The organism is Shewanella sp. MF05960 (genome assembly GCF_050849305.1).
Classification (GTDB): domain Bacteria; phylum Pseudomonadota; class Gammaproteobacteria; order Enterobacterales; family Shewanellaceae; genus Shewanella.
Genome location: NZ_JBOZPS010000005.1, coordinates 57,672 through 173,014, shown reverse-complemented (window position 1 = coordinate 173,014; position 115,343 = coordinate 57,672). Strand labels below are relative to the sequence as shown.

Below are 115,343 nucleotides of genomic sequence, written 5' to 3'. Positions count from 1 at the left end.
TATCACCATCACGACGGTATGAATTCGATGATTGACCTGCGCCGGCGCGGTTATCATAACCAGAATTCTTTCTATTACCTTGCGGCCTACCTGAACCTCGTGGTCCATTAGCATTGCGGTTAGTTTCAAAGTTTTCTGCGGCTAGCTCATGCATTCTTGCGATAGACTCAAAGGTCAATTCCATTGGTTTACGCGGCATAATGCCTGGAGCAAAACCACGTTCACGCGGTTTAAGGTCAAACTGTGCACCCACGGCTTTAGGCATACGCTTGTAACGGTACAGATAAAAGTGCTCAACTTTTTCTCTCGCCCATTCGGTTTTCTTTAAAAACTTAAGGCAACCTTCAATAGACGGATTCAAGTGGAAGCATTCAAGTTTTAACGCTGCGTATAAAATTTTCCAATCGTAACATTCAACCAGCTCGGTAATTAATGTCTCAAGCTTAAGTCCATGTAATGGATTGTTTTGTTGTTCTTCTACCATGGGTATTTCCAATTCTGTCTTGCCTGCCAATTCGGCATTTATGCATATAGTATCAACAAAGTCGCTAATACTGCGACTAAATCTGATGATTTTGAGTTATGTTGTGAAATACGGGTAAGCTATCAACCCAATTGTAATTAAACTAACTCAACGTCTGCTCATCAGAATCAATAAAACGTATGCTGACTTCAGTAACACTTAATGGCCGGTAGAAAAAATACCCTTGAGCAATATCGCAACCATGCTTGACCAAATAATCAACTTGCTCTTGCAATTCTACGCCCTCTGCCGTGACAATTTTGTCTAAAGAATGTGCCATGCTAATCACCGCCTTCACCACAGCTTGATCTTCAGCTGAATCCATGAGGTTGCGTATAAATGATTGATCGATTTTTAACGTCGTCGCCGGCAAAGATTTAAGGTACGCTAAAGACGAATATCCCGTACCAAAATCATCAATTGCCACATGTACGTTTGCCGCTCGTAATTGTTGTAAAATATCAATTGATTGTTCAGGTATTGCCATTAAGGCTGTTTCAGTAATTTCAAACTTAAACCAACTCGGCTGCGCGCCATGCTTTTCAATAAGCGCTAATAACTCCTCAGCCAACAAGGTATTCATTAAGTCTAGCGCGGACAAATTTACTGATACACGCTTAAAATCAAACCCTTGCTTATTCCATATCACTAACTGCTCACATACGGTGCTCAGCACCCAGCGGCTGAGTTCGAAAATTAACCCAGTATCTTCGGCAACGGGAATAAATTCAGCAGGTGAAATAACGCCTAATTCAGGGTGTTCCCAGCGAATTAACGCTTCAAAGCCCGATAATTGATATCCAGACAATTCAATTAAAGGCTGATACACCATAAATAATTGCGAATGTTGCAGCGTCGAAACCAATAACGCTTGACGTAAGCTTTGTTCTATTAAAAGGCGTTTTTTATTAAACATAGCCTGTTCTTTATTACAAAATGCGACACAAAATGGGGTCTTTTTAGCCTCATATAATGCTGAATCCGCCTGACTCAATATGGCTTCCGCATCGTTGCCATCGTTAGGAAAAACACTGATCCCCACTCGGCAACCTAAAATAATGGTTTGCTCTAAAAATTCAAAATGAAGCTTAAAGGTATCGATTAAATCCAGGGAAATGATATTAGCCGTTGCAGCGCTAGTATTGGGCAAAGAGATACAAAATTTGTCGCCACCAAAACGTGACACAACGTACTTGCCTTTAAGGCTCTTTATAATTCTATCTGCGGCTTGCTTGAGAATATGGTCGCCTGCACTATGACCAAAGTTATCGTTAATCACTTTAAAGCGGGTTAAATCTAAAAATAATAATGCTAAAGGTTGGCTCGTTTTATGGCACAGCTGAATTTCATCTTCTAGGAGCAATTTAAAATAGTAACGATTCGCCAAACCCGTTAAGTCATCAAAGTGCGACAGCTGATACAGGTCATCTTGTTGCTGTTTGCGTGCAGTCACATCATGGGCAATGCCTTCACAACCAATGCACTGCCCGTCTTCATCATACATTGGGCGTTCTAACACTTCAAAGCTGTGGGGATTGCCGTCGACATCAAACAATTCCATATCAAATGGCGGTAAGTGTTCACCGCTTAAAATCCGCTTTATATAACCCGAAATTGCTTTGTTTTTTGGGTTGTCGGTTAAAAATTTAAAATAATAATCACCAAAACCGCTAATCGTATGGCCCAGAATATGAGTCACCGACGGGCTAACATAATGAACAAAACCATTGGTATCATGCTGATAAAAAATATACTCATCTTCTAATGACTCAACCAAACCTCGATAGCGGTTCTCGCTGTGGGTCAGTTGTAAAGTTCGCTCTGACACTAAGCTTTGTAGATTATCTTTAATCTGCTTTAATTCGCTATTGGCTGCTTCTACTTTATTATTGGCTAACAATAGCGCACGGTTATTGAGCCTTGTTTGCATAACCCAAATCATGAGCAGCAAAATAAGCGCACCCGCCACCACGGCTAATTCGATAAACTCTTGATAATCTTTTGGTAAACTAATATTGGCGCCCCATGCTTCATTGATGGCTTTTATTTCGGGAGCCGTTAACGAGTCAATGCCTTTTTGCATAATGCTGGTGAGTAACGGTAAATCATTTCTAACAGCAATTGATTCATTAGCTTGATTTTTTTCGTAAAATGCAGCTACTTTTAAATCTGCAAAATTGTATTTAAGCTGAAAATAATTGGCCGCAGCTAAAAAGCTAATCGCAGCATCCGCATGGCCTGCTTGTACCGCCTCTAACGCTTCACGCATGGTATCAACATAATACGGCGTCACAGAAGGAAACTCAGCTCTGACTTTATCGGAATAATGATACCCGTTAACTAATGCCAGCGTTTTACCGGCTATATCTCCGCGATTCAGTATCGAAATTTTGCTTTTTTTAGTAATAATCACCAACGATTTAAAGATGATAGGTGTCGTAAAACTAAACTCTGCTGAGCGATCGGGTGTATTAACCATGGTTAATACCATATCAATTTGGCTTTTATACAGATTATTAACGATGTTTTCCCACCGATGTTCACCATCTACAACAAACGTAATTCCGAGTTTTTTGCCTATTAGGGTTAAGGTATCTACGGCCATACCGACCGATTGGCCGTGTTCATTGATAAAACTATAGGGAGGAAAGTAGCCATCGACTCCCACGGTAATGGGCTGATGTTGAGCTAACCACTGTAATTCTTGCGGGGTTAATAAATGAGTCGCAGGGATGACTGGAACGTTGAGCTTTGCAGCACTAGAAGCTGGAGCGCTTTCAGCAAGAATGCTATTCGTTGAAACACTATTTGCAGGATCATTATTATCAGAGTCATTTTTAGCAAAATCATTTTGAGCAGAATCATTTTTAGCAAAATCGGTTCTAGCAGAAACGCTTTCAACGGCAAATGCGATAGGATAAAAAAACAGTAGGCACAGCGCAAAAAATACGGCTGTAATAGTAATATTCCATGTTTTTATTATCATTAAATCATTCCATAACCATAAAGAGACAAACAGTCGCGCTTTAAATTTATATGAGATTGTTACTATGAGATTGACACTGCAAAGCCTAGGATCACGAAAAACCCAAATAGTAAGTCGTATGACATCTTTTTGTGGCGGCCTTTAAGGGTAGAACAGTCACGGTAAGTCGCAACAAAACTACAAACCTAAGCAAATCTGAATCGATTTTTTACGGCACTCAGTTAACATTACAATGTTTAAGGTTTTTATTTTAGATGATTATAATCAATTACCTAAAAAAATGATGATTAATTTAGCTGAGGCTTATTTAAAGTTGTTTCTTGTGATCAAGTACACACAAATGATCAATCCAAGCCGATAAAACCATCACAGCAACTGAATCGCAATTGTCAAAACGGCCATAAAACAACTTAGGCCTAATTGCATAGCAATTCACCTAATCAAGTTACATTAAACTAACACCTTTATCACTGATTGTTAACAACCATATCCAATATAGTATTCTGCGACAGGTTTCGTATTTAATTATCATCAAAACGCGCTGAAGCTGTTGTTTATGCACTTTATGTGTATTTACATTCAGGTGAGCATCCTCTTTAAAACCACAATAACTCGCGGAAACGGGTTGTTTAACTCAGCCCAACGTCATCCCCAAGTGATCTAAAAGTCGTCCCAAAATCAGCGAAAACTGACTTACATGAGATATAGGTCGTTCACTTGTAGCGATAATACCGTTACAGAGCTGCAAATAACGGGTGATTCCGTGGTCTTGTTTATTCGAGTATTCTGGCCAGATGCTGGATAAAACCCTATTTGCAACCGCTATGGATGACGTCAATCGGCCTGATTTGGCCAATCTTATTTGACTGACCACGCTGTCTAAGTCTTTACCGCATTATTTACAAAGTAAGCACAAAGAATTCTAGCAAAGTAAGCACAAGGTATTCTAGCAACGTAACAACTGAGTATTCGCGTTGTATTAGCACGAAACAATAACACGATAATAAATCGACAATTGACCACTTCCCTGTATAATCCGCGACCTTATATATTACGTCCTATCAGTCTTATTCTCACAATGCTACGCCCTAGCCGCTTGTCGATAACAATGCTGTACCACTCTATGGAAACTTGTTTTGATTTCTACCGCTAATATTACTATGCAGTTTGGCCCAGAGCCGTTGTTTGAAAACATTTCGGCGCAATTTGGCCATGGCAATCGTTACGGCTTAATTGGCGCAAATGGCTGTGGCAAATCCACATTCATGAAGATCCTCAGTGGCGCGTTAGCCCCCACCTCAGGTAACGTATCCATCACTCCAGGTTTAAAAGTCGGTACATTGAGCCAAGACCAGTTCGCCTTTGAAAAATTCAGCGTCGTTGATGCTGTGATCATGGGTGACGTAAGACTTTGGAAAGTGAAACAAGAACGCGACAGTATTTATGCTAAAGCAGAAATGACTGATGAAGACGGCATGCGTGTTGGCGATCTTGAAAGCGAATTTGCTGAAATGGACGGTTACACCGCAGAAAGTCGTGCCGGTGAAATCTTACTTGAAGCCGGTATCGATGAATCATTTCACTACGGGTTAATGCAGCAAGTGGCGCCCGGTTGGAAATTGCGTGTGTTATTAGCACAAGCCTTATTCGCCAACCCAGATATCTTGTTACTCGACGAACCAACCAACAACCTGGACATTCATACAATTAGTTGGTTAGCCGAAGAGCTAAACAAACGTAAGTGCACCATGATCATCATTTCGCACGACAGACACTTCCTGAACTCTGTGTGTACTCATATGGCCGACATCGACTACGGCGAATTACGTATTTACCCAGGTAACTACGAATACTTCCTAGAGCAGTCAAGCCTTATTCGTGAGCAGCTATTAGCAGGTAACGCTAAGAAAAGTGCTGAAATTGACGAACTACAAGACTTCGTTAACCGCTTTGGTGCTAACGCCTCTAAAGCGAAACAAGCCAGTTCACGCGCAAAGAAAATGGATAAAATTAAGCTTGATGATGTTAAATCGTCTAGCCGTATTACCCCATCAATTCGCTTTACTGAATCGAAAAAATTACATCGCCAGGCCCTCGTGCTTGAGGAGTTAGGCCATGGATTTGAAGAAGTGTTATTTGAACACGGCGACCTCATTCTAGAAGCCGGTTCTAAACTGGCGATTATCGGTGAAAACGGCGTGGGTAAAACAACCCTATTACGTTGTTTGGTGAACGAACTTCAACATAATCATGGTCGAATCAAATGGTCAGAAAATGCGGCCATTGGTTATTGCCCGCAAGACAGCAGTGCCGACTTTGACAATGACATGACTTTATTTGATTGGATGTCGTTGTGGCGTACTCCTAAGCATAACGACTTAATGGTCCGTGGCATGCTAGGTCGTTTATTATTTACCGAAGATGACGCCAACAAAAAAGTGCGTAACTGTTCAGGTGGTGAGAAAAACCGCTTGTTATTCGGTAAGTTAATGATGATGGACATTAACGTGTTGGTCATGGACGAACCCACTAACCACATGGACATGGAAGCGATTGAAGCATTAAATCAAGCGTTGAAATTATTTGAAGGCACTTTGATATTTGTTAGTCATGACCGTGAGTTTGTGTCATCACTTGCAACGCGGATCATTGATGTAAAAGATAAAAAGTTAATTAACTTCCAAGGTACTTTCGATGAATATCTTGCAAGCCAGGCTGAATCAATAGCTAAAAAGTAGTTGTTATGTGTGCAAGTGAAACACTCACTCGCACACCTCAAAGGCTTTCGTTTATGTGGTGACACACCATAAACGGAGGCCTTTTCTATCTAATACCATTCCGCGTTAGTAAGTGATCTCTCAGCGAGAATTTAAAAGGGCTTAAACAAGGCGAATGACTGAATGAATAGTGGTTCTCTTTCGAAGTCATGCAACGCAGTGTAAGCCCTTTTAACACTCGCCTGAAAGGAATGCCCCAGCGGCTCTTGCTCTGCGTTCTCGCTATTTGAAAGGGAACAACCATTACTACATAGCGACGCCTTAATCAAAAACCGCTGGACGCATTCTGAGTGGTCACTTATTAGTGCGGAATGGTATAAACCATTTTATATTTGTGGTGTTTTGTGTTTATCGAACTATTTAACAGCCAGTCTATTTAAGACACTGTGCTATCACGCTATGGCTGTTACAATCGTAAATGCTAATAGACCCGCTTGAACACTTAACATCAGTATGTAAGTCGTAATTAAGTGTGTAAGTCGTAATTAAGTGGATAGCACGCCAAATAACAACGTAAAACAATAATTAACTAAAAGTAGCGAACCTATCATGAAGAGAAAAATCGAATTACTGGCACCCGGTGGAGACGTCGATGCAATCAAAGCAGCAATCATAGCCGGCGCTAATGCCGTATATTGTGGCTTAGATACCTTCAACGCCCGTAACCGAGCGGCTAATTTGTCGTTCGATGACTTGATTGGTGTGATAGCACTGGCTCATCAATACCAATGTGAAGTCTTCTTAACCATGAATATCGTTATTCTGGAAAACGAAGTGCCTACCTTGGTAAAATTGCTTAATCAACTGGTTAATACCGGTATCGATGGCATCATCGTGCAAGACTTAGGCTTGTTTAACTTAGTCAGTAAGCATTTCCCATCGTTAGCCATTCACGCCTCTACCCAGCTGACCACCCACAATGAAGGTCAAATTGGTTTCTTGGCTAAAATTGGCGCTACTCGAGTCAATTTATCGCGCGAGTTAAACCTCGGTGAAATTAAAAGCTTAACCACCCTCGCCCATGATCACGATGTACTTACCGAAGTGTTTGTCCATGGCGCCTTGTGTATTGCCTTCTCAGGTCAGTGTTATTCAAGCTCAGTGAGTGTCGGTAACTCAGGTAACCGCGGGCGTTGCAGCCAGGCATGTCGTGACGAATACGAAATCACCGCTGCGGGCAATAAGTTTCCGCTAAATTTAAAAGACAACTCAGCCTATTTCGATTTACCAGAATTGGTCGATGCTGGCGTAGATTCGTTAAAAATTGAAGGCCGAATTAAAGGCGCGCAATACGTCCACACCGTGGTAGACAGCTGGCGTAAGCAGATTGATCAATTTGTCGACACAGGCAAGTTATTAGCCGACGACTCAAACCTATATAAAGTGTTTAACCGCGATTTTACCAACTCATTTTTAAAAGGTAATCTCACCAAAGACATGTTTATCGACAACCCACGCGATAACAGCTTTAAACATGCCAACGACGTCAGCAATGCCATTTCTGTGGTGCAAATCCAGGAAGCACAACACACATTATCAACCGCTAAAGATGCCATTGTTGAATTAGTTGCTGAAAAGATTAACCACTTAAGCATCGCTAAACCACCGTTAACCCTTGCGTTTGCGGGTAAAGCGGGCCAAACGTTATCGATCACGGTTACCACCCCAGAACAGCATTTTGTGCTCGAATCGGACACCACGTTAACCACGGCAACAGAATCACAAATCGATCAAGCTGCAATTGAAAAACGCTTTAAGAGCTTAAAAGGCACGGGTTATCTGCTACAGCCGTTTAATTTTGATAACCTCGATACCGATTTAACATTGCCCTTTAGCCAGCTTACGCAGCTTAAAAACCAATTATTATTGCAACTCACTCAACGTGAATACATTGGCGCAGTCACGCTACCAAAGTTAGTTAAACACCCAAAAGTGACCGAAACACCGACGCTATCATTGCTGATCAGTGACGAGAAAGACATTAACTTATGCGATGTCACCGATGCCGATATTTACTTTAAGCTGCCAGAAAGCTTTAAGAAAAACGACAATAAATACATCGACATATTTTTGCGTAATCCAAGACTCATCCCGTGGTTTCCAGCCGTATTGATTGGTAAAGACTATGCAGAATCGGTACGACTGTTAGAAGCGGTAAAACCTGCACGTATTGTCAGTAATAATACCGGTGTGGCATTTAAAGCTTATGAAATGGGGATTGAATGGATTGCTGGGCCGTTTTTAAATACTACAAACTCTTATGCCTTACTCACACTGCAAGAGCAGTTAAATTGCGCTGGCGCGTTTATTTCTAATGAGATTAATCGCAATCAAATTAGAAACATCGCCAGACCAGCAAACTTTAAACTGCTTTACAGCATCTATCATCCCATTTTGATGATGACCAGCCGCCAATGCTTTTTCCAACAAACGGTGGGTTGTAATAAGCCCAGTATCGAAGATGGCTGCATGCTTAAGTGTGAAAAAGCCACCACGATTACTAACGTCAAAGGGATCTCGTTTGCAGTAGATAAGCAAAAAGGGGGTTATCCGAGTATTTATAACCACGAGCAGTTCTTAAACATTGAAGCGGTTGAAGACTTATCTCACTTGTTTGACGAGTTCTTTATCGACTTAACCAATATTGGTTCTGGCTCGAAAGCTGAAATTGACAAAGTGCAATTGGTTAACCATTTTGAAAATGTATTGAAAGGTGTTTCCGAAGCCAAAATAGAACTTAATCAATTGGTCACAGTGTCGACGAACGCGCAATACCAACAAGGTTTATAAAACTGACCATACTCATTGGCTCAGTTGTAATGATAAAAGTCGTATCGATAACCGTCGTAACGATAGCATCAATGCACTGAGTCAATAACAATGGCGCGAGTGCTTTTATACCCAATCTAAGAGCACAAGGCACAAACGATAAACAACAACGTATTGAAAAGAAGTCACCCTATGAGAAATGACATAGAAATAGTCGATCTACTCCGTGAACGCATTCCGTCTTTTGCATGCAAACCCGGTTGTCACGATTGCTGTGGGCCTGTCACCACATCATCAGCTGAAATGGCAAGGTTACCGGTTAAAACCGATGCCGAGCATGATGCCGCGTTAGCAGAATGGAACTGTGTTCATTTAGGCCCTAATGGCTGCGAAGTGTATGAACAGCGGCCGCTGATTTGCAGACTGTTTGGCACCACCCCACGGATGCCATGCCCTGAAGATCGCGGACCAGAAAAAATGATCGACACTAAAACAGAACAGCAAATCCATCATTACATAGCCAACACTCGTCAGGTATTGGTGTAGCATTCATTTATACCATTCTGCATTAATAAGTGACCATTACATACAAGATGTGGGTTACAAAATGGATTTATAAGATTTGGTTTACCAAGAGTTAATACACTAAAAACGCGTGCGTCGATGTTAAGTTTATGCCAACCATAAGAGAACACACCATGACACTGCCGATGACATTACCTGTGCTCTACTCATTACGAAACTGCCCCTACGCAATGCGGGCAAGGTTGGCGATTTACGCATCGGGTCAACAAGTGCATATACGAGACCTGGTGTTAAGCGACAAACCAGCAGAGTTAATGGCCGCATCGCCTAAAGCAACGGTACCCGTGTTAGTGATCACAGATAACGCGTTAATGGATCAATGCCATGTTATTGATGAGAGCCTCGCCATCATGCTATGGGCTTTTTCGCAAACCGATCCTGATCATTATCTGCACAGCCAATCGACTACAGCATTACCAGAAATGTTAGCGATCATTACTCAGTTTGACACTGAGTTTAAAGGACTGCTTGAACAATACCGTTGCTCAAAGCGATATCACGAACCCACGCTCACTCAAGACAGACAAGCATGCGAGCAATATCTTGGCAATCTCGAGTCACGTTTAACTCAACATCAATATTTACTGTCAGACAACCCAAGTCTGCTCGACCTAGCATTAATGCCGTTTATTCGTCAGTTTGCCCGAGTAGAGCGCCAATGGTATCTGCAAGCACCCTACCCACAGTTACGCCGATGGCTGGACCATTATTTACAAAGCAAAATGTTCACTAAAGTCATGGCGCAATACCCATTGTGGTTAGAATCGAAACAAGACCACGTCTTTGGCAAGCCGCAATAACCCTTACCTTTTTCGTAAAAGCGTTTTTACCCCGTAATACGACTCATCGATTATTGACCCATTAATGCTGCTGTTTGTGTGTGTTAACGTGCGATAACGCCTCAAAGAGACAATATTGATGACATTATAGAAATTTTGCGCATTTTATTTAACCTACAACTCTATTTTAATCACGGTGCAACACTGCTTAAGCCAAACTCAAAATAATTAAAACAAACCGTCACAAATAGTAAGAGCATCTTAGCCCTCACAACGCCCATATTCAGTCAAAAACCAAATTGGTATTACCAATAATTAAAACACACATTACCAAATGTAACATTGAGTTAAATCCATGTGACCAGATTTAATTACCTTAATATCATTAGTACAGATACAAGATTCTGTATTTCCTTTACAAATAAATACGCAGTTAAATCTAATGATATAGTCGCACAAAGCCTATTGTGGCTCACTATCATGCAGTTTAAAGCGGAACACAAACCTTGGTATGACAAAGTTATTATTTTGGTAAAGTAGATTGCAATTATTGGTAACGTGTTATATAAATGTTGCTGTTGATTAAAACAACGACAATTGGTAAGCCAACTGGTAATACCATATAATTAGTTCTTTGGGGGGAATTATGAAGCTTAATAAAATAAGCGCGATGTTTAGTAGCTCAAAAAATAAAGCCAATAACATAACAATATTCGGCGCAACACTAACAGCAATCTTAACTATGCCAGCAGCATTTGCCGCTGATGCAGAACAAGTCGCAGCAGAAGTAGACACAAGTGAAATTGAAGTCATTGCAGTACGCGGTATTTTCGGTAGCTTAAAAGCAGCCAACTTACTTAAACGTACTGATGCCCGTATCGTTGATGCTATCGTTGCAGAAGATATTGGTAAATTACCCGACAACAACATTGCAGAAGCCCTGCAACGTATCACCGGTGTATCAATCGAATCTGATTTTGGTGTGGGTGAGTCGGTCACTATTCGCGGCGTATCAGAAAACCTTATTCTATTAAATGGCCGTTCTACTGCTGGCCCTGGCCGTGGCGGGATTAGCCTAGATGACTTCCCTTCAAGCTTCTTGAAAACGGTTGAAGTCATTAAGTCGCCAACACCAGAAATGATCGAAGGTGCACTTGGCGGTACAGTTAACATGCAAACTGTACGTCCACTTGAACTTTCTGAGCCACTTGTCGCCATCACCCTTGACGGTGAATATGCTGACAAAACAGAAAACGTAGCGCCCAACTTTACCGCGGCCATTGGTGATAACTGGGATTTAGGCGAAAACGGTATCTTCGGTGCTTCTGCCAACATTTCTTACCAAGACCGTGAATTGCGTCGCGACGAATACTTCAACAAAGTTGATTTACAAGACGATATCGATATCAACGGTGACGGTATTGTTGATGTGTCAGGCGGACCAAATGGTAAGTATCTGCGCAGAACAGAAAGCACAGTTGAACAAAAAATTGAAGAGCGCGAACGTACCGCTTATGGTTTATCACTTCAGTGGGCACCAACAAACGAAGATTTAAATATCTACGTTGACATGAACGCAACTGAATTAGATGGCGGTCAGGCTGCGTATTCTATTCTAGATGTAGGCGGTTCAGTTTCACCAAGAAGCGACTCTTACTACGACAGCAATGGCCAGCTTCACAACTATGACTTAACCGGGGTACTCACCATTCCAAAAACCTGGAGTGATTTTACCACCAACGAAACAACTTCACATGCCATTGGTGCAGAGTGGAACGTCACAGACAATATCGAATTGTTTGCTGAATATGCCATTTCAAAATCTGAAGAACGTCAAACAGCATCAGAATTTAACTTACGTCCAATTGAACGCACCGATCCAACCCTAAATCTTGTTACACACACCAGCACAGGTAGTTCAACCAGCGGCGATGGTATTCCATCGTATATGTTTGAAGACACTGGCATGTTAACTAACCCAGACAACCTTGTATTCCGTGAGTTTTTCCATAAAACGCTGGACACTGACAACGAAGAACAAGCACTACGCTTCGACTTTAAAATCAATGATATTGGTGTTGATTTCGTCACTGCAGTTAAAGCCGGTGTGCGTTTTACCGACCGCGACTACAGCTCAAACCGTTTTGATTTAAAACCAAACGGCGACACGTTAAAAGATGCTTATAAAAAAGCTAAAAATGCAGATGGCTTATACAGCCCTACCTGGATTGATAATCCAATTATCGCCGACAGCTTTAAAACCATTAACATGAGCAACTCGTTCGACCAAACAGGCATTGCCGGTCAAAACGATTTACTCACTTACAATGTGTATGATGCAAACCAATTGCAAGATGCTGAAGCAACTTACGCATTAGTACAGCAAATGCTAGCCGGTACCACTTATGCAATGAACGGTTCTTTAGCAGACAACATGGTTGAAGACACAGGTGCTTATAAGTTCATTAATGAGAAAACCAGTGCTATCTACGCACAATTCCATTTAGACTTTGAAGACATCACTGCGGTTGTGGGTGGTCGTTATATTCAAACTGAATTAGAGTCGAGCATTGTTGACTCAGTTGATGCTAACGGTAAAAAAGTGCTTAACACGGGTAAAAACGATTACTCAGACTTCTTACCAAGCTTAAACGTAACCTACACCCTGTCTGAAGAAACGCTAGTTCGTTTTGCAGCCGCTAAAGTAATGCGCCGTGCAGACTTTGATGAGTTAAGCCCTGCACTATCAATCGATAACTCGTTAGTGACTGGTACTCAAGGTTCTTACCAATTAGAACCTTACCGCGTCACGCAATATGACTTGTCGGTTGAACACTACTTTGAAGATGGTGGTATCGTATCTGCCGCGTTATTCTACAAAGATGTGCAATCGTTTACCCAAACAGACAGTAGCTGTTTAGCTGACTCAAGTACGGTTAATGGTCAAAACACCACACAGTGGAACAACATTTGTTTACTTGATACCGCAGGTGAAAGCCAGGGCGACATCGTTAATGCCACCCAAGACCAAGGTTTAGCTTACGTCGATGCTGAAAAAGCAGCAGGTCGTACAGGTATTGCTATCGAAACCGACGTAAATGGCGGTAGCGGTGAAGTAAGAGGTTTAGAGCTAGGTTACCAACAGCAATTTGACTTCTTACCAGGGCTTTGGTCTGGTTTTGGTGTTAATGCCAACTACACCTATGCCGACAGTGAACAGCCAGACGGCAACCCACTGTTAAACATTTCTAAGCACACAGCCAACACCCAATTGTACTGGGAAGGTGAAGAACTTCAGTTCCGCCTAGCCTACAACTGGCGTGACCGTTACTTAGATGAGCAAAGCACAAAGCGTGTGCAAACTGTAGGAGCATTAGGTTACAACGTATTTAACCAAAATGACCCATCAGCAGATAGCTATGACCCAACAGTAGGCAATAGTTACCGCGAAGCACGTGGCCAGTTCGACTTCTCAGCAAGCTGGGATATCAACGAAAACTTCACTGTGGTAGCCAATGCAGTAAACATCACTGGTGAGCCAATTGAATACACTTCAGAGTTAGGTTCAGTTTGGGCTTACAGCGAAGCAGACCGTCGATACACGCTAGGCGTACGCGCCAAGTTCTAATCGAGCAAAACCAAAAAGCCTATCAAATTGATAGGCTTTTTACTTTACTGAATCAAGATTAATGCTCTGTTGTCGTGCTTAATACCAATGAATAATCGGCTGAATAATCAACTGTATTACCTTAACCCTTACCAATATTAATTTTGGTATGTCCAATTACCATAATTGGTTGACAATGTGGTTATAATTAACTAGAATTTTGTAATACAAGTTGATAATCAATTTACCGAATTTTTGAACGTCACACACAGCATTAAATACATTGTTAGCCTCAATAATTAGGCTCGCAAACTTTATCGTAGAAACGCATTTACCACTATATTTAGGAGTTAGATATGACAAAACCAGTCATCGGTTTCATCGGCCTAGGCCTTATGGGCGGCAACATGGTTGAGAACCTACAAAAAAGAGGTTACCAGCTAAATGTAATGGACCTTAATAAAGACGCTGTGGCGACCTGTGTTGCTCGCGGCGCTAATGCCGTCAGTTCAGCAAAAGAACTGGCCGCAGCAAGTGACATTGTTATGTTGTGCTTAACCACATCAGCGGTCGTTGAGAAACTGGTTTACGGCGACGAAGGTATCTTAGCCGGTATTAAAGAAGGTGCTGTACTGGTTGATTTTGGTACATCAATTCCATCTTCAACCCGTAAAATTGGAGCCGACCTGGCCGCTAAAGGCGTAGGTATGATCGACGCCCCACTCGGCCGTACACCTGCTCACGCAAAAGACGGTTTATTAAACATCATGGCCGCTGGCGACATGGATACCTTTAACAAGGTAAAACCTGTGCTTGATGAACAAGGCGAAAACGTATTCCACCTAGGTGCATTAGGCGCTGGCCACACCACTAAGTTAATCAATAATTTTATGGGTATGACCACTGTTTGTGCAATGTCACAAGCCTTTGCTGTTGCAGAGCTTGCCGGTGTTGACCGTGCACAACTGTTCGACATCATGTCTGCAGGTCCATCTAACTCACCGTTTATGAAGTTTTGTAAAAACTACGCCGTTGATGGTGTAAGCGACTTAGGTTTCTCTATTGCTAACGCCAACAAAGATTTAGGCTACTTCTTGAAAATGGTAGAAGACCTAGGCACTCAATCTAAAATTGCTGAAGGTTCATCTGCTAACCTACAAGCCGCATTCGATGCAGGCTTAGGTAACGGCAACGTACCAGAAATCTTCGACTACTTTGTTAAGTTGGCTAAGTAAGTTTAAGAATTGTAAACAAATAGCCTTAAACAAAGAATCTTATACAAATAGCTTTCAATACAATAAAGGTCTTCATAACGAAGACCTTTTTTTGCTTACAATAAACCCATATTATAAAAAGCTAAATCTGTTAAACAGCAGGGCAAAATCGTGAATATTTTTTGCACAGGTTTGGTACATTTTTAAAACTGAATTTGTTCAGTACGCCATCATTTCATGAATAATTGAAAGTGATTCAGTATTTAAATTACTCATGATGAGCAAAAAACGCACACTCATGCGGTTGCTCTGTGTTAGACAGTAATAGAGATTACTGCATACATTTAAACCTAATTACATATTAATGATATTTATTCTATCATCCAGAAATCATATACAATCATTATGAATATTAATTTTATGCAGGCAAGGAAACCTCTATGCATCCTATTTTAAAGCAAGATTTACCAGACTTCGCGAAACAAACTCTAAAGCATATTTTAAAACAGAAAGGTGAAGTCATTTATAGCTCTCATGAAACACTAAAAGAAGGTGATATTTATTTATTGGGACTAAATCCTGGTGGTGATGGACAAGAAAACCCTGATACTGCAAGTTCATATTCAATCAAATCTCATCTAGATAGAATGCTCAAGCGAACAGAAAACTCATTTATTGATGAAAGATGGGAAAACAAAGTAGCTCATTACGAGGCAGGTAAAGCACCGCTTCAAATGAGAGTTATTGACCTATTAAAAGGTATTGGAGTAAACGACCCTAGGACAGTATGCGCATCAAATATTATCTTTAAAACGTCTCGTGACTCCAGCGACCTCTGTTACGGTCTAGCTGGGTTATGTTGGCCTGTGCATGAAGCCATTCTCAACTTAGTGAAACCAAAACTTATTCTAACCTTTGGTATATCTTCAATATCAGCTTATGCGTTTCTGAAGGAGTTATTTCATATAGATGAAACTGAATTAACAATTGATGCAGATCATGGTGATTGGAAGTGCAAAGGCTTTAAATGTGAAATAAATGGTAAATCAACATTTATCGTTGCCGTTCCACATTTAAGTTATTATAGTCCGAAAAATAAGACTGAAGTTTTCTCTTGGATTAAGGAAAATGCAGGACTATAAGTATCTTCAGAATTAATGATTAAAAATTGTTGCTGGTTTAGACTTCTCACTAAATCAGTAACATTCAACTTAACTACTTTATCTTACACAGTTATCGTTTTTTCAACTACTTTCAAGTTAAATACGCATTAGTAACACTGCTATCTAGTCAACATAATCAATACACGGTATGGTGACACCAAACCAGAATACAGATAACGGACCTTGATTGTTTACCTACAATATCAATGGCAAAGCCAGCCGCCACTTTACCTATGCAGACCTCATTAACTGCGGCAATACGGCCATACTGAATCAGATTGAAAACTTACCACAGCAACCAGAAACCTGGCGTGCACTGAGCTTATTAGCCACCCAACTACTTGACCCTATCGTTGATCAATTTGGCCCTATCTCGTTCACGTATGGTTTTTGTTCACCTGAGCTTGCACGCTTAATTGCTAAAAATCGTAATCCGCATATCGCACCAAAACTTGACCAACATTGCGCTTACGAACTCAATCAAAATCAAAAGCTTATTTGCGACCGTCTCGGTGCAGCATGCGACTTTACCGTGCTCAATAACCCAGCCAGCACATCAAGTGATATCCAAGCCGATACACCAGTCGACATGCAACAGGTCGCGGCATGGATTTGTGAAAATCTTAAATTCGATCGCCTCTATTATTACGGCAAAGATCGCCCGTTGCACATCAGCATTGGCCCGCAAATGAATCAATTTGTGCAAACAATGAAAACCAACGCCGATACTGGCCACCGAGTGCCATCTAAAAAAGGCCGTGATGCCGTGGCATTAACCGTCATTCAAAACGTAGATTATTGATAAGCAGTTTGAGTTTTAGGTCACTAAGCGACAAGCTAACAAACACACTAAACACTTGAGAGCATTGTAGAATATCGATAAACTCAAATGATGTAATTTATAGGGTTTGCCATGTCCACCATCGAGTTTTACAACCAACATTCCCAAGACTTTTTTGCGTCGACTGTTAATGCCGATGTCAGTGAGTTGTACCACGCTTTTTTGAGTCAATTACCGGTTAATGCTCGTATATTGGACGCTGGATGCGGCTCTGGCCGCGACAGTAAAGCTTTTATTCAATTAGGGTTTGAAGTCACTGCTATCGATGCCAGCGTTGAATTAGCCAAAGCCGCTTCTGATTATATTGGTCAAAAAGTTACCGTTTGTACCTTCGAACAAATAGACCCAACACTGATTTTTGATGGAATTTGGGCTTGCGCTTCTTTACTTCATGTTGAAGCAAGTGCCCTACCCAACACGTTTTCGACTTTAGCCAGCACACTGGTATCCAATGGCGTATTTTATTGCTCTTTCAAATATGGCGTACAAGAGCGAACTCATAACGGCCGTTTTTTTGCTGATGCCGATGAGTCTTTGCTTGAGCAGTGGATACAAGGCTCAGGTTTACACATTAAACATACTTGGGTGACAACAGATGTTCGTCCAGATCGCGCAAATGAAAAGTGGCTTAATGCCATTCTTATTAAGACTGTAAAGTAGAGAAAGACATGAAGTTAGCAGAAGGACCTGTATTAACTAGCGGTGGTAAGGACGACCCACTTTTACCAAAGTTACTGCATTCAATTAACCGTGCATCACATATTGAAATATCGGTTTCATTTATCCAGCAATCTGGACTTAAATTGCTGTTTGATAGTCTAACTGACGCATTAGATCGCGGCGCTAACATTGCTATTTTAACCTCAGATTACCTGTACATTACCGATCCTGTTGCGTTACGCGAATTAATGATTCTGCAATCTTTAGGCGCAAAAACTAAGATTTTCAAATGTGAAAACCAGTTAAGTTTTCACATGAAAACCTATATCTTCGTCCAGCAACATTCTGATTTATTAGAAACGGGCTGTGCATATATCGGCTCGAACAATATCAGTAAAACCGCGCTAACTCATGCCTTTGAATGGTGTTTACGTTACGATTTAATTGAAAATCAAGACCCAAGTGAATTTAACAATATTCGTCATCAATTTGCGCAAATATTTAATCACCCTCAAGCTATCGATCTCAATGACTCGTATATAAACCAATATGCTGAGCACCGAAAAAAGGTTAAACCGCCGTTAGCCGTGGTGGGTGAAGTTGAGCCAGAAGAACTGATCCCGAATATTGCACAACAAGAAGCTTTATATGCACTGGCACAAACGCGGCTCGCCTTACAATCAAAAGGATTAGTTGTTCTCGCGACAGGCATGGGTAAAACATGGTTGGCAGCATTTGATGTGCAACAATTTAATGCCCGTAAAGTATTGTTTGTCGCTCATCGTGAAGAGATTTTATTACAAGCTGAGCGCACATTTAAGTCGTTGTTACCTAAACTTGTGAGTGGCCATTTTAATGCCAAATCTAAAGTGTTGGATGCTGACATTGTATTTGCTTCAATTCAAACATTAGGTAAACAGGCAAACCTTAATCAAGTTAATCCAAATCACTTTGATTATGTGATTGTGGATGAATTTCATCATGCAGGCGCCAGCAGTTACCAATCATTATTAAACCACTTTACGCCGCAATTTCTATTAGGTTTAACAGCCACACCAGAACGTACCGATCAAGCTGATATTTTATCTTTATGCGATAACAATTTGGTATATGAAAAGAACATCGTTGATGGCATTGAGTTAAGTATTTTAGTGCCGTTTCATTATCAAGGCATTAACGATAAAACGGTAGATTATCGTGAACTACCATGGCGTAACGGTAAGTTTGATCCTCAAGCACTTGAATTTACATTTGCCACACAAAAACGCGCTAAACATGTTTTTGGTCACTGGGAGACACACAAGCAGCAAAGAACATTAGCCTTTTGTGTCTCTAAAGCGCATGCAGATTTTATGGCTCAGTGGTTTGCCGCTCATGGCATAAAAGCGGTGTCTGTACACAGTGACTCTCAGGTTAAACGTGGAGAAGCCTTGAGCTTGTTAGCATTAGGCAAAATTGAAGTGATTTTCTCGGTCGACTTATTTAATGAAGGTACTGATTTACCCTCAATTGACACCATTTTAATTCTTCGCCCGACTGAATCAAAAATACTTTTTTTACAGCAATTAGGCCGCGGATTGCGCACATCACCCGACACTAACAAAAAGTTTGTTTCGGTTATCGACTTTATTGGTAATCACATCAGTTTTTTGAATCGTCCGATGGCATTACTGCAATCAAAAAACATCAACGAGACAGTAAAGCAGCTTAATGCACCTAAACTTCATCCTGATTGTGTCATCAACATTGATCCAGAACTGATTGATTTTTGGCAGCAATTAAAACTTGATTACTCTAAAGCTGATCAACAATATCAATTACTCAACGATGATTTAGGCCATCGCCCTAGTGCGACAGAGTTTTATCATAGTGGTTATGCTTGGAGTAAATTAACCCAGCAATTTGGTAGTTGGTTTGAACTGGTGTTAAGCCAAGAGCAAGATGATGAAAAATTACAGACATTAACGCCCTATTTAACATTTTTAAGTCGCGGTGTAGAAAAAGCCACAATGAGTAAATGCTTCAAAGCCATTTTATTAGAAGCTTTTATTGAACTAGACGGTTTACACACTCCCCCCAGCATCGACGCTGTTTGCATTAAAAGTTGGCAAGTCTTTAAACGCTACCCGGAGTTGTGGACGCAAGATGTTAAAGCTGATTTACAACAAGTAGAATCTGACTCACCAAAATGGCGTAAATACTGGTTAAGCAACCCGATTACTTTTTTAAGTAAGCAAGATAGCACCGATACTCAAGCTTGGTTTAACGTTGAAGGTGATTGTCTTCACGCCAATATAGACATTGCAATTGACGATATTGATACAGTATCAAGCGCAATGCGAGAATTGGGCGAGTTACTATTAGCGCGTTACAGCCAACGTAAAACCTCGAAGACTAAAACAAAACCATCATCTGCTAATGTGATTAATTTACCCATCGAACAACCTCAAGAACACTTGCCTCAGTTCAACTTCTATCCTGATATAAAAATCGCCTGTGGTCATTTTAAAACAGGATCAAATGATAGCCGTGAAACACTTCACTTAAATTCGACTTTCAGTCGACTTGATCCCTCTATTCACTTTATTGCACCAGCTAGCGGAAACTCGATGAATGGTGGTAAGAATCCCATTCAAGATGGTGACTTACTATTACTTGAGCTTGTTACGCCAATCAATGCAGGATCGATTACTGGAAAAGTCATGGCTATCGAAATCCAAGATGACGCGGGAGATAATCAATATTTACTTCGCCAAGTGAGTAAATTGACTAACGGTCAATATCAACTCAATGCTCATAATCTTGATTACTCGCCAATGATGGCCAATGACACTATGGTCACTTTCGCGCGATTAAAGCAGGTGTTAGTTAAGTCTGACCTTGCTGATTAATCAATTAGCTAATGTGTTCATCAACCATTGCTTGGGTCTGCTTATCAAATGCAATACCCAGTGGTTCAAAATAAGCCATTAATGCTTGATAGATTTGTGCGCAGTGTTCGGCATCTGGGTAGGCACCGTGTTTGCTCAGAGGTGAGTTGATGGTGCTGTTGACCAAATACGGGTTGGCGATGTCGGCGTGGGTTTCTGAATACATTTCAATACTGGCTTCAAACGCGCGGGCCATCATTTCAGTAGGCTTAGCAAAGTATTGGCTGTTTTGCCGCTTGTCTAAGGCAATTGAGCGGCGAACATAGTCGTGGGGTTCCTGGCTGTTGGCGCTTAAAAAAGTGACGGCAAATAAATTTGATAACTGCTGATTTAGCGGATGATTGACGATGGTTTTATCTGCGAGCCAGTGGTCTGTGGCGCAGACAAAGCGGCTGGTGCTGCTCATGTAATCGTCGGGGCTTAATAGGCTGTCGTCGATAAACATTTTATCGGCAATGTAGTGATCGAACGCATGCCAAAACTCATGAGCTAATGCCCCTGCTCCGGCATTTTTCGCTAATGCTAATTCTTTATATGCTGGCGAGTAATGGGCCTGTACGCCCTTTTGCCCGCCTGAACCAAAGGCAAACCTCAGGCTACCTCGCAGGCCGATTAACTCAGGTGGCACACGTAAAATATTGGCAAGGTCGGCCATTGAGTCAAAAATCAAATTGGCGGCCAGTGCAGACTCTTGTTTATTGACCCATTTACCGACACGAATATGGCGTAAACCAAAAGTGTCTTTAATGTCTAAAAAGCTCACCGAGGCACCATTACGATAGTCTGGACCTATGCGCTCAAAATAGCGCTGGTGATTTAATAACGAATGATGTGACGCCAAACAATACCTCTGATAAACAAACTGAACTGACACTCTTTTAACTGGGGATAGTTTACTACTAGAGTGCTTTTGAACGTAGCGAAATGTTAAATTCGTATGGATGTGACATATAATCTGCCGTAAACCCAACGCTGGCCACCAGCATATTTATTCGTATTTATGCAAAAATAAAAGTATTACCCTCGGTAATTTTTTAACTTTTATGCAAGTGATTGAATACCCAGTCAAAAAGGCGGTTTATTGTTCATTGTTCAACCCGTTTCATATCATCACGATTAGTGTTATTACGGCCACCAGCAAAATTAGATCGTTTATGCTGGTGTTTATGCTGTTGTTTATGCTTATGCTTATGCTTATGTTTGAGCGAGTCCTTGCATCACTTCTTATATTCTCTTTTACATTATTTTTTGTATTATCTTTTACATTATTCTTTATATTAAGATGGGCCTTGGTGATATGTTGTTTTTACTATCTAATCTCTAAGCGCTAATCTCTAGTAGCTAATCTTTAGTGCGAGTTCTAACATAAGCATCTTGCTTTAACATTGAGCTTAAACATCACAAATGGAGCATTGTATGATCAAAAATCTTTCGCTGGCGATGACGCTGTTTTTTACATCGACTTCAGTATTCACAGCCACTTCAGTGTTTGCTGTCGACAGTTTGATTACTCATCAAAGTCAATTTTCACCTAAAATCACAGCAGATAGATTTGAGTCGATTATTAAGGATAAGGGCTTTACGGTATTTGCGCGGATTGATCATCAAAAAAATGCTGAAAATGTCGACTTGAGTTTACCTGCGACAGAGGTAATTATTTTTGGTAATCCCAAGATTGGCACTCAATTGATGCAGTGTAATCAGCAGGTCGCTATCGATTTACCGCAAAAGGTGCTGATTACTGAAGATGCGAATAACAAGGTATGGTTGTCGTATAATAATCCACAATACCTTAAGCAACGTCATAACATTACAGGTTGTGATGCGGTGCTTGATAAAGTGAGTAATGTACTTGAATCGTTAAGCAAGGCAGCAACAACGCAAAGTAAGTAATTGTCATTTTATTTCATCACCATTGAATGTATCCACCATTGAATGTATTCACTGTTTCATCTAGTCACTATTTCAAGATTCACTGTTTCAAGAGTGAGCATTTAACGTATTAGCAGCTGCAAGCTAATAAAAAATCCCAGTGAGCGATAAGCACACTGGGATTTTTATTAGTGTTCACGTACACGTGTTTACTGCATTAGGGGGAAGCGCACATAAAAACGAGCGCCCTGTTCTGCGCTTGAGTCATAACCAATGCTGCCGTGCATGGCTTCGGTGAGCTCTTTACATAATGCTAAGCCTAAACCTGTGCCGCCTTTGGTTTTTGCGCTACTGGCATCTGCTTGTGAGAATTTTTCAAAAATCTTAGTTTTAAAATCTTCTGGGATCCCAGCGCCTTGATCTTGCACGGCGATTTCAATCTCGTTGTCTATAACCGATGCCGACAAGGTTACGCTGCCTGCTTGCGGTGAGAATTTAACGGCATTAGAAAGAAAGTTAGTAAAAATCTGTAATAAACGGTGTTCATCTGCGTAAATACACACATCATTTATCAGCGGTTCTTGCTGTAACACTAAAGTAATGTGGTGTAAGTCTGCATAGGGTTGATGATCGGTCAGTGCACGCTGTAACAGTGGAGCCATTTGCAGTTGTTTCATTTCGAACAACATCTTACCTGCGGCGAGCTTTTCGATATCGAGCAAATCATTAATCAATCGGCTGAGTTGCTTACAATTACTGCTGGCAATATCCATCAGCTTTTGAGCCTTTTCAGGTAAGGTGGTGATTTTTCCTGATTGTAATAGCGTTAACGCCCCATTAATTGAGGTCAAAGGCGTACGCAACTCATGACTCACGGTTGAGATAAAGTCGTCTTTAACCTTCTGTAATTTCATTCTGTCGGTAATATCTTGCAGTGACCCGACCATAATCAAATCTGGATTTCGGTCTTCTGACACTATCTGCCCAAGCCCATGCACCCAGCGCACTTCACCGCTAGGGCGAATAATTCTGTGTATGACGTTATGGATGCCAGTGACAAGCGCTTTTTGTTGGCTTTTTTCAACTATGTCCATATCATCTGGATGAATAACACTTTTAAACTTACTGTCGGTAGGTACAAAGTCTTGCTCATCTAGGCCAAAGATTTGATAGACCATTGGTGACCACCACAAGGTGCCAAGTTTTAACGACGCATGCCAGTAGCCGATTTGAGCTTGTTTACTCGCTAAATCAAGACTTTGCTGAGCAACATTGAGCTGTTGGTTAAGCTCTTCAAGTTTAAGGTAATATTTTTTAGTTTCGGTGATATCTTGAATGTAGCCATGCCATAAGGTACTGCCGTCTTCCATTCGCTCGGGCGTTGCACTGCCAGATAACCATTTAAACTCGTTATTGTCACTTGATACGCGATATTCAATCTCCCATAGGCTGAGGTCTTCAATTGAGCGCCCAATGCTGCTTACTAGCAGGCCTAAATCATCTGGATGAATTCTCTCAAAAGCATTAGTGGCATCAGTGCGTACTTCTTCTGGAGTCACGCCGTAAATATCTTCAATGCCTGAGCTGGCATAAGGAAATGCGGCGTGTCCGTCTGGCCATACTTGATATTGATATACAACCCCTGGAAGCTGTTGGGTTAATTTATACAGTTGATCGCGGCTTTGCTGTAATGCTAAATCATTCAATTTTTGTTCGGTTATGTCAGCATGGGTGCCGTACATCATTAAGGGTTTACCGTCATCCGTGTATGACACCACTTTGCCCCTATCATGTACCCACACATAATGGCCTTGCTTGTGTTTCATGCGGCATTTAATGTCAAAAAATTCTTTGCTGCCGTTAAGGTGCGCTTCTAATTGAGCATCTGAGTCGGCTATGTCATCAGGATGAAGCAGGTTTAGCCAGGTATCGACTGAAATAGGTTCAAGCTCAGCAAGTGTATAGCCCATAATGGCAGCCCAACGTTCGTTAAGCACAGTGTCACCATTTTGCACATTCCATTGCCAGGTGCCGATGCGGGTGCCCTCGAGTACCGAACGATACATTTGTTCACGCGCGGCTAACTCTTCCTGGGCCTGCTCTTGAAGTCTGTCCTGGATTTCTTGTTCAATAGTTTTGCCAATTTCTGTAACTATTTGGCGTTCTCTATCGCTAAATTTACGTGGTTTACTGTCAATAAAACACAGTGTGCCGATGTTTTCACCGTCATTAACTAAAGGCACACCGGCATAAAAGCGAATATTGGGCGCATTGAGCACTAATGGATTATCGGCAAAACGCTTATCGAGCAGTGCATCGGGCACTTCAAAAATACCTTCGCCCAAAATCGTATGACCGCAGAATGAAATATCTCGGCTCGTTTCGCAGGCATCGAGCCCTTGTTTAGATTTAAACCATTGTCTGTCTGCATCCACTAATGACACTAATACAATGTCAGTGCCTAAACACAGTTGGGCTAAATGGGTTAAACGGTCAAAGCGTTGCTCTGCTTCAGTGTCGAGTAAGCCCGTTTGCTGTAATGCGGTGAGTCTCTTTTGCTCATTGTGCGGTAAAACAGGCGTTTGCATGAGTTACTCCGAATCGTTAGTGTCTGCTGCGCTTAAGTGAGTCAGATAAAGAGCTTGCAACTCATCGCCTAGGGTCATGGCATCAAATGGTTTTTCTATGACAGCAATAGCACCAGCATCAAGGTATTCTTGTTTTTCTGCCTGTTGAATGCGCGCGGTCATAAACACCACTGGAGTGTGTTGGCATTGTGGCGTTTTACGAAGCTCAAGCAGCGTTTGCAATCCGTCCATGCCTGGCATCATGGCGTCGAGTAAAATTAACTCTGGGGTAAATGTCACGACTTGGGCTAATGCCGCCTGCCCGCCATCGCAGGACACTAAGCTAAAACCAGAAATATCAACCAGCGCCATCTCTACAATGACTCGAATAGATTCATCATCTTCTACGTGTAAAATCTTATCTAACTGCATTTAGGCTCCGATTCAGTTTTGTTTAGCGGTCCAAATATGGCTTTATGTTAAGGCCGGTATTTGCGAGCTTAAGCTTAATGATGCACTACACGAATAGCCTTTCGCAAATAGCACTTCACAAATAGCACTTCACAAATAGCACTTCAGGCGTAGCGTCACGACAACGATTGGCCGAACCCAATATCTATATCCTTTTAATATTGTATTATTATTGGTGATGTAGCAAACTAAGCCATTGAATAAATACATTAGATTAGCGATTTATTTCCAAATAATGACTAAATAATGCCTAAATAGCGTGACGCCTAAGTAGCATAATGCACATGTGTCTAATATGAGTGAATGCAACGTGTTGCTTTATTATTGACTGAGAACCCTGTTATGAGCGCGGATAAATTGAGCGTTACTCCTAAAACAACAGCGTCACCGCAGACGCTTGAAGAACTGCTCAAGCCTTTTGCTGGCAAAGAGGCGTTTTATCGTCGCTTGATTGCCATTTTTGAAAAAAACTTAGCTGAGCAGCTTAATGACATCAACACCTTAATTGATCAACACAATACCAGGGAATTAATGGTCCTTGTACACACGCTTAAAGGCACATCGGGCACAGCGGGATTTTCAGCACTTTACCGTGCTTTATATGATTGGGAGCTTAAATTAACCCAACTTGATGCTAGCAATGCTGAACCTAACACCAGTCTTTATGCCGACTTAGGCCAGCAGATTACCGCAATTGCGCATTCTGAATTAGCACATATTCATGCCTTGTTAGCCACATCAACGGACAATCAAACACTAACAAAGCCAGAACCCGACACGGAATCGCACAACATCACATTCTCATTAGCACAGTTAACAAACGAGTTTGATGAGCTTAACCAGCTTTTGCGCCAAGGTAACCTCGATGCCATTGCGCAATGCCAAGCGCTGCAAACTAAGTTAGCGGCAGATACACGGTTGATTCAAGAGTTAATCGCGCTATGTGACAGCGTTGAAGCGTTAGACTTTGACACCGCGCGTGCGCAATTATCTTCACTGTCGACAAAGTTGAAATAATGATGTCTACCAACATTAAACACGTCAGCTCATTGCCCGACGACATCATCGCTAAAGCGGAACAATTTGTTATTATTTATAAAAAACGAATGATCTGGTATGTCATCCCCGCGTTTAGTTATTTTTTAATGCCTGAAACCTTAGATATGTTAGCGGTTATGTTACTCGGTGGGTTTTATACTTATGTCTTTTGCTTTTCTAGCATATCCACCCTACTTTGGCGCTTTGACCGTGTTTTATGGTGTCAGCTGTTTATGTCTTTAGCCTTAGGCTTGGGCGCTATTGTCTTTTTACGGCTGTTTGATCTGACACATTGGTTGATACATTCTGTGGGCTTTGTACCCGATGGCGAGGTTAAGCACATTTATGCGATTATTGCGTTTACGCCTTTGGTGGCGGCCTATGTCGACTCCTTTAAAAAAGTTGAATTAGCCTTTTATAAATCTAAGGGATATAACTATATCGGACTGTTAGGCAATCTTAATGGTATGTAGATGACGGATGAATATTGTAAATAGAAATGCCACTCAAGTTGCTTGTGTGGCATTTTTTAATTTTGTTTGCTTGTTAATTACAGCTTAATTGTGCTTCTGAATGAGATTTTTAAAGGCTTCTAGGCGTTTCTCACCTTCAACCAATTTTGCACGCTCTGCATCAGTGAATACACCTGGTGTTGGGAAATGATCGGTATGACAGCTTGAACGCGCATTGGGCATAATATCAAACTTAGCACAACCTACTACGTTGATTGGGTAATTGAAGTTGCCGTAGCATAACCCCTTAATAGCTTCAATTTTTTGCCAGTCTTTAGTCAGTTTTGCGTCAGGTTCTGCGCCCTGTTCTGTGTATGGGCGTAACAGATCAAATCCTTTTAACGAGTCCGTTGGTGTTAATAAGTCCCAGGAGAGCGATCTGCCATCGTAACGGTGAGCACGTCCACCCGCATGTTTCATCCATGGCATGTGACAATCGGTACATTTAACATTGGCAACATTGTGCGCGTTGAGTTTGTGTGCATCACTGTCTTGTTCAGCATGGCAACTGCTGCATAAATGTTGAAGAAAATCACCCAAAGACATGAGAACAATCTAAACAGTATCATTTATTATTCTGTTTATTATTTTATTACATCGGGTTTACTTGAAATAAATAACATCACTTAGATAGGTTGCATCTATCTGTTTTTACAGTGATAGTGTCACTTTGAGTCGGCAAATTTAATTATTGGGTGTTATGTCTGTTATTGGTGAAAATAAATACACTTTATATGGTGTCATTGCGATTTTATTGTGGAGTAGTGTCACTGCGTTTATACGAGACGTGTCTGAACTGTTTAGCCCAATTGCGGGCGCGGCAATGTTGTATAGCGTGAGCGCACTGTTTTTAATGTCGGTCATGGGTGTGCCTAAAATTGGTGCGTTCCCTAAAAAGTATCTATTGATTGGTGGCAGCTTATTTGTCACTTATGAAATATGTTTAGCGTTGTCTTTAGGCATGGCGAACAGCCGACATCAAGCAATAGAAATGGCGATCATTAATTACTTATGGCCTGCACTAACCATATTATTGAGCGTTATGCTGAGCCGTAAAAAAGTCAGTGGGTTGATATACCCCAGTGTTTGTATCGCATTTATTGGTGTAGCCTGGTGTATTGCGGGTGACAAAGGCATTTCAGTTGATATTTTATTATCCAATATTGCCGACAATCCACTGACCTACTTTATGGCGTTTTCTGCTGCGTTTATTTGGGCGATTTATTGCGTTGTAACCAAAAAAATAAGCCAGGGTAAAAATGCTATCGTGCTGTTTTTTGCGGCAACGGCCATCACTTTATGGGTGCAGTATTTTTTCAGTAATGAGCCAAGTATAACGTTCTCGTTATCGTCTACGGCAATACTGATATTGGCAGGTATTGTGATTGGTTCAGGTTATGCGTTGTGGAACCAAGCTGTGATTGGCGGTAATATTATTTTATTAGGCACTCTGTCTTACTTTACGCCAGTGTTTTCAACAATATTTGCCTCTGTTTACTTGTCTATCTCTCTTACTGGAACGTTTTGGCAAGGCGTAGCATTAGTGACGCTAGGCTCACTGATGTGCTTTTGGGTGACACGTAATAAAAAATCACTAACAATCGCTGACAATCGCTGACAACCCCTGACAAATGACCAATAAATACTAAAAAGCACGCTTTTGAGCGTGCTTTTTCATTTACCTAAATTGTCATTTCAATGACCCATTTATTCAGTTTATTGATCCTGTACCGCTGGAGCAATATCACTGCCGCCAAGAGCTTGATACAACGTAGCTTGTGCACTAAATAGGTTGTAGCGATTGGCTAACAGAAAGACTTCGGCGCTGCGCTGTGTTTCTTGTGCATTTAACCAATCTTGAATACTGACTGCACCATTACGATACTGGCTGGCGTATATGCGCTCCGCAGACGTTGCCGCTTGATATTGTTCAGAGAGTTTTAATGCTTGATATTGGTAATGTTGCCGTGCAGAAATCGCGTTATCGACTTCTTTAAAGGCGTTGTACAAGGTTTGTCTGTAACTCACTACCGCTGACTCGACCTCCACTGTGGCAAGCTCTTTATACAATTGCATTTCATTCCATTGTACAAATGGCAACAGTAAATTGGCTCCCAGCGTACCAATCGGATTTTGTAATAATTCTTTCAGCTCGGTTGATGATGTCCCTAAAGAACCTGACAGCGACAACGTAGGTAAATACCCCGCAAACGTGGCATCTTTTGCTGAATAAGCAGATTTAAGTTCATACAGTGCTGATTTCACATCAGGCCTGCGAATTAACACATCTGCAGGAATACCTGCTGCAATACTGGGCAGTTCAGCATCTGGCAGCTGATTAATGTTTATGGCCATTTTAGCGGGTGGCTGGTTAAACAAAATAGCTAGCGCATTTTGCGCTTCAACGAGTTGCTGCTCAAGTTCGCTATGGCTCGCCTGTTGCCCTGCTAAGCTACGTTTTGCTTCAAATACATTCAGTTGTGACACAGCACCTGAACGGTATTGTTGTTGAGCAAGATCATAGGTTTGCTGTGCATAATCAATACTATTTTGGCTAAGGGTAATACTTTGTTTAAGGTATCCAATTTGCCAATACAATATTGCCGTGGTGGACACTAAACTTTGTGCAGTGCTTTCTCTGTCTTGTTCACTGGCTAAACTGGTCCATTTAGCTGCGTCCATATCGGCAGAAACTCGGCCCCATAAATCCAGTTCGTAACTGAGCGATAATTTAGTGCCATATTCGCTTGTGCTAGCTCCACCCTCTAGAGGCTTTGTTGTAGCACCATTTACGTTAGCATTAATTTGTGGGTAACTTTGTGTATCGGTTAAGCCAGCTTGCAGCCTTGCGCGACGTAATGTTAATGTCGCGAGCGCTAAATCATTATTGGTTAATAGCACTTGCTCTATGAGTTGATTGAGCTCTGGATTATTAAAACGTTGCCACCAAGGATCGAGTTTGACTTGTTGATTAACGCTAACACTTTGCCAACTATCAGGTATCGTCACGTCGGGTTGTGTAAAATCAGTGTGAGTCAGGCTACTGCAGGCGCTGGTGAGCGATAGGCACAATGTAATGCTAGTCAGTTTGAGTGTAAAACTTGGGTTTATCATTATTATTCTCTCGCTAAAGCATCTACAGGGTCGAGTTGTGCGGCATTGCGGGCCGGTAAAAAGCCAAACAAAATACCAATTAAGGTTGAACAGGCAAACGCAGCGACAATCGATGCTGTAGAGTAAATCATTTGAAAACTCCCCCCGCTAATGGCAAATATTTGGCCAATTAAGTAGGCAAGCCCGATCCCAACAGCACCACCACACAAACACACCAAAACAGCCTCAATTAAAAATTGAAGTAATATATCGCTTTGCCTTGCTCCCACGGCCATACGCACACCGATTTCTCGAGTACGTTCGGTAACAGACACCAACATAATGTTCATTACTCCAATACCACCTACAATAAGCGAAATCACTGCAATTGCTGAAATCAGTAGTGTCATAGTTTGCGAGGTTTTTTCGATACTTTCTCGAATTGTATCCGTATTAATGGTGTAAAAGTCTTCTGTTCCATGGCGCATTTTTAATAATGCAATTATGCCTTGCTCTGCAGCACTACTTGACGCTGATTCATTGATCCTCACAGTAATACTGTCAAGATATTGTTGACCGACCATACGAGCAGATACCGTTGTATAAGGTACCCAAACATTGAGTGAGTCACTGCTACCAAACGCACTTTCTTGGGGTTTGGTTACACCAATTATACGAACCGGTAAGTCATTGAGAAAAATCACTTCACCGATGGCTGAACTATCAGAAAACAACGACTTACGTGTATTATCGTCAATCACCGCTTGCTGTGCCATGTCAGTTTCGCTGGTGTCATCCCAAAATTGGCCGTCCGCTAATGAATATCCACGTACTCTAAAGTAGTCAACCCCCACACCACTGAAACTCGCTGAAACGGCTTGATTGCCATAACGAATAGTGCCCGCGCTACTAATTGAAGGTGTCACACTGTCAACATAGGGCAATACTTTAAGTGATTCACTGTCTTGAGCCGTTAAGGTTCTGATTTTGGCCGCAAGTCTGTCGCCAAAACCGCTACCAGATCGAACATCGATAGTGTTAGTTCCCATCGCGCTGATATTTTCAAGCACGGATTTTTGCGAACCTGCTCCAAGTGCCACCACAGAAACCACAGATGCAATACCAATAATAATGCCAAGCATGGTTAAAAAAGTACGTAATCGATGCGATAACATGGCGATTAATGCCATTTTAAAGGCTTCGATGTAACGGTCCCAGTTTAACCATGAGGTAATGGTCGTGCTTACCTCTGGCAACACTTTATGTGTTGTTGACTGGTTATTTTCAACATCACGAATAATAACACCATCTTTAAGTTCAATTATTCGGTCAGCAAAATTGGCAACGTCCATGTCGTGGGTCACTAAGATAATAGTGTGACCATCTTGATGAAGCTCTTGCAGCAAGTTCATCATCTCTTTACCGCTATGGCTATCAAGTGCCCCCGTGGGCTCGTCGGCTAAGATAACGTCGCCACCATTCATCAGTGCTCGCGCCACACTGACACGTTGTTGCTGCCCGCCACTGAGTTGGCCGGGTTTATGGTCAAGTCGATCAGCAAGGCCTAAACGAGACAATAAACCTTTGGCACGTTCGGTGCGCTGTTTTTTATCTTTACCGGCATAAATTGCGGGGATTTCAACGTTACCGACGGCATCAAGATCGCCCAATAAATGATAACGCTGAAAGATAAAACCAAAATGTTCGCGGCGTAATTGCGCTAATTGGTCAGCATCCATGGTGGAAGTATCTTGGCCATTAATGAAATATTGACCTTTAGACGGTTTGTCTAAACAGCCTAAAATATTCATTAAGGTGGATTTTCCCGAACCAGAGGCACCTACGATGGCCACCATTTCGCCGCGTTTAATGTCGAGATTAATGTCATTGAGTACGGTGAGTTGTTGCTCGCCCGCACTAAAAGAGCGGTAAACACCTGAGATATTAAGTAAAGAAGATTCATTCATAACTTAAAATCCCATCGGTGAACGGCGATTGCCTCTACGGGCACTAACAGTATCGGTTGAACCTCCTGTTCCGAGTATAATTTGATCGCCTTCTTCAAGCCCTTCCGTAATTTCAGCATTCACTTTATTGTTGATCCCAACAGTGACATTACGATATTCAATTTCATCATTAACTAAAACCGGTACTCTAAAGCCAGGTCTTTTGCCATGATTAGGTTGCAGTATTTGCGATGGCACTAAAATCACATCTTCGCCCTGCTCAAGAATAATAGAGACTTGCGCGGTCATACCAATACGCAAAATACCATCAGGGTTTTCTACATCAAACAGCCCATTATAATAAATAGCATCTGTATCACTTGAGGTCATGTTGCTATCGTCGCCATCCATAATGGTCGGCCCTGGTTCAATGGCGCGTAAGGTTGCGTTGAAGCGTTTTTGTGGCTGACCCAAAATGGTAAAGTAGACCGCTTGCCCTGGCTTAACTTTAATCACATCGGCTTCAGAAATTTTTGCTTTTACCGTCATTTTAGTTAAGTCAGCTAGCTCAACGATGGTTGGAGTTGATTGAGTTGAGTTAACAGTTTGCCCCACTGTGACAGCGGTATAGACCACCATGCCGTCCATTGGGGCTTTAATTGTGGTATAGCCAAGGTTTAGTTGTGCGCTTTCTACACTGAGTTTGACCTGTTCTTGTTGAGCCTTTAGCTGGTCGAGTTCAGCTAGATATACCAATAGCGTAGCTTGTGCTGACTCATAATCTGCTTTTGAGCTCGCATTGTCGGCTAACATCGATTTTTGGCGATTAAATTCTTGTTGAGCTAGGTTTATCTGCGCTTGCTTTGCTCGGTATTGAGCTTCATTACTTGTGAGTGAGGCAATGGCTTCTTTCAATTTATTTTGCTGAGTTAAACTGTCAATTTGAGCAATTAACTCACCTTGTTTTACCTGCTGGCCTAGTGCGACAGGTAAATTGATAATTTGGCCAGAAGCCTGCGCGCCTACACTCACGAATTTAGACGCTTGAAGCATGCCGTTAGCCAACACACTGCTTTCAATATTGCCACGTTGGACCGACTCTGTCGCATAATTAGGCGCAGAGCTATCGCTGTCAAAAACAAAATATGCACCGCCTGCGATAATGAGTATTATGACAACGATCAGGAGAGTCAGTTTTTTTATACTGGTTTTTTTCATTTTTTAATTACATCCACAGATACAACAATAAAAGTGAGTATGTTAATTAATCATGTTGTACAACATGGTTAAATGACAATAAGTTATCTTGGTATTTAAAGGTAGAAAAGGTTAACGCTCAAAGTGATGCTTCAATTTTTAAGTATTTAACACACTAGCTAATGAATCATTTTACATGGGGTGCTGTAAAACTATGTCATCGCAATGTAATTTAATGTAAACACCTATATGACAACATTTTTAATCTATAAAAGTGAGTGATTGCTTGCCAAGTATCTTCGACGCCTTAACCTTCCTTAACCCATTATTAAGCAAAATAAATGTTCAACGTTAATTGTTGGTATTAAATAAATTGCAATCAACTGGAGTGTAAGTTTCGTTGCACCCAGATAATTTAATCCACAGCTTAGGGATTGTTCAATTTAGCATTGGCGCTTTAGCCAGCAGCATGTGGTTTATGGCTAAAAACAAAGCTTTCGTTGTTGATCATCTTACAACACCATAAGCATGAGTGAGATGAGGAGCCGATTTGCATCTATGCTGTGGCCACATTCTGCTAGAATGTGGTTAAATTAACTATCACTCTATAATTACACACCATTATGCAGCGCCCGCCACTTCGACAAGCCAAAACTATCGATAATGTATTCAACAGTGCGTATTGGCACCTTGGACAACAAGATTTCACCATTAATGAAATCCGCAATAAACTTGAGCGCAAAACGGACAATCAGCAATGGATTGATACGGTATTAGCCAGGTTGATAGAAGGTGGCTATTTAAAACAAGACACTGAATTTGCCATCCGTTATTGCGAGTTAGCGTTTAGCAATGAAATAGGTGCTGGTGCGATAAAACGTAAGTTACAACAGCGAGGCATTGCGATGGCAGAAATAGATAGCGCCATCGAACATGTTATGCATGCACAAAATGTCGACCCATTGGAAATGGCGAGCGCGAGATTACAAAGCAAATTTGAACACTTTGATACCACCAGCAAAGAGAAAGTCTACGCGCAAATGACCACCAAAGGATTTTCGCGATCAGAAATTGATCACGCCTTAGCCCAACATCCCGAGCGTGATGGCTTGCGATCAAAATTGGCCATCAAAGCAGACAAAGCCGATTTGAGCAGAGAAATCATTAAGCTGTTTAATAAAGGCAAAGGTAAAACCCTGATTTTGCAAGAACTCAAACAACGGCTGATTGATGTGACTGAGTTTGAAGAAACCGTGTATCAACTTAGCCTATCTGATGACATTGATTTTTACCTAAGCTGTAAAAACGAGCTGGCTAAAAAACGCTATAACCTGGCTGATTACAAAGAAAAATCGAAAGCCTACGCTTATTTGTCACGTAAGGGCTTTAGCAGTGATGAGATTAAAGAAGCGATGGTGATTGACGATGAATAATCATTATAAAAGCCTAACGCCATGACCTGCCTGTTACGATAATTTGATTAGTATCGATAACAAAAAATGATTAAATTGATAAGTTATCATACTTTAACAGTCTCATTTATTGGGTGTAAAATATCAGAAGTTCAAAAAACGTTCACGATCTCACCCTGCTTAACCGATTACCCTGAATATAGCCCAAGTTAATAAGGCAATGAAAATAAGCGACTCATGTGAGTCGCTTATCGATATTTTAGCTATCACTAAATCAGACGTATTTGCTACTATTGACCACTGTTTATTGGCATATTGCAAAAGCCTGCCTGTGTATTGGAAGTCATATTGTGTTAAACAAACCATCTTACCGTGGCGAGCTGTTTATTTTACTGTCGACAATCTTGGCCGGTGTGGGGTGGATCGCCTCTAAACTGGTGATTTTAGAAGTGCCTGGTGTCAGCTTTGTCACGGCGCGCTTTTTACTCGCCAGTATTATTTTATTACCCTTTTGCTATAAACAAGTCTTCGCCCTAAGGCTCAAACAAGTATTGTCGCTTTGTGCTGTGGGAGTGGTACTGGCCGCCTCAATTGAGGTATGGGTGTATGCTATTTCAATTTCTAATACATTGTCTGTAGGTGCATTTATCATGAGCCTGGCCATGATTATTGCACCGTTTATTTCATGGATTCTTTTTAAAATCAGGCCTCCACGTATTTTCTGGCTCACCTTACCCGTAACATGCATTGGCATTATGTTACTCACCTTAACTAACGGTTGGGTGGTTGAAAAAAGCCAATGGTTTTTCTTGTTATCGTCGGCATTATTGTCGCTGCATTTTGTATTGAACAAACAGGTGTTGAATAAGGCTAAACCGCTCACTTCAATTTGCGTGCAACTGTTTATGATAGGCGTTGTAGGCTTGATTTTAATGCTGATTGTTAATCCTGAAAGCGTCGAGTTAAATAGTCATATTGTGTTTTGGTTTGCAGTGTCGACACTCATCGCCACCTGTTTACGTTACTTAGCGCAAACCGTGGGACAATTTAGCGTTAAGATAGAAAAAGCATCATTGATTATGATCCTTGAACCCATCTGGACGTTATTGCTCTCTGTCAGTTTGCTCGGTGAAGTCGTTGAACCACAAAAGCTGATTGGCGGCGGGATAATTTTGTTGTCACTGTTTATCTATATCAAATTTGCGAAAAAGACCCCTACTCAATAACTTGTTTTGCTTTACCACTTTTATTGCCTAAAAATGAAAACGGGTATGCATGAGTTAATCATACATACCCGCTGAATTTTCCTGGGTTATTTGTCAAAGCGATTAGCCTGAGTTATTAACCAGAACTATTAACCTGAGCTATTAACCAGAGCGATTAACCTGAGCGATTAACCTGAGCGATTAACCTGAGCGATTAACCAGAGTTATTAGCTTGAGTGACTCACCTTTGCTATTAGCGTGATGTGATTTCCATGACGACCTAGCCTTTAGGTTGTGCGTGAAACCGTTGCTGGAACGCTTCCATAAAATCTTGTCTTATTTGGTAATCTAATTCGATTGCCCGCTCTGTTGGGCAAAAAATCATGATATTGACGTTTTGTTCACCCGTAGCGCCACTGGTAACGTGAATATGCGGTTCGCTACCGGGTAAATCTACACCGGCATGCTTTTCTATCACGCCATTGTAACGACGAGCGACTTCGATAAAGTCTTCACAGTAACCGTCAATTTTGGTGGTTAATTCAGGGAACAAAGGATACAGATTGACAAATTCTGCAACGGTAATAGTGATATGGTGATACACATATCGCTTCATAAAGTTATGATTTTTAACGGCATAAGTAAAAAACATGCTGTTGGGTAATGTGGCCGTTTTACCCGTAAAATGGTATTGGCCATTTTCTAAATCAATTTCTTGGATAACGGTCGCCATTAAATTATGTTCAATAACCTGGCCATAAATATTGCCCACTTCAATCCAATCACCGATGACAAACGACCGTGAACTCGCGCGTTGTATTGAGCCGGTAAAACACAAAATGATTTCTTTAGATGCAATCACAAACGCGATGGCGATGGCGGTTACCGACAGGGCAAATTTGCTCACCTCAGTTTGCCAAAGCATGAACAAAATCATGATGGTTAGAATGAAAATGCCATTTTTGGTACGCGACATCCATTTGCGCTGCACGTCTGACAAAAAGGCGACATCACCGCGTATGGTTGAAATGATGAATTGTTTAATCAATGAGATAAGCACAATGATCAATGCGGTGAATAATAATTTGTGATTGAGAAGAAAATCGATGGCTAACATTATTTTATCTATCAAACCTACTACCTATTTGTGCTTGTTTTATACGTGTCATTGGATCGTTATCGATACAAGCCGACACTTTAGGGTTAATACCCTGAGAAAACAAGGTTAATGGTGGATAACTTAACCTCGTGCAACTCTTCGAAACAATATCAATTCAAATTGAGTGAATAAAACTTGGCTAACAAGTGCGCGATCACAGTATTGAATATTTTCTAATTGAGACAATTTGTCCGCTTTGATTTTTGTTAACTTGATCAACATCATGAATTCGACGTAATTACCATACTTATGGTAAGGGGATTTCTCACAATTTGATTTACATCAAGGTGGATTTTTAACCGAGTTTTAATATTGATACTGATGGAATGCAACTATTTATTAGCCCCGCGCTAAATTAAGCAGAAGGTATCAACATGGACACACATGCAGCCCTTTATAAGCAAGGCCAAGAGCGCCTTGACTATTTACGCCAATTTGCCCAGCGTCAGCCCAAGACATTACAACAAAAAATGGCCGACATTGGCATATCTCGCCGAGACTTCATTAAGTGGACCGCTTCGGTCACCGCAATGTTTGCCTTGCCCTTACCCTTTAGTAATTTGGTCGCTGAAGCCGCTGAGTTAGCCGACAGAGTGCCGTTAATTTGGCTGCACTTGGCTGAATGTACCGGTTGCTCTGAATCGCTCATTCGCACCGACTCCCCTAACCTCGACAGCCTTATTTTTGATCATATCTCGCTTGAGTATCACGAAACCTTAATGGCCGCCTCGGGTTGGCAAGCTGAAGAAAACCTTGAGCATGCACTTGAAACCTATAAAGGCCGTTACTTACTCGCCGTTGAAGGCGCGGTACCAACCGCCAATAACGGCGCGTATTTAACCGTGGGCTGTAAAGGCCACACCGGATTACACATTGTTAAAGAAGCCGCTGAAAATGCTGCCGCAATTATTTCGGTCGGCACTTGCGCTGCATTTGGTGGCGTACAAGCTGCGGCGCCAAACCCTACGGGCGCAAAAGGCGTGCATGAAGTGGTCAATAAAACCGTGATTAACCTGGGCGGTTGTCCACCCAGCGAAAAGAACATTGTGGGTACGTTAATGTATTTCATTATGTTTGGTAAGTTACCTGCACTGGACATGTTTAATCGTCCTAAATGGGCTTATGGCGCACGGGTGCATGACAACTGCGAACGTCGTGGCCGCTTTGATGCCGGTGAGTTTGTTGAAGAGTTTGGCGATGAAGGTGCCAAAGAAGGTTACTGCTTATACAAAGTGGGTTGTAAAGGCCCATATACCTATAACAATTGCCCGACAGAACGTTTTAATCATCACACCAGTTGGCCGGTATTAGCGGGTCACGGCTGTATGGGCTGTTCTGAACCGAATTTTTGGGATGACATGGCGGACTTTGAAAAACCGCTAGGACGTCAACTTTTACATGGCATTGATGCCACCGCAGACACTATTGGAGCGGTCATTTTAGGTGCGACCGTTGTTGGTATTGGCGCCCATGCAGTTGCTAGCGTATTTGCTAAGCCTTTGGAGGATTAATCATGAGTAAACGTGTCGTAATCGACCCTATCACCCGTATCGAAGGCCATTTACGCGTAGAAGTGGAAGTGGATGACAATAATGTCATCACTAAAGCCTGGTCATCATCGACCTTGTGGCGCGGTATTGAAGTGATATTAAAAGGTCGCACACCTATGGATGTGGGCTTAATTGTTCAGCGTATTTGTGGCGTGTGTACCTATTCGCATTATCGCTGTGGTACAGAAGCGGTTGAGAATGCCCTCGGCGTTAAAATCCCGCTGAATGCAAAATACTTACGCAGTTTGATGCAATCATCTTTGTATATGCATGATCATATTGTGCATTTTTATCATTTACACGGATTAGATTGGGTTGATGTGGTCTCGGCCTTAAGTGCCGACCCCGCTCTTGCAGCCAAAGTGGCAATGAATTATTCAGACGCCCCGATTGCAGCCGGTGAAGGTGAATTAAAAGCGGTACAAGCAAGAGTAAAAGGCTTAGTAGAAACCGGCAAGCTGGGCCCCTTTGCCAATGCATATTGGGGTAATGGCACGTATCGTTTTAGCCCTGAGCAAAACTTAATTGCGTTATCGCATTATTTGAAAGCGTTAGAAGTACAACGTGTGGCAGCCGAAATGCTCGCCATATTTGGCGGAAAATCGCCCCATCCGCAGTCTATTGTGGTGGGCGGTGTCACTTCAGTGCGCGACATGTTAAGCCCGGCTCGTTTACAAGAATGGAAACAAAAACACGCAATAGTACAAGACTTTATTGAGCGCGCATACCAGGCAGATATTGTTATGGCGGCTGAAGCCTTTGGCACCGAAGCCAGTGTACTTGGCGGCGTGAATGTGAACAGCTTCTTGTGTGGCGATGACTTTATCATGGCTGACGGTGAATTCTTGTTTAATCAAGGGGTCATCATCAAAGGTGATTTAGCCAATGTGATGGACATAGACCCAGACCTTATTCGCGAAGATGTAACCCACGCCTGGTATAAAGCTGACGGTCCACAACATCCTTATGAAGGTACCACCATTCCTGATTACACAGGGTTTGTGGAACGCGACACGGTTTACGGCAAATTACCCACCTTAGACGGTGACGGAAAATACTCGTGGGTTAAGTCACCTCGTTATCAAGACGAGCCGGTAGAAGTGGGCCCACTTGCCTGTTTATTAGTGAACTACGCTCGTGGTAATCAAACCGTGGTAAATGCAGTTGATGGCTTACTGGCTCGCACTGGTCTGCCATTAGATGCGCTGTTTACCACTTTGGGTCGCACCGCTGCACGCATGTTGCAAACTGTGTTAGTCGGTCAAGCCAGTTTAACTACTTTTGATGCCCTGTTGACCAATATTCAATCTGACGAATCGACCTACGTCAAACCAGAAATTGACTCAAGCAAAGTCTACGAAGGTTATTCGATGATTGAAGCGCCGCGCGGCATGTTAAGTCACTGGATCCGCATTAAAGATGGCAAGGTTGAAAACTATCAAGCAGTGGTACCGACGACCTGGAATGCTGGCCCTGTCGATGCTAATGGCAAAATGGGACCTTATGAAGCATCACTTATTGGCCTAAAACTGGAAGATCCAACCAGGCCACTTGAGGTGATCCGTATTATCCACTCGTTTGACCCTTGTATGGCGTGTTCTGTCCACGTGATGGATTACAAAAAACACACTTTAGGTCAATTTAAAATTGATCCAAATGGGTTCTAATTAAGGTGATGGATTAGGAGGGACAACAGTATGGAACATATCGCAACCCATAATCGGCAGCTGATATTTACGCCAGCGATTCGAATATTTCACTGGCTTAGGGCATTGGCTATTTTGGTATTAGTGATCACCGGGTTTTATATCTCGTGGCCATTTTTAGTGGCGCCTGAAAGCACTGATGTATTGGTACAAGGTTGGATCCGCTTTGCCCATATCATTTTTGGCTTTTTGTTAACCAGTATTACCTTAGTGCGTTTTTACTTGTTTTTCTTTAGTCGTATTGACCATGAAAGACGTTCATTTAAAGATGTGCTATCGCCTCGAAGTTGGATTAAGCAAGTAAAGTCTTATTTTTGGATGGGCAGTTTACACAAAGCTGGGGTTTACGGGCCATTACAATTTATGACCTATGTGGCCATTTCGTTTGTCGCTTTGATTATGTGTATCACTGGCTTAGTGCTGTACGCCAATGTGTATCATTTGGGTATTGGCGGAATGTTAGGTGATGTATCGGCCTGGATAACTGGCCTGTGTGGTGGTTTAGCCCCCTTGCGGATTTACCATCACTACTTAACATGGGCGTTCGTCATCTTTGTGGTGATCCATATGTATATGGCGGTGTGGTCTGGTATTCGCTTTAAGCATAATTCAGTCGATTCGATTGTGTCTGGTTATGACTATCACAAAGTTCATAAATAAGGTGAATCTATTATTGTGAAGAAAATATTGCTGTTAGGTATAGGCAATGTATTGTACGCCGACGAGGGTGTCGGCGTACATTTTGTCAATTATATCAAAGATAAATATCAATTTAACCACGTGCAATATCAACTGGATATTATGGATGGTGGCACCCTGGCACAGGGGCTTATTCCTATAATCTGTCAGTATGATCATTTAATCGTGGTGGATACCGTCAATAGCGTGGGCGTCGGCCCCGGTGAAGTTTACTTTTTTGATTTTGACCATGCGCCAGCCGAAATAGACTGGCAAGGCAGTGCCCACGAAGTGGAAATGCTGCAAACTCTCAATATGATGGACATTGTTGGCGACCGGCCACACACCTTTGTGTTAGGCGTAACACCAACCGTTATTGAACCTATGGTGCTCGGGCTCACCACTCACCTGCTTAACGCAATCCCTACCATGGAAAAAGCGTTACTCGCGCACATCACATCCCTTGGCTTTACCTATGACTGTGTGGCTGATATTGCTATCGGCCAAGTGATCCCCGACGCCTATAAGCGAGGTTGCTATGTCGATGCATAACCTTAGGTTCGATTTTATCTGTCAGCGTCCTGTGCCGTTATATGAGCACTTATGTAATGACTATCTTCAACGTACTGAACTGGCCATATCGATTGGCATGGAGCATCAACAAGATAACGATTCGATTTGTTATTTTATAGAAGCGTATGCAACCCAGGCTGAACTTGAAGCATTAGCGGATGATATCGCGAGTGATTTTTTATTGTCAGTTTGGCTGCAAAAAACTGAAATAAAACGTATTAATCATAAAACTGGCCAAACTAACCCGTTTGACGTTAAACAACATCAAGGTTTACCGCTGTACTTTTGTCAGCATTGTCAGCCTCAATTTGGCGATAATCAGCATCCCCATTTTGGCGACATTAACTTCGCGTGTGAACACTGCAAAGGCCATTACAAGTTAAGCCGCGAGTTAAAATCATTAACCCATTTAGACATCGCCGCAATGGCCAATAATTTACTGAGCGAAAAAACCTTAACGTTACCTATGCTCGGTATCACCCTGGCGCTCTCGCCCAGTGACAAGCAAGCCCAGTACCAAAGGCCGCGGATATTAGTGTGTAATCCTAATTCGCTTAACAGCCAATTTTGCGTCACCGACAGCCAGGTATTGGCGTTGTCCAGCATCGAAAAACCGCTGTTACGTGTTAGGCCTTGTAGCGATCACCCTAGCCTGCATGCGCCTTTGTACGAGATCCAATTTGCTGAAAACCGTTTATTGGTGATATTAACAGAAATGCTTCGTCAAAAAGGCGTGCACTGGTTGTATGTTAACCAGGACACCGTAGACAATACCAAAATGGATCTGCCTTTACGCTTAGCCAGTATCAACCATTACTGGTTACCCATAACCAACTTAACCGATGGTAATATACCGCTACCCAATAACTTAACCTGCTTACACGACGAAAATAATTACAAGACAAGTCAATACAAGTTTTTGGTTAAAAGCACTAAACGCCTGCTTGAATGGCATGTGGTGAGGTTACCCAAACTCTCTCAGACTAAACTCTCTCAGGCTAAACTGTCTCTTACTAAACAAGCACAGGATAAACCCGCCATTGCCTTAATGGAGCCTGAACATCACAACACGCTTGAACATGCCATTGATAAGGGCGAACCAGGCGAAGACATCAGTAACAGCTTATGTGCGTTATCTGCGGGTTTATTACGTCACCATAGCAACGAACATCATACTAAAGCACAGTTTGTGAAAAATGCGGCGATATTGTATTTCAATAAACACCACCCCAGTCAAATTGTCACCGTAGATGGACACAGTGATGCCGAGTTATTTTTTGAACTGCCTATGCTGCCAGGCAGTGGTTACGAGGTGTGTCACAGTTTGTCGGACTCACCGCAAAAGAATGTACTCGATAAATTTAAGCAATTGCACCCGCGAGAATACAATCAATTACTGGATTTACAGCTGTTGCCAAGCGATGGTGCATTGAGTCAATTAATGGCTGTCGCGGCATTAATTATTGGCGCCGGCCCAAGCCAGGACAAACACAGCCAACAAAAATGCGTAAGTGAGCTAGCCGATAAATTTATCGCGCTCGCAATGTCTTACCAGGGCAATAATGCGCCACGAATTGATTTTCCGTTAACTAAAGGCATGGCACACCGTAGCCTTAACTGGTGTAAAACCTTAGGTTCATTGATGAGCTTTAAATTGGCTGGTGATACCAATTTAGCCAAGCTTGCTTTTGCGTTCCATGATTCGTTTGCCGATTACTTAAGCCACTGGATTGAGCATGTCGATCAAAACATCGGGATTAAGCAACTCGTGGTCGCCGGTAATGAATTTGCAAACCCGGTATTGGCAGAACGAGTACAGCTGCGCATTGGTAAAAACTTTCCGCTGGTGGTCAATCCGTTACTCGATCTTGATGGGGTTAATATTGCAATTGGTGGCCTATATCTCAAACAACGTCGTGGATAAACGCTAAAATAGCACTGAATTTAACTGCGGAATGTGAATGAAAACAGTGCAGCAAGTGATCATTGTGGTGAAAGGAATTGTACAAGGGGTCGGATTTAGGCCCTTTGTTTATCGCATGGCCAAAGAGCTCAATTTGCTTGGCACTGTACTCAATAATCATCTTGGTGTGACCATTGAATTACAAGGCGATGAAGCCACCATTAACGCCTTTATAGCAACCTTACAGCACAGCCCACCACCTCTTGCCCGCATCGATTCCATTGAACAAAACCCTATCTCAACACTGTCTGCGTTTAGTGAATTTAGTATTATTGAAAGCCAGACATTAGCGGGCGAACATGCCAATGTGGCCATATCGGCCGACAAAAGTATTTGCCAGGATTGTGTAGACGAAATACAAGACCCCAGTAATCGACACTATCAATATCCCTTCACTAACTGCACCAATTGCGGCCCGCGCTACACCATCATTAAGACGTTACCCTACGACCGCTGTAACACGGCCATGTCGGGTTTTGATATGTGCGTGCATTGCCGAAATGCTTATACTAATCCGCTCGATCGCCGCTACCATGCGCAACCTGTCAGTTGCCCACAATGTGGGCCACAGTTGCAATTAAGCATATTAAATCCCACATTCAGCGGATTAAATAATGGCGATGCATTAGCGCAAACAGCGGAGCTAATAAACCGTGGGGCCATTGTGGCCATTAAGGGGTTAGGCGGGTTTCATTTAGTGTGCGATGCAAGTAATGATGTCGCGGTACGCGAGCTGCGTAAACGCAAACAACGCCCAGCTAAGCCTCTTGCGATTATGGTCAAAGACCTTAGTCAGGCACATGAGTGTGTCTATGGAAATGACACTGAGTGGACGGTGCTAAACAGTGCAGAAAAGCCGATCACCTTGATGTACAAACACACCCAAAATTCACTGGGCTTAAGTGAACAGTTAGCGCCAGGGATTCATAGGCTCGGGGTATTTTTGCCTTATACACCGCTACACCACTTGCTGATGAACAAATTAGATAACCCAATCGTCGCCACTAGCGCTAATCGCAATGGTGAGCCCATTATTGGCAATAAAGCAGAAATCGAACATCATTTAGGCCATGTGGTTGATGCCATATTGGATCATAATCGAGCGATTATTAACGCCTGTGACGACAGTGTCGTACAGGTGATTGACCAGCAATTGCAAGTGATCCGTTTAGCTCGAGGCTACGCGCCATTAACCATTAATATTTCAGATCCCGCAACAATTAATGCTGACACACATTCGATATTAGCCGTGGGGGCACAGCAAAAAAACGCGGTCGCTTTTGGGGTTGATCATTGCATGATGTTATCGCCGCACATTGGTGATTTGTTTAGCCTTGAAGCACAGCAATACTTTCATCAAAGCTTAGCCACGTTTAAGCGATTATATGATTTTAGCCCGAGTCATATTATCCATGATAAACACCCGCAATATGCGCCAAGCCAATGGGCAATGGACTACCAACAGCGCCATTCGATGCCAGCCGAACAATGCGTGGGCATTCAGCATCATTATGCTCACGTATTAGCGGTGATGGCGGTGCATCAACAGACGGCACCTGTGTTTGGTGTGAGCTTTGATGGAACGGGGTTAGGCGACGACGGCGTGTTATGGGGCAGCGAAGTGATGCTCGCCGATATTAACGGTTTTACTACCCTAGCCCATTTTAGTGAGTTCAAATTAATCGGCGGTGAGCAAGCTATTAAACAGCCAGTGCGCATTTTGTTGGCACTGTTATTTGAACAATTATCGCTTGAGCAAGTGTTGGCATTGCCCATTAAGGCAATCATTAGTTTAGGCAAGCAAACCGTGACCAATTTGCACCGATTATGGCGCAACAACAGTCATTGTATTGCGTGTCGTTCGGTTGGGCGCTTGTTTGATGCATTGGCTGTCGGGCTTAATTTACTTGAACATAATGACTATGAAGGCCAGGCCGGCATGATGATTGAAACCGCGGCTAATCAATATTTACAACTACACACAGCCAAAGACAGTGGGATTCATAATGCATTAAAAAGGATTAGCTTATCGCAACATCCCGCCTCTACAGCGCAAGACAGCCAGGTTATTCAATGGCATAGCAGTCAATTTATTACTCAACTGGTGCTAACAGCGCATCAACAAGATTCCGCGTTAACAACACCTTACCTCACTCATCAACTATGCTGGCAATTTATGGCTGAAATAGCAGATAAGATTGATAGTGTCGCTGAAGATTATCGTGACTACCCGCAAGTATTTTGTGGCGGCGTATTTCAAAATAAAACCTTACTCGGTCAATGTTTAACCCTAAGTAAACGCGCTAATCATCAGGTATTAACCAGCCAACATGTACCCATTAATGACGGCGGCATTGCACTTGGCCAATTGTGGTATGGCGTACATTTATTTTTGCCTAAAACATCAACAAATTCAGCAGAGACATCGCTTACTTGAGGGCATTATTTTTACTGTTAACGCTGTGGCGCAGATCACATTATCGCGCAGATACTGCGCTTGTTCTCTTTGTTTTTATCAAAAGCTGACGTGCATCAAAGAATCGTTCTCTAACTTAACCGACACTAGCTAAAAGATAAGTCATATTAGGGAAAAAACATGTGCAAAGATTGCGGTTGTTCTATCACACACGATCATGCTGATCATCAGCATACTCATGGCGAACATCATCACAGCCAACTTCACAGTAATCCTCAATTAAACGACAAGAAAACCTTAGCGGTTATTCATAAAATATTGGATAAAAATGATGTTGAAGCGCAGCATAACCGTGATCATTTTAAGTCCCATCATGTCACGGCATTTAATTTGATGAGTAGCCCTGGCAGTGGGAAAACCACACTGCTCGAACATTTACCACAATACCTTGAACAACAATACGCTGTGATTGAAGGCGATTTAGAAACCTCACGCGATGCAGACCGCTTAATCGCTAAAGGGATTAATGCCTACCAAATTCAAACCGGCTCAGCTTGTCACTTAGATGCCTTTATGGTGCATGGGGCGTTGCATCACATCGACCTTAATCCTATCGATATTTGTTTTGTTGAGAACGTCGGCAATTTAGTGTGCCCAGCCAGTTATGATGTCGGCACTCATAAAAATATCGTCTTGTTGTCGGTGCCAGAAGGCGACGATAAAATCGAGAAGTATCCGGTGATGTTTCGCCGCGCTGACGTGGTCGTCATTACCAAATCTGATCTGTTGCCCCACTTTGATTTTAGTATTGAACAAGCCAAACAACAGTTACACAAACTCAACCCTAGCGTTGAACTCTTCGTTTTGTCAGTGAAAAATCCTGACTCAATGAAAACCTTTGCTCATTGGATTACCCATAATCTGGAGCATTAATTATGTGCTTATCCGTTCCTTCAAAAGTTGTTGAAATACATGATGATGCAAGCATTACTGTCGATACGCTAGGCGTAAGGCGTCGAGTTAGCAGTCATTTAATGGCTGAACCATTAGCATTAGGAGACTTTGTACTTATCCATATTGGTTTTGTAATGAATAAAATTGATGAGAAAGATGCGCAACTCAGTCTTGATTTATACCAAGAGATTGTTGAAAAAATGCAAATGGAGTCAATGTGATGCTCACCCTTAATGACTTTTATCAAGGATTTCGAGATCCGAAAACCATTGGTCATTTAGCGGCGCTTATCAAACAAACTGCCGCTAAAACCAATCAACAAATCAATATAATGGAAGTGTGTGGCGGCCATACCCACACCATTATGAAATACGGTTTATTGCAATTACTGCCTGACAATATTCGCTTTATACATGGTCCAGGTTGCCCTGTGTGCGTGATGCCCAAAGAGCGTATTGACCATGCTGCGGTACTCGCAAGTCAGGACAATGTCATTTTAGTCACCCTGGGTGACATGATCCGTGTGCCCGGTTCAATGGGCAGTTTGGCGCAGTTTCGATCCAAAGGCTGCGACATTAGGCCTATTTACGACCCACTTGATACGTTAACCATTGCTCGAGATAACCCGGATAAAACCGTGATCTTTTTTGCCATTGGCTTTGAAACCTCAACGCCAATGACCGCAGCATTAATTGCCCAGGCTGAAGCACAAAACATCCCTAACCTGCTGTTTCATATCAATCATGTGTTAGTGCCTCCTGCAATTGATGCGGTGATGGCCGACAGCCGCGCCCAGGTAAATGCGTTTATTGGCCCGGCACATGTGAGCGTCATCAGCGGCGCTAAAATCTATCAAGCTGCGGTCGACACTTACCACACACCTGTTGTCGTGTCAGGCTTTGAGCCTGTAGATGTGATGGAGTCTATTTTACGCATTGTGAAACAAAAAGTGGCTGGCGAAGCCGTTTTAGACAATCAATACAGCCGCTCGGTGACCTATGACGGCAACCTGGCTGCGCAACAGCTCGTCGATACCTATTTTACCGTGCGTGATAGCTTTCGCTGGCGCGGTTTAGGCCCAATCGCCAAATCTGCACTGGCCTTAAAACCTGAATATCAGCATCGCGATGCAGAGCGCATCTATGTTGACGTATTACCCACAACCGAAATTGATGATCATAAGGCGTGTCAGTGCGGCGATATCTTACGGGGATTAGCCAATCCCAAAGACTGCAAAGTGTTTGGCCGAGGGTGTACACCGCAAACGCCTTTAGGCAGTTGTATGGTGAGCTCAGAAGGCGCTTGTAACGCTTATTATCGCTATGGAGAGGTGCAACATGCCAACTAAAAAGACCGTGCAACTAAGCCATGGTGGTGGCGGTAAAGAAATGAATCAATTAATCACCGATTTATTTTTTACAGCATTTAATAACCCAATCTTAGCCTCACAAGAAGACGCGGCCAAGTTGAACATGTGTGGCCATATTGCCTTCACCACTGACTCGTTTACCGTATCGCCGTTATTTTTTGCTGGTGGCGATATAGGCAAATTAGCTGTCGCAGGTACGGTGAATGATCTGGCCATGATGGCTGCGCAACCAGAATACTTAAGTTGCAGCTTTATTATTGAAGAGGGCTTTGCCATCGATGACCTCAAAACCATCGTTAATAGCATGGCTGAAGAGTTACATAAATCGGGAGCAAGAATTGTCTGCGGTGACACCAAGGTGGTACCAAAAGGCTGTGCTGATGGCTTATTTATCAATACCTCAGGGATCGGACGCATTCTCAATCCCGACATTTCAGCACGGAATTTACAGATTGGTGATGCCATTATTGTCTCTAGAGACATAGGCCGACATGGCGCGGCAATATTAATGGCCCGTGATGGCCTAACCCTTGAGTCTTCCCTGTGCAGTGACTGCGATACCCTATGGCCTATTGTTGAACAGCTATTGGCTGCCAATGTTAAAGTCCACGCCATGCGCGATGCGACCCGTGGCGGAATTTCAGCAGTATTAAATGAATGGGCGGCGGCTTCAAACGTGGGTATTACCGTCGATGAAGCTCATATTCCAGTCTGTGATGAAGTCAAAGGCTTGTGCGAGCTATTTGGTTTTGAACCCTATGATTTAGCCAACGAAGGCACCTTTTTATTGTCGGTACCTAAAGACATTGCCGAGGGTGTCATTGAAGTGATGCAACGTTACGGCCATTGCGAGCAAGCAGCCATTATTGGTCATGTGACTGACAATCAAATAGGCAAAGTGATTTTAAACACCCCGTGGGGCAGCAGCCGTTATTTAGATTTACCTCAGGGTGAATTACTCCCCAGGATTTGTTAATGCACGAATATTCGATAGTCATGTCGTTAATGGAACAATGTGAAGCACTTGCCTTGCAAAACAATGCCAAAGGCATTGAGCAAGTCGAACTTAAAATTGGTATTTTGAGCGGTGTTGAACCGGCTTTACTGGCTCAGGCTTTCGATACGTTTAAGTTGGAAACGGTATGCCATAACGCCAAGCTAATCATGAATATTCAGCCATTAGTGTTGCAGTGCCGCGATTGCGATAAACAGTCGCAGGTTGATGAACGCACCATTATCTGCCCAATTTGTGGTGGCAATAACACCTTAGTGACGGACGGTGAAGACATGATGCTAATGCAATTGATTTTAGAGACATAAAGACGGGTTTATAAGCGACTCACGCGACACAGAACAAGTAATGTTAAAACACACAATAACGACAAAAGTGAACACAATAAAAGGACCACACCATGAAATACTTATCACTTGCCTTTATCCTTGCCGCTACTCCATCTCTTGCTATGGCACATGAGGGACACGGCGGTGTTGGATTATTTCATCACTTAATGGATCTGTCGCCTGCCATTGCACTGGTTGCGATTGTGGCGTTTATCTATTGGAAACGCAGCAAATAAATACCGCTATTAGCAACATGCAGAACGCCATAAGTACAAAAGCCTTCCATTACTAATGGAAGGCTTATTGTGTTGTCTATTATCCACGAAAGTGGTTTAGAACATCTCTGCTGGCATGGCCATAATAGACTTATCACCTTGATTAACTTGTGATAAGTGGTATTGAGACTTAGACAATAACTTGTCCATATAAAAATCGGCTACATACTGCTTTTGCGCTGCAAAGGTCGAGTCTTCATGGCTTGAAGCTTTATCGGCCATTAATAACCAGAAGTAGCCATAAAGTGCATAACCAAACGCATCTAAGAAATCAACGGCACATGAATTCACTAGTGCTGGTTGGGTTTTCTTATTGTCATTGATGTAATTGGCTGTCACTAATAACTCAGCAAATACCGCACTCACCTTAGCTTTATGTTCAGGGTTCGCTTGAGTTAATTCAACAAGACTGGCATTCACTTCAGCAACAAATTCAGTCAAGGTGGCCACATTATCGTAAGTGATTTTACGGCCTAAAAAGTCAATGGCTTGAATACCATTAGTACCTTCGTAAATTTGGGCAATACGGGTATCACGCACAAACTGCTCGATACCTGTTTCACGAATATAACCATGACCACCAAACACTTGCTGACCCATTACGGTTGAATCTAAGCCGCGATCGGTTAAAAACGCTTTTGAAACTGGCGTAAGTAAACCCACATAACGCGCCGCTTTTGCTTGCACATCGCCGCTGGCGTACTTGGCTAAATCCAGTTGCTTACCGGTATACACTGACAACGCGCGCCCAGCTTCAGTCATGGCGCGAATCGTGAGTAACATACGACGCACATCGCCATGGACAATAATAGGATCAGACACTGCGCCAGTTGCAGAACCCGCTGCAGCAACGCCTTGTAAACGCTCTTTGGCGTAATCGCTGGCCATTTGATAAGCGGCTTGACCGTTACCTAAGCCTTGTAAACCAATGGCTAAACGCTCGTAGTTCATCATGGTGAACATGCACACTAAACCACGATCTGGCTCACCGACTAAGAAACCTTTGGCATTATCATAATTCATGACACATGTGGCAGACGCTTTAAGGCCCATTTTGTGCTCAATTGAACCCACAGTAACGCCGTTGGCATCACCTAGGCTACCGTCAGCATTAACACTGATTTTTGGCACGAGGAATAACGAAATCCCTTTCGAGTTTGGCAGTTTAGCCAGAACTAAGTGAATGACGTTTTCAGTTAAATCCTGGTCGCCGCCGGTAATGAAAATCTTGTTGCCGGTAATAGAATAACTGCCATCATCTAAAGGCTCTGCTTTAGTACGAATACCTTTAAGATCAGAACCGGCATGTGGCTCGGTCATGTCCATTGCGCCAGCCCATTGGCCAGAATATAAATTCGGTAAGTAAGTTTGCTTTAATTCATCGTTTGCGTGCGCATGAATACACAATGCTGCGCCGGCTGTTAGCGAGTTGTAAAGTGTGAAAGAGTTACAGGTGCTGTAGCCCATTTCGTCAACCAACACGCCTAACATTTTAGGCATGCCCATGCCGCCAAACTCAGCTTCGCCGCATAAACCTACCCAACCGCCTTCGGCAAATTGGTTATAGGCTTCTTTAAAACCATCTGGGGTAATAATGTTATTGCCACTGTGAACCACGCCCTGTTCATCGCCATTACGGTTTAAAGGTTGCAGTAGATCACGGCTAATTTTGGCTGATTCATCTAAAATGGCCAATGCTGTATCCATGTCAACAGTCTCTGCCATTGCAGGAAGTTGTTCCCACGTTGTAGGCGCATCAAAAACCTGTTCTAACAAGAATTGCATGTCTTTTAATGGGGCTTGATATGGGTACATAAAGTTCTCTTAAACGAATAATTAAAACAGTTGTTTTAATTTATACTAAAGCGTAACAAAATGGAATGGTTTTTTAACCAAATACCAATCCGCATTAAATAAGTGTGACCTTTTACGATTTCATTAAGTTATTCGACATTAGCCCAGATCAATGAGTTACAATTGCTCGCTCAGCAGTGTCATTGAGCTTAAGCGATAATGAACACGCCATCATGTCGAAACGTTAAAAGTGAACTTGAAATAATGCCTTCTTCTGATAACCCCGTCGCAACTGAATCGCAAAATATTCTGCCTTACCAAAACGTGACCATTATTGGTAATGGTCAAGGAGAGTGGCAACCTGCCATAGAGGGTCACACCTTTGTGTTTAATGCGACCCAACATCAAGCGCCCAATGTGATCAATATTTGCAATGGACCTTATGCTGAATCAAGTCATGCCTTTGTCGTCAGCAACGGCCCTGATAATGGCCAATTAGTATCATTATTAACGCAAGTTGCAGAGACACTTAACTCGCAACTTAAATGTTGGCCATCTTCGGGGTTAGTGACCAGCTTTTTAATGACAATAGTCGCAGCACAAGTATCCGTACAACGTATGTCGTTAATGCCATCATTAAGGCGTTCATCATCATTGGCAGCTGATGAGTATTTACCTTGCATGGTGCATAATTGGCTTGGGGAACGTCGTCTTGCATTAGGTTTAACCTTAACGCATAACACTATTGTGTGGCCGGAGTTGTTAATCGATCAAGCTAGCATTCCTGCAGAGCTTGATACCCGAGTTGAGCAACCTGATATCAATCCATTTGCAGTGTTATTGAGTGATTATGTGCGTCGCAGTAAACGAGATACTCAGCCAGCATTTAGCTTGGCTACGGCGCAATCGTTAGCATTACAAGTCACCACTGAGCGCCCTGCACAGCCCGATTTACAATACGCGCTGTTAGCTGCGTTGAGCAATTTACCCAGCGTGCATTGGTTATCGTATGCGACTCAAGATGATTTAATCACCGCTGAAGCCCTTTTTTATAATGAGACCCCGCAAACTCAAGCCAGTTATTGGTATTTAGTGGATTACCAGGCCTCACAGTTTTTGGATAACATTCGCCATCATTTAGCGTACTGCCAGCAAGTCTTTGCGTTAACGGCAAAACCCACGGCAGAAAACGAATCGTAACCTGTATTGATGAACGGTCACAACTAAGTGAGCTCAACTCGGGTTAATACCATTTTGCTTTATTCAGTGATAACTCAGCGAGAATTTAAAAGGGCTTAAATAAGGCGTATGACTGAATGAATAGTGGTTCTTTTTCGAAGTCATCTACTCTGGCTTAACCATACTAAAATGGTCATACGCCCGTTGCGTTGCAATTCGGCCTCTTGGCGTGCGTTGAATAAAGCCTTGTTGAATTAAAAACGGCTCAAGTACATCTTCAATCGTTTCTCTGTCTTCGCCAATGGCTGCAGCAACGTTATCTAATCCTACTGGGCCGCCCATAAACTTATCGATAATCGCTAATAAGAGTTTACGGTCTAAGTAATCAAAACCTTGTTCATCAACATCAAGTAAATCAAGGGCATATTCAGCAACTTCTTGAGTCACAATGCCGTCATGTTTAACTTCAGCATAATCGCGAACACGGCGCAGTAACCGGTTAGCAATACGTGGCGTGCCGCGTGAACGGGTAGCAATTTCGATTGCACCTTGATGATCAATTTCTAATCCCATCACTTTGGCAGAACGAGTCACAATGGTGGTGAGATCTTTAACATTATAAAATTCTAACCGTAGAGGAATGCCAAAACGCGCCCGCAGTGGTGAAGTTAACGCTCCAGCTCGAGTTGTAGCGCCGACTAACGTAAATGCCGGTAAATCGAGTTTAATGGAACGTGCAGCGGGGCCTTCACCAATCATAATGTCGAGTTGGTAATCTTCCATTGCGGGATACAGAATTTCTTCTACGACGGGGCTTAATCGGTGAATTTCATCAATAAAGAGAACATCGCCTTGTTCAAGGTTGGTTAATAACGCCGCTAAGTCACCCGCTTTTTCAAGCACGGGACCTGATGTCGATTTAATATTCACGCCCATTTCATTCGCCACAATCATAGCTAACGTGGTTTTACCTAAACCTGGCGGGCCAAAAATAAGCATATGATCTAATGCTTCACCTCGATTGATTGCCGCTTGAATAAACACTTTAAGCTGGGCGCGAGTATCGTCCTGCCCGGTGTACTCATCCAACATTTTCGGTCGCATTGCACGGTCAATTTGTTCATCTTGACCTTGTACTTGCGGTTGGATCAGGCGATCAGCTTCAATCATTATGTAGATACCCTAGTCTGTATATTCAACGTGTTATAACATCGACTTTAATGCCGCTTTAATCAGCGTTTCAGAACTCATGCCATCAGCATATGCCGCAGAAACCGCTTTACTGGCCTGGGCGGGTTTATAGCCTAATGACAATAACGCTGATATGGCATCTTCTTCTGCACTGTCTGCAACTGGTGTTGGTTTATAGTTGCTTTGCAACATAAATTCACGTTCCGACCCAACAGAAGCTTCAAGCAAGCTTTTGAGTTTGTCGCGCATTTCAATCACTAAACGTTCAGCAGTTTTCTTACCTACGCCCGGTAACTTCACTAACGTCACAATATCGTCACGTTCAACACAAGAGACAAACTCTGAAGCGGTCATTCCCGACAAAATAGTTAACGCCAATTTAGGACCTACTCCGTTGGTTTTAATCAATAACCGAAATAATGCCCGTTCTTGTTTGGTAATAAAGCCATACAGTAGCTGCGCGTCTTCACGCACAACGAAGTGAGTGAACAACATCACCTGCTGATTAAGTTCGGGGAGTTCATAAAAACTGGTCATGGGCACTTGTAACTCATAACCCACACCATTTACGTCTAGCACCACTTCAGGTGCTTGTTTTTCCGCTAATATCCCACTGAGTCGACCAATCATTTGTATCTTCCGTAAGTTCTGCTACTCGCCTTACCGCCCATAGCAATAAGACTTTGATAAGTATGAAAATGACACACTGCGACCCCTAACGCATCCGCTGCATCTGCTTGTGGCGCGGCGGGCAATTTTAACAGTTGTTTTATCATGTGCTGTACTTGTGTTTTTTGAGCACGTCCGGTACCCACTACGGCACTCTTAATTTGGGTCGCGCTGTATTCGGCCACCGGTAAATTAGCGCAGGTAGCAGCAACAATGGCGGCGCCACGTGCCTGACCCAGTTTTAATGCCGAGTCGGCATTTTTTGCCATAAAAACTCGCTCAATCGCAAATTCATTAGGCTGATATTGGGTAATAATTTCGCTTAAACCTGCATAAATCTGCTGTAAGCGCTGGGGTAAATCATCGGCCGAGGTGCGGATACACCCACTGCCTAAATAAATTTGTTGTCTACCATGGCATTGGATCACGCCATAACCGGTAATACGTGAGCCGGGATCGACCCCTAATATGATCATAGATTATCTAATGCTTCCATGACGTCATCTGAAATCTCAGCGTTATGATATACCTCTTGTACATCATCGTGATCTTCTAACATGTCAATTAATCGTAAAAATTTCTCTGCGGTATCGATATCTAATTCCGCTTTAATTGAAGCAACCATGGTCACTTCTGCGTTAACAGCTTCAAGTTCGCCACTGTCGAGTGCATCTTTTACTTTGCCAAATGTTTCTGGGCTGGTAAATACATCCATTGCACCGTCATCATGAGTAACCACATCTTCAGCGCCCGCTTCTAGCGCTAGCTCCATCAATGTGTCTTCATCAGTATCATTGTTGTATGAAATCACACCTGATTTGGTAAATAAATACGCCACTGAACCGTCGGTACCTAAATTGCCACCCGATTTATTAAAGGCATTACGTACACCAGATACTGTCCGGTTACGATTATCTGTCATGGTTTCGACCATCACGGCAGTTCCGCCTGGGCCATAGCCCTCATAAATGATGGTTTCAAGTTGTTGGCCGTCGACTTCACCTGCGCCACGTTTAATGGCACGCTCTACGGTGTCGCGAGTCATGTTATTTGATAAGGCTTTATCGATGGCGGCGCGTAATCTTGGATTCGCATCGGGGTCTGAGCCACCTTCTCGAGCCGCAACGGTGAGTTCACGGATAAATTTAGTAAATAATTTACCACGCTTAGCGTCTTGGGCTGCTTTGCGGTGTTTAATGTTGGCCCATTTACTGTGTCCTGCCATATTAAGCTCCCTTTTCGTTCAAGTACAAAATCATACTTGTAAAAAACAGACCGAGGCAGCAGCCTCGGTATGTGGTGCCCTTTAAGAGCGAGTGAAGTTGAACATTAAAAACTATTCTTCCGTTTTTGCCTTTTCAATCACGGCAATGCCTAACTCAGTTAACTGAACTGGATTAGCAAAACCTGGCGCGTTAGTGAGCGGACACGCAGCTGTGGTTGTTTTAGGGAATGCCATAACATCGCGAATTGAGGTAGCACCCGTCATAAGCATAATAATACGGTCTAAACCAAATGCTAAACCAGCATGTGGCGGCGTACCATAACGTAATGCTTCAAGTAAGAAGCCAAACTTCTCTTTCGCTTCTTCGGCTTCAATACCTAAAATATTAAATACCGTGCTTTGCATTTCAGCATTGTGAATACGTACAGAACCACCGCCTAATTCGCAGCCATTCAATACCATGTCGTATGCATCAGAAATAGCCGCTGCTGGATCGGCAGTTAATTCTGCTGGGCTAATACCGCGTGGTGCAGTAAATGGGTGGTGGACTGCATGGAAACCGCCATTGATTTTCTCAAACATTGGGAAGTCAACAACCCACATTGGGCGCCATTGACCTTCAAGTAAATCAAAGTCTTCACCCGCTTTTAAGCGCAATGCACCCATGGCTTCTGCAACCACGTTGGCTTTGTCGGCACCAAATAAAATGATGTCGCCAGTTTGTGCACCGGTACGGCTAATAATGTCGTTAACAATGTCTTCAGATAAAAACTTAAGTACTGGAGATTGAATCCCATCCATACCCGCCGTTAAATCGTTAAGCTTCATCCATGCTAAGCCTTTAGCGCCATAAATGCCGGCATACTTAGTGTAATCATCAATTTGCTTACGAGACAATGATGCCCCAGTAGGAATACGAAGCGCTGCTACGCGACCTTCTACATCATTAGCTGGGCCGTTAAATACCGCAAACTCTACGTCTTTAACTAAGTCAGCAATATCCACTAATTCAAGTGGGTTACGTAAGTCTGGCTTATCAGAGCCATAACGCTTCATCGCTTCTGCGTAAGACATACGCGGAAACTCACCTAAATCGACATTGAGCAAGTCTTGAAATAAACCGCGCATCATTTGCTCAGTTTTTTCCATCACTTGCTCTGATGACATAAAGGATGTTTCGATATCGATTTGAGTAAATTCAGGCTGACGATCAGCACGCAAATCTTCATCGCGGAAACATTTCACAATTTGATAGTAACGGTCAAAACCCGACATCATCAGTAATTGTTTAAATAGCTGCGGCGATTGCGGTAATGCAAAGAATTGACCTTTATAAGTACGGCTAGGGACTAAGTAGTCACGCGCACCTTCTGGTGTTGCTTTGGTTAAAATAGGGGTTTCGATGTCTAGGAAGCCATTACCATCTAAGAAACGACGCACGGCACTGGTCACTTTAGCACGGAAGATTAAACGCTCGGCCATTTCTGGGCGACGTAAATCTAGGTAGCGATATTTAAGACGTTGCTCTTCGCTGTTGTTTTGGTAATTGTCCATGCTCAGTGGCAAGGGGGCTGACGCATTGATAATGGTCAGTTGTTTACCCAAGATTTCGATTTCGCCGGTTTTCATTTGTGTATTGATTTGGCTGTCTGGACGAGCACGAACCAATCCTTTTATTTGAACACAAAATTCACTGCGCAGTGTGCTTGCAACGTCAAAGACTTCTTTTAAGTCTGGGTCATAAACAACCTGAACGAGTCCTTCTCTGTCGCGTAAGTCTAAAAACACAACTCCGCCTAAATCACGACTACGGTTTACCCAACCGACTAAAGTAACTTCTTGATCAAGATGAGACTTATTAATGTCTCCACAATAATGACTGCGCATTGAACTCTATCCTTTATCCACAAAGCGGTAGTTTTGGAAATCGAAAACGATAAAAACGGCATTATATACCGTGACTCAAACTTATGCATTGAAGTATCAGTTAGTTTGTGTGAATTAACCATACCTGTCGTACATAAACACGGTTGACTGACTGAAAAACCAACAAAACCTTAGCACTAGTTCATTTTAAATTGATGGCCGCCAATTTTTTTAGCTTGATACATTAACTGATCCGCGGTTTTGAGTAACGACAGTGCGGTATCGGCATCGTCGGCAAATACGGCAATACCGATACTGGCTGAAATATTGACACTAATGCCGTCTATTATTATTGGCTTTTTAAAGGCTAATAATATGTTGTCTGCCACTTGTCGCGCGCTGCCTTTACTGTCGATATGGTTGAGTAGTAATACAAACTCATCACCACCGAATCGGGCAACGGTATCAGACTCTCGTGCACATTTAGACAATAACACCCCGACACGATGCAATAGTTTGTCGCCAACATGATGACCATGAAGGTCGTTAACCACTTTAAAACCATCCAAATCGATAAATAATAATGCAAAGCGTTGATTGTCACGATGATGTGTCAATACCGCTTGCTCGAGCCTGTCTTCCAGTAAATTACGATTGGGCAGGCCCGTTACGTTATCATGATTGGCCATAAATTTAAGGTTATCTTCGGCTTTAATTCTTTTTTCTATTTCGTTATTTAACCGTCGATTCGACATTAAAATAACCAAGGCAATAAGCGCCAAAATAACAAAACCTACCACCGATATTTTTAACCACCGTTGGTATAATAACGAGTCACTATTTAAATCCAGTGCCACCCACTTTTGATACATATTTTGCTGTTCGTTTTCATCCACTGTCGCAATAACACGATCAATCAATGGCACTAAATCTTTAACGCCTGGGAATAAACCTATTCGGCTATGCTGTTCTGTTAATTCAGCGACTAAAGACAATTTTAAACTGGGGTATTGCCCGCCTTTAAGGGTGGCGGCCAATGTGGCAACTTGCTCAACAAACATATCTGCACGGCCATTAATCACCGCATTAATACCGTCTTTGGTATCTGCCACGATAACCAGCTCTATTCCCGGATATTGTTGGCGTAATTGATCAATAATATGGTAACCATCGACAACCGCTAAACGTTTACCGGCAACTTGCGAAATATTAAAAATAGGCGGCTGAGTTAACGAGGTCACTATCGCCCAAGGTGATGGCCAATAAGGCGACGAAAATGCAAGCGTATTCTCTCTTGAGGGGGTTTGTGCCATGCTCGCGACTAAATGGATTTCGCCTTTAGTTAAATCATTTACCATTTTACCAAAATCGTCATAGGCAACAGGAATAATGGTGAGATTAAGCTGCTTAACGAGTAAATTTTTAATGTCGGCATTGACCCCTAAAAACTGACCATTTTTGCCTTGAAACTCCATTGGAGCCCAATTTTTAAGGTAACCCATTTTAATGGCACCTAAACTGCTAATGTATTGCTTTTGCTGGGTTGTTAATTTGATTTTACTTGCGCTTCCAGTAAAAAAGCGGTCGTCTGGATTAATAAGCCATTTACGTTCAATTTGTATTTGTTCTTCAACCGAAATTAAATTAAAGCCCGCTTTAATTCGATCGGCTAGTCCGCTGTCATCAATACGCGTTAGCGTATACATGTCTGTAATAAATTCTATATTGGTATATTGGTGAAACTCAGCCCAGAGTTTATTGGCTAATAAATAGTGTGATGTCATCGCTGCAGAAGATACAAAACCGATAATCTCATCGTTATGTACTGCTTTAATCATTTCATCTAACGTATCGTAAAAACGTAATTGAGCTTTAGGAAATGCGCTTTTAACTTGCCCGATATACGGTGCAGTTGGAAATACGCCAATCCTCATGGTCGATTGTTCGATATTTTCAATGTGTTGTTTACGGCTAAAAAAACGACTTTTAACAGAAATAATATGCCACGCTTGTTTCAAACCTGAGCGCATTTCTTTACTTTCTGGGTAGCCAATCTGAACATCCGCCACACCCGTTTTGACATCGTCAATCGTGCTATTCATATCACCTGTGACAAAGTCGATATTGATACCAGTTTTTTTAGACCATAATTTCCATAGGTCCACTAACATCCCTGCCGGTAGCCCATCCGTCCCCATATCAGCATAGGGCTCTACCCCATTTTGCATGGCAATAACGACACCAGAGGTTTGTTTATGATACCCAAGCCAGCGACGCTCAATTTGCTTAATCACTTTAGGAGAAATTAATTCAAAACCATGATTGATTTTGTCGATAAGTTGTTGATTACCTTTATTTACAGCAGGAGATAACCCTATTTTTTTGATGAGAATACGAGATGAACTGTAAAAGTTAGCGGCAATATCTTGCTCTAATGCGACATTACGTTGATAACCTTCAATCCCTGCGAAAACAAATAAATCGCCATTGGCGGCTGCTTGCAGTAATTGCTCTCGGTTTTTATAACGCTTAAAACTTAATCTTGGCTCAAGATCTTTAAGCATCACTTCATGAGATGAGCCATCAACGATGCCAATTTGATAAGGAATTAAATCACTAATGCGCTTTTTACTGTTAATGGATTTATGAACATAAAGATAGGCATTTAAGGTAGTAAAAGGGTGTGCAAAATCAAATACGCGTGAGCGTTCTGCCGTTTCAGTCATGCCAATATGAACATCAGCATGCTTTTGTTCAAGTTGCGTTAAAGAGGCCAGCCAATGTCGAGCCACAAATCGTACCTTGGTATTGGTAATCGTTGACCACTCACGCCACAAGTCAACTAATATACCTGCAGCATTACCCTGCTCATCTAAATATTCAAAAGGATAAGTGTCTTCGCCCATGACAATCACTAAGGGCTCAGGAGAATACAGCTTAGCATCCTCATCGGCATGAACGGCAGTGGCAGGCAAGCATAGCGACATCAACATGAATGCCAGCGCCCAAGATATCAATTTCAAGTTTTTTCCCTAATACTTTTAATTTTGATGAATAAACAAGCTTGTTTTTATACGCGATATTCTGTTGTTATTCGCGACATACATTAGGGCCTGTAGATCTTTCGAGGTTGTTTTAGCAGCAAATTGTTGGCCACTACTCACATATACAACTGCGCGGCAGAGACTTTGAGGTGTAGTTATTCTACATAAAAAGTCGATAACGCAGTAAAAATGGCCAACAAACGCTGCCCGTAGGGTTCGGCTAAAAACGTTTTACTCTTTGTTGAATGAACTTTGCTTAGATGACTAGGCATCAATCCATTCGCCTCGATTAAAACGTTTTTAACTCAAACAAAATTCAACCAGAAAAGATCAACAGGCCCTAGAGTGTTAAACAAAGTTAATAAGATGGCGAATACTCGCTTTTCTTGTTGAACACGACCGCGACAATCCAATTGTTATATTTATGTAATGCTGAATAAATAATATCATTATTTTTAAGATGATCGCGCTAATTTTATCTTGTTAACATGCCCTGTTGTTGTTTTTATAGTCAATAGCGGAGAGTCGACCAATCAAAATAATTTACTTTGGAAGGCGCTGACGAAAGTCAACGACCATTACTGTACAGATTAACAGCGATAAATAGCAGCCTAAATCAAAAGTATTAACACTATAATGAACTATTTGAAAAAAAACTCACAAAATACTAGCAGGATGCTTGCTGCCATTCACCATGATTAGCTAAAATACACGCAGAATTTTTCCACATAACAGCTCATGAACTCTCAACAAGATACGATTTACGCTCACGCTGCCGATCAGATAGCCGATTTTCAATTTGATCAGCGAGTTGCTGGTGTATTTAATGACATGATCCGTCGTTCTGTCCCAGGTTACGCACAAATAATCAATACGATTGGTGATTTTGCCGATCGCTTCGTAACGCCAAACAGTAATGTCTATGATCTTGGGAGTTCGTTAGGATCTGCTACCTTGAGCATTCGTCGTCAAATTGAAGGTCGAGAATGCCAAATTTATGCCGTTGATAATAGTCAATCGATGATAGACCGCTGCAAGGAAAATCTAGCGGCTTATGTTAGCGATACCCAAGTTAATTTATTATGCGCCGATATAAGAAATATCGAGATTCAAAATGCCTCAATGGTGGTGTTAAACTTTACGCTACAATTTTTACCTATCAACGATCGTGACGCGCTCATCAAGCGTATTTATGACGGTATGCTTCCAGGTGGCATTTTAGTGATATCAGAAAAATTGTATTTTGAAGACGATCAAATTCAAAGCTTGTTAGACAGCCTGCATTTAAATTTTAAGCGGGCTAACGGCTACAGTGAACTTGAAATCAGTCAAAAACGCAGCGCCCTTGAAAATGTGATGCGTCCAGACAGTTTAACGGTGCATCAACAACGGTTAACAGAAAACGGTTTCTCACATTTTTCAGTGTGGTTCCAATGCTTTAATTTTGCATCAATGGTAGCGATTAAATGATTAGTTTTAGTTCTTTTTACAAAGACATTGCCGACTCTAACTTGCAACATTGGTTAGAAAATTTGCCCTCTATTTTAGGCCAATGGCAACGCGACCATAAACACGGTAATTTACCTAAGTGGGAAAAAGTCCTCAATAAACTTAATTACCCACAGCCAGACACCGTTGAATTTACGAGTAGCGTAACCATTGGTTCTGGCGAACAACTGAGCCCAGGACAAACTGAAAAGCTCAGTAACTTACTGGCGGTATTTCAACCTTGGCGTAAAGGTCCGTTTACTGTCCATGGTATTGAAATTGATACAGAATGGCGCAGTGACTGGAAATGGGATAGAGTAAAAGGACATATATCGCCTTTGAAAAACCGTACCGTGCTCGATGTCGGTTGTGGCAGCGGTTACCATATGTGGCGTATGTTAGGTGAAGGCGCAGCAAGGGTGGTGGGTATTGACCCGTCCCCCCTTTTTTTGTGTCAGTTTGAAGCCATTAAACGCTTGGCCGGTAATCAACACCCTGTACACTTATTGCCATTAGGCATTGAAGAATTACCGCCACTGGATGCATTTGACACTGTATTTTCAATGGGGGTGTTATATCATCGCCGTTCACCAATTGATCACTTATTACAACTGCGTGATCAATTAAGAATGGGCGGTGAATTAGTCCTTGAAACACTCGTTATTGATGGCGATGAGAACGCAGTTCTTGTCCCCTTAGACAGATACGGCAAAATGAACAACGTGTGGTTTATCCCCTCTGTTGCGGCCTTAATGTTATGGTTAAAAAAGTGTGAGTTTACCGATATCCGTTGTGTCGATATTGATGTCACCTCACTAAATGAGCAACGTAGCACCCAGTGGATGAAAAATGAATCACTTGTCGATTATCTCGACCCCGATGATGCGAGTTTAACTGTTGAAGGTTATCCCGCCCCCAAACGGGCCATCATTATTGCTACCAAGAATCAACCGAATCACGATTTAGTTTAAATATTACTATTCAACAGGAATTGACATGTTAAAGCAGGTACTTGCTCTATCCGTTGCAGCAGCCCTTATATCGGGTTGTACAGCCACTCAAAAACCAATGACACCACCACTGACTAATGCTGAGTTGAATAGCAGTCTGGTTAATACACAAACTGTCGTTATTGACGCCATTAATGCTCAATGTGCTCAACAAAGTGTAGAAATTAGTGCGCTGTCTGCTGAAATGAGAAAATTAAAAACCCAAGTCAGCACCGCGATGGCCGAACGTCCAAAGACGATTGTGATGCCACCACCCCAACGAGTAAGACCGATTGCCATTCCAGATCAATGTTCTGAAGCCACCATTGGTGAGAAATTTATTTTAGGTGAAGTTGAAAGCGTTTATGTCGATGAAGTGAAAGCTAAGTTTGCTACCCGTATTGACACTGGGGCTGAGTCGTCTTCTTTAGATGCACGAAATATCGTATTATTTGAGCGTGACGGCGTACAATGGGCTCGTTATGACGTAATGACCAATGGTATTGACCAACCCGCGAATACCTTTGAATCAAAAGTAGAAAAGTTTGTTCGTATTAAACAAGACGTTGATTCAGATGATGATCGTCGTCCAGTGATCCACGCGCATTTAAAAATAGGTAAATATTCAGCAGAAACAGATTTAAACCTTGTTGATCGAAGCCACCTAGACTATCCATTATTACTAGGTCGCAAGTTTATGAAAGATATTGCTGTTGTTGATGTAGGCCAAATCTATATCCACGGTAAAGCAAAAGACCAAATAACCACGTTAAATAAATAGGATCAGTAATGCATTCTCGTAAACCGTTTTACATCTTTGTTGCGCTGCTATTTATCATCGGCATCAGCACAAGTATTTACCGTGGAATTGAGCACAATGTGCCTTTCTTGCCTGGTGACCAGGTTCAAAGTTGGGCTGTAGACGCTAAAGTCAGTTTTGTTGGTAACAATCAACCAGCTGAAGTCAACTTTTCATTACCGAACGATCCTGCGTTTGATGTGCTCGTTGAAAACGCGACATCACCAGGTTACGGCTTAACCATTTCTAACGATGTGGCTAATCGTCGTGCTGTATGGTCAATTCGTGAAGCTTCAGGCCCACAAGCCTTATATTACCGAGTGACTTTGGTCCCTACAGGTAAATTAAACATCGAAGCAACTGAAGAGCCTCTCGCACCCGATACCTACTTATGGCCAGCAACAGAGAAGTCAGCGGCTGAGCAGATCACCGAAGAAGTATGGGGCCGTAGTGCCACTAATCTGTCGTTTGCTCAACAATTGATGAATCTAATCAACGACGCTGATCAAAGCCAAAACATGGCATTGTTATTGTCGGCAAACACTTCAACTAATTTGTTTTTGCATATGCTGCACTCTAAAGGTGTCCCTGCGCGCATTGTCAATGGCTTACAATTAGAAGATCAACGTCGTCGCCAACAACTTTCATCTTACGTGCAAGTGTATAATGACGGTGAATGGGTGTTATTTGATGTACCAAATAACAAAAAAGGTCGCGATAACACTCTCGTGTTGTGGGAATATGCTGGCCACTCCGTACTTGATGTCATGGGCGGCACTAATTCATTAGTTAACTTCTCAATGCTGCAAGACACACGTTCTGCATTAGCAACATCTATTGATATGATGATGAATGATGATGTGTGGGATTTTTCGTTATATCAATTACCCCTTGAAGAACAAAGCACGTTTAAAGGTATTCTCTTAATCCCTATCGGAGTATTAGTTGTAGTATTTTTACGGGTAATCGTGGGGATTAAAACATCAGGTACCTTTATGCCTGTGTTAATTGCCTTAGCCTTTATTCAAACAACGTTACTGACTGGCTTAATTGGTTTCTTACTGATTGTGGCATTTGGCTTAATGATCCGTTCCTATCTGTCCACCCTCAATTTACTGCTCATATCCCGAATATCCGCGGTCATAATTGTGGTGATATTTATCATCGGTTTATTCACGCTGATTTCATTCAAGCTAGGTTTAAGTGAGGGATTAACCATTACATTCTTCCCGATGATCATCCTTGCATGGACCATCGAGCGTATGTCTATCCTGTGGGAAGAAGAAGGCCCTAAAAAGGTATTCGTTTCAGGTGGTGGCAGTTTATTTGTCGCAACCCTAGCCTACTTAGCAATGGATAACCAATTAGTACAACATTGGGTGTTTAACTTTTTAGGTATTCACTTAGTGATTTTGGCTCTGGTATTAGTGATGGGTCAATACACTGGTTATCGCCTAACAGAGTTAAAACGCTTTAAACCATTGGTTGGAGAGAAATAATGAAGTACGCCTGGCCTTGGGAATTGAGCCGTAGCGGTGTACTGAATATGAACAGGCGCAATATTAGCTATATTGGTCGTTATAATCAGCGTAAATTTTATAAACGCGTTGATGATAAGTTGATCACTAAGCAACTTGCGCTTGCTAATAACATTGCGGTTCCTGACCTGATTGGTGTTGTCCACGAACAACATAAAATTCAAGAAATTCCAGCCATGGTCAGTGACCGTACTGGTTTTGTTATCAAGCCAGCTAAAGGTTCTGGCGGTAAAGGTATCATGGTGATTACTAAGGTGAACAATGGCTGTTACTACAAGCCCAATGGTCACGAAGTTACTCACAGTGAAATTTACCGGCATGTGTCTAACATTCTCAGTGGATTATTTTCACTGGGCGGTAAGCCTGATGTGGCGATTGTTGAAGGATTAATTGAGTTCGACCCGGTATTTGAAGGCTTCAGTTATGAAGGCGTACCAGACATTCGCTTAATCGTTTTTAAGGGCTTCCCAGTCATGGGAATGCTGCGTTTGTCGACGGCGGCATCAGACGGTAAAGCTAACTTGCACCAAGGTGCTGTTGGTGTCGGATTAGATATCGCGACAGGCAAAAGCTTGCATGCGGTGCAATTCGACTTACCTGTTGATAAGCATCCAGATACCCACTTTCCACTGTCGAACATGACTGTGCCACATTGGGAAACCTTACTTCATACAGCTTCGAGTGCTTATGAAATGTGTGAGCTGGGATATCTGGGTACCGACATGGTATTGGATAAATACAAAGGACCATTACTGCTTGAATTGAACGCCCGCCCAGGGTTAACCATTCAAATAGCCAATGGTAGAGGCCTTTTACCTCGACTTAAACACGTTGAAGCCATGAAAGGCCCAGCAATGTCAGTTGAAGAACGTGTGGCTTATGCTAAAAAGCATTTCTCTAGTAATCCTAAGTTTTAGTTTATTGGCCACAGCAAATGCTGTGGCCAATCCGTTGGCACTGTTTGTAGAGCAGTGCCTTCAATATAAACCTGACTTAAGCACTCTCCAGCAAGAACCTGTTTCCTCAAGTGTGTTCAACGCCGTCGAATTCGAAAAACAAACGCTTGCGCTGAATAATATTAACGACCGTATTCAATACTACCGCCCTTTTGCCACTGACTCGTTAAGCAAACAAGGATTATTGTGGTGCCAATTACATTTAGCCGATGAGCTTTATGAGTTAACCGCAGCCAATCAAACTCAACAGCTTATTGATTCATTACACTCTCTATCAGCACCCTATAATCAATTAGCCGAACGCCTTCAAAGTGTAAAAAAAACACAATGGAGTTTGACTGAAAAATCAAAACTGCATAGCGCCCAGGCTACCGTCAATCAAGCGTTGTCCGAACGTCAATTACAGATGCAATTCAACGATGAACAATGCTTATTAGCCAGTCAGTCTGTCGTCGATGAGAATACGCAACAAGCTAGCACCAACATTGATATCCACATTGCTAAATATTTACTTAAACAACCTAACGCACAATGTCGTCAACAAGCTTGGTTTGCTTATCAATTGCGCGCTAAATCCAAATTACTTGCCGCTATGGCTTACATTCATGAATTACAGCAGCAAAGAGCAATCGAACAAGGTTATCTAAACGCGGCAGAACTTGCGTTAGCACCCTATGATCTCACGCCTGCAATGCTTAATCGATTTTTGGATACGCAAACCAAGTCAATCGGCATAGCTCCCTGGGATATAGCGCAAGCGTTATTCCTCACTCAAAAAGCGGCCCCGATTGAAGCGGTATCTAGCCAAGGTTATTTATCGCAATTATTTGATCAGTTAATACCACTGGGAATTCGCATTGAGTATATTGCTCAGCCAGACACTGTAAGTGATTCAAAAAACGATAACATCAATATCATTAGAATATGGCATCAGCAACGCTTATTAGGTGAGATATACACTTACCCGCTCTCGCAACAGCAACCTCAGCAGTCATCGAAATCAGCCTTATCCATTAGCGGCCAGCTCATAAAACAAACTGTAATCGGTCATCAATTTGGCCAATATGCTCTGAGTTTCCCTGCAATATTGACGACACAAAAACAACAACAAAAACTGATTGCAGCACTTAGCGATGCCATTGTGTCTTTGGCCCAAGGTGGACAATTTTATTTGCTCGCCCATAAAACTCAAAATAAACAACAGCACGCGATTGCAAGTTTATGGTTAAACCATTATCTGACTCAATTACAACCATTTTCACCCACTTCAGAACGAGAACAACTCGCACTTCAATATCAACAACAAATGAGAGTGTTTAGATCTAAAGTCGCGCTCCATTATTATCAATTTTCAGGTAATTTAGATAACAGTGATTGGCTAGCATTCAACACTGAATTGTCAGCAGCGTTTGCCGACAGTTTTGGCCAATCGTGGCCGAGTGCCACTGATGCAATATATAGCTACCAAGCTATTGCTAATGAAGGAATTAGCCATTATCTTCCACTATGGCAAGATGCTGTGGCACAATTGATCATTACCCAAAGTGCAACCCAACATTCAAGCCTAGATATTTTTAATCTGTTGATTGTTAACGAGGCGTATTTGCCTTTTAACGAGCAACTTATGCAACTTATCGGCTCACCAATAGACCCTCATTCACTTATTTGGAGATTTAAACATGCTAGAACTGCGCAAGAGTAAAACACTCTCGTATCTAATATTGTCAGCTAGCTTATTAAGTAGTGTGGCGTTTGCGAAAGAGTCGATTGAAACGGTCCCGCACAATTTAACTGCAGATCAAGTTTATCAAGGGATTAAGACAAACTTAGAAAGCAATCTTTATTCGCTGCCTCCTCGAGTGCAAGGACACTATGCGATACGTCAATATCGTATGACCGGTGAAGATAAGTACGCTAATGGTTCGTTAATCGATTTGTTGACCATTGCCGAACAACAAGCTTTTTACAATTGTAATTTAGATAAACCCGGTTTCAGTAAGGCTGAATCACAAAAAGAAGTGGCCAAAATCAAATCGGGTATACGAGGCGATGCGCGCAAGTTAGCCATTGCCCCCTACCCTGAATTTATGTTTTATAGCGACATATTACTGCGCTACGCCAGTCGTGTGGATGAGTTTGGCTTTAAAGGACCATGTCATGATTTAATGATAAAAACCCTTAAAAAGGCTGATTTGGCCCCAGCATTGACAGACAAAAAAATGATTAAAGCCTGGGCTGCACAATTAATTAACTATGTTTTTTGGGCTAAACAAATGGGCGTAGGTGACTATTACTCTGCCTATAAAAAAGCGTTTATCAACGCCTATCCTGATAATGAAGATGCCAGCCTAGACAAGAGCCAGTATAAAAATAAAATATACGGCATGACGCACTTTATTTTTGCCGCCAGCGGATACTATCAACGCCCAGTAGATGCCAAAGAATATCAATGGATTTTGACTTACTTTGAAAAAAATATTGATCGCATTTTAAAAGACACCACAGAAGATATTATTACTGAAGTGGGAATTGGTTTCTTAATCACCGGCAATGGCAATAACCCTGTCGTTGATAAAGTCAAAAAACATGTGATTGCGGCTTATAATCCCCAGTTTAAGATGATCCCATCACCAAAAGGTGAAGCTATTTTATCGTCTGGTGAACACAGAAACGTATTAGCCATGATGCTTCTGCATTGGCCTGAGACGTTACATAAAGGACCATATTTGAACGATATTTCAAGCACTAAACGTTATCTGCCTAAGCTTGTAACACCTAATGCAGTAACCACAACACTGGTCACACCTAAGATAACGGCAACCAAGACTAATGCTCATTAATCTGTCGAAGGCGTAACTACCTTTTACTCAATAAGAATCAAAGTGTTAATCAAGTTACAGTAATAAATCAAAGGCAAATGCACTGCATTTGCCTTTTTTATATGTCAAAATATTCATTCTTTTATACTATTCGGACACATTAATGAGTAGAGCTAAATCAACATTAGAGCAATGGCGCATCGTGCAAGCAGTCGTTGATTTTGGCGGGTATGCTCAAGCTGCTGAACAATTGAGTAAAAGCCAGTCTTCGCTTAACCATGCTGTGGCAAAGTTACAACATCAACTCGGTATTAATTTGCTTGAAGTGAAGGGGCGTAAAGCTTATCTCACCGAGCAAGGCGAAGTGTTGCTTCGCCGTTCACGTCACTTAACTCAGTCAGTTGATGAGCTAGAACAACTTGCGACAAATTTAGGGCAAGGCTGGGAGCCGAATTTAACCATTGCTCGTGAGATTATCTACCCAATAGACACGCTCGTTGAAGCACTGAATGCATTTTTACCACAAAGTCGCGGCACACGAGTCACCATTCTCGATTCAGTCATCACCGGGACTCAGGAGTTGATACAAAATAACCAAGTTGATATCGCCATTTGTGCTGCATCACCCAAAGGTCATATTTCTGAACCTTTATGCGAAGCGGTATTTGAATTAGTCTGCCATCCTGAACACCCTCTTGCGCAACTCAATGACATTGAAGACGACAAACAACTTGCCCAACACTTGCAAATCGTCATTAAAGACACAGGACTTAAATCAAGTAATGATATTGGTTGGCTAAAAGCCGAGCAGCGTTGGACAGTGTCTAACTTTCACGAAGCGAAATCGATTTTACTGCGCAACATTGGTTTTTGCTGGATGCCAAGTTTTGTGATTGCACAGGAATTGGCCACTAAGCAACTGACTCGCTTGCAATTACGTGGCAGCACTCAACGTAAAGTCATTTTAAATCTTGTCATCCCAAATAGAGATCAACAAGGCCCTGCTTCCAAGTTACTTGAAAATCTCATTTTGCAGCAGCATAAATTACCGATGAATCCACACCAGTAAAATACCAATCCGCATTAATAAGTGACCACTCAGAATACGTCCAATGATTATTGATTAATACCAATTCCATTAATTATCTGGTCATTCAGCGGGAGTTCTGTGTCTTCTAGGCAAGTAATAGAATTGTAGGCATAGTTGTTCTACGTCAAAATGCTATTAAGCAGCATGGAAGGCACAGAAACCCGCCTTACAGGAGACACTCAGACCGTTCATTTCTTTGTTGCATTGCCTTAAAGGGAATAACCATTATCTCAACAATGCGCCTCAAACTGAACAATCTGAGTGGCTCTGATTGGTCACATAATTAATAGAATTGGTATAAGGCGTCGCTCTGTAGTCATGCTTGTTGCCTTCCAAATAGCAAAAACTGCCGGGTATGCCTCAGTAAATGAATACAAGATTGATTATACGTAAAATTCAAAACCTGGTGGCTGTGCCTGGGAGGAAGTTTGATGTAAAAGTTGATTTTGATAAGGATTATAACGACTAGCGGAATTGAGTTGTTGATTAATGCCATTTGCCGACATAGATTGTATATCAGCACCCCTCGAGGTAACACTTGATGAGGTTTGCGAAGCTGTGAGTGTTGCGTTAACAATTGGCTTAGAGGCGATTGATTGGGAGTTTAGCGGCTCAGCAGAGCTGGTATAGGGAGTCGCTGATGCGGCAATGGTATTGTCACTATTCGATTGTTTTTGCATAAAAGGAGCAAGAGGGTCACGGTTATCTGGTTGTTTAAAGATTTGGCCTAATTCAGTCATATGCTCACTGTCTTGAGTACTCATTACCGACTGTTGACGCTCCACAACTAAAGCTTGTTTAGCCTCGTTCATATACTGTACTGCTTGTGCTGCAACACGAATATCGGCCATAGAGGGTTGAACTGGCGCCATTGCCGCAGCGTAAACTTTTTGCATTTTACTTAAGGTTGCTTGTGGATCACCACTGATAGGAGCGACATCAATACTGACTTCACCATCTACAGCATAACGTCTGCCATCTGGACCTTTTTCATATTCGTAACTCGGGCTTTGCGCAAAGCTTCCCCCTACCGCTGCATGAGCTTGTTCGTGAGTTTTCACTTCGATATCTCGTTTACTCAACTCAGAAATCTGTTGCGCTTCAGCTTGATCTATCTGCTGTTGTTTCTGCGCTATTTGTTTATTAATTTGCTCTTTAGCTGCTGCGCTCTCTTGTTGAGATTGCTCATTTGCGGCTTGCTCTACTTCGGCATCATTTGAAGTTACGTTAGCATCCGTGGTTGAGGTTACATTACTGGTCATCGCCTGCCCATTTGCAGGCGTTTCTGATTGAGGCTCAGTTGTGGATATAAAACGGTTTACTGTACTTGGTTGATCATTAACATCAGTAAATACCACAGGTTGAAATGGTGTTGCCTGCTGAGATTCCGTGGTTTTATAATTGGTTGGTGACTGAACCGTATTAGCCTGTACAGTGCTTGTTTGAAAATGGGTCGATTGAGCACTGACTTGAGCAGATGCATTCGATGAACCACTATTGGATACAGACGTTTTTTGTAACACCGCTGCAATATTCATTGGGCCACTTTTTAAGCTATAGCTTGCGTTCACTGGCTGGATAGATGATGCGGATGATACTGGCGCTGTATTTGAAAGCGGTGTATCTGAAATTGATGTGTTAGATAATACAGGACTTGAACGTAGTGATTTTACCGAATTAACGACGGGAGTGCTTGTTGAAATATTAGCTGATGCATTACGAGATGTTGTATATGAGCTGGTATGTGAACTATTACTACGACCATAAACGGAAGTGTGGCCACTTCCGCTTTTATGCGTCGCGGGTGTCGCGACGCTCATTGATGCGGGACTGATTACCGCGTTCATTGTTACACTTCGATATCAATCAAACTACCAATCGTTTCAGATGCAGCTTCAATGACTTTGGCAGAAGCTTGCCCTTGATTTACCGATTCAGTAGCCGAAATTAATGCAGAAGTCTGATCATTAGCTGTTACCGCTTGCGAACTTAAGGTAACAGTATCTTGAGTTGATGTTGGGACTGCGGGTTTTTGTTGATCAGGTATCGCCACAGACGTGGTTGCTTGCGCTAAACCTTGTTGTGCACTTTGCAATCCCTGCATACCTGATGCATACGCTGATTGAACTTGCATAATACGCTCCTGGCTATTAACCGTAATCTAAAGATGTATTGTTACTGTATCAATTTTAGCCTAAAGCTAAAATAAAAAGTGACAATTAAGTCGTAAAATAACTAATAATTATTATGGCGTAAACACCCATAAATGTACAGTTTTTAAGCATAACAAACAGAGTGAGTTATTGATTTATCCAGGCCATCTCCCAATCTTTCCATAAGGGATTGAAACCAAGCTGTTTAAGCCGATAAACAACTTGTTCAACTGAGCGATCATCACTGATTTCAAATTGATCGAGCTGGGTGCTAGGGTTCAAATACCCTCCTGGTTGCGTCGAGCTTCCTGCACTTAAGTGAGTGATCCCCAAGGCCCATAAATTATCGCGTAAACTGGCTAGTTCTCTAGTCGATAAGCTAATTTCGACTTGGGGATTAAATAATCTAAAGGCACAGATAAGCTGAACTAAACCGGCATCACTGAGCTCGACTTTGGGTGTAATACCTCCGGTGCAAGGCCGAAGTCTTGGCAATGAAATACTGTATCGAGTGCGCCAATAGGTTTGTTCGAGATACTGTAAGTGATGTCCCATAAAGAGTGCATCAAGACGCCAATCATCAAGGCCTAGTAGCACCCCTAACCCTATTTTATCAATACCCGCCTTAGCAATTCGGTCGGCTGTGGCTAATCGATAGTTAAAATCTTGTTTCTTACCCCGAGTATGATGTTGAGCATAGGTGTGCGGCCGGTACGTTTCCTGGTACACCATGACTGAATCGAGACCAAGCTTAGCCAAACGCTGATAATGAACCGTTTCAAGTGGCTGCACTTCCATAGCCACGTGACTAAACTTGGCTTTAACCTGCGGTAAAATGGCTGCAAAATAATCGATACCGACTTTGGTTTCATGCTCGCCAGACACCAACAATACTGAATCGAAGCCACGTTGCTTAATAATAGCCATCTCTTGATTTAATTCATCTTGGCTCAATGTTTTACGCTTAACTTTGTTACTCATGCTAAAGCCGCAATAATCACATTCATTTGCACATAAGTTCGATACATACAAAGGTAAAAACAAACCAAGGTTAGCACCAAAGCGTTGTCGCGTTAATGCCGCGGCTTGTTGTGCCATGGGTTCTAAATAGGCCATTGCCGCTGGTGATAATAGCGCCATTAAACTCGATAAATTACCCGTGGGCTGTAATAGTGCTCGCTCAACATCTTGCGCTGTCGTTGAATAAAGTTTCAGTGACATTGCATCGGCATTGAGTGTTACAAATTCATCAACAAATGATGTCATACATTGAGCCCCAAAAAGCCTGTTAGAGGACTGGTCGCTAAAGCTTGACGATTGACATGCCCAAGTCCCGCTTCGTATGCTTGTCGACCCGCGATAACAGCTTGAGCAAAACATTGAGCCATTTTTTCAGGTTGGGCACTGCTGGCAATCGCGGTGTTAACTAATACAGCATCGGCGCCCATTTCCATTGCGCGGCATGCTTGAGAAGGTGAGCCAATACCAGCATCAATAATCACCGGCACTTGTGCCTGCTCAATAATAATGTTTAAAAAGGTTTCTGTTGCCAGCCCTTGATTACTTCCAATTGGGCTACCCAATGGCATAACCGCTGCGCAGCCAACATCTTCAAGACGTCGACACAACACAGGGTCTGCATGCACATAAGGCAGCACCACAAAACCGTCATCGCATAACTGCTTTGCTGCTAGTAATGTTTCAATAGGATCGGGCATCAAATATTTAGGATCGGGATGGATTTCCAATTTTATCCATTTAGTGCCGAGCATCTCATAGGCTAAATGCGCCGCAAAAATGGCTTCTTTGGCATTGCGAGCCCCTGCCGTGTTGGGCAGTAATTTCACCCCTAATGATTGCAATGGCGCTAACAGGTTGTCGTGGTTAGCATGTAAATCAATGCGTTTCATCGCTAATGTCACCAACTGTGATTGAGACTGCGCGATTGCGGCTAACATAATGTCTTGATGACTAAACTTACCTGTTCCAGTAAATAACCGAGAGGTAAATTGATGACCGGAAATCGTTAACATAGTTACCCTCCTGCCACAGCAGAAAACACACAAATAGAGTCATCATGCTGACACATAACATGGTTCCAGCGGCTGCGCGGTAGCACTTCATCATTAACCACGACAGCGATGGCGTTAATCGGCAGCTGCTTTAATATCAACAGTTCTGAGATTGTCACGTGCCCCTCCAACGTTTCTGCAACGCCGTTGATCATCACATTGATAGATTGAGATGGTTGATTAGCATTCATTTGCGTACTCCTGCAATTGCGGCTGTTGGCATAATGTACATTGCAGATCACGGTTCATTTTGGCTTGATGCCACTGTAGCGTTAACGCATCAAAGCGCTGTAAAATGCCGTACTGAGTGAAGGTATTGCAGATATGCTGCAAACCGACTAACGCTTGCATACTGGCCATAACCCCGACCGCTGGCCCAAGTACACCTTGCTGCGAACAGGTTTGCTTAATGTCGATATCTTCAGGGTATAAACAGCGATAACAACCATATTGCTTCTCATGCGTTAATTTAGCGCCAAAATCGATACAGAATAATTGTCCTTGATACGCACTGATCGCCGCGCTAATAAGGGTTAAACCTTGAGTAACACAAAGCTGATTAATCACATGACGAGCAACTAAATTATCGGTGCAATCAAACACCAATGTGTCGGTATCTAAGTACTTGGTAAACTCAATAACGTTAGTTTCGGTTAACTTATCGGTAATCGCATTGACATAGACATCTGAGTACAAACGACTCAATGTGCGTTTGGCGACACTGACTTTATGCTGACCAATATCGGCCTCACTGTATAATAATTGTCTTGGTAAATTATCGAGCGCCACCACATCATGGTCGACTAGCATAAAGTGCTTAACGCCTGCAGCTGCAAGATATTGCACCACCAGCTGACCGAGTCCACCCAAACCAATAATGGCCACCTGACTATTTATAATCGCCAACAGCCCTGTTTCACCAATGTCGTTAAGCAACATGGTGCGCGAATACTGTCGATATTGCTTGTCCGTTAACGCTTTCATATCGCCTCCTTAAGCGCACTCATAACCTTAGGCACTTGATGGCCTCGAGTGAGTTGCAGCCAACGTTGATGCATTAAACGATATGCCTCACTGGGATGACTCGCTTGAGTTATCGCTCTGACAACAGCAACATCCCCCACTTTACTGCTCGCCAGTCGCTCAAGACGCTCAACATCAACGCCGCCAATGGCTACAGTGGGATAATGTTTGCCCAACAAATTCACATAATGCGTTAATTTAGTCACCCCTTGAGGCGCTGATGGCATTTGCTTGGTTGTGGTAGGATAAATATGACCTAATGCGATATAAGACGGTTTACATTGGTGGGCTAACAACGCCTCAAAATAGCTATGACTCGATATACCTAAGGCTAAACCTGCCTCAGCTATTGCCTCCAGATTTGCACTGGCTAAATCTTCCTGGCCAAGATGCACCCCAAATGCACGGTGTTTTATGGCTAATTGCCAGTGATCATTGATAAACAGTTGCGCGTTAAAATCGCGACCTAGAGTAATTGCATCAATAATATTTTGCTCTAATGCCTGTAACGTTAACTCGGTAATAGGTTGAGATAATTTAACTCTAAACTGCACGGTACGGCACCCAGCCTCGAGAACCGAGTGCAACTGTGATAACGAGTCCAGCACGGGGTAAACACCTAATGGCGTCACCACAGGCCGAAAGGCTTTATTGCTACGATAAGCACTATTATCCTCAACGTTTGTAATGGTCGGCATCACACTTAATTCGTTAGGCCAGCCTGAACGTGCCAATACGCCAGGCCCTGCGCCAATAGCATAACTGTCACTTAAACCTTTATTGACATAAGCTTTTGCCAACACAATCGCGTCATGAATCAAAAATTGATGCGCAACAAAACACGCTACTGCCGATGACAGCGTACAACCGCTGCCATGATTATTGTTAGTATTCACTCTGGGGCTGGTGAGTTTAAACACTTGATTATCATGAATGTGGCTCGCCCCCGCCACACTACGTGTCACATAAACATCTGTGGCTAGCTGCTGTTGCCAAGCAGCATCGCCACCTTTAGCTAGTACATGACAACGATAATGATTAGCAAGCCATTTAGCCGCCATTATCATGCTCAGTTCATCGTTATCTGTGTTGCTATCGGTATTGGTATCGGAAGTTTGTTGATTTGTTAATGTGTGACTAGAATCTCTATGCCTAGGCTTTTTATTACTGAGATCTGCATTACTTGGATTGGTATTTTCCAATAATAATGTCGAGCTTAAACGAAACAATTCATGCTGATTTGGTGTGAGCAAGCTGATTAAGCCAGCAAATGGCGTAAAATTGATAGCTTGCTGACAAAATTGCGCGCCACTGCTGGCTACCATCACAGGGTCGAGAACTACAAAAGGTAATGTGCAAAGCCGGCTTAATCGCGATAACCATTTTGCAACGATATCGATTTGTTGTTGATTGGCCAATAAGCCAATTTTAATCGCAACCGGCGTTAAATCAGCCCATAAAGTATCTAACTGCGTAATTAACATCTGCTCAGAAACGGCTTCAACGAGAGTCACATTCACACTATTTTGCGCAGTAATGCTGCTAATCACGCTGCAACCATGGCATTGAAGATCGTGCATTGTCAGTAGGTCAGCTTGTATACCCGCGCCGCCGCCACTGTCAGAACCCGCAATGGTCCAAACAATGGGTTTTGGCATAAGGTTATCGATTTTAGCGTGCGTACTTGTCGCCATTACTCCACCCCTTCTTTAGCCTTTGCAGCAGCGACTTCATGATAAATAGCCGAACCCGATGCTTTAAATTCAGCCGATTTTTGCTTCATTGCCAAGGTGTTATAATCAGTCGCCGTGGTTAATTCAATGTGTTGCACTTTGGCATGAGTGTTAGCATCTTCAAGAGATTTAGCGTAATCACGCACTTCCTGGGTGATTTTCATTGAACAAAATTTAGGCCCGCACATAGAGCAAAAGTGAGCCACTTTTGCTGATTCTTGCGGTAGGGATTCATCGTGATACGCACGTGCGGTGTCAGGATCTAAGCCTAGGTTATATTGATCTTCCCAACGAAACTCAAAGCGCGCCTTAGATAACGCATTGTCACGCACTTGTGCCCCGGGATGCCCTTTGGCAACATCCGCGGCATGAGCTGCAATTTTGTAAGCAATTAGCCCTTGTTTTACATCGTCTTTATTGGGTAAACCTAAATGCTCTTTTGGAGTGACATAACACAACATCGCCACGCCATACCACGCCATCATTGCCGCACCAATACCAGATGTGAAGTGATCGTAACCGGGAGCAATATCCGTTGTTTGTGGGCCTAATGTGTAAAATGGTGCCTCGTCGCACAGACTAAGCTGTTTTTCCATATTGACTTTAATCAGTTGCATCGGCACATGGCCGGGACCCTCGATTATGGTCTGCACATCATATTGCCAGGCTATTTTGACTAACTCACCTAGGGTGGCTAACTCAGCAAATTGCGCTTCATCATTGGCATCAGCAATAGAGCCTGGGCGCATACCATCACCAAGCGATAACGACACATCGTATTGGGCACAAATTTGGCAAATATCTTCAAAGTGTTCATACAAAAAACTTTCTTTGTGATGGCTTAAGCACCACTTTGCCATAATGGAACCACCACGAGAGACAATGCCCGTTAGACGCTTGGCCGTCATCGGCACATAGCGTAATAACACGCCGGCATGGATGGTAAAGTAATCAACTCCCTGCTCAGCTTGCTCTATGAGTGTGTCGCGAAATATTTCCCAATTAAGATCCTCAGCAACCCCATTAACCTTCTCAAGCGCTTGATAAATAGGCACGGTACCAATAGGCACAGGAGAATTACGAATGATCCACTCGCGGGTTTCATGAATATAACGCCCCGTGGATAAGTCCATTACAGTGTCGGCGCCCCAACGCGTTGACCACACTAACTTCTCTACTTCTTCTTCAATCGATGACGTTACGGCTGAATTCCCAATATTGGCATTCACTTTAACCAAAAAATTACGCCCTATGATCATAGGTTCAGCTTCTGGATGATTAATATTAAGCGGAATAATTGCTCTGCCTCTTGCCACTTCATCACGCACGAACTCAGGGGTAATCAGTTGGCCAATGTGCGCCCCAAACGCTTCACCGGGAGCGTGTTGTGTGAGTACGCTATCATGCACATCGGCGCGCGCCATATTTTCACGAATGGCAATGTATTCCATTTCTGGGGTAATAATCCCTTGCCTAGCGTAGTGCATTTGCGTGACGCGTTTGCCGACTGTGGCCCGTCGTGGCGCATTAAGTCCGTCAAATCGTAAATGGTCTAAACCATCATCAGCTAAACGTTGCTGAGTAAAGCCAGAACTTGCATGGGTTAATTGCTCAGTATCTTGACGCTCTGTTATCCAGGCTAGACGTAATGGAGCTAAACCACGACGGACATCAATATCAGCATGGGGATCGGAATAAGGCCCTGCGCAGTCATAAACCATAATGGCAGGGTTTGTCTCAGTGATAGGATGCTTATCTGTGCCACCCGTTCGAGTGCTGGCTTGATGGATTTGCCTCATGGCCACCAGCAGATCGGGACGGCTGCCTTGCAGATAGACTTTTTCAGAATTTGGGTGTTGTAATGGTTTTAGGGTATCGATAAATTGTTGAGCTTTCGCTCGTGTCTGACGACGGTTTGAATGTGACATTAGCAACCTCATTTTAAGAGTAGAGTTGCTTGTCAGGAGAGGTGTTGAGCAAAGCTATGGCCACAAAAAGATTGTGACGCATATAAATAATCAATCATTACAATGACACTGTCTGTATCGATTTAGGCTTAGGTTAAGTGAATAAATGGCTGTGAAAAAACCATCAACCAAAACGCTAAATTATCAACATGATGCCGTAATAAAAACGATTATTACGCTTGTTTCCTTCGCAGGTTCTAGCCTGATCAGGTTCAACGGATCCCGAATAAACGGTCTCAGCCATAATGGCACTCCGACAAGATGTCCCGCAGTATAGGCAAGCTTACAATAAAAAAACAAGCATTAAATTTCGCACGTATTTCACTTTATTCACTCTAAAACAGAGCAGTCATATCCAAAACCATGACGCTGCGGCTGAGTTCACACAAGCTGATTCACACTGCGAAAAGTCATCATTTTAGATGCGACAATATGTCGCATTCCATAGATTTATTAGTAGGTTATAATTTTCTAATGCAAAAAATAGCGATGAAATATATTCATCCTAATTTACAATATAATAAATACGGTGATGATTTTGACCACATTAAAAACACAAAGCATTAAATCTAATCATAATATTAACACTGCTTACTCATCAATATCTTTCGCCATAATGGTAGTGTTGTCTGCACCTGTTGCAGCACAGCCATCAACACAAGACACATATTCAGACATTGAAAGAGTTGAAGTCCACGGTCAACAAAACGGTGATAAAGATTTATTAGGTTCAGCGGAACGCTTGCTCACAAAACAAGGTGTTGAGTTTTCACAAGCGGGCGGTGTTTCAGCCTTACCGATTTTGAATGGCATGATGGGCGATCGCATTAAAGTGCTTATCGACGGCAATGACATTACTTCATCATGTGCCAATCACATGAATCCACCACTATCTTACGTGGCAGCAAGTCAAATTACCTCAGCCCAAGTGGTTGCAGGTGTGTCGCCGGTCAGTGCCGGTGGAGATAACATTGCCGGTGTGATTAAAATCAATAGTTTTAACCCAGAGTTTTCCTTAACAGACCAACTTACATGGCATAGCGGTAATGTGTCTGCAGGTTATCGAAGTGTTAGCGATACCAGCTTAGCCAGTGTCAATGCCACCGTCGCCAGTAAAGCACTGAGTTTTAGCTACCAAGGCGCTTTTGAAGACGCCAATAGTTATACCGATGGTAATGGCGACACCGTGTTAGACACGCTATATCAAGCACAAAACCATGCCTTAATTGCAGCATGGCAAGATGATACCCAACAACTTGCCATTAAATTAACCCATCAACATATTCCATATCAGGGGTTCGCCAATCAGTATATGGATATGACCAACAACGACAGTTATGGTGCAATACTGCGTTATCAATTAGCACTTGAAAATGAAGGTCAATTTAGTGCACAAGCGAATTGGCACAGTGTCGAACATGATATGGGTTTCTTCACGCCAGAAAAAACCGGCATGATGCCGATGGAAACCACAGGTAAAGATTTTAGTTACCAATTGCATTGGCAACTCCCTATGAGTAATGACAGTACGTTATTGCTTGGACAAGAATATTATCTGTATCAACTTGATGATACCTGGCCTGCTATTGAAGGCTCATCCATGATGGGCCCAAATGATTACGTCAATATTAATGATGGTAAACGCAAACGCGCTGCGGTTTACGGAGAATGGCAACAAACGCTAAATACACAATGGTGGATAACAGCGGGTGTTCGCTATGAATATGTCACGACCACTACTGGTGAAGTGCAACCTTATAACAGCATGAGTATGATGGGTATGAGTAACGTTAATGCGTTGGCAGCAGATGAATTTAATCAGCTTTATCGACCACGACATGACCATATTATTGATGCCACATTATTAGCACGATATCAATTAAGCGATACCGAAATCATCGAATTTGGTTTAGCTCAAAAAGGCCGGGCACCAAACTTATATGAACGCTACAGCTGGGGCCAAAGTACGATGGCGACAACCATGATAGGTTGGTATGGCGATGCTAATGGCTATGTAGGTAATCCCGATTTAAACCATGAAACGGCTCGCACTCTTAGCGCCGCATATACATTAGTGCAAACTGATTTCACGGCCTCAGTTACCGCCTGGTATAGCGATATCAATGACTATATTGATGCTGATGTTATTGGTAGCGTTAATAGCACGAGCATCGAGCTAAACCGCCGTAATATTTTACAATTTACCAATGTCGATGCGACAATTTATGGCTCGCGCGCAGATGCGAGTTACCTGTTAACAGAAAACGATAATGGTAAGTGGGTTGTTGCAGCCAATATCAGTGCCACTCATGGCAAAAGAAACGATACCCATACGCCTCTATATCAAATCAAACCATTACAGAGCGAGTTAACACTTCAGCATCAACGTGGTGATTGGAACAATAGTATTAGCTGGCAATGGGTGGCGACAAAAGATCGGGTCGACAATAATCGCCTTGAAAACACCACTGACAGTTATTCACTACTGAACATCTCAAGCAGTATTGAATGGCAAGGTGCAACCATGACTCTGGCAGTAAACAACTTACTTGATGAATATTACCAACTGCCTTTAGGTGGGGTGAGTATTGCGCAATATAAGCAAGATAACACCCAAGGTTTCCCCCAAATGAATGGCGCCGGCCGTTCAGTAGAGCTCAGCGTCAACTATGCGTTTTAACGCGACCTACCCAGCCTAGGGATCATTGTTTTTCTTTACTGACATAAACACATAATTGAATAAAAAGCCCTTACATTACTGTAAGGGCTTATCTATTTGGCGGAGCGGACGCTGACCTTGAATGAGTGAACTCGCGACCAGTGCGCCATGGTCGAATGTTGAAGATGTTGAAGATGCTGGAAATTAAAAATAATAAAAAGCCCTTACATTGCTGTAAGGGCTTATCTATTTGGCGGAGCGGACGCTGACCTTGAATGAGTGAACTCGCGACCAGTGTCGTGATCGAATGTTGAAGATGTTGAAGATGCTGGAAATTAAAAATAATAAAAAAGCCCTTAAATTGCTGTGAGGGCTTATCTATTTGACACAGCGGACGCTGACCTTGAATGAGTGAACTCGCGACCAGTGTCGTGATCGAATGTTGAAGATGCTGGAAATTAAAAAGAATAAAAAAGCCCTTACATTGCTGTAAGGGCTTATCTATTTGGCGGAGCGGACGGGACTCGAACCCGCGACCCCCGGCGTGACAGGCCGGTATTCTAACCAACTGAACTACCGCTCCAAAACGGTTTGCTTACACTTAATAAAATTAAACTTGAAAAAACAATCGCATAAAATTAATTTTATTAAATGTAAACAGTCACTTGAATGGCGGAGCGGACGGGACTCGAACCCGCGACCCCCGGCGTGACAGGCCGGTATTCTAACCAACTGAACTACCGCTCCACACAAGTGCGTTGAATAATAAAGTTGTGATAATTAATCGTCAACTATTTTTTAACGGTTTTAACTCGTTTAGCTAAAAAATGCACAATTATTGTATTTAATACCATTGCGCGTTAGTAAATGATCTCTCAGCGAGAATTTAAAAGGGCTTAAACAAGGCGTATGACTGAATGAATAGTTGTTCTCTTTCGAAGTCATGCAACGCAGTGTAAGCCCTTTTAAAACTCGCCTGAAAGGAATGCCCCAGCGGCTTTTGCTTTGCGTTCTCGCTATTTGAAAGGGAACAACCATTACTACATAGCGACGCCTTAATCAAAAACCGCTGGATGCATTCTGAGTGGTCACTTATTAATGCGCAATGGTATAAGGACCACATTCAAGTATTAATCGACGTTAAAAATAATCAATTAACTTTTATCATCTGGCATGGTTAAATCAATGTCGTCCAAATCTAGGCTTTCAAGTTCATTCTCGGGGGGTTTATCTTCTTTAGGTGGATTTTGCTTTAAACGCTCTTCTGCCGCCGCCATCGCTTTCGCTAACGCTTGTCTTTTACGCCACACAATAATGCCTACAATCCCAAACAGGAATAGCACACCATTAACGGTAACAATCCAAAATATCGCATCATCTTTAGCGAGTTGCTCTTCAATCGCCGCTTGCACTGCAGCTTGCTCTGCGAGTTCCTCAGCTGTTGGGCCAGGCTTTGGTGGCTCAATTAAATTGAAAAACATCTCAGGTAAATTCAATACAATTTCACGTCCACCTACCGCGGTAGACACCACAGTCCCCTTCACTCGGTAGCTACCAAATTCAGTCACTTTCGGTAAATATAAAATTTGATCAGCGCTGGTGAGTTCTTGCAAAATTATTGGTAGTTGTAACCCGGCGGGGCCAACTAATTCAAATTCAAAATGAGTTTCTGCAAGCAAGACTTGAGTTTCATCTACGGACAACTGGATTTGCCAAATGCCTTTTAACGGATCGTTGTTGGGCACCATTTCTGCTTTTATGGGCTGTTTAGACAACTCAAATGGCATCACAAACTCACGTTCAAACACGTTATTACGTGCTGAGACGTTTAATATATAATGCCCACTGGGTTGTTCTAAGTTTTGAGCCCCTGTGAAGACACCATCATCTGGGGCTTCGTCTAAATCTTCACCATTATCTTTGTAGGCACCAACAATAATGGTGCCTGTCGCAAAATTGTCATCACCCACGATATGCTGGCTGGTAAAACGCGAGGTCCACTCAACCATGTATTCCAATCCGGGCATTCTCATGGTTAAGTTGTCGCCCAAAAGGCGCGCTGTCACTTTGAGACGTTCACCTTGAAACAGCGGTTGCGGTAAAGGTTGCACTTCAATGTCGAGTTTAGAGAGTTTCTGAATAGTAGAACCTTCGGTAACTTGCCCGAGTAACTGCCATGGGCCCGCCATTGGTTTTTCTATGTGGAGCATGTCAGCAGCGATACCATCAACCCACTTTACCGATTGTGGGTGGCGATTTGAATACCATTTACTGCCATCGGGTAGCACCACTACGACCGGCGCGGAGCCATAATCTCGTTGGATAACCAAGGTTAGGTTATCCACCATATAATCAATACGAAATCGATTCTTAAGCTCTGCAGCTTGTGAGGCTTTAACCGGTGCTGCGAACGCAGAAGATTGCCACGCCATAATAGGGCATAGCAATAGAAAACAAGCAATGGTGGCGCTACGTGAAAGGCTAACAGTCATAAAGGTGGGTTTACCCTCTCCAGAGACATTTTCCAGACTTGGCAATGAGGTCAAGTCGTTGTTCGTGTAATACTATTTCATCGGCCGATGCCCCGACGACTTTAAGGTTAAACGCGGATGTGTCGATCTTTTTTATCCCGCCACCTTCTTGACCCGCTTTTTCATTAGACAAATTAAACTTAATTTGTCCGCCAGTCATAATTAAGTAAACGTCAGCCAGGATTTCAGCATCGAGTAACGCGCCATGATAGGTTCGACGGCCATTATCAATACCATAACGACGGCATAAGGCATCAAGGTTGTTCTTTTGCCCTGGATGTAATCGCTTGGCAATGGCTAAGCTGTCTAAAATACTGCAAATGTCTTTGGTTTTCGGCCCGATTGGATTGAGTTTTGAAAACTCATGGTCCATAAAGCTCACATCAAAGTTTGCGTTATGTGCAACAATCTCAGCGCCGTCAATAAAGTTGATAAATTCTGATGCAATTTGATGAAACCGCGGCTCATTGGCCACGCGTTCATTGGTAATGCCGTGAACCTCAATGGCCTCGGGATCGATTGATTGGCCTGGATTGATGTATTGGTGATACGTCCTGCCCGTTAAACGGCGATTTATCACTTCGACACAACCGATTTCAATGATCCTGTGCCCAACATAAATAGGGCCACCCGCTTGGTTCATACCTGTGGTTTCGGTATCGAGAATGACTTGACGACTTGCACTTGAAATAATGTTCATAATTTTTACTCTTTAAGCCCTCGCCCCTAGTTAAATTGAGTATACTGGCGCGAATATTTTGCTATGGTAACAACTTGATGGCCGAACTCAAACAGCTGTATATTTTTACTGATGGATCTTGTTTAGGCAACCCGGGTCCTGGCGGCTATGGCGTGGTAATGAAATATCAACATCAAACGCATGAAATAGCCGACGGCTTTGCCCTTACCACCAATAATCGCATGGAATTACTTGCCCCCATCATCGCACTTGAAGCGTTATTTGAACCTTGTAATATTATCTTAACCAGCGACAGCCAATACATGCGCCAAGGTATCACATCTTGGATCCATGGTTGGAAAAAGAAAGGTTGGATAACGTCAACCAAGCAACCGGTTAAAAATGTCGACTTATGGAAACGCTTAGATACGGTAAGCCAACAACACACTATAGATTGGCGTTGGGTTAAAGGTCACGCTGGGCATGTAGAAAACGAACGTTGCGATACTCTAGCCAGAAAAGCCGCAGAAGCAAAACCCAAACAAATCGACGAAGGTTACCAGGCTGAATAGTCATCTCGGATTTAAAAAGTGAGTATTCATCCTCACTCATCAACATCTTTGTATGTTATTTGGTTTTTGACAAACCGGTACGTCCGGCACTCGGGGCGGTAGACCAATTAGGTGCGCTAATTTTAGATTTATCTTTAATTGGCGTAAACGGTACTGTAAGTTTACGAGCCACAATCACATAAACACTACCTGTGCTGGGTAACCAATGGGCTAAACTTTTTTGCCACCATGGTTGATGCTCTGCCTGACGGCCAACCGGCCCTAATAATGAATGGTGCATTAAACGCTCGTCTGCCAGCACTTGATATCCTAATAAACCCAGCCAATCCTTGACCCGTGAAGGCATAAAAAACTGTCCATTCCACGGAATGTTACTTTGGTACTTAGGTAAGATTTTCCCAGCAAAAATCGGACTTACCGGGTTAAATCCGACAATGAATACATAGCCACTATTAATGAGTACACGATCAAACTCACGTAAAATTTGATAAGGATTTTGTTCAAACTCGAGTAAAAAGCAACTTACCACAGCATCAATAGCGTTTTGTTGTAATGGCAGATAATGTGGATCCGCTTGTATATTGGCGTCATGACCGTCAAACAATGAAAAGTGACGAGCAATAGAACAATGTAAACTGTTGATTTGACTACTGAGCGCACCCACCTTTAATAAATGATAACCAAAGATACGCGGCCACCAAGGCGCAAGGGCCGCTTCAATCTCGGCTTGCAATATTTCGCCAAATGGTAAGTCATGCCAATGTTGTGGTACTAACTTTGAGTTTGCCACGTCTCACTCCTCAATCCCAATGACCTTACCGACTTTCACAGCGTTGCACTTGATGTGATTCGGTTTTATCCGTTACCCTAACAGATAATTCAATATCACTCGAGCCAGATTATGCTTAACGTTCATACCATTCCCGCTTTTAATGATAACTACCTTTGGTTAGTGCATCACACTGACAGCCTTGACGCTTACGTCGTTGACCCCGGTTGCGCCACAAGCGTTATCGACTATTTGGCTACCACAGAATTAAATTTAGTGGGTATTTTAATCACTCATCACCACAGTGATCACACCGGCGGTATTAAGCAACTGCAAGAATATTTTGATCACAAACTTGAAGTTTACGGCCCAAGTAATGAGCGTATTAATGGGCTCACTATGCCACTGACCCTCGACGCGGTATCAACAATTGATATCCCTCACTTAGGGGCAACAAGAGTGATGGCGGTTCCGGGTCATACGTTAGGCCATATCGCATATTATATTGATAACAAGCTATTTTGTGGTGACACGTTATTCAGTGGTGGCTGCGGTCGATTATTTGAAGGTACACCAACTCAAATGCTGCAATCGTTGAAAATGCTTGCCAACTTGCCTGACAACACTCAAGTATTTTGTGCTCACGAATATACTCGTGCTAATCTCGATTTCGCTCAACACGTGACCCCACACAATCATAAATTGAACGAATACGCGGCAAAAGTAGACCAATTACGCTCACGAAACATCCCCACTATCCCTAGCACAATCGCGACAGAAAAAGCGATAAACCCTTTCTTACGTTGTCATCTAAATGAGACACAAGTCGCAATTTCGAACCATTATAACATTGTGAATATTGATGAAATTCAGACATTTACTTTATTAAGAGAATGGAAAAACCAGTTTTAGATGAACATGAAAACACTTTAATAAGACAAGCCAAATGATTTAATCTACAATGCAAAACTGAACTAAAGCATGACCAAAAGAGTCTCATAGGCATTTGGTGTGTTCGATCCTTATTTTAAGGCCTGAGAACTTGAGGAAGTGTATCTTCAATGAACGTAAATTTATTCATTATTGCCGGCAGCTTATTGGCGGTAACGGGGTGCCAGACGCTCCAGTCCACTGAGCCGCAATCAGACAATGACCAACACAGTGTTGCTATCAAAGCTAAAAGCAAAAAATCTGCAACCGTTACCCTCGATGAAATAGAAGAGCAAGTTGCCGAAGTTAATAACTTATGGTTGCGGATCAGCAATAAAATGCAGCTTCCCGTTACCGACAATGCGCTGGTAGCCCAATATCGACAATGGTATTTAGACAACCCAAAGCATTTAGAAATTGTAACTCAACGTGCTGGTCCTTTCTTATATTACATTGTTGAACAACTCGAAGCGCGTAAACTCCCTATTGAACTGGCTTTACTGCCTATCGTTGAAAGTGGTTTTGACCCTTTAGCCTATTCTAGCGGCCATGCTTCAGGTTTATGGCAATTAACACCGCCTACGGCACAATCATTTGGGGTTAAAACCAACTGGTGGTATGACGGGCGACAAGATGTGGCATCATCGACTAAAGCTGCGCTTGATCTATTGCAATACCTGTATCCTAAAATGGACAATAACTGGTTTTATACCATCGCAGCTTACAACTCAGGTGAAGGCCGCGTGTTAAATGCCGTGAAGCATAACCAAAACCGAGGCAAGCCAGCTGATTTTTGGTCTTTATCATTACCAAAAGAAACCGCACATTATGTACCGCAATTACTTGCACTAGCAGATGTGATTAAGCATGCCGATAAATATGGTATTACCTTAACCCCTATTGCAAATTCACCACAAATTGAAGTGGTGAATATTGAAAGTCAGCTCGACATTAATTTAGCCGCTGACTTAGCTCAAATCGACATAGTCGATTTAAAAGCGATTAATCCAGGTTTAAAGCGTTGGGCCACTGCGCCACAAGGCCCACATCAGCTCGTTGTACCGAGCGACAAAGCCGCTAGCTTTAAACGTGCATTAGCCACTGTTGAGCCTGACTCACGGATTAACTGGGTACGCTATAAAATTAAATCAGGCGACAGTATTAGCCGCATTGCTGATCAGTTTGAAACAACGGCGACGTTAATTCGCAGCAGTAACGGTATTAAAGGTAACAATATTGTTGCCGGCAGATTCCTTATTATCCCTGTTGCGGCAAAAGATCCTGATTTAGCGACCATGACAGCTGATCAGATCCTTGCTCGTAAGGCTGTGATTAAATCGAGCCCGAATAAACAGGCTTACACCATTAAGTCTGGCGATTCATTATGGAAAATTGCTCAATCTCAGCAAGTATCCGTAGCACAATTAATGAAGTGGAATAATCTTAAGCAGCAATCAACATTGTCAGTGGGCAAAAATCTGGTTATTTACCCTAACGAAGTGGCTGTCAACAATGCCACTAAAGAGAAAACGGTCAACTACCGAGTTCAGTCTGGTGATTCATTAGCACGTATTGCAACGAAATATAATGTGACCGTTGCAGAGTTAATTGAGTGGAACAGTTTACAAAACAGTAAGCTGATCCAACCAGGGCAAATCTTGAAATTGATCGTAACTAACAGCTAATTGCTATTAGTAAATACGCAATAAAATACGGACAAGTTATCACTTGTCCGTTTTTGTTTGTAGTCACTATTTATTTGTAACGACTATTTTATTTACTATGACTAGGAATAAATTCCTAGTCATTTGTCTCTTACCTTTAAATCACTGTGACTTAAGCTTCTCGCATTGAATCACTGGATTAAATACCCAGCTTTTTAAACAAACCCTCTTTGAGTTTTTCTTTGGCTTTATCTGCTTCATCTTTAAATTGGCCTTCCAATAACGCTTTAGTATCAATACCAAATTTAGGTTTTTGGAACGTCCCTTTAATGGTTAAGGGGATATCAACCCCTTTAAGAGACTCATCAACCGCATCACCTTGCCCAGATAGCGAGCCGACAACACTGGTGGTTAATGTGTAATCTAACGCTTCAGAGGCAATATTCGCAGTCCCCTTTCCTTTTAAGCGGATCAAGGGAGCTGCCATCGCTAAATCTGGATTGGTCACTACGGCGTCTTTCATGGTGAAGCTACCAGTTAAACTGGTAAAATCGGTTTTCAACTCTTCTTTACTGTCGGCAGATAAATCGCCTTTTAGCTTTTGTTGAGCGCTGCGGATCATTTGCGGAATGTTAACGCCATAAAGCGAGCCGTCGGCAACTTCAAATTGACCTACTGCATCAAGATTCTTTTTCAAGTTATCGGGGATCAAACTTGCACCACTGCCTTTGACTTCGAAACTCGCTTGACCAGAAAGTAAATCAATTTCAGCAGCATCCATTAATAATGGTCTAATGTTTACCCCTGTTAGCTTCTTATCAAATTGATAAGTAGGTACAGATTTGCGGCCATCGAGTTTGGCACTCAACGCGAGCTTACCCTCATACAAATCGGCCGTTAATGACGACAGCGTTAGCACACCTTTTTTAACAGCCATAGTTAACTGCCAATTTTGTGTCAGCATATTACTGACTTTAATCGACTTTGCCGTCAGTTTTACGCTTAAATCAATTGTGTTAAGCGCAGACAAATCCGGCTCGGCACTTGGCACTGTTGCAGTGTCACTAGTGCTATTTTCTGCTTGGCTTTCTTGTTTAGGAAAGAGTGCATCAACATCAATGTCACCGACATCTAAGGTCATCGCAATCTTAGGAATACTGTTTGCGTAATTGACTTTTATGTCACCGGTGGCGGCAATATCCATTGCCGCAAGTTTTGTGAGCTGTAACTCAACAGTTTTAGTCTCTAACGCCATGACCATTTGAGTTATCATTTCAGCACTCACCGACTTGTTGGGTAAACTGTCGCCTTGCGCAGAATGGCTCATGGTAAAATCATTAATCGTAATATGCTTTAACATTTGGTCAATTTTAAGCTGACCTTGACCCGAAGATGCTACAGACATGTCTGGTAAAGTAACAGAAAACTCATAAGCAAAATCAGCAAATTGCCCTAAACTGAATTGCCCTAATGTAAAGCTTTTTAAACTGAATGTTTGAGTGGTATTGCTCGCCATATCAATTAAGTTGATATTAGTATTGGTGAGTTCAATTCCGCCGATATCTAATGTTTGTAACGCTATTGCTTGTGCGTCACTGGGTTGAGTTGTTGCAGGCGTCTTTGCTGCGTCATCAGTTAAGCCATCACCCGATAAGCCATCAAAGCTGGTTTGACCATTTTTCTGAGTGACTAAATTTAACGTTAAGCCATCGAGTGTTAATAAATCCACTTCAATTTGCTGACTAAATAAAGGCATTAGCGCCACATTAGCCACAGCTTCGTTTACATCTAACATGGATGCGGGGGTAAAATTTTCTGGGTTAGAAAGTGAAATACCGCCCAGTTTAATCCCTAATGAAGGAAAGACACTCCAACTAAGATCATCTGTTATGACTAAATCGCGACCCGTTTGTTTTTTCACGGCGTCGACAATTTGTGGCTTAAAATGATTAAGGTCAAAAAACATTGTTAAGTAGACGGTAATGCCTACAACGAGTGTTAGCGCAATTGCTAATAACCACTTTACTACTTTCATTGTTGCTTCCTTGTCTGTATTTTTTCTATTGTAAAATAGACAAATCTAACGACTGCTGACTCACGGCAATACCATTGAGATCGGCATAAATCATCATGCCAGGTACAACGCTGACACCCGCTATATCGATAGTAACATTGACTTCGCCAACATCTTTCTTGTCTGTTTTAATCGGATTAGTCCCTAATGCCTGCACACCAATTTGCATTGCACTGATTGCACCTGCATCACGTACGCATCCATTGATGATAATGCCTTCCCATCCGTTGTTATATGCATTAAGGGCTATCATGTCGCCCAGCAATGCACGCCGAGTTGAACCACCACCATCTACGACTAAAACTTTGCCATGGCCCGGTTTTGCGAGCTCAGATTTAACCATTGAATTATCTTCAAAACATTTAACCGTTACCACCTCACCAAAAAATATCGGCTTTGCGCCAAAGGAGCGCCACGGCGAAGACAATAAAGTCAATTGTTCAGGATAATGATCAAATAAATCAGGTAATAGATCTAACATGAGTCCTCCTTGAGAATCAAAACCTTAGGTTACTGATAATTATGCAATTCAACAACTTTTGTTAATTATCGATAATCTAATGAATGCTTTTTACACAATTTAACAATGCGAAAGGTGACTTAATCATCAAATATGAATATAATCCTAAAAAATAGCGTAGACAATCATACTTATGAGCAACGATTTAAATTTACAACAAATGATGAATGCGTTTGATGAATTAGATTTTGAACAACGCACGACTTCAAATCTTGAAAATGCCCGTAATAAGCAACAGATGTCGGCATACATCAATTCGTTAGATTACAGCTTGCGACGTTTATTGATTTTACAAGAATCTGTCAATGAGATTGTAGAGCAGAAACAATCGAATCTGGTTAAACAAGAATATATCCAAACCTATAAAACCAAAATCATTAATTTATCTCGTCAATATAATATTTCATATCAAGACGTCATTAATATTATGGTACAGCTATCTCAATAATCATTAACCTGTTATTGAGATTATTTAAGTCGTCAAATTAACAACGTTGACGACTTACCCTTCATGTAGGAAAACAGATAAACCCCTTCAATTAGCAATCTTATTTAGACTTTAAATTGCTCAATAAGAGTATCAAGTCGCTCTGATCCCCGTTCAATAGCCATACTGCTTTTATTGATCTGTTCATTTTGCGTTCTGTTGTCTAACGACATATCGCTAATGCGGGTGATATTCATATTGAGTTCAGCAATCACTGCATGTTGCTCTTCAGTCGCGGTCGCAATTTGAATGTTCATTTGTGAAATCTGTCCAATAGATGATTTTATATTACTCAGGGCACCCACCACTTGTTGGGTATCATTCACAGTCTCGGTTGATTTGGTTTTAGCACGAGCCACAGAGGCATTTACGGAATTAATGGCTGTGCGAATAGCATCAATAATTTGGTTGATTTCATTGGTTGATGCCTGAGTACGACTTGCCAGTGTACGAACCTCATCTGCGACAACGGCAAAGCCTCGACCTGCCTCACCTGCTCTGGCTGCCTCAATTGCAGCATTTAAAGCCAATAAATTAGTTTGATCAGCAATGCCTACTATCACATCTAATATCTGGCCAATTTTGCTAGAACTGACTTGCAGCCCTTTTGCCACTTCCTCTGTTGAGATAAGTTCATTTGATAATTCAGTAATTTTTTTCATTGCCTTATCGACCACATCCGCTGAGATATCAGCTTCACTGTCTGCTTCATGTGTGCTGTCTGCTGCCAACTTAGCATTTGATGCAACCTCTGCCGCCGTCATCGACATTTGGTTAATCGCCGTGGCGACATTTTCTGTCTCAGCTTGCACATTAACTGATATTTGATTAGCCTTTTCGGCAACAATAGCCATTTCCTTTGCTAATCGGCCCGATTCGTTGACTGACTCACCGACTGATTTAATGACCTTTTGAATTTTGCTGGTAAATACGTTGAAATGATGGGCGATTTGCTTCAACTCATCATCGCCCTCTTCTGATAGACGTAATGTTAAGTCTCCTTCACCTTTGGCGATGTTTTCAAATGCGTTAATAGTTTCTCGCATTGGGACTGAAACACTGCGAATGATAAAATATAACAACGCAATAACAGGTAACCAAACCAACACAAGTAATAGTAAATAATCACTAATAAATTGTTGTTTATCCGTTTGAATATCATCAACATAAATCCCTGTCCCAATAATCCATCCCCAGGGTCTAAAACGCTTAACTAGAGACATTTTAGGGCTGGGTTGTTCTTGCTGAGGTTTATTCCACATATAATCAACACGAACAGCATCCTGGTTTTCAGTGCCTTGTATCATCAATTCAAATAAAGCCACTCCGTTAGGATCTTTCATTCCTCTTACCGTGGTATTAACTAATTGTTTGGCAAATGCATGTTGGATCATGGTGCCTTGGGTATCAATACTAAAATAATATTCATTGCCCGAATAACGAAGTTTATCAATAGCAGCTAATGCCATCGCTTTAGCTGCGGATTCAGTTAACAGATTTGATTGGCTATCTTGGTAAAATTTATCCGCAATGGTCACCGCTGCATCAACAAGCGCATGCAACTTGGCCTCTTTTTCCCCCACTAAAACAGACTCGACTCTATTTAGTGAGAACCAAAACACGATCACAGTAGCAATAATGGCTAATGCCAACATGCCCATTAGCCTATTGGCGATGGTTGTCTTACGGAACAACTGATTAAACGTATTCATACATGCACCATCTCTTTGTGATTTATAATTATTTTTATGGATCAATTAACACAATTGTTTCTTTAACACGCATATTGTTTAAGCATTAATCACTGTTGCGCTTAAGTGTCTTTTTGTCAATCAAGGTGGTTAGTTTTTATCGGATAATGTGGCGATATCTGAATGTTCACAACAGGATATTTTTTAAGCTATTCGCATTGGCTTGCAAACAGAAGTGATGCAGGGACTGGATTTTAGCTAGCATGCAATAAGGTAGATTAAAGTTCAGTACTCAATGGCAAAATGAATAACTAAACATGACGGACTATTTATGGAAAAGAATGACTTAGAGGTAAAGTCTCAACAGTCAGTTTATTTTTACCCGCCGGCTGGTCATGGCACACGCTAAGCTCATGTTTTTATTAAATACCACCTCTTTTCGTTTAGCTTGGAGCAAGACCAACAAACAACATCACGGTTAACTTATTTATTGGCCAAATATATTAAGCAAACACATTACACATATCATCGGCAAATCTTCGTTCTGACATGCGTTAATACTAACGATAGCTAAGTCTTTTCTTGTCTATATGTATATGTTTGGTGTGCATTTAAACTTCTTACTGCGAAATAGTATTCATTATTCATTTTCAACGCTAACTAAATTTGATCGTTCGACTGCGATTTCAATTTGTTGCCGAAGCCAGATAAGCGCATGATCTGACTGAGTATTACTGTGCCAATATAAATGGGTATCGATGTCGGTTAATGCAAATGGTATCTGGATTACTTTTAAATCAGAGTCCAAAAACTGTAAAGCAATTGAACGTGGTAACGTTAGCATCAGTGCCGTGTTACTGACTATTTTGACTGCTGTTTGATAGGTTTGACATCGGTATTTAATGTGTCGATTAATCCCTTGTTGCTGCAGCAATAAATCTTCCATCACTCTGCCTGTCGGACGACTTGACACCGCAACGTGTTGCGCCAGCAAATAATCTTCCTGGGTTAAAGTGCCGTTGTTGCAAAGATGATGTTGCGGATCAATGAGTACACAAAATGGATCCGACACTAATTGTGTGTGCATTAAAGGAGCATTGACTGCTCGTGCAACATCAATGGCTAAATCAACCTCACCATTGGCAAGTTGACGTGCTATGTGCTCTCTAGAGAGTGCAATACTGGCAATGTTAGCTTGCGGGATTAACTCAGCAACGTGATTAATAAGCGCCGGCATAATTTGGCTTTCTAATGCTTCATGAATAGCAATGGTGAATGTTTGCTCTGTTGTTAATGGGTCAAATTCGCCGCATTGTTGCAACACCTCTCGAATACGATTCAACGCATTAATCAATTGTGGCGCCATACGTTGGCAAGCTGCTGTGGGTTGCATTTGCTGACCTTGACGTACAAATAATGGGTCATTTAATACTAAACGTAAGCGCTTTATGGCGTGACTGACCGCAGATGGTGTAACAAATAGCGATTTCGCTGCCGTTGTCATATTCTGCTCAAAGTACAGCGCTTCAAAAATCTTCAGTAGATTTAAATCAAGTTGTTGAATTGCTTTTGTATCCGCCATATTAACCTCAAGAATAAAAACTAATGTGTCATGCCAATACTATGAGTATTATTCATCACAAGCTAACATATTTTTTCATTTCATTCATATTGATTACTACGTTATGCTGACAACATATGCTTAACAGATCACATTATTAGTGGCTTTTAGACTAAGAATACAAAGGTATAAAGATGAATATTTACGCTACAGAAAAATCACAACAATATTTAGCGAAAGTGAAATTGTTTATAGATGAGCAGATTTTACCTGTAGAAGCAGAGTTACTCGCCGAAAACAGACGCATTAATCACAGTAGTGATTGGACTCAATGGCAGTTATTACCTCAAATAGAAGCACTAAAAGCACAAGCGAAAACGGCTGGATTATGGAATTTGTTTTTACCCGACGCCACTCTCGGCCAAGGTTTAACCTGTGTTGAATACGCACCATTAGCAGAAGAAATGGGGCGTTCTATTTTAGCACCTGAAATTTTTAACTGTAATGCACCCGACACTGGCAATATGGAAGTGCTCTATCACTTTGGGGATGAACAACAGCAAAAACAATTTCTCACACCTCTACTTGCTGGAGATATTCGTTCAGTGTTTGCCATGACAGAACCTGATGTAGCGTCATCTGATGCCACAAACATGCAGGCAACCATCATTGAAGATGGCGACGATGTTATCGTTAATGGCCGAAAATGGTGGTCAACGGGATTAGGTCATCCAAACAGTAATGTCATGATATTTATGGGGCTATCTCATCCAGATGCACCTAAGCATCAACGTCACAGTATGGTATTAGTGCCTATCAATACTCCTGGTGTCAATATCACTCGGATGTTAACCGCTTATGGCGACTACGATGCGCCTTATGGACACGGTGAAATGGAGCTCGTTAATGTTCGTGTACCTAAAAGCAATGTCATAATGGGACTCGGAAAAGGTTTTGAAATTGCACAAGGTCGTTTAGGTCCTGGGCGAATTCACCATTGTATGCGAGCTATCGGCGCCGCAGAACGCGCTTTAGCCTTAGCAATTGAACGCGGATTATCTCGCGTGGCCTTCGGCCAGCCCATTATAAAGCTTGGGGGAAATTTAGAGCGAATTGCTCAAGCCCGTATGAGCATTGAACAAGCACGATTATTAACCCTTAATGCCGCGTGGAAAATAGATAATCTGGGTGTAAAGCACGCCATGACGGATATCTCTGCGATAAAAGTGGTTGTACCCAATATGTTAACCCAAGTGGTTGATATGGCCATTCAACTCTATGGCGGTGCAGGGATGAATCATGACTCGCCATTGGCCGGTTTTGCCACTATGGCACGCAGTTTACGCTTAGCTGACGGCCCCGATGAAGTGCACATGGCCATGGTGTCGCGCCTAGAATTAGCAAAATACAAATAACGGTGATGACGATGAAAACAAAACAACAACATGTGCTCATTACCGGTGCGGCATCAGGCTTAGGCAAAGCATTGGCACTTAAATGGGCCAGTCAACATGCTGAGGTGTGCGTTGCCGATATTAATCAGCACGCTGGCGAACAAGTCTGTCAGGAAATACAAGCGTTAGGTGGAAAAGCATTTTTTGTGCCTTGCGATATCACCAAAACAGACAGCATTACCGCACTGTTGGAAAACGTGCAATCACGTTGGCAGCATATTGATTTATTGGTGAATAATGCCGGCGTAGCAACAGCAGATAAAATAGAAACGGAGCCTATGTCGCAATGGCGCTGGGTAATGGAAATCAATGTGTTTGGTATGGTGAATATGTGCCAGCAATTTGTGCCCTTTTTTAAGCAACAAGGTTATGGCAGCATACTCAATGTGGCATCACAAGCAGGCTTGACACCCATTCCGTTTATGTCGAGCTATAACGCCTCAAAAGCAGCGGTGGTGTCATTGTCAGAAACATTACGACTTGAACTTGCCGATGACAATATTAATGTCAGCGTATTATGTCCAGGATTTTTTAAAACCAATCTCGGGAGTAGTTTACGTACACAACTGCCTACAATGGAAAAGCTGTTGGGTAAACTCTTTGATAAGTCTCCCATCAATGCAGCTCAAGTCGCCGACATTGCTTATCAAGGTGAGGCAAATAAACAGTTTCTGTTATTAACGCACCAACAGGGCAAACGTTTATATCGGTTAAAACGTTTACTGCCGCTTAGCTGGTATTTTAAATTAGTATTAAAACAAACACTTAAATTAAGACAATTGTTAGGGAATGAGCAAACTAAATGAACCAACAGTATTTAGATAAAGCGAAATCCGTTCGCACGGGTGAAGAACTCGACCCTAACGTTATTGGCCCTTGGTTGACACAACATATCGGCGGACTTGAAGGCGATCTCAAAATAACCCAATACACAGGCGGTGCTTCAAACTGGACTTATTGCTTAACGTACAGCAATTGTGAACTCATCTTGCGCCGAGCACCCATGGGCACAAAAGCCAAAGGCGCTCACGACATGGGCCGTGAATACCGCTTACAACAAGCGCTAAAACCTGTGTACCCTTATGTGCCCGCCATGCTGGCACATTGCGAAGACGAAAGCGTATTGGGCACTGAGTTTTATGTCATGGAAAAATTGAATGGCATTATTCCAAGACAAAATTTACCCAAAGGCTTACACCTTGATAAACAACAGGCCAACACGCTGTGTACTAATGTCATTGACTGCTTAATTGAATTGCATAAAGTGGATCTTGATGCTGCGAACCTCAATCACCTTGGTAAGGGTGAAGGTTACACACAGCGCCAAATTGATGGTTGGAGCATTCGCTATACTCAAGCTAAAACCTGGAATGTCCCCTCTGGTAAAAAAGTCATGACTTGGCTGCAACAACATAAACCATCACAAGAAACCATTTGTTTAACCCACAATGACTTTCGCTTTGATAATGTGGTGTTAGATCCAAATGACATCAGTAACGTTAATGGCGTGCTCGATTGGGAATTGGCAACCTTAGGTAATCCATTAATGGATTTAGGCAATACTCTCGCCTATTGGGTTGAAGCCGATGATGACTTTTTAGCCCAAATGACCCGGCGCCAACCCACACACCTTGAAGGCATGTTGACTCGTAAGCAAGTGGTTGAATATTACTGTGACAAAATGGACATCACTATTGATGATTTTCGTTTTTATGAAGTGTTTGGTTTATTTCGTTTAGCAGGTATTGTGCAACAAATTTACTATCGCTATCACCACAAGCAAACGCGTAACCCGGCATTCAAACAATTTTGGATTTTCTCACATTACTTAATGTGGCGTTGTCATCGCGCAATGAAACAACAAGGATAACCATGGCTAACATCTATTTAATCCGTCATGGTCAAGCGAGTTTTGGCAGTGATAATTACGACAACTTGTCGAATCTTGGTCATAGCCAGGCTCGGCACTTAGCGGAACACTTTAACCAACGCGGTATTCAACCAAATCATGTTATTTGTGGCAATATGGCTCGCCATCAACAGACGCGTAATGCCTGTTTAGCGGCATTGTCACCTCCGTTATTACACGACTCGCTACAGATTTGCGCCGATTGGAATGAATTTAATCATGAAGAAGTGATTGCCGTTTATCGACCGGATTTAGCTCATCCAGACACAATGAAGCAATACCTCAGCCAACAACCCTCGCCGACCAGAGCCTTTATTGAACTCTTTAGCCAAGCAATTAATCAGTGGCAACATGCCGACAATAGCGCTCAATATAGTGAGTCATGGCAACAATTTAGCCAACGGATTGCAAACGGGTTAACTCAGCTTATTGAACAAACCGACGATGATGACACGGTTTTTGTGTACACCTCTGGTGGCGTAATTAGTGCCGCAGTAATGCAAATATTATCGATACCTGAATCACAATTTTTCAATATTAATAAACAGTTAGTTAATTGCAGCGTGACACAATTGCACATTAAACGACAACGACTGAGTGTGATAACCTTAAATGAGCATGGGTACTTTGAGGGTACTCAGCAACATTTGTACAGTTTAATTTAACCTTTAATAGACACTCAACGTGATGCTATAGCGTCATGAGTATTTAACACCTAAGAATAATAAAGAGTAGATGATGAAACGGACCAACATATTAATCACTGGGGCAAGTTCTGGTTTAGGACGCGGTATGGCCATTGAGTTTGCTAAACAAAATCATAATTTAGCTTTGTGCGCTAGACGACTAGACCGCCTTGAAGAATTAAAACAACACTTATTAAGTATCAACCCCAATATTACCGTGCTGATTAAATCACTTGATGTAAACGACCATCCGCAAGTGTTTGAAGTCTTTAGCCAATTTAAACAAGAAATGGGACAACTTGACAGAGTCATCGTCAACGCGGGCATGGGTAAAGGCGCATCGATTGGAACCGGCTTTTTTGCGGCTAATTTACAAACTGCGCAAACTAATTTCATTGCCGCAATAGCCCAATGTGAAGCGGCAATGGCTATTTTTCGTGAACAAAATAGTGGCCATTTAGTGACGATTTCATCCATCAGTGCAGTACGTGGCTTTAGACGAGCCATGACGGTTTACGCGGCGACTAAAGCAGCCCTAACTTCGTTAACAGAGGGTATTCGTATCGATGTGATGAATACGCCTATAAAAGTCACTTGTGTTCATCCGGGCTTTATTCGCAGTGAGATTAACGAAAAAGTCAAAACAGTACCGTTTATAGTTGATACCGAAACAGGTTGTAAAGCCATGGTAAATGCCATTCAAAAAGAGAAAGCTAATGCCTTTGTGCCTAGTTATCCCTGGGCATTTTTACATTGGGTATTGCGTATCGCACCGATTAGCATTATTCGAAAGATGAGTTAACTCTGCACTAAAACTGACGCTCGTTATTTTATTCATCACCGCCAATCTCTTGCGAGTTATCATTTAAGATAACTCGCAAAATAGAGCCTAGTTCTATCCTATACCACCCAAAGATTGACTTTTTTATCATTGAGTATGTTGTTCGATGAGTAACGCTTCGAAATCGACAACAGAAAGCGGCTTTGCAAACAAATAACCTTGTCCAAAAGTACAGCCTGCATTAATGAGCAACTGCTTTTGTTGTTCGGTTTCTATCCCTTCAGCAATCACGCTCATTTTCAGTTTACTGGCCATCACAATAATCGCTTGACACAGTGCCGTGTCTTTATTATCGGCTGACATGTTTTGCACAAACCGTTGATCGATTTTTAAGTAATCAAAATCAAAGTCTTTAAGGTATGCAAAAGAGCTATAGCCCGTGCCAAAGTCGTCGATGGCAACAGACATCCCATGAAGGCGAACTTTATCAAGCGCTTCAACAGCTTCAAGTTGATTTTCCATTAATAAATGTTCGGTTATTTCAAGCGAAATAGCCTCACAAGGAATACCTCGTAAAATAAGCGAATCTGCCCAGGCGTTAATTTGTGCACCATTATTTTTATATTGCACAGGGGAAGTATTAATACTAATGCATAAATCAGGGCAATAGGCTTTACGCCAGATATTGACCTGTTGTGAAACTTCGTTAAAAATCCACTCACTCATTTCAACAATCAAGCCTATTTCTTCAGCGACCTGAATAAACTCTAATGGCGAAATCATTCCTTTTTGAGGATGCTGCCAACGAATTAACGCTTCAGCTTTGGTAATACGCGACGTTGTTAAGTTAACGATAGGTTGATAAACCATGTAAAACTGCTTTTGCTCAACGGCAATACGTAAATCGCGCATGATTTCCATACGTTTAAGGAAATCAGTACTCATGTTCTCAGTAAAATAATGAATGCTATTACGGCCGCGAGATTTAGCACGGTACATCGCTTGATCTGCATTTCTGAGTAATTCTTCGATGGTTATTGCATCATTTGGGTAAAATGCCAACCCAATACTGGCAGTACAATAGACATTTTTATGATCAATGATATAGGGCTGAGCAAGTGTAATTAAGAGTTTTTGACCTATTTTATCAATGTCCTCTGGGACCGTTGTGCCCACAAAGGCAATAATAAACTCATCTCCGCCTAAACGAGCCACAATATCATTTTTTCTAATGGTGTTTTTGATTCGATTTGCACACTCAATTAACACCAAATCGCCAGCACCATGCCCTAATGAATCATTGACGTCTTTAAAGTTATCTAAATCTAACATCGCGATCACTAATTGCTTTTTATCGCGCTCTGCATTATCATCGCATTGGTTAAATGCTCATGTAATAAGTGTCGATTTGGTAAATTGGTTAGATTATCAAAGTTAGCTTGATGCCAAATAATGTTATCGGCTTTGTCACGCTCAATCGCAATTCGGGTAAGATTGACAAATTGCTCAACCAAATTGATTTCATTATCTGTCGGTTTTGAAAGCCTATCAAAATATATTGCAATCGTGCCCAACACGTTACCATGATGACAAATAATGGGTTCAGACCAACATGAAACCAATTTAGCTTGGTTGGCTAAATGTGCTAAAGGCAACCAGTTAGGGTGGCGAGCAATATCAGCAACAATGATTCTTTTACCGAGTGTTACAGATTGAGTGCAAGTACCGGTTCCGTCTGCAATATTGACCATGTCGATTGCCTCATTATAAAACGCGGGCAAACTGGGTGCTGCGGCTAATCTTAACTGTTTACCTGTGTCATCTAATAATGAAATACTGCACATCGCCCGTGGCAGCTCGTTTTCAATCCCTTCGACAACGGCAGATAACACTTTGGACAATTTGCTCGAACTGGCTATCAATTCCAAAATATTGTTACGTAGCTGACTTATTTTATCTTTTTCTGATAATTGGCGGTTTTTGCGTTGCATAAATATTGAAAAAATTAACGAGAAAATACCGGTTACTACCAAAGAGGCCAAAATGAGCGGTAACGAGAACTCATCAAATTGTTGGTAAGTTAATACTCCGGCAATTGAAATAAGTAAGGCATTGAGAAGACATGCAATAAACGTCGGTAATAAATAAAAACTGGCGATGATAATCGGAAACAACCAAAAAATTAAATCGCTACCGACGATATAAATACCAAATAAAATATTCACATGGGCAATAATGGCAAGCAATCCACTAAAGAGCTTAACCCTGCTGGTAAACCAAACACCAATAAAAATCACTGAAATTCCGCCAACGGCTATCAGATCGACAAGGGTGCGTAAATGATTGTGTTCAAATACACTTTTAATCAAGAATGGCGATAAAATTAATATTGCCACGACTGTCACAGCCAATAATATTTTCTCTTCAATTGTACGATCTTTGATTTTTACCGTCATAATAGATGACTGTCCTATTCGCGTTGAGTCACTGGCACTATTGAGGTAATACCATTATCTTAACAATGTGCTTTACACTAAGAATCGATGACGTTTTGGCACATATTGAGCCATTATCATAAGTTAGCGTAACAATAAAAGAGAATATGCATTCGGTTAACCGTATTGAGTAAAGTAACGTAAAGTTATCAAGTTATACAAGCATTTCCGTATTTTTAGCCGATGATTTTGGACAATAATTTTAGCCTACGATTTAGACAATGATGTTGTGCTACAGAATACTAAAACACCCCACATGATACTCGGTACTATACCATTCCGCGTTAAGTAAGTGATGACACTGCGAGAGTTTAAAGGATTTAAACAAAACGCATGACTCAATAAATAGTGGTTATCTTTCGAAATCATACAACACAGCGTAAGCCCTTTTAACACTCGCCTTTTAAGTATTCATCGGCAGTTTGCTCTGCATTCTCGCTATTTGAAAGTGAACACCATGACGACATAACGACGCCTTAATCAAAAACCGCTGGACGCATTCTGTAATGGTCTAATGAAACAGTGTAATGGTCACTTATTAATGCGGATTGGTATTATACCAATTCCACTAATTATCTGGTCATTCAGCGGGAGTTCTGTGCCTTCTAGGCAAGTAATAGGATTGTAGGCATAGTTGCTCTACGTCAAAATGCTATTAAGCAGTATAGAAGGCACAGAAACCCGCCTTGCAGGAGGCGCTCAGACTGTCCATTTCTTTGTTGCATAGTCTTAAAAAGGGAATAACCATTATTTTCAACAATGCGCCTCAAACTGGACAGTCTGAGTGACTCTGATTGGTCACATAATTAATGGAAATGGTATTAATCATAGCCTAAAAAATATCTATGAGGATAAGCAGTTGAAGCGAAATCGTGGTAAACGATGTGTATAACATCAATGTGGAATAGGCTTTCTTGTTGATTAACTGGTCGTGCGAGTAACTGGAAGTGTGATTATCTGGACGTGCGGGTAACGAGTGTAAGCAAGGGCATACTGAACGCGCGTAAAATAAATCTAAAAAACGCTCAATGGCACTTTTTCTCTATTAAGCCGCGACGACTTGTCTTGCTTTACGTAAAGGATGTAAGCGGTTATGCATCACTTTAATGGTGTCAAATTGGACTAACGATTTGCTGTCTGAAAGCTGGCAATACTGCGATAAAATCATCACTGTTGCGGCTTGTAAGCCATTATCAATCACCAAGGCTAACACTTTTGAATAACCACAGTTTAATTGGAATAACTTACCTACTTCGCAATAAACACATTCATCACTGACATCAAAAAACCACGACTTAGGCATTTGTGATTGTAAAAGAAAGTGAGCAGCGGTGGCATTTAACGCAGTTTGCACAATACCAGCATCGGATATGTGAAGTACTCTAGGAAGGGTATCTAGCATTTTGATATAGAATTTAGCGTGTTCAATACTGAATTCAGCGGCAGTAAGTGCATCTGGAATGAGTTGTTTAGCTTTATATGGGGTTAAGAACTCCATCTCGGAACCCAATGAAATACTCAGCTGTTTGCAAGTCTCATTGTATTCCCAATGCCAGTCCTTGTTTGGCATTAATAACATGGCTGTCTGCACCTAAATTAAAATGAACACCAGTGCATAATAGATGAAATTTCACGCAATATCAAAATTTAATTATAAATTATAACATATGTATCATAGTGTTAGCGCGATCGAACGATCAACAATTCGATCGCGGCATGATTTTTGAACAATAACTTGGTAGTTTCGCTGCTATTTTACACAATAAGCGTTGACGATCTGATCAATCAATTTTGGACCTTGATATATAAAACCAGAGTATATCTGCACCATCGTTGAGCCAGCGTCGAATTTAGCCAGCGCATCAGCAGCACTATTGATCCCACCGACACCAATGATCGGGATCTTACCTTGCAAACAGATCGATAATTGTTTGATCACTTGGGTCGATAAATCAGTCAAAGGTTTACCACTCAAGCCGCCCATCTCTTCAGCATGCAACAATCCTGTTACAGCATCACGGTTTAAGGTGGTATTCGTTGCGATAACACCGTCAAATTGATTGGTAATTAACGAGTCCGCAATAGCTTGAATTTCATCGGCGGACAAATCAGGTGCTATTTTTAACGCGATAGGAACATATTTGCCGTACTTTTCGGCTAATTGTGTTTGTTTGGCTTTAATTGAACTGAGCAAATCATCTAATAACTCACCGTATTGCATTGCACGCAAACCAGGCGTATTAGGAGAAGAGATATTGACGGCGATGTAGCTAGCATATTGGTAGACTTTTTCCATGCAGATAAGGTAATCATCTTTACCCTGCTCTACTGGCGTATCTTTATTTTTACCAATATTAACTCCTACCATAATATCGGATTTTTTGGCGATGAGATTACGCACTAAGTTATCAACACCTTTGTTATTAAAGCCCATGCGGTTAATGATCCCTTGGGCAGGCTTTAATCTAAATAATCGTGGTTGGTCATTACCCGGCTGTGGACGTGGGGTAACGGTGCCCACTTCAACATGACCAAATCCCATCGCATGAAATGCATCCATAGACTCACCGTCTTTATCCATTCCAGCGGCTAACCCTACCGGGTTTGGAAAAGTCAGTCCCATACAGGTCACGGGTGCTGATTTTACATGTTGGCGATAAAAACAATTTAACGGAGTATTCCCCGTCATTTTCAAACTACCAATAGCCACATTATGGGCTAACTCTGGGTCCATCTGAAACATGACTTTTTGTGCGATTTTGTAAAACATGGTTTCTCCTAGACCTAAAAAAAGCCCCGGCAATCGCCAGGGCTTGTTTACATTATATACCCAAACTACTTGAAGATACGTGTTTCAGAGCTTCACCGTGTTTTCAATACTAGGCGCGTTAATACGGTAATGTAGGTACCTTATGAATTAACGCAACAACGTAGTGGGAACACGGTGAAACTCCCAATGGGCAAGTTTTACACACGTTTATGCTGCGTTATTGATTTTGGAAAGGGAACAACCATTAACCGCAATCCATGCCTTGCTTAAACGTGTGTAAATTCTTGCTGAAATCGAACATCTCCAGGTTGTTTGGGTATAAAACTACTTCTGACCTTCGCAATGCAAAATCAGCAAGTTCAGTTCTCTAAGGGCGACTGAGAACTTAGCAAATTCATGAGTTTGTGAGACCTTGAAGTCTGAAAGCATGTGATACCATCTTTCAAGCAATGGCTTGTTTAATGTCATCCATTCGTTAATCACACTGTCAGCATCGCAGGTATCAGTACAGGTACGTAATACTGCAGAACTTAACGCACGCTGTTGCCAATCTAGCTCTTCTCTAAATGCAGCTCGCGCAAGCGCTTGCCAATGGTTTGCAACGGGTTGAGCACTGATTTGTTCTAAGAACCAATGTAATTCAACTTTTGCACCCAATTTAAAGTAGGTTTCAGAAACTAACTCGAGAGTCTTATTCTCAAGTTGAGCGATTTGCGCAATGTCTAACGCAGAGAATAAGGTACTCATTTTTGCCACAACTTGTGCGACAGCTTTAGGTACATTCTGGTTAGTTAGCGCAGTGATTTCAGCAGAAATGGCTTTCACTTCAGCAGCAATCATATATTGGTCAACGTTGGCTTTAAGCTGTTCAAATACTGGCTTAAAGAAGGCCACTGTTTGCACAATATCCTGAGCACGATTGCGATGACGAATGAACCAGCGACAGGCACGGCGCATATTACGACGTAACTGATGCAGCATCTCACCTTGCACGTGTGCAGGAATAACGCCATTTAAGTCTGTAATTGATGTTGTTAGCTCATCAAGGCCAAACACTTCACGCGCCATAGTATAGCAAATAGCCGCTTCGGCAACTGTTGCACCGGTCTCATCTTGCATACGTTGTACAAAATTAAAGCCCATATCGTTAACTAATTCATTAGCTAAAGAGGTGGCAATAATTTCGCCACGCAGTGGATGAGCCGTCATTCTGTCAGCATATTTAGCTTGTAACTTCTTAGGGAAATAAGCCACTAACAATTTACTTAAATAGGCATCTTCAGTGATTTCTGGCGTCACTAATTGCTCTTTAAGCACCATCTTAGCGTAAGCGACTAATACAGACAGCTCTGGACGTGTCAATGCTCGGCCGTTGGCTAAACGTTCAGCTAAGTCATCATCTGTTGGTAAAAACTCGAGAGCACGGTCAAGCTTGCCGTCTTTTTCAAGGTACTGAATAAAACGAATTTGCTCTTTAAGCTGTGATACACCATGTACTTGAGTTACCGAAATAGTACGAGTTTGGTCTTTACAGTCTTGAATCACAATGTCGCTGACTTCATCTGTCATTTCTTCCAGTAAGCGGTTACGTTGTTTAACCGTTAACTCACCTTCTGCAACCAAGGTGTTCAAGAAAATCTTAATGTTCACTTCGTTGTCTGAGCAATCGACTCCACCAACGTTGTCAACAAAATCGGTGTTCATGCGGCCACCGTTAGCACAGTATTCAATACGGCCTAATTGGGTACAACCTAAGTTACCCCCTTCACCAATGATTTTCGCGCGAACTTCTTTACCATTCACACGTAATGCATCATTAGCACGGTCACCCACTTCTGCATGGGTTTCTTTGCTCGACTTAACATAAGTACCGATACCACCGTTCCAAATCAGATCTACTGGCATTTTCAGTAGTTCTTTCATCAGCTCTGTTGGGTTCATGGTGTCTTTGTCAGTAGCAAGCATCTGCTTGATTTCTGGAGTCAATTTAATTGACTTAGCAGAACGCAAGAATATTCCGCCGCCTTTAGAAATCAATTTTGCGTTGTAGTCTTCCCAGCTTGAGCGCGGTAATACAAACAATCGCTGACGTTCAGCATAGCTTTCTGGAATGTTTGGCGTCGGGTCAATAAAGATGTGCATATGGTTAAATGCGGCGACTAATTGAGTTTGCTCAGATAACAGCATCCCGTTACCAAATACGTCACCCGCCATGTCACCGATAGCCACACAGCTAAATGGTGTAGTTTGACAATCTACGCCAATTTCACGGAAGTGACGTTTAACCGATTCCCATGCACCGCGGGCAGTGATACCCATTTTCTTATGGTCATAACCGTTACTGCCACCAGATGCAAACGCATCACCTAACCAGAAGTTGTATTCAACTGCGATGGCATTGGCAATATCAGAGAAGGTTGCGGTACCTTTATCAGCTGCAACAACAAGGTATGCGTCGTCTTCATCGTGACGAACCACATCAACAGGTGGAACCACTTCACCGTTAATAATGTTGTCAGAAATATCTAACAATGCACGGATGAAGATACGGTAACACTCTTGACCTTCAGTAAAGTAAGCCTCGCGGCCACCTTCTGTCGGTAATTGTTTACAGACAAAGCCACCTTTGGCACCAACAGGCACAATAACGGTGTTTTTAACTTGTTGGGCTTTGACAAGACCTAATACTTCTGTACGGAAGTCTTCACGACGATCAGACCAACGTAAGCCACCACGCGCAACTTTACCGCCACGCAAATGCACGCCTTCAACACGAGGTGAATAAACAAATATTTCAAACTTCGGTAACGGTTTAGGCATCTCAGGAATGAGGCCTGGTGCAAACTTAAATGAAATGTAGTCTTTCGCTAAACCACCCACTGCGGTTTGGTAGAAGTTAGTCCGTAATGTCGCGTTAATTAAATCTAAGTAACGACGGATAATACGGTCATCATCTAAGCTTGAAACGTCATCGAGCTGGATATTGATTTGTTCTAGGAACTTACTCAAAGTACGTGTTTTTAACTTTGGATTGAATTTACGGATGAACATTTTCACCAGTAAATCAGCTAACTTTGGATAACGACTGAACGTTTCTTCAATGTATGACTGACTAAATGTTGCATCGATTTGACGCATATATTTAGCATATGCACGCAAAATAGAGACTTCACGACCACTAAGGCCTGTCGACAATACCATGCGGTTAAAGCCATCATCTTCAAGTTTCTTTTGCCACACCTGTAACAATGACGTTTGGAAACGGTCTTGGCTGTCAGCAAGATTCTCTGTAGCAGCACCTTGTACTGTCATTAAGAAGTCTAAAATCCAGAACGTGGCCCCGTCATTGGTTTTCACTTCATAAGGACGTTCATTAATTACGCGTAGACCAAAGTTTTCAAGCATTGGTAATACGTCTGATAGATGAATTGGTTCGTCTTTATGGAACAATTTTAAACGAACTTTGTTGTCGTTTAATGCTGACTCTTGTGGCTGATAAAACAACATACCTAATTTATGGTCGTCGTCTAATGCTTCTAAGTGCTGCATGTCGACTACGGCAGAGCTTGGCAATACGTCATCTTTATAGCTTGGCGGGAACGCATTTAAATAACGTTTCGTTAAGCCAGTACCCGCTTGCTCACCAAGGGCATTATTTAATGCCGTGTGTAATTTATCATCCCACGAGCGAGCTGCTTCGATAAGATTTTTTTCAATCGCGGCCACATCAACATCCATATCGTTATTATCAACTTTGATAATGTAATGAGTTCGAGCCAAAGTCGACTCGGAGAAATACGTGGTGAACTCAACATCTTCATTACTTTTGAAGTGTTGTGCCAAAATACGCTGTGTGTCTTGACGTAACTTAGTGTTGTAACGGTCTTTTGATACATAAACTAAGCACGATAAGAAGCGACCAAAACCGTCTTTGCGAACAAATAACTTAAGCTTATCTCGATCTTGCATTTCTAATACGCCATGGGCCATATTAGCAAGCTGATGATCTTTAGCCTGGATTAGTTCGTCACGAGGTAAATTCTCAAGAATGTTCATCAACGCTTTATAATCGTGCGAGCGCGGTGTAAGCCCTGAATTATCAAGGATACGTTGCACTTTCTCACCCAATAAAGGGATTTCACGCGGGCTGCGGTTATAAAGATTAGAAGCGTATAAACCGATAAAACGGTCTTCACCAATCACGTTGCCTTTTTTGTCAAAACGCTTAACGCCGACATAATCGACATAAGCAGGGCGATGTACCCGGCTTTTGGCTGAGCTCTTAGTCAACACTAATAACGTTTCATCTAAGGCTTCTTTACGTGCTGAGTCAGACAAGGTTGACAGTAAAAGGCCACGCTCACTGTGAGTAGCTTTAGAGCGATGCATTAAACCAAGACTTGAGTCTAAATCAGGTACAAGCTCTACATCGCCTTCAACGCGCTTTAAGTCGTAATAACGGTAGCCAAGCAAAGTAAAATGGTGATTGTTTAAATAATTTAAAAAATCAATCGACTCTTGTAACTCGGCCTTGTTGCCCGGAAATGGCCGTGAAGGCAATTGTTTAATCGTGTCAGTTAATTTATCTGTCATTAACTGCCAGTCATTGACTGAGGCTGCAACATCTGCAAGTACCGACTGTATTTCTTTTTCTATAATTTTAATGTCGGCATCGCTGTTTTGCTTATCAATCTCAATCAAAAATACCGCAACATTGCCGCTGTCTTCTGCTGCATCATTTAAAAATGACACATCGGTGACAGCATTGTTGTCGCGGATCACAGCCAATGGCGTATGTAACATCACATGAGCCGTTATGCCCATGCGGTTTAGCGCCATGGTTAATGAGTCAACCAAGAACGGCATATCAGATTGAATCACTTCAATCACAGAATGTGTTGACTGCCAGCCGTGTTTTGCTTGGCTTGGATTAAACACCCGGATATGGGTTTTATCTGGTGATGTTTTATTAAGGGCATTCCACAGGCTAACAACTGCACCATATAAATCACTGTCATTTCGCGCATTGAGATCGTCTTTTGACATATGGGCATAGAGACAATTAGCAAATTGCTCCACTTGTTTGGCTTGAGAATTAGGGATTTTTGTGTGAATTAAGTTGACTACGTTTTCAAGTAGTACAGAAGGCATTGCATCTTTCAAGGCCATGTTGCAGATTCCTTAAGCGTCTATGGCAGCGCTTTTATCATTATATGGATGCTTCGGCTTGTTGATTCGGTCGGTCCGAGTCATTTGTATTTATCACGTAAACTACTGTTTTGCGTTTTACAAAAGAAACTCATATCTGAGATCTGGTGCAAAGTTTATTACTAAATTGCTGCTATATCGAGGAAAATTTTAGTGGTACATCCTCTATAAATCCAGTCGTCAGCATAGATTAGCGTTTAAAATGACATTTAAGTCGTTTGCATAGAGTAACTATGCAAAATAAAAAAGGGAGCTAAGCTCCCTTTTTTATTTAATTACATGTTTTATTTACTTTTTTCGCCAGAACATAGCCGAAAGTGCTGGAAGAATAATAATTGCCCCTAACATATTTACTAAAAACATAAAGGTAAGCAAAATTCCCATGTCCATTTGGAATTTAAGGTCTGAAAAGAACCAAGTGCTCACACCAATAGCTAACGTTAACCCGGTAAATATCACCGCACTACCGCGCTCGACTAATGCTTCAAAGTAAGCTTGTTGTACTGGCATACCATTTGTCAGTTTATTGGACATTGTCGATAAGATATAAATACCGTAATCAACACCAATTCCGACACCAAGTGCAATAACCGGTAAAGTACTCACCGCTAGGCCAATGTCGAGTAAAGTCATTAACGCCTGGGCTAACGTTGACACTACGTACAACGGTATAATGACTGCAACTGTGGCTTTAAGTGATTTAAAGCTGATTAAACACAATACAAACACCGCGCCATAAACATACAACATCATTGGAAGCTGTGCTTCACTGACGGCTTCGTTCGTCGCCGCCATAACACCAACAGGACCCGAAGCCAGTTTAAACTGTAATGTGTCGCTATTAAGTTCTGCCGCAACCGCTTTTACTTTCTTGACCACAACTTCAATGGTTTCCGCCTTGTGATCTTTTAAGAACAAATACACAGGCATGACTGAACAATTACCGTTTAACAAACCTGAGGTTGTCGGCACCTGTCCCACAGCTTGTACCAAGCTTGCAGTAGTGCGCGGTAATATTTCCCAACGAGGATTGCCTTCGTTAAAGCCTGCATTCACCTTTTTGGCCACAGAAGCCAAACTTGCGGTAGATTCAACACCCGGAGTATTGGCAACCATCCATTCAAATTGGTCAATTTGAGTTAATACAGAGTGGTAAGTACAGGCTTCAGGTGTTGCTTCAACAATCACTGTCATCACATCGGTAGTGATAGAGAAATGGTCAGTGATGAAGAACGTGTCTAGGTTATAGCGAGAGTCTTGATGAAGTGCGGGTGCACCGCCCTGTAAATCACCAATCTTCATCTTAGTCGCTTGCTGAAAACCAATCCCGTACAACACTGCAGTTGAAATCAACACAATGACAGCATATTTCGGCGTGGCAAAGTTTGATAACCAACGCCACATATTTTCAATCTTCTGGCGCTTTTCTGGGTTTTCTTGCTTGTTAGGTAATTCAAAATATGAAATCACCAATGGCAATAAAATAAGGTTGGTTAAAATGATCACTGCCACACCTAACGAGGCAGAAATAGCAAGCTCACGAATAATGCCGATGTCAATCGCTAACAGGGTTAAAAAACCAACCGTATCGGATAAAAGCGCGACGCCACCGGGCACCAGTAAACTGCGAAATGCTGACGCTGAGGCCGCTTTTGTGCTCTGACCGTCAAGTACACGGCGACGCACAGCGTTGATCATCTGTACCCCGTGACTCACACCAATTGCAAATACCAAAAAGGGCACCAAAATCGACATGGGATCAAGGCCAAACCCAACCACAGTTAATAAGCCTAACTGCCAACAAACCGCCACTAAACTACACACTAAAGGTAAAATGGTTAACATGATGGATTTAGAAAACAGGTAAACCATTACCGCTGTGATGACGATGGCAATTAAGAAAAACAGCAGTACGCCTTTGGCGCCCTCTGCAACATCCCCAGCCATCTTGGCAAAACCGATAATATGGATTTTTATCTTATCGTTTTCAAACTTGCCTCGCAGTTCTTGTTCTAATTGGTTGGCAAACGCAATGGTATCAATGGCCTTCCCCGTTTGTGGGTCAAACTCCATCAACTGTGCAGACACCATTGCAGAAGTATAATCGTTACCGATCAGTCGACCGACAATGCCTGCTTTTTCAATGTTGTCGCGAACAATTTTCAAGCTGTAATCATCATTACGAAAATCAGCTGGGATCACCGGACCACCGGCAAAGCCGTCTTCAACCACTTCGGTGAAACGGGTAGAGGGTGAAAAAAGCGATTTAACTTGTGAACGTTCTACACCCGGAATAAAAAATAATTGATCATGCACATTTTTAAGTGCATCAAAAAATACCGGGTTGAAGATATTGCCACTCGTATCTTCAACCGCCACCATGATGCTGTTAGCACCACCAAAATCTTTTTGGTGTTTGGTGTAAGTTTGCATATACGAATGGTTAAGCGGAATATTTTTACTAAAAGCCGCATCCATTTTTAATTGGCTGGCTTGGTAACCTAAAAAAAAGGTAATAAAAATAAATGAAATAATGACCCATTTCCGATTACGGAATAAATGAGATTCGAATCCATTGACCAGTTTTTCTAACATCTTATCGGCCCTATTATTGTTGTTTTATAATCCAATCTAACCGTAAGGTTAGTTAAGCTGGAACAGTCCCTTAGAACCGGCAAACCATAACTGGCCTTTACTGTCCTTCGCAATTGCCACAATGTTTTCACCTTGGCGTCGAGTGACGATTTCAGCTTTGGTATCATCAATAGACAATACAACCCCAGCATTTCCCACAAGGTATAGTTCATTATTTGCAGTAACAAGCGCCCCATTGATTGACGATTCAACAGGTAAGTCAACTTGTTGCCACTCTGATAAACTTAAATCTGATTTGAACACATGACCACGCAGCCCCATCACGTAAATGTTGTCACCCACCTGAATGGCATTAAACATTGATCCATCATAATCAAAATCGACTTTACTAAAGGTGTGGCCATTATCTTCTGAAACGGCAACCATCCCTAATTCACCTACCAATAATAAACGTTGATCAGCTAGGCGGATCAAACGATTAAAATGCGGCAATAAGGCAGAACGTTCAGATAAATAAAGAGCCTCATCTTCAGCTTTCAGCTCATTTAAGTAAGCAATATCTTCTTCAAAGAGTAACTCTTGATGAAATTCGTCTTGCCAGGTTTTACCGCCATCAGCAGTACGGTAAAATAATCCGTAGGCCCCCACAGCAATACCGTCATTAGCCGTATAGAAACGCACATCTAAAAGGGGTTTTTCAATCTCCGTTGATTGCATTTGTAACGACCAAGTTTCACCACCGTCCTCGGTATGAATAATTGTCGCATCATGGCCAACAGCCCAGCCTTTCTTAGCATCGAAGAAAAACACTTTAGTTAGCTGAGTTAATACAGGTGTAGCAACTTGCTGCCATTGACCATTTTTAAGTAATAGCACATTACCACGTTGCCCTACGGCAACGAGATGGTCGCCCGCATTGGCAATATCAAGTAATAATGAGGATTGAGCTAAAGGCTGAATTTGAACAGTTAGTGGGTCTAATTGGGCATTGACTGAAGCAGTATATAAACATGCACTAATCCCAATCGCCACTGCACTGCGAAGCATGCTAAACGTCATACAAACTTCCTTAACAATGAAGGGGCGCTAAGCGCCCCAATTTTACGGCTAATTAACGAATACCGGCACGTCTTAACGCATCTGGGGTAAAGTTAGATTCTGAAAGTGACGCATCAAAGTTGTACATGCGGCCTTCGTTATCTAATCCCATTGCTAAGTAACGACGTGATTGTAAATCATGGAATACTTCTAACGTACTCCAATTCGTTAATGCATCATAGTAGTTAATGGTATGTGCCACACCAACACGATATAACTCATCGCGGTTGTCGTACATATCCGTTAATGATACCTGCCATGAATCTTCGTCAATATAAAATACGCGAGATTTATAGATGTGACGCATACCGTCTTTCAACGTTGCTTTCACTTCCCAAACACGATGTTTTTCATAACGTGCATATTCAGGATTGATATGACCAGGTTTTAAAATTTGGTCATACTTTAATTTGTCTGAATGCAGCTTGTAATCATTGTAAGGAATATAAACTTCTTTTTTGCCAACAAGTTCCCAGTTATAACG

The 115,343-nt window shown here is 42.1% G+C and carries 87 protein-coding genes, 2 tRNA genes and 1 riboswitch (2 of these 90 cut by a window edge); of the genes, 47 read left to right on the top strand and 42 right to left on the bottom strand.

Going from position 1 to position 115,343, the window contains the following annotated elements; translation table 11 throughout:
• Both ACROAE_RS06970 and ACROAE_RS06965 read right to left on the bottom strand, forming a co-directional pair.
• On the bottom strand, positions 1–484 hold the 5' portion of the coding sequence (locus tag ACROAE_RS06970) for a VF530 family DNA-binding protein (protein WP_432400267.1). Its footprint begins 59 nt before the window's first position; the window shows 484 of its 543 coding nt (coding positions 1–484); the start codon lies at positions 482–484; its stop codon lies beyond the left edge, outside the window.
• Positions 485–626: 142 nt separating this feature from the next.
• On the bottom strand, positions 627–3,509 hold the full coding sequence (locus ACROAE_RS06965; protein ID WP_432400266.1) for an EAL domain-containing protein: 2,883 nt from the start codon (positions 3,507–3,509) through the stop codon (positions 627–629).
• A gap of 1,136 nt (positions 3,510–4,645) precedes the next feature.
• On the opposite strand from ACROAE_RS06965, the gene ACROAE_RS06960 reads away from it, so the two are divergent.
• From ACROAE_RS06960 to ACROAE_RS06915, 10 genes are all read left to right on the top strand, one after another.
• Positions 4,646–6,247: an ABC-F family ATPase gene (locus ACROAE_RS06960; protein ID WP_432400265.1), complete on the top strand. Its 1,602-nt coding sequence runs from the start codon at positions 4,646–4,648 to the stop codon at positions 6,245–6,247.
• 588 nt (positions 6,248–6,835) lie between these two features.
• Positions 6,836–9,076, top strand: a complete 2,241-nt coding sequence (locus ACROAE_RS06955; protein ID WP_432400264.1) for a peptidase U32 family protein — start codon at positions 6,836–6,838, stop codon at positions 9,074–9,076.
• 171 nt (positions 9,077–9,247) lie between these two features.
• Positions 9,248–9,601, top strand: coding sequence for a YkgJ family cysteine cluster protein (locus tag ACROAE_RS06950; protein WP_432400263.1), 354 nt, complete (start codon positions 9,248–9,250; stop codon positions 9,599–9,601).
• A 128-nt stretch (positions 9,602–9,729) separates the two neighbouring features.
• Positions 9,730–10,440 carry a glutathione S-transferase gene (locus tag ACROAE_RS06945; RefSeq protein WP_432400262.1) on the top strand — a complete coding sequence of 237 codons (711 nt, stop codon included), beginning with the start codon at positions 9,730–9,732 and terminating at the stop codon, positions 10,438–10,440.
• 625 nt (positions 10,441–11,065) lie between these two features.
• Positions 11,066–14,047 carry a TonB-dependent receptor gene (locus tag ACROAE_RS06940; RefSeq protein WP_432400261.1) on the top strand — a complete coding sequence of 994 codons (2,982 nt, stop codon included), beginning with the start codon at positions 11,066–11,068 and terminating at the stop codon, positions 14,045–14,047.
• A gap of 335 nt (positions 14,048–14,382) precedes the next feature.
• On the top strand, positions 14,383–15,261 hold the full coding sequence (locus ACROAE_RS06935) for an NAD(P)-dependent oxidoreductase (RefSeq protein ID WP_432400260.1): 879 nt from the start codon (positions 14,383–14,385) through the stop codon (positions 15,259–15,261).
• 419 nt (positions 15,262–15,680) lie between these two features.
• Complete coding sequence (locus ACROAE_RS06930) at positions 15,681–16,382, top strand: hypothetical protein (RefSeq protein ID WP_432400259.1); 702 nt, start codon at positions 15,681–15,683, stop codon at positions 16,380–16,382.
• A 208-nt stretch (positions 16,383–16,590) separates the two neighbouring features.
• Positions 16,591–17,205, top strand: a complete 615-nt coding sequence (locus tag ACROAE_RS06925; RefSeq protein WP_432400258.1) for a hypothetical protein — start codon at positions 16,591–16,593, stop codon at positions 17,203–17,205.
• A gap of 111 nt (positions 17,206–17,316) precedes the next feature.
• Positions 17,317–17,904, top strand: a complete 588-nt coding sequence (locus tag ACROAE_RS06920) for a class I SAM-dependent methyltransferase (RefSeq protein WP_432400257.1) — start codon at positions 17,317–17,319, stop codon at positions 17,902–17,904.
• A gap of 8 nt (positions 17,905–17,912) precedes the next feature.
• Positions 17,913–20,795 carry a DEAD/DEAH box helicase family protein gene (locus tag ACROAE_RS06915; RefSeq protein WP_432400256.1) on the top strand — a complete coding sequence of 961 codons (2,883 nt, stop codon included), beginning with the start codon at positions 17,913–17,915 and terminating at the stop codon, positions 20,793–20,795.
• Positions 20,796–20,799: 4 nt separating this feature from the next.
• Here ACROAE_RS06915 and ACROAE_RS06910 read toward each other — a convergent pair whose 3' ends face one another.
• Positions 20,800–21,675, bottom strand: a complete 876-nt coding sequence (locus ACROAE_RS06910) for a CLCA_X family protein (protein WP_432400255.1) — start codon at positions 21,673–21,675, stop codon at positions 20,800–20,802.
• A gap of 575 nt (positions 21,676–22,250) precedes the next feature.
• Here ACROAE_RS06910 and ACROAE_RS06905 point away from each other — a divergent pair.
• A complete protein-coding gene (locus tag ACROAE_RS06905) occupies positions 22,251–22,727 on the top strand; it encodes a DUF302 domain-containing protein (RefSeq protein ID WP_432400254.1) in 477 nt (158 codons plus the stop codon).
• A gap of 188 nt (positions 22,728–22,915) precedes the next feature.
• Here ACROAE_RS06905 and ACROAE_RS06900 read toward each other — a convergent pair whose 3' ends face one another.
• Positions 22,916–25,294, bottom strand: coding sequence for a PAS domain-containing protein (locus ACROAE_RS06900; protein WP_432400253.1), 2,379 nt, complete (start codon positions 25,292–25,294; stop codon positions 22,916–22,918).
• A gap of 3 nt (positions 25,295–25,297) precedes the next feature.
• Positions 25,298–25,705: a response regulator gene (locus ACROAE_RS06895; RefSeq protein ID WP_432400252.1), complete on the bottom strand. Its 408-nt coding sequence runs from the start codon at positions 25,703–25,705 to the stop codon at positions 25,298–25,300.
• Positions 25,706–26,047: 342 nt separating this feature from the next.
• On the opposite strand from ACROAE_RS06895, the gene ACROAE_RS06890 reads away from it, so the two are divergent.
• Both ACROAE_RS06890 and ACROAE_RS06885 read left to right on the top strand, forming a co-directional pair.
• Complete coding sequence (locus ACROAE_RS06890) at positions 26,048–26,761, top strand: Hpt domain-containing protein (RefSeq protein ID WP_432400251.1); 714 nt, start codon at positions 26,048–26,050, stop codon at positions 26,759–26,761.
• Positions 26,761–27,255 (top strand): hypothetical protein, encoded by a 495-nt coding sequence (locus tag ACROAE_RS06885; protein ID WP_432400250.1) that lies wholly within the window; start codon positions 26,761–26,763, stop codon positions 27,253–27,255. The genes ACROAE_RS06890 and ACROAE_RS06885 overlap by 1 nt, the downstream gene beginning before the upstream one ends.
• 84 nt (positions 27,256–27,339) lie before the next feature.
• Here the strand turns inward: ACROAE_RS06885 and ACROAE_RS06880 are convergent, their stop codons facing one another.
• A complete protein-coding gene (locus ACROAE_RS06880; protein WP_432400249.1) occupies positions 27,340–27,840 on the bottom strand; it encodes a hypothetical protein in 501 nt (166 codons plus the stop codon).
• A 154-nt stretch (positions 27,841–27,994) separates the two neighbouring features.
• On the opposite strand from ACROAE_RS06880, the gene yddG reads away from it, so the two are divergent.
• On the top strand, positions 27,995–28,912 hold the full coding sequence (yddG, locus tag ACROAE_RS06875; protein WP_432400248.1) for an aromatic amino acid DMT transporter YddG: 918 nt from the start codon (positions 27,995–27,997) through the stop codon (positions 28,910–28,912).
• Positions 28,913–29,010: 98 nt separating this feature from the next.
• On the opposite strand, the gene ACROAE_RS06870 is transcribed toward yddG, so the two are convergent.
• Genes ACROAE_RS06870 through ACROAE_RS06860 form a run of 3 tightly spaced genes read right to left on the bottom strand, consistent with a single transcriptional unit; the run spans position 29,011 to position 33,551 of the window.
• A complete protein-coding gene (locus ACROAE_RS06870) occupies positions 29,011–30,408 on the bottom strand; it encodes an efflux transporter outer membrane subunit (RefSeq protein WP_432400247.1) in 1,398 nt (465 codons plus the stop codon).
• A 2-nt stretch (positions 30,409–30,410) separates the two neighbouring features.
• Positions 30,411–32,354, bottom strand: coding sequence for a MacB family efflux pump subunit (locus ACROAE_RS06865; RefSeq protein WP_432400246.1), 1,944 nt, complete (start codon positions 32,352–32,354; stop codon positions 30,411–30,413).
• A gap of 3 nt (positions 32,355–32,357) precedes the next feature.
• The gene (locus ACROAE_RS06860; protein ID WP_432400245.1) at positions 32,358–33,551 is read right to left on the bottom strand and encodes an efflux RND transporter periplasmic adaptor subunit; all 1,194 of its coding nucleotides are present in this window, start codon (positions 33,549–33,551) and stop codon (positions 32,358–32,360) included.
• A gap of 602 nt (positions 33,552–34,153) precedes the next feature.
• On the opposite strand from ACROAE_RS06860, the gene ACROAE_RS06855 reads away from it, so the two are divergent.
• Both ACROAE_RS06855 and ACROAE_RS06850 read left to right on the top strand, forming a co-directional pair.
• A complete protein-coding gene (locus ACROAE_RS06855) occupies positions 34,154–34,963 on the top strand; it encodes a RecX family transcriptional regulator (RefSeq protein ID WP_432400244.1) in 810 nt (269 codons plus the stop codon).
• Positions 34,964–35,292: 329 nt separating this feature from the next.
• Positions 35,293–36,168: a DMT family transporter gene (locus tag ACROAE_RS06850; RefSeq protein ID WP_432400243.1), complete on the top strand. Its 876-nt coding sequence runs from the start codon at positions 35,293–35,295 to the stop codon at positions 36,166–36,168.
• Between the two features lie 259 nt (positions 36,169–36,427).
• On the opposite strand, the gene ACROAE_RS06845 is transcribed toward ACROAE_RS06850, so the two are convergent.
• Positions 36,428–37,276, bottom strand: coding sequence for a mechanosensitive ion channel family protein (locus ACROAE_RS06845; protein WP_432400356.1), 849 nt, complete (start codon positions 37,274–37,276; stop codon positions 36,428–36,430).
• 404 nt (positions 37,277–37,680) lie between these two features.
• Here ACROAE_RS06845 and hyaA point away from each other — a divergent pair, with 404 nt between their 5' ends.
• The 12 genes from hyaA (at position 37,681) to ACROAE_RS06785 (ending at position 50,092) form a co-directional block, all read left to right on the top strand.
• The gene (hyaA, locus tag ACROAE_RS06840) at positions 37,681–38,817 is read left to right on the top strand and encodes a nickel-dependent hydrogenase small subunit (RefSeq protein WP_432400242.1); all 1,137 of its coding nucleotides are present in this window, start codon (positions 37,681–37,683) and stop codon (positions 38,815–38,817) included.
• A 2-nt stretch (positions 38,818–38,819) separates the two neighbouring features.
• Entirely contained in the window at positions 38,820–40,523 is a 1,704-nt protein-coding gene (gene hyaB, locus ACROAE_RS06835) for a nickel-dependent hydrogenase large subunit (RefSeq protein WP_432400241.1), read from the top strand.
• Between the two features lie 30 nt (positions 40,524–40,553).
• Positions 40,554–41,222, top strand: a complete 669-nt coding sequence (gene cybH / locus ACROAE_RS06830) for a Ni/Fe-hydrogenase, b-type cytochrome subunit (RefSeq protein WP_432400240.1) — start codon at positions 40,554–40,556, stop codon at positions 41,220–41,222.
• Positions 41,223–41,237: 15 nt separating this feature from the next.
• The gene (locus ACROAE_RS06825) at positions 41,238–41,792 is read left to right on the top strand and encodes a HyaD/HybD family hydrogenase maturation endopeptidase (RefSeq protein ID WP_432400239.1); all 555 of its coding nucleotides are present in this window, start codon (positions 41,238–41,240) and stop codon (positions 41,790–41,792) included.
• Positions 41,779–43,737 (top strand): NiFe hydrogenase, encoded by a 1,959-nt coding sequence (locus ACROAE_RS06820; protein ID WP_432400238.1) that lies wholly within the window; start codon positions 41,779–41,781, stop codon positions 43,735–43,737. Before ACROAE_RS06825 ends, ACROAE_RS06820 begins: the two co-directional genes overlap by 14 nt.
• Positions 43,738–43,774: 37 nt before the next feature.
• Complete coding sequence (gene hypF / locus ACROAE_RS06815; RefSeq protein WP_432400237.1) at positions 43,775–46,213, top strand: carbamoyltransferase HypF; 2,439 nt, start codon at positions 43,775–43,777, stop codon at positions 46,211–46,213.
• Positions 46,214–46,372: 159 nt separating this feature from the next.
• A complete protein-coding gene (gene hypB / locus ACROAE_RS06810; protein ID WP_432400236.1) occupies positions 46,373–47,125 on the top strand; it encodes a hydrogenase nickel incorporation protein HypB in 753 nt (250 codons plus the stop codon).
• Between the two features lie 2 nt (positions 47,126–47,127).
• Entirely contained in the window at positions 47,128–47,367 is a 240-nt protein-coding gene (locus tag ACROAE_RS06805; RefSeq protein ID WP_432400235.1) for a HypC/HybG/HupF family hydrogenase formation chaperone, read from the top strand.
• Complete coding sequence (hypD, locus tag ACROAE_RS06800) at positions 47,367–48,494, top strand: hydrogenase formation protein HypD (protein WP_432400355.1); 1,128 nt, start codon at positions 47,367–47,369, stop codon at positions 48,492–48,494. Before ACROAE_RS06805 ends, hypD begins: the two co-directional genes overlap by 1 nt.
• The gene (gene hypE, locus ACROAE_RS06795) at positions 48,484–49,491 is read left to right on the top strand and encodes a hydrogenase expression/formation protein HypE (RefSeq protein ID WP_432400234.1); all 1,008 of its coding nucleotides are present in this window, start codon (positions 48,484–48,486) and stop codon (positions 49,489–49,491) included. The genes hypD and hypE overlap by 11 nt, the downstream gene beginning before the upstream one ends.
• Positions 49,491–49,835, top strand: coding sequence for a hydrogenase maturation nickel metallochaperone HypA (locus ACROAE_RS06790; protein ID WP_432400233.1), 345 nt, complete (start codon positions 49,491–49,493; stop codon positions 49,833–49,835). Before hypE ends, ACROAE_RS06790 begins: the two co-directional genes overlap by 1 nt.
• Before the next feature lie 92 nt (positions 49,836–49,927).
• Complete coding sequence (locus tag ACROAE_RS06785; RefSeq protein WP_432400232.1) at positions 49,928–50,092, top strand: hypothetical protein; 165 nt, start codon at positions 49,928–49,930, stop codon at positions 50,090–50,092.
• A 96-nt stretch (positions 50,093–50,188) separates the two neighbouring features.
• Here ACROAE_RS06785 and ACROAE_RS06780 read toward each other — a convergent pair whose 3' ends face one another.
• Positions 50,189–51,946 carry an acyl-CoA dehydrogenase C-terminal domain-containing protein gene (locus ACROAE_RS06780; RefSeq protein WP_432400231.1) on the bottom strand — a complete coding sequence of 586 codons (1,758 nt, stop codon included), beginning with the start codon at positions 51,944–51,946 and terminating at the stop codon, positions 50,189–50,191.
• Between the two features lie 243 nt (positions 51,947–52,189).
• Here ACROAE_RS06780 and ACROAE_RS06775 point away from each other — a divergent pair, with 243 nt between their 5' ends.
• The gene (locus ACROAE_RS06775; protein WP_432400230.1) at positions 52,190–53,125 is read left to right on the top strand and encodes a hypothetical protein; all 936 of its coding nucleotides are present in this window, start codon (positions 52,190–52,192) and stop codon (positions 53,123–53,125) included.
• A gap of 144 nt (positions 53,126–53,269) precedes the next feature.
• Here ACROAE_RS06775 and ruvB read toward each other — a convergent pair whose 3' ends face one another.
• From ruvB to ACROAE_RS06745, 6 genes are all read right to left on the bottom strand, one after another.
• The gene (gene ruvB, locus ACROAE_RS06770; protein ID WP_432400229.1) at positions 53,270–54,274 is read right to left on the bottom strand and encodes a Holliday junction branch migration DNA helicase RuvB; all 1,005 of its coding nucleotides are present in this window, start codon (positions 54,272–54,274) and stop codon (positions 53,270–53,272) included.
• Positions 54,275–54,307: 33 nt separating this feature from the next.
• A complete protein-coding gene (ruvA, locus tag ACROAE_RS06765) occupies positions 54,308–54,925 on the bottom strand; it encodes a Holliday junction branch migration protein RuvA (RefSeq protein WP_432400228.1) in 618 nt (205 codons plus the stop codon).
• Positions 54,922–55,440, bottom strand: a complete 519-nt coding sequence (ruvC, locus tag ACROAE_RS06760; RefSeq protein ID WP_432400227.1) for a crossover junction endodeoxyribonuclease RuvC — start codon at positions 55,438–55,440, stop codon at positions 54,922–54,924. The genes ruvA and ruvC overlap by 4 nt, the downstream gene beginning before the upstream one ends.
• The gene (locus ACROAE_RS06755) at positions 55,437–56,189 is read right to left on the bottom strand and encodes a YebC/PmpR family DNA-binding transcriptional regulator (protein ID WP_432400226.1); all 753 of its coding nucleotides are present in this window, start codon (positions 56,187–56,189) and stop codon (positions 55,437–55,439) included. Before ACROAE_RS06755 ends, ruvC begins: the two co-directional genes overlap by 4 nt.
• A gap of 111 nt (positions 56,190–56,300) precedes the next feature.
• Positions 56,301–58,076, bottom strand: a complete 1,776-nt coding sequence (aspS, locus tag ACROAE_RS06750) for an aspartate--tRNA ligase (RefSeq protein WP_432400225.1) — start codon at positions 58,074–58,076, stop codon at positions 56,301–56,303.
• Positions 58,077–58,252: 176 nt separating this feature from the next.
• Positions 58,253–61,078, bottom strand: coding sequence for a transporter substrate-binding domain-containing protein (locus ACROAE_RS06745; protein ID WP_432400224.1), 2,826 nt, complete (start codon positions 61,076–61,078; stop codon positions 58,253–58,255).
• 759 nt (positions 61,079–61,837) lie between these two features.
• Here ACROAE_RS06745 and cmoA point away from each other — a divergent pair.
• The 8 genes from cmoA to ACROAE_RS06705 all read left to right on the top strand — a co-directional run bounded on the left by cmoA (position 61,838) and on the right by ACROAE_RS06705 (position 70,757).
• Entirely contained in the window at positions 61,838–62,569 is a 732-nt protein-coding gene (gene cmoA / locus ACROAE_RS06740; protein ID WP_432400223.1) for a carboxy-S-adenosyl-L-methionine synthase CmoA, read from the top strand.
• Positions 62,566–63,558, top strand: a complete 993-nt coding sequence (gene cmoB, locus ACROAE_RS06735) for a tRNA 5-methoxyuridine(34)/uridine 5-oxyacetic acid(34) synthase CmoB (protein ID WP_432400222.1) — start codon at positions 62,566–62,568, stop codon at positions 63,556–63,558. Before cmoA ends, cmoB begins: the two co-directional genes overlap by 4 nt.
• A gap of 25 nt (positions 63,559–63,583) precedes the next feature.
• Positions 63,584–64,357, top strand: coding sequence for an ATP-dependent zinc protease family protein (locus ACROAE_RS06730; RefSeq protein WP_432400221.1), 774 nt, complete (start codon positions 63,584–63,586; stop codon positions 64,355–64,357).
• Between the two features lie 8 nt (positions 64,358–64,365).
• Positions 64,366–65,874 carry a UUP1 family membrane protein gene (locus tag ACROAE_RS06725; protein WP_432400220.1) on the top strand — a complete coding sequence of 503 codons (1,509 nt, stop codon included), beginning with the start codon at positions 64,366–64,368 and terminating at the stop codon, positions 65,872–65,874.
• Positions 65,874–66,830 (top strand): alpha-L-glutamate ligase-like protein, encoded by a 957-nt coding sequence (locus ACROAE_RS06720; RefSeq protein ID WP_432400219.1) that lies wholly within the window; start codon positions 65,874–65,876, stop codon positions 66,828–66,830. Before ACROAE_RS06725 ends, ACROAE_RS06720 begins: the two co-directional genes overlap by 1 nt.
• Positions 66,793–68,571 (top strand): hypothetical protein, encoded by a 1,779-nt coding sequence (locus ACROAE_RS06715; protein ID WP_432400218.1) that lies wholly within the window; start codon positions 66,793–66,795, stop codon positions 68,569–68,571. Before ACROAE_RS06720 ends, ACROAE_RS06715 begins: the two co-directional genes overlap by 38 nt.
• Entirely contained in the window at positions 68,549–69,709 is a 1,161-nt protein-coding gene (locus ACROAE_RS06710; RefSeq protein WP_432400217.1) for a DUF3541 domain-containing protein, read from the top strand. Before ACROAE_RS06715 ends, ACROAE_RS06710 begins: the two co-directional genes overlap by 23 nt.
• A gap of 142 nt (positions 69,710–69,851) precedes the next feature.
• Positions 69,852–70,757, top strand: a complete 906-nt coding sequence (locus ACROAE_RS06705; RefSeq protein WP_432400216.1) for a LysR family transcriptional regulator — start codon at positions 69,852–69,854, stop codon at positions 70,755–70,757.
• A gap of 404 nt (positions 70,758–71,161) precedes the next feature.
• Here ACROAE_RS06705 and ACROAE_RS06700 read toward each other — a convergent pair whose 3' ends face one another.
• The 8 genes from ACROAE_RS06700 to thiC all read right to left on the bottom strand — a co-directional run bounded on the left by ACROAE_RS06700 (position 71,162) and on the right by thiC (position 79,687).
• Positions 71,162–72,625 (bottom strand): putative metalloprotease CJM1_0395 family protein, encoded by a 1,464-nt coding sequence (locus tag ACROAE_RS06700; protein WP_432400215.1) that lies wholly within the window; start codon positions 72,623–72,625, stop codon positions 71,162–71,164.
• A gap of 2 nt (positions 72,626–72,627) precedes the next feature.
• Complete coding sequence (locus ACROAE_RS06695) at positions 72,628–72,912, bottom strand: chemotaxis protein (protein ID WP_432400214.1); 285 nt, start codon at positions 72,910–72,912, stop codon at positions 72,628–72,630.
• Positions 72,913–73,078: 166 nt separating this feature from the next.
• Positions 73,079–74,197, bottom strand: a complete 1,119-nt coding sequence (gene thiH, locus ACROAE_RS06690) for a 2-iminoacetate synthase ThiH (RefSeq protein WP_432400213.1) — start codon at positions 74,195–74,197, stop codon at positions 73,079–73,081.
• On the bottom strand, positions 74,194–74,964 hold the full coding sequence (locus tag ACROAE_RS06685) for a thiazole synthase (protein ID WP_432400212.1): 771 nt from the start codon (positions 74,962–74,964) through the stop codon (positions 74,194–74,196). Before ACROAE_RS06685 ends, thiH begins: the two co-directional genes overlap by 4 nt.
• Before the next feature lie 2 nt (positions 74,965–74,966).
• Positions 74,967–75,158 (bottom strand): sulfur carrier protein ThiS, encoded by a 192-nt coding sequence (gene thiS / locus ACROAE_RS06680; RefSeq protein WP_432400354.1) that lies wholly within the window; start codon positions 75,156–75,158, stop codon positions 74,967–74,969.
• Positions 75,159–75,183: 25 nt separating this feature from the next.
• Complete coding sequence (locus tag ACROAE_RS06675; protein WP_432400211.1) at positions 75,184–75,987, bottom strand: HesA/MoeB/ThiF family protein; 804 nt, start codon at positions 75,985–75,987, stop codon at positions 75,184–75,186.
• Positions 75,984–77,720, bottom strand: a complete 1,737-nt coding sequence (thiE, locus tag ACROAE_RS06670; RefSeq protein ID WP_432400210.1) for a thiamine phosphate synthase — start codon at positions 77,718–77,720, stop codon at positions 75,984–75,986. The genes ACROAE_RS06675 and thiE overlap by 4 nt, the downstream gene beginning before the upstream one ends.
• Positions 77,720–79,687 carry a phosphomethylpyrimidine synthase ThiC gene (gene thiC / locus ACROAE_RS06665; RefSeq protein ID WP_432400209.1) on the bottom strand — a complete coding sequence of 656 codons (1,968 nt, stop codon included), beginning with the start codon at positions 79,685–79,687 and terminating at the stop codon, positions 77,720–77,722. The genes thiE and thiC overlap by 1 nt, the downstream gene beginning before the upstream one ends.
• Positions 79,688–79,892: 205 nt before the next feature.
• Positions 79,893–79,992: riboswitch (TPP riboswitch) on the bottom strand.
• A 266-nt stretch (positions 79,993–80,258) separates the two neighbouring features.
• On the opposite strand from thiC, the gene ACROAE_RS06660 reads away from it, so the two are divergent.
• Entirely contained in the window at positions 80,259–82,406 is a 2,148-nt protein-coding gene (locus ACROAE_RS06660; RefSeq protein ID WP_432400207.1) for a TonB-dependent receptor domain-containing protein, read from the top strand.
• A gap of 485 nt (positions 82,407–82,891) precedes the next feature.
• Here ACROAE_RS06660 and ACROAE_RS06655 read toward each other — a convergent pair.
• From ACROAE_RS06655 to dnaQ, 4 genes are all read right to left on the bottom strand, one after another.
• Positions 82,892–82,968 (bottom strand) — tRNA-Asp (locus ACROAE_RS06655).
• 87 nt (positions 82,969–83,055) lie between these two features.
• A tRNA-Asp gene (locus ACROAE_RS06650) sits at positions 83,056–83,132 on the bottom strand.
• Between the two features lie 407 nt (positions 83,133–83,539).
• Entirely contained in the window at positions 83,540–84,817 is a 1,278-nt protein-coding gene (locus ACROAE_RS06645) for a TIGR03503 family protein (RefSeq protein ID WP_432400353.1), read from the bottom strand.
• A 70-nt stretch (positions 84,818–84,887) separates the two neighbouring features.
• The gene (dnaQ, locus tag ACROAE_RS06640; protein ID WP_432400206.1) at positions 84,888–85,616 is read right to left on the bottom strand and encodes a DNA polymerase III subunit epsilon; all 729 of its coding nucleotides are present in this window, start codon (positions 85,614–85,616) and stop codon (positions 84,888–84,890) included.
• A 77-nt stretch (positions 85,617–85,693) separates the two neighbouring features.
• On the opposite strand from dnaQ, the gene rnhA reads away from it, so the two are divergent.
• Positions 85,694–86,167, top strand: coding sequence for a ribonuclease HI (rnhA, locus tag ACROAE_RS06635; RefSeq protein ID WP_432400205.1), 474 nt, complete (start codon positions 85,694–85,696; stop codon positions 86,165–86,167).
• A gap of 55 nt (positions 86,168–86,222) precedes the next feature.
• On the opposite strand, the gene ACROAE_RS06630 is transcribed toward rnhA, so the two are convergent.
• Positions 86,223–86,957: a methyltransferase domain-containing protein gene (locus tag ACROAE_RS06630; protein ID WP_432400204.1), complete on the bottom strand. Its 735-nt coding sequence runs from the start codon at positions 86,955–86,957 to the stop codon at positions 86,223–86,225.
• 111 nt (positions 86,958–87,068) lie between these two features.
• Between ACROAE_RS06630 and gloB the strand changes: the two genes are divergently transcribed.
• Together gloB and ACROAE_RS06620 are read left to right on the top strand one after the other, a co-directional pair.
• Positions 87,069–87,848, top strand: coding sequence for a hydroxyacylglutathione hydrolase (gloB, locus tag ACROAE_RS06625; protein WP_432400203.1), 780 nt, complete (start codon positions 87,069–87,071; stop codon positions 87,846–87,848).
• A 149-nt stretch (positions 87,849–87,997) separates the two neighbouring features.
• The gene (locus tag ACROAE_RS06620; RefSeq protein WP_432400202.1) at positions 87,998–89,551 is read left to right on the top strand and encodes a LysM peptidoglycan-binding domain-containing protein; all 1,554 of its coding nucleotides are present in this window, start codon (positions 87,998–88,000) and stop codon (positions 89,549–89,551) included.
• 178 nt (positions 89,552–89,729) lie between these two features.
• Here the strand turns inward: ACROAE_RS06620 and ACROAE_RS06615 are convergent, their stop codons facing one another.
• Together ACROAE_RS06615 and ACROAE_RS06610 are read right to left on the bottom strand one after the other, a co-directional pair.
• Positions 89,730–91,565 (bottom strand): AsmA family protein, encoded by a 1,836-nt coding sequence (locus ACROAE_RS06615; protein ID WP_432400201.1) that lies wholly within the window; start codon positions 91,563–91,565, stop codon positions 89,730–89,732.
• A 25-nt stretch (positions 91,566–91,590) separates the two neighbouring features.
• Positions 91,591–92,085 carry a putative 4-hydroxy-4-methyl-2-oxoglutarate aldolase gene (locus ACROAE_RS06610; protein WP_432400200.1) on the bottom strand — a complete coding sequence of 165 codons (495 nt, stop codon included), beginning with the start codon at positions 92,083–92,085 and terminating at the stop codon, positions 91,591–91,593.
• 172 nt (positions 92,086–92,257) lie between these two features.
• Here ACROAE_RS06610 and ACROAE_RS06605 point away from each other — a divergent pair, with 172 nt between their 5' ends.
• Positions 92,258–92,572, top strand: coding sequence for a hypothetical protein (locus tag ACROAE_RS06605; RefSeq protein ID WP_432400199.1), 315 nt, complete (start codon positions 92,258–92,260; stop codon positions 92,570–92,572).
• Positions 92,573–92,676: 104 nt separating this feature from the next.
• Here ACROAE_RS06605 and ACROAE_RS06600 read toward each other — a convergent pair whose 3' ends face one another.
• Positions 92,677–94,323: a methyl-accepting chemotaxis protein gene (locus ACROAE_RS06600; protein ID WP_432400198.1), complete on the bottom strand. Its 1,647-nt coding sequence runs from the start codon at positions 94,321–94,323 to the stop codon at positions 92,677–92,679.
• A gap of 619 nt (positions 94,324–94,942) precedes the next feature.
• Positions 94,943–95,884 carry a LysR family transcriptional regulator gene (locus ACROAE_RS06595; protein ID WP_432400197.1) on the bottom strand — a complete coding sequence of 314 codons (942 nt, stop codon included), beginning with the start codon at positions 95,882–95,884 and terminating at the stop codon, positions 94,943–94,945.
• 173 nt (positions 95,885–96,057) lie between these two features.
• Here ACROAE_RS06595 and ACROAE_RS06590 point away from each other — a divergent pair, with 173 nt between their 5' ends.
• From ACROAE_RS06590 to ACROAE_RS06570, 5 genes are all read left to right on the top strand, one after another.
• Positions 96,058–97,278, top strand: a complete 1,221-nt coding sequence (locus ACROAE_RS06590; RefSeq protein ID WP_432400196.1) for an acyl-CoA dehydrogenase family protein — start codon at positions 96,058–96,060, stop codon at positions 97,276–97,278.
• An 11-nt stretch (positions 97,279–97,289) separates the two neighbouring features.
• Positions 97,290–98,123 (top strand): SDR family oxidoreductase, encoded by an 834-nt coding sequence (locus ACROAE_RS06585; protein ID WP_432400195.1) that lies wholly within the window; start codon positions 97,290–97,292, stop codon positions 98,121–98,123.
• Complete coding sequence (locus ACROAE_RS06580; RefSeq protein ID WP_432400194.1) at positions 98,120–99,187, top strand: phosphotransferase family protein; 1,068 nt, start codon at positions 98,120–98,122, stop codon at positions 99,185–99,187. Before ACROAE_RS06585 ends, ACROAE_RS06580 begins: the two co-directional genes overlap by 4 nt.
• Positions 99,188–99,189: 2 nt before the next feature.
• Entirely contained in the window at positions 99,190–99,891 is a 702-nt protein-coding gene (locus ACROAE_RS06575; RefSeq protein ID WP_432400193.1) for a histidine phosphatase family protein, read from the top strand.
• 73 nt (positions 99,892–99,964) lie between these two features.
• Positions 99,965–100,714, top strand: coding sequence for an SDR family oxidoreductase (locus ACROAE_RS06570; protein ID WP_432400352.1), 750 nt, complete (start codon positions 99,965–99,967; stop codon positions 100,712–100,714).
• 126 nt (positions 100,715–100,840) lie between these two features.
• Here the strand turns inward: ACROAE_RS06570 and ACROAE_RS06565 are convergent, their stop codons facing one another.
• From ACROAE_RS06565 to ACROAE_RS06530, 8 genes are all read right to left on the bottom strand, one after another.
• Positions 100,841–102,025 carry a putative bifunctional diguanylate cyclase/phosphodiesterase gene (locus tag ACROAE_RS06565; protein WP_432400192.1) on the bottom strand — a complete coding sequence of 395 codons (1,185 nt, stop codon included), beginning with the start codon at positions 102,023–102,025 and terminating at the stop codon, positions 100,841–100,843.
• An 8-nt stretch (positions 102,026–102,033) separates the two neighbouring features.
• Positions 102,034–103,149 carry a GAF domain-containing protein gene (locus ACROAE_RS06560; RefSeq protein WP_432400191.1) on the bottom strand — a complete coding sequence of 372 codons (1,116 nt, stop codon included), beginning with the start codon at positions 103,147–103,149 and terminating at the stop codon, positions 102,034–102,036.
• 1,084 nt (positions 103,150–104,233) lie between these two features.
• A complete protein-coding gene (locus ACROAE_RS06555) occupies positions 104,234–104,767 on the bottom strand; it encodes a cell division protein ZapC (protein WP_432400190.1) in 534 nt (177 codons plus the stop codon).
• 171 nt (positions 104,768–104,938) lie between these two features.
• Positions 104,939–105,958: a quinone-dependent dihydroorotate dehydrogenase gene (gene pyrD / locus ACROAE_RS06550; protein WP_432400189.1), complete on the bottom strand. Its 1,020-nt coding sequence runs from the start codon at positions 105,956–105,958 to the stop codon at positions 104,939–104,941.
• 324 nt (positions 105,959–106,282) lie between these two features.
• Complete coding sequence (locus tag ACROAE_RS06545) at positions 106,283–111,127, bottom strand: NAD-glutamate dehydrogenase (RefSeq protein WP_432400188.1); 4,845 nt, start codon at positions 111,125–111,127, stop codon at positions 106,283–106,285.
• Between the two features lie 327 nt (positions 111,128–111,454).
• Positions 111,455–113,761: an efflux RND transporter permease subunit gene (locus tag ACROAE_RS06540; protein ID WP_432400187.1), complete on the bottom strand. Its 2,307-nt coding sequence runs from the start codon at positions 113,759–113,761 to the stop codon at positions 111,455–111,457.
• Between the two features lie 48 nt (positions 113,762–113,809).
• Positions 113,810–114,820 carry a WD40/YVTN/BNR-like repeat-containing protein gene (locus ACROAE_RS06535; RefSeq protein WP_432400186.1) on the bottom strand — a complete coding sequence of 337 codons (1,011 nt, stop codon included), beginning with the start codon at positions 114,818–114,820 and terminating at the stop codon, positions 113,810–113,812.
• A 52-nt stretch (positions 114,821–114,872) separates the two neighbouring features.
• Positions 114,873–115,343, bottom strand: partial view of a DUF1329 domain-containing protein gene (locus tag ACROAE_RS06530; RefSeq protein ID WP_432400185.1) — the end only. 894 nt of this gene lie beyond the right edge of the window; the window shows 471 of its 1,365 coding nt (coding positions 895–1,365); its start codon lies beyond the right edge, outside the window — the gene reads right to left on this strand; it ends in the stop codon at positions 114,873–114,875.

Excerpts from the sequence above, each read along its gene's own strand:
- ACROAE_RS06965 (WP_432400266.1), bottom strand. The coding sequence starts at position 3,509 with ATGATAATAAAAACATGGAATATTACTATTACAGCCGTATTTTTTGCG.
- ACROAE_RS06955 (WP_432400264.1), top strand. The coding sequence starts at position 6,836 with ATGAAGAGAAAAATCGAATTACTGGCACCCGGTGGAGACGTCGATGCA.
- ACROAE_RS06950 (WP_432400263.1), top strand. The coding sequence starts at position 9,248 with ATGAGAAATGACATAGAAATAGTCGATCTACTCCGTGAACGCATTCCG.
- ACROAE_RS06945 (WP_432400262.1), top strand. The coding sequence starts at position 9,730 with ATGCCAACCATAAGAGAACACACCATGACACTGCCGATGACATTACCT.
- ACROAE_RS06940 (WP_432400261.1), top strand. The coding sequence starts at position 11,066 with ATGAAGCTTAATAAAATAAGCGCGATGTTTAGTAGCTCAAAAAATAAA.
- ACROAE_RS06935 (WP_432400260.1), top strand. The coding sequence starts at position 14,383 with ATGACAAAACCAGTCATCGGTTTCATCGGCCTAGGCCTTATGGGCGGC.
- ACROAE_RS06930 (WP_432400259.1), top strand. The coding sequence starts at position 15,681 with ATGCATCCTATTTTAAAGCAAGATTTACCAGACTTCGCGAAACAAACT.
- ACROAE_RS06920 (WP_432400257.1), top strand. The coding sequence starts at position 17,317 with ATGTCCACCATCGAGTTTTACAACCAACATTCCCAAGACTTTTTTGCG.
- ACROAE_RS06915 (WP_432400256.1), top strand. The coding sequence starts at position 17,913 with ATGAAGTTAGCAGAAGGACCTGTATTAACTAGCGGTGGTAAGGACGAC.
- ACROAE_RS06905 (WP_432400254.1), top strand. The coding sequence starts at position 22,251 with ATGATCAAAAATCTTTCGCTGGCGATGACGCTGTTTTTTACATCGACT.
- ACROAE_RS06900 (WP_432400253.1), bottom strand. The coding sequence starts at position 25,294 with ATGCAAACGCCTGTTTTACCGCACAATGAGCAAAAGAGACTCACCGCA.
- ACROAE_RS06895 (WP_432400252.1), bottom strand. The coding sequence starts at position 25,705 with ATGCAGTTAGATAAGATTTTACACGTAGAAGATGATGAATCTATTCGA.
- ACROAE_RS06890 (WP_432400251.1), top strand. The coding sequence starts at position 26,048 with ATGCAACGTGTTGCTTTATTATTGACTGAGAACCCTGTTATGAGCGCG.
- ACROAE_RS06885 (WP_432400250.1), top strand. The coding sequence starts at position 26,761 with ATGATGTCTACCAACATTAAACACGTCAGCTCATTGCCCGACGACATC.
- ACROAE_RS06880 (WP_432400249.1), bottom strand. The coding sequence starts at position 27,840 with ATGTCTTTGGGTGATTTTCTTCAACATTTATGCAGCAGTTGCCATGCT.
- yddG (WP_432400248.1), top strand. The coding sequence starts at position 27,995 with ATGTCTGTTATTGGTGAAAATAAATACACTTTATATGGTGTCATTGCG.
- ACROAE_RS06870 (WP_432400247.1), bottom strand. The coding sequence starts at position 30,408 with ATGATAAACCCAAGTTTTACACTCAAACTGACTAGCATTACATTGTGC.
- ACROAE_RS06865 (WP_432400246.1), bottom strand. The coding sequence starts at position 32,354 with ATGAATGAATCTTCTTTACTTAATATCTCAGGTGTTTACCGCTCTTTT.
- ACROAE_RS06860 (WP_432400245.1), bottom strand. The coding sequence starts at position 33,551 with ATGAAAAAAACCAGTATAAAAAAACTGACTCTCCTGATCGTTGTCATA.
- ACROAE_RS06855 (WP_432400244.1), top strand. The coding sequence starts at position 34,154 with ATGCAGCGCCCGCCACTTCGACAAGCCAAAACTATCGATAATGTATTC.
- hyaA (WP_432400242.1), top strand. The coding sequence starts at position 37,681 with ATGGACACACATGCAGCCCTTTATAAGCAAGGCCAAGAGCGCCTTGAC.
- hyaB (WP_432400241.1), top strand. The coding sequence starts at position 38,820 with ATGAGTAAACGTGTCGTAATCGACCCTATCACCCGTATCGAAGGCCAT.
- cybH (WP_432400240.1), top strand. The coding sequence starts at position 40,554 with ATGGAACATATCGCAACCCATAATCGGCAGCTGATATTTACGCCAGCG.
- ACROAE_RS06820 (WP_432400238.1), top strand. The coding sequence starts at position 41,779 with ATGTCGATGCATAACCTTAGGTTCGATTTTATCTGTCAGCGTCCTGTG.
- hypF (WP_432400237.1), top strand. The coding sequence starts at position 43,775 with ATGAAAACAGTGCAGCAAGTGATCATTGTGGTGAAAGGAATTGTACAA.
- hypB (WP_432400236.1), top strand. The coding sequence starts at position 46,373 with ATGTGCAAAGATTGCGGTTGTTCTATCACACACGATCATGCTGATCAT.
- ACROAE_RS06805 (WP_432400235.1), top strand. The coding sequence starts at position 47,128 with ATGTGCTTATCCGTTCCTTCAAAAGTTGTTGAAATACATGATGATGCA.
- hypD (WP_432400355.1), top strand. The coding sequence starts at position 47,367 with ATGCTCACCCTTAATGACTTTTATCAAGGATTTCGAGATCCGAAAACC.
- hypE (WP_432400234.1), top strand. The coding sequence starts at position 48,484 with ATGCCAACTAAAAAGACCGTGCAACTAAGCCATGGTGGTGGCGGTAAA.
- ACROAE_RS06790 (WP_432400233.1), top strand. The coding sequence starts at position 49,491 with ATGCACGAATATTCGATAGTCATGTCGTTAATGGAACAATGTGAAGCA.
- ACROAE_RS06785 (WP_432400232.1), top strand. The coding sequence starts at position 49,928 with ATGAAATACTTATCACTTGCCTTTATCCTTGCCGCTACTCCATCTCTT.
- ACROAE_RS06780 (WP_432400231.1), bottom strand. The coding sequence starts at position 51,946 with ATGTACCCATATCAAGCCCCATTAAAAGACATGCAATTCTTGTTAGAA.
- ACROAE_RS06775 (WP_432400230.1), top strand. The coding sequence starts at position 52,190 with ATGCCTTCTTCTGATAACCCCGTCGCAACTGAATCGCAAAATATTCTG.
- ruvB (WP_432400229.1), bottom strand. The coding sequence starts at position 54,274 with ATGATTGAAGCTGATCGCCTGATCCAACCGCAAGTACAAGGTCAAGAT.
- ruvA (WP_432400228.1), bottom strand. The coding sequence starts at position 54,925 with ATGATTGGTCGACTCAGTGGGATATTAGCGGAAAAACAAGCACCTGAA.
- ruvC (WP_432400227.1), bottom strand. The coding sequence starts at position 55,440 with ATGATCATATTAGGGGTCGATCCCGGCTCACGTATTACCGGTTATGGC.
- ACROAE_RS06755 (WP_432400226.1), bottom strand. The coding sequence starts at position 56,189 with ATGGCAGGACACAGTAAATGGGCCAACATTAAACACCGCAAAGCAGCC.
- aspS (WP_432400225.1), bottom strand. The coding sequence starts at position 58,076 with ATGCGCAGTCATTATTGTGGAGACATTAATAAGTCTCATCTTGATCAA.
- cmoA (WP_432400223.1), top strand. The coding sequence starts at position 61,838 with ATGAACTCTCAACAAGATACGATTTACGCTCACGCTGCCGATCAGATA.
- cmoB (WP_432400222.1), top strand. The coding sequence starts at position 62,566 with ATGATTAGTTTTAGTTCTTTTTACAAAGACATTGCCGACTCTAACTTG.
- ACROAE_RS06730 (WP_432400221.1), top strand. The coding sequence starts at position 63,584 with ATGTTAAAGCAGGTACTTGCTCTATCCGTTGCAGCAGCCCTTATATCG.
- ACROAE_RS06725 (WP_432400220.1), top strand. The coding sequence starts at position 64,366 with ATGCATTCTCGTAAACCGTTTTACATCTTTGTTGCGCTGCTATTTATC.
- ACROAE_RS06720 (WP_432400219.1), top strand. The coding sequence starts at position 65,874 with ATGAAGTACGCCTGGCCTTGGGAATTGAGCCGTAGCGGTGTACTGAAT.
- ACROAE_RS06715 (WP_432400218.1), top strand. The coding sequence starts at position 66,793 with ATGCTAAAAAGCATTTCTCTAGTAATCCTAAGTTTTAGTTTATTGGCC.
- ACROAE_RS06710 (WP_432400217.1), top strand. The coding sequence starts at position 68,549 with ATGCTAGAACTGCGCAAGAGTAAAACACTCTCGTATCTAATATTGTCA.
- ACROAE_RS06705 (WP_432400216.1), top strand. The coding sequence starts at position 69,852 with ATGAGTAGAGCTAAATCAACATTAGAGCAATGGCGCATCGTGCAAGCA.
- ACROAE_RS06700 (WP_432400215.1), bottom strand. The coding sequence starts at position 72,625 with ATGAACGCGGTAATCAGTCCCGCATCAATGAGCGTCGCGACACCCGCG.
- ACROAE_RS06695 (WP_432400214.1), bottom strand. The coding sequence starts at position 72,912 with ATGCAAGTTCAATCAGCGTATGCATCAGGTATGCAGGGATTGCAAAGT.
- thiH (WP_432400213.1), bottom strand. The coding sequence starts at position 74,197 with ATGACATCATTTGTTGATGAATTTGTAACACTCAATGCCGATGCAATG.
- ACROAE_RS06685 (WP_432400212.1), bottom strand. The coding sequence starts at position 74,964 with ATGTTAACGATTTCCGGTCATCAATTTACCTCTCGGTTATTTACTGGA.
- thiS (WP_432400354.1), bottom strand. The coding sequence starts at position 75,158 with ATGATCAACGGCGTTGCAGAAACGTTGGAGGGGCACGTGACAATCTCA.
- ACROAE_RS06675 (WP_432400211.1), bottom strand. The coding sequence starts at position 75,987 with ATGAAAGCGTTAACGGACAAGCAATATCGACAGTATTCGCGCACCATG.
- thiE (WP_432400210.1), bottom strand. The coding sequence starts at position 77,720 with ATGGCGACAAGTACGCACGCTAAAATCGATAACCTTATGCCAAAACCC.
- thiC (WP_432400209.1), bottom strand. The coding sequence starts at position 79,687 with ATGTCACATTCAAACCGTCGTCAGACACGAGCGAAAGCTCAACAATTT.
- ACROAE_RS06660 (WP_432400207.1), top strand. The coding sequence starts at position 80,259 with ATGATTTTGACCACATTAAAAACACAAAGCATTAAATCTAATCATAAT.
- ACROAE_RS06645 (WP_432400353.1), bottom strand. The coding sequence starts at position 84,817 with ATGGCGTGGCAATCTTCTGCGTTCGCAGCACCGGTTAAAGCCTCACAA.
- dnaQ (WP_432400206.1), bottom strand. The coding sequence starts at position 85,616 with ATGAACATTATTTCAAGTGCAAGTCGTCAAGTCATTCTCGATACCGAA.
- rnhA (WP_432400205.1), top strand. The coding sequence starts at position 85,694 with ATGGCCGAACTCAAACAGCTGTATATTTTTACTGATGGATCTTGTTTA.
- gloB (WP_432400203.1), top strand. The coding sequence starts at position 87,069 with ATGCTTAACGTTCATACCATTCCCGCTTTTAATGATAACTACCTTTGG.
- ACROAE_RS06620 (WP_432400202.1), top strand. The coding sequence starts at position 87,998 with ATGAACGTAAATTTATTCATTATTGCCGGCAGCTTATTGGCGGTAACG.
- ACROAE_RS06615 (WP_432400201.1), bottom strand. The coding sequence starts at position 91,565 with ATGAAAGTAGTAAAGTGGTTATTAGCAATTGCGCTAACACTCGTTGTA.
- ACROAE_RS06610 (WP_432400200.1), bottom strand. The coding sequence starts at position 92,085 with ATGTTAGATCTATTACCTGATTTATTTGATCATTATCCTGAACAATTG.
- ACROAE_RS06605 (WP_432400199.1), top strand. The coding sequence starts at position 92,258 with ATGAGCAACGATTTAAATTTACAACAAATGATGAATGCGTTTGATGAA.
- ACROAE_RS06600 (WP_432400198.1), bottom strand. The coding sequence starts at position 94,323 with ATGAATACGTTTAATCAGTTGTTCCGTAAGACAACCATCGCCAATAGG.
- ACROAE_RS06595 (WP_432400197.1), bottom strand. The coding sequence starts at position 95,884 with ATGGCGGATACAAAAGCAATTCAACAACTTGATTTAAATCTACTGAAG.
- ACROAE_RS06590 (WP_432400196.1), top strand. The coding sequence starts at position 96,058 with ATGAATATTTACGCTACAGAAAAATCACAACAATATTTAGCGAAAGTG.
- ACROAE_RS06585 (WP_432400195.1), top strand. The coding sequence starts at position 97,290 with ATGAAAACAAAACAACAACATGTGCTCATTACCGGTGCGGCATCAGGC.
- ACROAE_RS06580 (WP_432400194.1), top strand. The coding sequence starts at position 98,120 with ATGAACCAACAGTATTTAGATAAAGCGAAATCCGTTCGCACGGGTGAA.
- ACROAE_RS06575 (WP_432400193.1), top strand. The coding sequence starts at position 99,190 with ATGGCTAACATCTATTTAATCCGTCATGGTCAAGCGAGTTTTGGCAGT.
- ACROAE_RS06570 (WP_432400352.1), top strand. The coding sequence starts at position 99,965 with ATGAAACGGACCAACATATTAATCACTGGGGCAAGTTCTGGTTTAGGA.
- ACROAE_RS06565 (WP_432400192.1), bottom strand. The coding sequence starts at position 102,025 with ATGTTAGATTTAGATAACTTTAAAGACGTCAATGATTCATTAGGGCAT.
- ACROAE_RS06560 (WP_432400191.1), bottom strand. The coding sequence starts at position 103,149 with ATGACGGTAAAAATCAAAGATCGTACAATTGAAGAGAAAATATTATTG.
- ACROAE_RS06555 (WP_432400190.1), bottom strand. The coding sequence starts at position 104,767 with ATGTTATTAATGCCAAACAAGGACTGGCATTGGGAATACAATGAGACT.
- pyrD (WP_432400189.1), bottom strand. The coding sequence starts at position 105,958 with ATGTTTTACAAAATCGCACAAAAAGTCATGTTTCAGATGGACCCAGAG.
- ACROAE_RS06545 (WP_432400188.1), bottom strand. The coding sequence starts at position 111,127 with ATGGCCTTGAAAGATGCAATGCCTTCTGTACTACTTGAAAACGTAGTC.
- ACROAE_RS06540 (WP_432400187.1), bottom strand. The coding sequence starts at position 113,761 with ATGTTAGAAAAACTGGTCAATGGATTCGAATCTCATTTATTCCGTAAT.
- ACROAE_RS06535 (WP_432400186.1), bottom strand. The coding sequence starts at position 114,820 with ATGACGTTTAGCATGCTTCGCAGTGCAGTGGCGATTGGGATTAGTGCA.